The following is a 113,156-nucleotide window of genomic DNA, read 5'->3' on the forward strand; positions in this document are numbered from 1 at the left end:
GCGACTGCTGCTCCTTCCCTCTGCCCCATTATGGCGGCCGGCGGGTGCGGCTCGAAGCCTGGCGCAATGCCCAGGACCAGGGCGCGCTTGCCGCCGCCAATCTGATGGGTGCGGGAGAAACCATGGTCAGCGTGCCGTGGTTCTGGTCGGATCAGTACGAGTTCACCCTGCAGATCGCGGGGCTTGCCGACGGTGCAGAAACGACCGTGCGGCGCGACATGGAGGAGGGAGCCTTCATCCTCTTTCATCTGGATGGCGAGGGACGGCTGATCGCCGCAAGCGGCATCGGCCCCGGCAATGCAGTCGCCCGCGATATCCGCCTTGCCGAAATGCTGATCGCCGCCGGGGCAAAGCCGGAGCCGCTGGCGCTTGCCTCGCCCGAAACCCGGCTCAAGAAGCTGCTGGCGGCCTGAGTGCCTTTTCTTTGAAACGACGCACGTTCCGAGGCGAAAGTGCTGCTCGCTCTCGCCGGAGCGCTCTACTGGAGAGACCGATGAGACACCGCCGCCCGACCGTTGCCGATCTCCTGTCGATGAAAGGAAAGCGCCAGCTTACCATGCTCCGGGTCATGACGCTGGAAGAGGCGGAGGCTGCGGAGAAGGCACGCATCGACCTCGTCTCCGTCCCGCCGGCGCTGCTCGGCCCGGAGTTTCGCGAGGCGGCCCCTTCCGTCTTCGCCTTTCCCGGCCTCGAATATGGAGACCATGTCACCGCGGAGGATTATATCCGTGCCGCCTTTCAGGCGCTGAAGGCAGGCGGCGACGCTGTCTACTGCGCCGCAAGCCTTTCTACCGTGCGGCGCATGCGCGAGGAAGGCATTCCCGTCTGCGGCCATGTTGGGCTGATCCCTTCCAAGGCCACCTGGACCGGCGGTTTTCGCGCCGTCGGAAAGACGGCCGCAAGCGCGCTCGAGATCTGGCGCCAGACGAAGGCGCTGGAAGAGGCGGGCGCCTTTGCCGCCGAGATCGAGGTGGTGCCCGGCGAAGTCGCCGCCGCGATCAGCGCGCGCAGCTCGATGCTGATGCTGTCGATGGGGGCGGGGACGGGCTGCGACGCTCAATATCTCTTTGCCGAGGACGTGCTCGGCGCCAATCGCGGCCATTATCCGCGCCACGCTAAGACCTATCGCAACTTCGCCGCCGAATATGACCGGCTGCAGCAGGAGCGCATCGCCGCCTTCTCCGAATTCGTTTTCGACGTCCGTTCCGGCGCCTATCCGGAAAAAGGCCATCTTGTCGGTATTGAGGAGAAGGAGCTTAGCACTTTCCTGAGCGAAGTCGAAGGCGGGCGCTGAGCGAGACGAGCTCACCTCCCAGTGGGGCCGCCGCCTGGCCGCCTCGACCGAAAAGGATCGAGGCGGTCTTTTTTGTGCCGCTCGGCTGCGCCAGGGATTTGCCAGAAAGTGTGGTTTGTGGAATATGGCGGCGAGATGCGGGCGCCGCCCTCACCTCAACCTCTGCCCGCAGGCGCATGCCGCCAGTCCCTTTTCCCCGCCTGCGGGGAGCAGGTGCCGGCAGGCGGATGAGGGGGCAGCGAGCGCTCCATCAACGGCAATTCACTTAGGATCGGACGTGAATCTCATCCAGCAGCATCTGCGAGTGACGGCGGCGCTCATCGTGCGGGAAATGTCGACGCGCTTCGGTTCGAAGCCGGGGGGCTATCTCTGGGCGATCTTCGACCCGGTGGCCCATGTCGCGCTGATGACGCTCATCTTCCAGGCGATCGCCCGGATGCCGGCGCTGGGCCTGAGCTTTCCGCTGTTCTTCGCAAGCGGCTATCTGCCCTTCGCCTTCTATCAGCGCATGTCCGGCTTCATGGCCGGCACGGTGAAGGCCAACAAGGCACTCTTCTCATACCCAATCGTCACCCCTTTCGATGCGATCGTCTCGCGCTTCATCCTTCAGCTGATGACCGATACGCTGGTGACGATCCTCATCCTGATGATGATCCTCGAACTCGGCGGTGTCACCCAGCCGATGAACATCGCCGGCATGATCGAAGCCGCGGGTGCTGCCGCCCTGCTGGGTCTCGGCATCGGCACGATCAACATCGTGATGTTTGCCCGCTTCCCGCTTTACGAACAGATCTTCAGCATCATCAACCGGCCGCTCTTTATGATCTCCGGGGTCTTCTTCCTGCCGGAATCGCTGCCGAGCCCCTTCCGCGATTTTCTGCTGCACAACCCGCTCGTGCACGTCATCATGTGGTTTAGGGCGAGCATCTACCCGGAGTACCGGGCCGACTTGCTGGACAAGGGCTATATGATCGAATTCGCGCTTGTCTGCTTTGTGGCAGGGCTGGTTCTGTTGACGGCCTCGACACGGGAGATACGAGAGGATAGGCTTTGAGTGACGCGCGGCAGTAATTAGATGGTCCTGGACGCGAACAAGCGGCTTTTCGCTTCGAAAAGAGGACAGCCCCACACATGTGGACGCGCCAGATCGGATTCAGCATGTCGGCATGTCGAGTACCTCAAAGTGGGAGCCTATGTGTCAGTCGATCACCGGGCCTCCTGTCGATGAAGCCATCGGCACGCTGATTGCTGAGCAGATGACGCCGGCGGTCGTCGAACTCGCTCTCGAAGTCAGCAGGGGGATCCAAGCCGGGCATGAAGAAGCAGACCGGCTGCGCTATCGCCGATCGAACGCACACAAACGCAAGCCGATCTCGCTCAGTGGCGCTTCATGCTTGTCAATCCTAGCACCGCCTCAGTCGATGGTTGTCGAAAAGCCGGGCAATGCGCCCATCGGTGTCTCCGGCTCCGCATAATTACCCTCGCCGCATAGTTGCGCATCTGCGTGGCTCCGCAGGCGAGATACACTCGAACACCGATTCCTGGGTCCAATCATGCTGCTTCAACCTTTGTCTTTGGCGAGAGCTCATCGAGGAAATCGCTACCGAGAGACACGCCGACGTCAAAAGTTTCGAGGGACCTGTTCTAGTCTTAGTCTAAAGCTGATTGCTAACGGTCGATGAAACGGAAAGCTCGATCGAGCGCCCTCGCTGATGCGACACACCAGCGTCTCAGAGCAAACTCGTACGGCTTTGTCGTGCGACGCGGCTTGGGCCTGCGAGAAATGACCTGCGGTAGCGCATTCATGTCTAGGGGCGCCAAAAAATCTGCGGCGCGGGCGACCGGTTTCAAAGGGAGCGGTCCTGCGAGATCTCCCAAATGCCGTTCGAAGCCCACTCGCTGAAAGAAGCGAGAGGCATCAAATGGCGATTTGGACTCCTCGCCAATAGCGATGCTGAACGATGGGATCTGCAAGATGCTTGCCTCAAGCAGAGCCGTGGAAGAAACGCTAACTGCGAACTCTATGTCGTCGGCAATGGTCATCCAGTTACCATTGAACACTTCGACCGTTCGGCCTTCCCTCTCTAGCAATATATGGGCGAGCCTCATGTTGTCGAGTGCTTGGTGATTTGAAGTTTCACCGGAGCTGTTGCGCGCGACTATCAAAAGCTTCCTGTCCGGATGCAAGTCGGCCAGAATTGCAAGTTGTCTCGCCAGCTCATATCGGCCGTGGCTCGATGCCGGAACTTCGTTCTGTTCAAAGAAGGCGATATATTTTCTGATGCGGATGTGGCTGCGTGGCGGCACTTCTTTTAGTCGAGGGGAGCCTAGCAACACGCAGTTTGCGGTCGACAGTGGCAATAGGGAAAGCCAGTTCCTGGCGAGTCGGTATAAATGTGGATCTGTGAACAAAAGCTGGTCAACAAAGGACCTCCAAAATAGGCCAGTAAACCTCATGTAATATTGAAGTCCAGGAAATCCCGTTGCGATCGTCATCAACGCAATTGAGCTCGGAAACTCATGGAGAGTATTGCAAATATGAAAGACCTTTCTCCCCGGTAGACCAAGGAAGAGGAAGTCTGCACCGCTCTCAGCTATCCACCTGGGTAGCTCCGCTTCTGCGACTATGCTTATGCTGCACTCCGGAAAAGAGACCCCCCATTTTTCACGCTGAGCTTTTGACAGGCCGGGTTCTCGAAGATCCTCCACGACTTCAATGACGTTGATTTCGCATGAGATCCGAGTCAAATGCTTATAAAGTACGTCGCAATACCCAACATAGGAATCTGCCGAATATATGAGTAGCGCTTTTGATGGCATCAGGGGATGGCGTTGAAAATCGTCCCGGCGCTTCTTTGAATCAGACAAACTGGACCCCGTTGAAGTCCTCGAGGATCGATCCGTGCTCTGCAACAATCTTAGCGGTGCGTGCGTCTTTCGCAATTAGCGGCAAGAGCTGTCGATAGATCGAGTATGCCTCGACATCCGGCCGGAGATCACTTGCGTATACGAGTGCTGTACTTGCGATACCGATCACTTTTCGACAGGCGGTGAGCGCAGGAATAAACTCTGCTGGTATGTCTGTATGAGGTAGCAGCTTTATCTCAAACTCGGGATAACGCTCGCGGATCACCTCGAGCTTTTCGAGGCTGAAATCAGATTTTGGGTGAGCTTTAATATACAATGTATCCGTTTGAGGGAAATTGTCCTGAATGCACTTCGCTATGACACCTATAATCACCTCTTTGTCTATGTGGTAGGCTTGATCTACATATAAAAGGGACTGAGCGGTCATTCCGCAGTCGGCCAATTTGCTTGCGTAATGATGCTGGGTTGTTCGGAAGGTGCGTTTTATATAGCTAAAGTAATTCCTTTCACTCGCACCGAAACTGTTGGCCAGTCGGTCCGGAAAAGTACCAAACACACCGTTGAAGCCGGATATCGGCTCGTGGAACCGTCTGAAGCGATAGCTACGGCTGAATATACCTTTGAAACAGGACGCCGTAAGTTCATTGTCGAAGGGTACGACAATGCACCTAACGGCAAAAGAAAGTTCTTTTTGAATAAAACGCACCAGCGTTTTGAGACCTGTCTTTGGATTTGAAGCTAATTCATATGGTATTTTCAAAAGTATCTTTCCAAGAAAAGAATCGGCAATAATGTCCTTGTTGATTATATCAATCAAAGACCGAGGCGGTGCGTATGCATGAGCCTTCTTGTAAGAAGACAATCCTTCTTCGATGAAGAAAACCTGCATCTCCGCCCTTTTGGCAAGATCGTAGACAAGGCCGTAGTGGGTATTGTAATTAAATAGAAAAAGACGCCGCGGCGTGTTCTTCGTGAGAACAGACCGATATGCTCTCAGTATTCGGCCCTGCTTTCGAAGTGAGAAATAGGCGGCTCCCACTGGCAGCTTCAGGAGGCCATGGGGGACATGTTTTTCCGTCAGAAGGTTAGAGATGCTACTCCGCTCTTTAAGGTTAGCGTCTGTATAAAGGGTCAGAACGAACGGCCGCAACAGCAGAGTTTCTCCGAACTCCTCGATAAATGCTAACGCATTCTGCGCTTGCCGACCATTAGAGATAATGATCAGGTCTGTCCCTGCCGGCAGAGCCGATGTAGCTCCGCCAACTACATCACCGCTAGTCATTGAATTGCTTCTGAAGCGGTGCTGACCAAAACGTGTGATCATTCAAAACTTGGACAAAACGAGAGGCGGCGTTGCCGTTACCGAAGCTTTGGTCGCTTGAGAACTTTCTGCCCCACGTCGTGTTTAGGAACTCTCGAATAGTGTCGACGTCGAATGCCGATGCGTCCGTGATTGTCGCAGCGCTGGATCGATTGTTTTGCCGTGTCCCTATATTAAGACTGGGCACTCCCAAGAACGGTGCTTCTCGCACCCCGGCACTACTGTTTCCGATGATGGCTTTCGCATTTTTCATAAGTTCGGAAAAGTAAGAGAAACGCATGCTCGGCAAATGCCTGAAACGATGCGGATCGAGCTCCGAGATCTCAGCGAAAATGTCATCGCTGCCAGGATCATTGTTCGGCGAGATGATCACGAAGTTTTTGCCGCTCTCAGCCAGTGTCGTAAAAAGGCTTCGCGCCTGCGCCCCTATCGTGTCCGTTTCCGACGTTACCGGATGGAAGGTGACGATCCCATATTCCGAAAATGGTATTGCATAGCGGTCCCGAACCTTGCTGAGGGTCACACCAGAATCGCCGCGATGGAGATCCAACTCGGGTGATCCAATATTGTAAACGAACTGTGGATCCTCGCCGAGAGCCAAGACGCGAGCTCTGGCAATTTCCGAGCTGACAAAGTGATAGGTGCAGAGCTTTGAATTACAGTGGCGATAGATCTCGTCGATCGTCCCGGATACTTCACCGCCTTCGATATGGGCGCAGCGGATATAGTTGGTCGCGCAGACGAGCGAAACCGCCAGCGCTTCGATCCGATCGCCATGAACGACGACCAGATCGGGCTTGTGTTCATACACCCAATCGGAAACTCCGAGGATCGTTTTCGAAAGGATGAGGTCTTGGGGATCGCCGAGGCGCTGGTTGATGAACTCGTGTACTTCAATGCCTTCGAGGCGGTGGACCTCGTGTTTCGTCGCACCGTATTTCTCCAGCATGTGCATACCGGTCACGAAAAAATTAATCGCGTAGCCGGCTTTATTTGCCGCCACAGCTAAGAGTCGGACTCGAAAAGGTTTCAACGATATCCATATCTTGCAAGGCGTCTGGTGAGCATGCGGATGTGAGCGATGGTGATCCACGCTTCTGCTGAAGCGACGGATTTTTCGAAGTCCTTGGCCAGTCTGCGGCATCGACCCAGCCAGGCGAAGGTCCGCTCGACGACCCAGCGGCGCGGCAGGATTTCAAAACCCTTGGCCTTGTCGGAACGTTTGATGATTTCGAGTGTCCATTTCCCGATTTTCTGCAGCCGCTTTTTGAGCTTGTCGCCCGCATAGCCGCCATCAGCGAAGACATGAAGCAACCACGGCCACCGGTTTTTGATGGATTTCAGGAGATCGGGAGCGCCGTCGCGATCCTGAATATCGGCGCTGTGCACCATGAGGCCGACCATCAGCCCGAGCGTGTCGACAATGATGTGGCGCTTGCGGCCCTTAATCTTCTTGCCTGCATCAAAGCCACGGATACCGCCGCTTTCCGTCGTTTTAACGCTTTGGCTGTCGATCGCGCCCGCTGTCGGCGAGGCTTCTTTCCCCTCCAATTCCCGCGCCTCCATGACGAGGTGATGGTTGATCCGTGGCCAAAGACCCATTGCCCGCCATTCATAGAAATATCGCTGCACCGTCGAACAGGGCGGAAAGTCCTTCGGCAGCATCCGCCACTGGCAGCCTGTCGAAGCGATATAGAGAAGGGCGTTTAAAACATCGCGCAAATCAGTCTTGCGCGGACGACCCAGACGCCGTGGCGCAGGCATGAACGGTGCAACAAAATCCCATTCGCGATCCGTGACATCGCTTGCATATCCGCTCGTCCGCCGGACATAATTGCGCCGGGTGGTTTCAGTCCAGGCCATCGTGATCTCCATCGAATCTTTGCAAATCCGACGGAATCACAACTGGCTGAAATCACTCAATTCTTTTTGAGGCAGCCTCTAAGGGCTCAATCTTACCGAAGTCTGCACGCGTTCCGGTAAGAAACAATAGTTTTTTAGTCATAGTAGAGCCTCAGGATGTGTCTCGAAGTCACTCCAGCGGAGCTGTTCATTTCGCTTGCGGGCTACAGTGATAGTTTTTCCAATCAGTTCATCAAGCTGATAGCCGGGAATGTCGCCATTGCCTGGCCGTCGTGCCCAGATGTCGTACTCGGAGATTACGTCTCCTGGCTGAAGGTCTCGGTCAGCCACAACTGAGCTCCGCGCGAACCGGTAGACTGCCTCCTCCGGCTCCGTCCGCCGCTTCTCATTATTCAGAGCTATGAAGATTTCTCGGGATCTGTCGATCAGGAAGCGCAGCTCCGCGGGATCCATTGAGCAGGAAATGTCAGGTCCCTTGCGATACCGTGTGTCGCTGAAGTGACGCTCAAGGATGCAAGCCCCAAGGGCCACAGATGCGAGAGCCATGTCCGGCCCGATGCTGTGGTCCGAAAATCCGACGACAGCATTAGGGAACGCCGTTTTTAAATCCGTCACGCCGCGCAGAGAAACAATTTCCGGCGGAGAAGGATAAAGGTTTGTGCACTCAAGCAGAGCATATTCGACACCTGAGCGCTCCAATACTTCGACGGACGCGCGAATGGTTTCGATTGACTGCATCCCCGTGCTCATGATGATGGGCTTGCCAAAGGAGGCGATGTGCCGGATCAGGGGAATATTGTCGCACTCGCCGCTCCCGATTTTGAAGGCTGGTACGTCTATCGAGTTGAGGAAATCGGCCGCCGCCCTCGAGAAGGGAGTAGATATGTAAATGAGGCCGAGGCCCTCTGCGTAATCTTTCAGTGTCTTTTCGTCCTCGAGTGATAAGGCGCAGGATTTCATCACGTCCCAGATGGAAACGTCGGCATTGGGCGGGAATATCTTCTTTGCCTCATCCGTCATCTCGTCTTCGACAATATGGGTTTGGTGCTTGACGATTTCGCAGCCGGATTGGGCAGCCGCCAGGACCATGGCCTTTGCCACCTCAAGGCTACCACCATGGTTAATCCCGATTTCAGCGATAACGAGAGGCGGGTGAGAAGGGCCGACCTGGCGATTACGAATCTTCATTGAGTGATCCCTTGTGAGATTGCTGCTTCGCACTTTCTAAAATCTTCTATCGTGTCAACGTCGAGTGATTCGTCTTCCGACATTTGCACAACCTTTATTGCGGCGGCAGAGAAGTCACCGTTAGCCCTGAATGTGTTTGCATCAAAAACATACAAAGCCCCATTGGGACGAAACACGGGTGGCAAGGATTGACGGTTGGCAAAACAGTACCGGGGATCGGAGAGCGTCTGGAATCGATCCCCATTTATTTGGCCCCATTTCAAAACGCTTGAATTCGCTGCACACACACTCATGACAAGCGAACAATCTCCACCGGCGAACAATTCCAAAGCGGCTCGGATGTGATCTGGCTTCCGCAACGGTGAAGTAGGCTGGAGCAACACGACTGTGCCGCCATTGGGAAGCGTGGATCCTAAGAAATCAATCAGAACATCCGCCATCGTGGTAGTGTCGGCGGCAAGACCGGGTGGGCGCCGCACGACCTGCACGCCGCCGGGAAGAGAATGGGAGAAAATCTCATCTATATCCGTGGAAACAAAGATCTTCGGAATTCCGGCCATAATCGCTGCGTCCACGCTGTGCCGGTAAAGCGGTTTGCCGCAAAGTTCTCTGACATTCTTGCCGGGGAGCCCTTTGGAACCGGCCCGCGCAGGAACCAACGCAATCACGTCTGAGTGCATTCTGATCTTCTCGATTGTGAGCGAGTGAGTGATATTGGCAGCTATCTAGACAAAAAGATGGTGTTTGCCAATGAATTCTGTGGCGACGTGCTCAAAACCTATCAAGGTAGGACACACGTTTATGCCCTGTCTCTTATGTTGTAGTAAGCCATCACCCCAATCCCCCAGGCAAATAGCAACCCAAGAGCCACAAGAAAAGCATTGAGCAACCGCGCCGGATACTGCGCCATCTGCGAAAGCGTAGGCTCTATGAAGAGCGCCAGATAACGCTGCCGATTATTCGCCTCTACCCGCGCCTTTTCCAGCGCGGCCAGTGCCGCCGTATAGGCGCGCTCGGCGAACTCCCGCTCGGTCTCCAGTTCCTCGAACTCGGCGATACGGCCGGCAACGTCCGGGACGTTCGGGTTGTGTGCATCCGACGTGCCCTTTTGGCCCGCCCCCAGCCGCTGGCGCTCGACGGCGAGTTGCTGTTCCAAGCTTTCGATGCGGGTCTTGAGCACGCGGATGCGCGGCGTATCCTCGCTCATCTGGCTCTTGGCCGTGGCGAGATCGGCGTTGAGCTTCGTCAGCTCTCCTTCCAAGCCACCGATCAGCTGAACCGCGAGTTTCGCGCCTTCCGCTGGGCTGATTTCCTGCGATTTGTCGCGATAGTCGCGCAGCCCTGCGCGAGCCTTGGAAAGCCGCGCTTCCCCGGCGAGCACCTCGTCCTGTGCGGCGCGCAACACATCGTTGCGGGCGGAGAGCGAAAGGCTGTTCACCAGATTGTCGCTCTGGTCGACGATGAACTGCGCGAGCTCCTGCGCCTGCGTCGGTTCAAAGGCTTTCACGGTCACCTGCATGATGCCGGAGGCATGGTCGAAGCTGACCTTTACCATATCGCGCCAGTAGGCAAGCTTGTCCTCGATCGGCAGGTCGGAGCCGATGCCGTAGAAATAGTCGAGCCCGCGTGTCGCGTAGACATCCTCGAGCTTGAACCGCCGGTCCGCATCCGAGGCCATCCGCTCGCTAAGAATATAGTCCATCAGGATATAGCTGTCCGAAACGGTGCTGCCGCCGGAAGCCTGACTGAACATGCCGAGGATATCCCCCGAAACTCCGCCTTCGATGCTGCGGACTGCGAAGGATGCCGTGCTGTGATACTGGTCGGCGGCGATGAAGGCCATGTAGAGAGAGGCGAGTGTCGCAGGCACGGCAACAAGCCCCAGGAAAGTTGCCCCGATGATGGCGTGGCGCCAGCGCAGCTTCCTCAGCCATTTCGGCTGCCAGCCAGCTTTCTTGGGAGGCTCGACTTTGCGCCCCGGCAGCGGGATGACAGGTGCGCTCTCCCTGCCGAGAAGTCCCTCGAGGACCGCGATGCCTTTGCCTTTCGCCGTGGCCTTGGCGGTGTTCGGCTTGTCGGCGGCCTGCGCGGGGTCAGGCTTATTCACTGCCGCGTCCTTGCTTGCCGCCATTTAGCTTTCCTTCATATTCTTGTCGTGCGCACGGATCGCGTCTTCGACATTCTCATAATAAGTCATCTTGCCTTTTTCCAGCACAACGCCGCAATCGCAATAGTCGCGAATCGTGCCAGTGCTGTGCGAGACCATGACCACGTCGGAATCCTGCAGCCTAGTCTCGAAGACAGCCTGACACTTTTTCTTAAAATTTGAGTCACCAACGGCGGTGATTTCGTCGACCAGATAATAGTCGAAGTTGACGCCCATGCTCAAGCCGAAGGCGAGTCGCGCCTTCATGCCGGAGGAATAGGTGCCGACCGGCGCCTTGAAAAAGGGACCCAGCTCGGCGAAATCCTCGACATATCCAGTCAGTTGCTCCGTATCGACGCCATAGATGCGGGCGACGAAACGCACATTCTGTTCCCCCGTCATCGAGCTCTGAAAACTGCCGGCAAAGCCGAGCGGCCAGGAAATCTTACCGCGGCGGATGATTCGTCCTTTGTCGAGCTTGATGGCGCCGGCGATCAGGCGCAGCAGCGTCGATTTTCCGGCGCCGTTGCGGCCGAGCAGGCCCACGCTCTTGCCGCGGTTGAGCGTCAGCGATGCGTCCTCGATGATCGGCTTCTTGATGCCCTTAGTGCGGGCGTATTTCGTCGCCTGCTCGAACCGGATCATTCGTTTCTTAGCGTCTTTCTAGAAAGGGTGAAGACCAGCATTCCGGCAAACAATGTCAGAAATGCGATTCCGTAGAGATACTCCATGTCGAGGCCGACCGCCCGATATTCCGGATAGAAACCCTGGCGGAAGCCCATGATGATGTGGACGAGCGGATTGATGAGCACGAGATCGCGATACGGCGCGGGGATCGAGTCGGGCAGGAAGAAGACGCCTGATATCAGGAACAGCGGCCGATTGACGATGCTGAAGACCTGCTCGTAAAGCGGATATTTGAGGAAGAGCACGCAATTGACCATGGCCACGCCGAGGCCGAAGAGGCAGGCGAGCCCGACCGCTTCGAGGATCGAGGGCCAGTGGATGTTCGTGTCGACCCGCATGGTGGCGACGATCGTGCCGAGCACAATCAAGGCGACCAGCGACGTCGTGCCCATCTGCAGGACGAAGCGGGCGACGATGGTGTCGATTGGCGCGACATTCGGATAGCTGAGCAGCGCCTTGTTGGCTTTGACCGCGGCGTTCAGGTAGCCCGTCATCGCCTGGTAGAACTGGAAGGCGATATAGCCGGTGGCGAAGAAAAGCGCGAAGCTAGTGCCGAGCGCCGGCGCGCGGGCGATCGCCTGGAAGATTACCGTCATCAGCAGTATGTGGGCCGCCGGATCGAGCAGCGCCCAGACATAGCCGCCGGGCTTTGAGCCGAAGCGCGTTGCCATTTCGCGAACCAGAAGGGCGCCGACAACCCGGAAATGGGTGGTGAGATAGCCCATGTCAGTCACCCGAACGGATAAAGTATGCGGCCGATGATCCGGTACTTCCGGTCGGACAGGCCGCGGAAGAAACGGATCGGGTCGGCCCTGAAGTCTTCGACATCGCGGTCACTGCCTAGCTTCCGGATCACCGGCGTGACGAAGGCGGCCAGGAGATGGCGCCAGCCGAAGAGGCCGTAAGGACCCCAGGCGCGCCATTGCGGCCGCGGTGGGCCAAGGCCCTGCGGCTCGTCGAGCTGTCTTCTGATCGCGGTCACGGTCGCTTCGAATGAGGTTTGCGCTCCCGTCTCGGGATCGAAGTAGCGAGGATAAAGCAGATAGGCGCCGGCGAAAAGCGCTTCGATGCTCAAGCGTCGCCCGCGGCGCGGGTTCGGCTGGCGGTCGTCGGTCAGGCCCCATCCGGCATAAAAGGGACAGCCGGCGGTCGTAACGGGGATGCCGCGAATGAGCGCCTCGAAGCCCGCGAGCGAGGTGATCGTATAGACGTGGTCGACGGTGCGCAGCGCCTCGGCGAGCGGCAGGCTCTCGGTCACCAGCTCGCAAAGATGCGCCACTCCGGCAGGGTCGGACCTTTCCGGGCGAGCGCGGCTCAGCACGTCCGGATGCGGCTTGTAGAGGATCTGGGCGCCCGCTTGCTCGGAGGCCGCGAGTCGCACCAGGTCGTTGTTGGTCATGCGGCTGAGGCAGCCGTAGCGGATCGAAGCATCGTCCTCCACCTGGCCGACGACCAGCACCCGCCTGCCCGTCTTCTCGCCGTAGACCTCCTCGGCGGTGCGCTGACGTGCGCCATTATATTTGCTGATGCCGCTTTCGATGAGAAGCGCGATGCCGGCGCGCGCACGCTCCATCAGTACCGCATCCGCTTCGAAGTCATAGGTCTTCAGCAGCACTTCGAGGTCGGAGGGATGGCGGCAGTCGAAATAAAGCGCCCTGCTGTCGAGCGCCAGGGAGAGGGGAGGCGTGCGGCTGGCGCTTGGCCGGGCCGAGCGAAGGAAACCGTCCTCTATGAAGGTAACGGGAATGTTCCTCGCTTTTGCCAGTGCATCAAATCGCTCCGGCAGCTCCGGGCCCCAGGCGAGAAACTCGGCGTCCTTCTCGGCCAAGATTCGCGGCTTCCAGACACGCTCGAATTCGCGCTTGCCGACGTTCATCGGAAGGAAATGGAAGTTCCTGTCGGGAAAATATCGTTCGAAAAGCTCTCTCTTCCATCCGATGATCTGGACGGCAAAGGTCGTCACCGGCTCCGGTGTGGGAGCGGAGGACATATTGGCGAAGTCTTCCCTTTGTCGTCGCGTTACCGCCATCGGCGCCTTGGATCCGAAAAAGTAAGACTGCTATCTACATGCCCTGCGGTCGATCCGCCAGTCTTAAGCGACTGCCGCTTGTCACAAATTATTCACCTCGGGCGGTCACGTGTTCAAGCTTTCCGGGCCGCTCCTTGCAAATCGCCCCGACAAGACGGTGCAGATGTTCCGTCCGCTCACGAAGCCACGCGAGCGCTTCTGCGGTGATCTCGAAATGCTTCGAGTAGCGCGCCTTCACATAGGCCTCGTTAAGGATATTGTACCAGGCCGTGAAGCGGTGCTGTTCACGAGGCCATGCCTCGATAAGCCGGCGATCCTGATCCTCGCCAGGCCGCGAAGAAACTTGAGGTTATGCGAAGGCGGGCTGTAGTTTGTGAGGGTCAGGAGAAGCGTCGAGTAGGCATGCTCATTAGCCTGATGTAGACTAAACGCTGCGAGGCGGCCCCACTCCGTAACGTCACCAATCTGTCCGGCTTGCCAAACCGCTGTGCGCAGCATCAGCTGGGCTTCGGGAAAACGACCTTCAAAATGCTCCTGGGCCAACCTGAGGGTATCAGTATGCGACGTCCACGCCCCATTGATTTTTCAGTTGCGGCGATCTGAGGCCGATCCTCGGCGGTCAAATGAGCTCACCGAAGAGTACCTGACGAGCTCATTGTGAGGCCGTGATGCGGGCGGCATAGGCCCATGGCATCAGGGCATCGATGTCTTTGGCGAGGTGGCCGTTTGCGAGGCGGGTGAAGAGATCGCACAGATAGGCGTAGGGCTCAACGCCGTTCATTTTACAAGTGCCGATCAGGCTGGCAAACCGGGCCCAATTGCGGCCCCCTTCATCGTGCCCCGCAAAGAGCGCATTGCGGCGGTTCATGGCCGGTCGGCGGATCGCGTTTTCCACCAGGTTGGAGTCGATATCGACGTGGCCGTCGTCCAGGAACAGCCGGAACCCGTCCTGCCGCGTTAGCATATAGGCCAGGGCTTTTCCGAGGTCAGACTTGCGTGAGACGCGCTTGGCTTGCGCTGCCAGCCAGGCGAAGAACGCGTCCACCAGCGGGAGGGAGAGGTCCTGTCGAACTGCCCGGCGATGTTCGGGATCTGAGCCACGGATACTGTCTTCGATCTTGTAGAGCGCGGCGATCCGCACCAGCGCCTCGTCGACGATGGGCGATCCACTCTTTGGCGTGGCCTTGATCAGCTTTCTGCGCCCGTGCGCCCAACAGAAAGCCAGCCTCAAGGGATCGCCACCCACCCGGTCCGACGTGGCGAGGTGAGAGTAACCACCGTAGGCATCCACTTGGATTGTCCCGTTAAACCCGTCGAGGATTTCAGCGGCATATTCGCCTTTACGCCCAGGTCGATAATGGAACACCACGCCCGACGGCGCAGAGCCATTCCAGCCGCGATCGTCACGCAACACGGCCCATAGATAACCGGTCTTCGTCTTGCCTCGCCCCGGATCAAGCACCGGAGCCGTTGTCTCGTCGACATAAAGCCGCGTGCTTTCCCACAGCAGCCGTTTGGCCATATGGTCGACCACCGGCGCGATCGCAGCACCCGTCCTGCCCATCCAATCGGCCAGGACGGTGCGGTCTATCGGCACCCCGTGTCGCGCCATGACCTCGGCCTGCCGGTTGAGCGGCATATGTTCGGAATGCTTGGAGACGGCAATCTCAGCCAGAAGGGCTTCGGTCGGCCAGCTCCCTTCCAAGAGATGCGCCGGCGCTCTGGCCTGGACGACGCCCGTTCGACCCTTGGGGCAGGCGTATTTCGGGCGGATCGTGACGATCACCTCGTAGCGCGCCGGGACCCGGTCGAGCCGTTCCGTCCGGTCTTCGCCGATCCGGACCATGTTGCCGCAACCGCAGGGACAAACGATGCTCTCAGGCTCGATCACTCTCTCGACCCGCGGCAGGTGTTCGGGCAGTGCACGGGCCTTACGCTCCTTGCGAGGAACGGCCTTGTCCGGATCGGATGCGCTTGCTTCGATCTTTTTCTCGACGGCGGCGATCCGCGCCTGTGTTTCGGCAATCGCCGTTTCAAGGTCTTCCAGCGCCAGTTCCATCTGCGCCGGATCGAGCTTTTCCGATTTCGGCCCGAACTTCGTGCGCCGATAGTCGTGAACCTGCCCCTCAAGCTTCTCGATCAGTTCCTTCAACTCGGCGATGAACGCGTCCTTTTCGGCCACCACAGCCTGCTCATGCTGACGCGCAGCACGCTCGACCGACAGCTCGAACTGCATCGCCGCAAACGCCTTCACCACCTCTGGCGGAAGGTTCGGAAACAGGCTGAGATCAAGGGGTGACGACATGCGGCCTTATAGCAAGGCAGCACAAAAAAGCCAAACAAAACAATGCAAAGACGGCCGGATACTCACCCTGCCGCCGACGGCGCCGTCACCCGTTGCGCCATCACCCGTCGCCAATCAAGACCTTCGAACAAAGCTTCGTATTGCCCCCTGGAAAGACGCATCGTCCCATCCTGAACCTTGGGCCAGGCAAAGCTTCCATGTTCAAGAATTTTGTAGGTTAGCACCATGCCGGTGCCATCCCATACCAGGATTTTCAGACGATCACCGCGCTTCGACCGGAAGATCACCGTCACCCCGGAATGCGGGTCGAGCTTCAACTCGGTCTGCATCATCAGAGCCAGCGCCTGATGCCCACAGCGGAAGTCCACCGGCCGCGTTGCAACCAGGATCGGCAGTCGTTGGCCCGCGACGATCATGCCGTCCCTCGAATGGCGCGCACCAGGGCCGCCACACGTTCAACCGATACATCGCCGGGAACCCGCAACACAACGTCCGGGCCGATCTCCAACGTCAAGACCGACGAAACCGCCTCCGACAGCGGCGGCGCCAAAACACTCACAGCCTCGCTCGGCTCTGCCGCAATCGCCAAAGGCACAAATGCAGGCTCGGCATCGCCGCTCTCCGACAGGCCCGGCATAGCCTCAAACGGCAGCGCCAGAATGCCCTCGCGCGCTTGTCGGCGCCAGAAGGAAAGCTGGTGCGGAACAACGTCATGACGGCGCGCGACATCAACAACACGAACACCAGGCTCAAGGCTTTCCGCGACGATCCGCGCCTTCACAGCATCCGGCCAACGTCGGTTTCCGCGGCGCGGCTCGACAACTTCGTAGCGCCCAACAAATCCATCATCTGCCATGCAAATCTCCAGATAGTCCTGGAAACCTTTTCGCACGCCCAGCCAGCCTCAAAATACAGCCTGTCCAATGGGGCGGAGACGGCGCTTACGGGTATCAGAAGGAGACAATGGTTTCGGTTCGGCCAGCGGCCGATCGTCGAGCTCGTAAAGGATGACGCCCTCGCGCAGAATATCGATGAAAAAGTACTGTCCATCGGCCAGGTAGTTGTTCACCTCCCGGGCGCCGTGCGCGATCAGCCCCACCGGAGTTGAGACACCCTTGTCCCACAGCAGCCGATCGGTCGCCTTTTCCCAATACTGCGGTTCGGCCAGTTTCTTCGAACTGACGATTACAAGGATGTCGTAGTCCGAGCGGTAGCCCTTCATCGTGTGCGGCTCGTCAACCCAATTGCCGCGGGCGTAGGAACCAAATAGAATGACTTTCAGTATCCGCCCGCGCTTCTTGAAGGCAGCAGAACGTCAACAGCCGTTCACTTATACTGTTCTTGCCGATGCGATTCACTTCCTCATTGTCTTGCAACCCCTCGGGGTGGCGGGACTTCAAATCTTTCCAGGTGTAGGTTCCAGCGACTGTTGATCCGCCCCCCCGCATCAGCGGTAATAAACTATTTATATCCATCTTGCGACCAATAGTTTTACGTTTGATAATATAGTTCCTATCAATTCCAACAGTAGACGGCGAATCGTCTTAACCCTATCGGTTGGATATGAGATCGAGCCTCGAACATCTCCCGGAGAGGAAGCAGCGCGAGCTTGCCCGCGTGGTCGAGATCATACACGAGGAGTTTGCCGACGCACTCGAGGTCTGTTTGCATCGCCCGTTGCTCGTTTGATCATCGATCCATGCGGCGATGTTTCGCCCGAGGCTCACAAACGTGCGGGAGAGCGTATGGCTTGTGCTGGGCCGCCGACCCGCGGTGCAATGCATACCATTGCCTCCTCGATTTCATGAGAGATTACAGGCTACGGCGCAGCGGTTTATCTCGCGGCTGGGCCAGGTCGGCGCAGTGAAGCGGCTGACGCCTACCTGGGATTGCCCATGGAATGGCAATGACCTTCGATGAACGGCACGCAAATAATGATTCCAGGCTTTCCGCTGCCATTCGCGAGGCGATCGAGAAAATCCGCTCGTCCGTGGTGATCGCGCGCGTGGCGGCTGGAGCGTGGCGACATCAATGGCGCGTCTAGGCCATGCAGATCGAACCGGAGGCATTCTCCGCGCCTAAGAAAGAAAGGGTCATGACGCGGTGTTCCTTGGAAAATTAATCGTTTGTCACATTCCTGTCGGAGTATTGCTGCAGGGACTGCAATCGGAATCGGTTGACAACCGAAAGTAGATTAGTAGTTTGCGCCGCAATTGCCTTCCCAAGGCGTTTCCACAGGACATCCGATGCACAGCCTCGAAAACCCGTTCAACATAAACTCGGTTCGGCCTTTGAACGATCCGAAAGAGTGCGAGAAGCTCTACATCAAAGAAGTCAACTATGTTCCTTACGCCTTTGGGCTAAAATGGAACTACGCCGACTACGAAGCGATTGTTTCCCGCTTTTATCAGGACGATAACATTGGGGCCTTTAAAAGGGCGCTCTACCTCATAGACGCTATCGGTGGCACGCAAGCTGCATACGAGTTCACCAATACAAAGGGACGCTTCAAGTCTGTCCAACTCGGAGAGGTCCAGGATCAGGAATTACTTCTCCTGCTTCTCAAAGTCTTAGGCGAGGCGAAGGCGTGGCCGGAGTTCGGCTTCGTACTGAACCTCCTCTGCAGCGGTGCCGGCAGAGCCATGCCGCGTGGCCTTGGCAATCCTGACCTCTATGTCCACGCATCTCTAAACGCGAACATTGCTGCGCACCTCATAAGCGACGGCGCAACCGCTGGAGAGGTTGGAGGCTTGCAGGACACTGTACTGCTGGATGTCCGTGACGGCTCGGTGGTCTTCAGGGATTGCTTCAAGAACGAAATCGATCCAGGCGGTCGCGCCAAGCCGGTAATTGTCGCGATGATGCGCGTCCGGAACGAGGCGGCGACGATCAAGTTCGCAATCGAGGCGATCGCCTCGCATGTCGACCAGGTGGTGATCTTCGACGATCACTCCAATGACGACACGGTCGCTCGGATTGAAGAGTGCAGATCCGACGGGCTCCCCATCGACTTGATCCGGGCCGATGCTTGGTTGTTCAATGAGTCCCTTATCCATCAAATTCTTGTCGATCGCGGTCGCGAATTGGGTGGAACGCACTTCATCCAGGTCGATGCCGATGAGGTATTGTCGGATCAAATAACGCCGGGCGTCCTAAGGGCGATCATGTCAGCGATGAGCCCCGGAGATATTCTCGCACTCCCGTGGCTGAACCTGACCGCCGACATGGGAGCATACTACTCAGAAGACCGGATCGTCGGCCTTTTGCCTTCACGAGGACTTAAGAAATTCAAAGACGTGGGGTTTGCCGACGATGGCTTCTCACAATTCCCTGAATGGCAGTATGCGCATGTGAACGTTGCGCCGTTCACCTACACGAGGAGATTCCTGAGCCTTAGCGACAGCATATCGCTCTACCACCTGGAGCAGATAAATCTCGTGAATTTCGTCGCCAAAAAAGACTGGTACCGCGCGCGGGCATTCGACCAAAACAAGAAGCTGCCCGTCGACCCTTATTTGGACATCCGGCTGCAGCTGCTGCAAATGCCGGATTCGACAAGACCGCTTGAGGTCAAATCCCGTCGCGTGGATAAGGTGAACGACCTGTTCGGCGCCCTAACAGAGTGGCGGATCGAGTCGAACATGACTGCTTGCGACAAATATCCGGCCTTGCGACCGCATATGTATATCGACTATGGGCACTTCAGTACGTCCTTGGCCAACAACATTTCGGAGAAGCGGTAAATGTTCGGAAGGCAGAAGTACCTCGCTCTGTGCGACAAGGCATCGCAGATCGTTCAAATTGCATGCATGGCAGAAATGTTCGCCGGGGGTAAGGGCGCCATCCAATTGGGGCGAGCCGGTCGGGATCTGATCGTCGTGCTGGTCGATACACTCGGAAATAATGCCACCGCAGCCGGGCACCTACGATCGGCTCTGGATGAAAATGGCTTCCTGGAGGCCTCCATCGTCCATTATGATCGAGGCGACAGCATTTATAAGGGCGATTTTTCGAAGACAGTCGGTATCGAGCGCGTCATTGCCGATATTCGAAGAAGGCATCCGAAACGGATTGCCGGCATTTTCTGCGCCCTGCTTTCGCAACGCTTTGTCAAACTTCATTTGGATGCCTTCCCTGCAGCGCCTATTTACATGCTTGAGGATGGACTTGCGAGCTACCTTGAGATGCCAATCAAGGCCTGCGCCAAGCTGTTTCATAACTACGCCCACAAGGGCGATGTGCTGGCTCACCTGAAACGTGTCAGGTTAGCGAACCTTCCTCTGACAGAAATCGAAGCGCCGCGATCGCATCTGAGAAAACGCTATGTTCAGTTTGATCTTGGCCAACGGCAACTCGTCGAAATGAAGGCTGCCGAGAAGTGCTACATCGGTCTAAACGACGAGCGGCGCGCAAAGATGCATGCTGCGTTCATCGATCATTGGAAGAAGCGTGCCCGAGATCTGCAAGGCGAGTGGCGACCGCAGGCAATCGTGCTCGGTCAAAACTTCTCCGACTTCTGTAAGGGGTTCTATTTCAGGGATGAGATAGAAATGTACGCCGAGACTTGCCGCCGCTTGTTCGAGGTTTGCGACCGCGTCATGTTTATCCCGCACCCGAAATCTCCGGCGCGCCTCGCGGATATAATCAAAGAGAGCGTTGACGGTGACCTAGTCGTTCATCGTGACTCTTCGGTACCGGCGGAAGCCTTCTTCCTCCTCGATGAGCCGCCGCAATACGCTGTCGGGTATTACTCAACCGCCATGTGGAATATCAACGAGATTCTTGGCGGCGAAACGTACACCGCGCTAGGATGGTCCACACGTCAGCTTTATGCCGGCTTGCAGCACGATATCCAGCGCCAAGCTTACCGCGCCGCAAGGCAGAAGTTCTTTCCGCTGGAGAAGCTGGAAATCGACCACAGAGCAGCGCGGCACTTTGCAGTCGTAGGTGACGTCGGCAGCGAAGAACTCTTGGCCGTAGCTTCGTAGGCTTTCGCCTTCTCACGTCATTCAGGTCCGCCATTTCCGCGAACAGCTGTTCCGGGTGGCCCTGGATGGCCGCGATCCTTGCCGGTGAATTCGTGCGAAGTTGGGCGACGAGTGTCAGGTTTAGATCGCCCGCAACGAAGTTGAAGAACAGCATGTGGGGGCCTTCTCGTCGCCTTGGTGCATCCCAACGTGGATGTTTTCCGCGACAATCGCCCGCTGCTCTCCCATCTCAAGGGAGTGTTGTTAAAAACGTACAGGAGCCAAGCCACAAACTCGTGGCTGTCGCCATACTCAATCTCGACCGCAGTCAGGGCTCCGGCGTCGTCAGTACCGTGAACAACCAGCATCTCGTTTTCAGCGACCACGGTCGCGGAAATTGGCGGGTTCAGTTTCATTTTATTGCTGCGGTTTTTGAGCGCTGACCCTACTCGATCCACGGCGAAACCTAAAGGCACAATAACGCGCCGTGGGCTAATTGCCTGCAACCTAAAACTGTTCTATGCCTGCGAAAGTTGGGCTAGGGAGCAGGCAAATGGCAAAGCTTACGGTAGCGTCGAATTTTAGCTTCAATCAAAGCGATTTCGACTTCAGCAACCTCTATTATGGGGCGTCATACACCCGGACATCGACGGTGTTTCGGGTCAATTATTCTGACGGCACGAGCGAGGAATTCCGCGGGTCGGGGTTCAAATATGACGTGTACGGGGAGCCCTACGGCGGCACAGTAAACAGCTATTCAGGCTTCTACAATGGGCAGCGGCTGTTCATTGTTGAGGGCACTAGCGTGGCCGTTGCGGAAATCGTAAATGCTGCTAGTACCTGGAGCACGTCTGACGATGCCGGCGTCATCATCAACGCCCTAAGCGGCAACGACACACTGACGGGCGGTGGCCTGGCCGATGTTTTGATGGGCTTCGACGGCGACGACACCGTGAATGGTAACGGCGGCAATGACACCCTTTACGGCTATGATGGGAAAGACTGGATCATTGGCGGCGCCGGTGGTGACCGCATTGACGGCGGAAACGGGAGTGACACCGCCTCGTATGTGACCTCTCAACGGGGCGTCATTGCCAGTCTCGCAAATGTATCGGCCAACACCACTGATGCCGCCGGCGACACGTACTATTCCATCGAAAACCTGATTGGTACGAACTATGGCGACCAGCTCTACGGGAACAGTGCTGGCAATGGCCTAACTGGCGGCAACGGCAATGATTCCGTGGCTGCTGGGGATGGGAACGACGCCATATATGGCGGGGCTGGTGCAGATCGTCTCTGGGGTCAGGGTGGCGCAGACCGCTTCCTTTTCAAGTCAGTCGCCGAATCTAGCGGCACGCTGGTAGATACCATCTTCGATTTCGTTCCGAGCAGTGGTGACCGCATCGATGTGTCGGCGATTGATGCCAGTGTAAACACTTCCGGAAATCAAGGATTCACATTCATTGGCACCGCCGCCTTTAAGGGCAGAGCCGGAGAATTCCGTTATGTCAAGGAAGCTTCGGACACGTACATTTACGCGGACGTGAATGGCGACAAAAAAGCGGATTTAGCGATCCATCTCGATGAGGCCGTGACGCTGACCAAAGATTTTTTTATCCTCTGATCGCAAAGCAGCTTCGGCGGGTTTTTTATCGCCTCAAGGTCAGACACTTCCTCTCAACGAAGGGACAGATATATTTAGATCACGGAGCAACTCGCAGAATGGAACGTCCCAGCAAGGGACGCTCCTTTAGCGGTCACGTCTCGTATTCTTATACGATCAAGAAATCGCCCGCAGTGATCGCGAGGTTGGTGCCGACCGTAGCGAAGTGGACTGAGCCGCCGGCGGCGTTGCCATTGCTGTCATAGTAGAGGTTGCCGGTGTCGGTCTCGTAAATGATGCGGTCGGTCGCATCGGCCGCCAGACCCGTCGTGTTTTTGGCGAATTGCCAACCGCTCAAACTTCCGGTGCCTACGATGGCAGTGAAAACGCTATTCTCCAGCCGGATAGTGTCGGTCGGAGCATCGTAGTCCGTGATGGTGTCCACGTTCGTTGCCGCGTTCAATGCAGAGTTGAAGAAGAAACTATCGTTCCCAACGCCACCCGTCAGCGTATCGTTACCGGCCGCCCCATTCAGAGTGTTGCTGCTGGCATTCCCTATTAAGACGTTGGCCAGAGCATTGCCGGTCGCGTGGGTTGCCGACCCAAGCAGGGTCAAATTCTCGATGTCTCCCAAGACCACCGCGATGTTCGCGAGGTTGAAGGAATTGACAGATTGGACCGTATCAATGCCGGAGCCGCTATCAGCGTTCTCATCGATAATGTCGCTGTTGCTGCTCACGAAATACGTGTCGTTTCCCTTTCCGCCACGCATATTGTCGGCGCCGCTCCCACCGTCGAGAATGTCGTTTCCGGCAAACGCGCGAATTGAGTTAGAAGCCGAATTCCCGACGATCGTGTCTTTAAAGTCAGTGCCTCGCACATGCTCGATGTTAGAGAGAGTATCCTGAGATCCAAAGCTGTCGGTCGTAACGCCGGTCGCGAGATTGACGCTGACTCCCTTTGTAGCGCCCCTTTGCACGTCACGATCGTATCGGATCGTATCTATGCCCGCGCCACCGTCAATTGTGTCGCGTCCGCCAAAGCCCATAAACGTCTCATCGACCGAGGACCCGATCATCGTATCTGAAAACTGCGTACCTCTGAACTCCTCGAAATTCTGGAATGTTTCCGAGAAACCGAATTGGTCAATTACCGTCCCGGCGGTAGCGTTTAGATCTATACCTCTTATTGCTGTTGGGTTTCCATACGCATCCTGGAAGTTCAGAACATCAACTCCGGCTCCACCGTCGTAAGTGTCATCACCGCCGCCACCGGTAACAAGATCGTTGCCGTCATTGCCATTCAGGACATCGTTTCCAAGGTGGCCTACAATTTCATCGTCGCCGGCAGACCCGTTGAATGTATCATCGCCACTCAGGAGCCAGCTTTCAAGTCCAGACTTGTCGAATCCATCGGCAGCGTCTTGGAATAGTTCAAGTGATAGGTCCAGGCCGGTTATAGTCTGCACCAAGGCCGTTCCGTTGTTCAGAAGGACCTCGATCGATGTCACTGTCCCGCCGACGGCGTCTCCGTTCGCGTCGAAACTGAACCCCGTGCCGACCAATTTCAGTTTGAGGCCGTTGTCCAGGCGATAAAGCACGTCCGTGCTGGTGGTCGTGGAGCGGCTTGCCTTGCTCATGTCCACAAGTTCAGCGAAGGAGGGGTTGACGCTTATGCCGGTGAGGGGTGGGTTGTACTGGTTAGGATAGAGTCCTGCTGGGAAATGATACGTAATCGTCGCCATGCTTTCCTCCAGGGGCCGGGAGCTTCCGGCTAAAAATGAATATTAGAATGAATAAAAAAAGGATGCACTTACGGGCAATTATAGGTTGCCATAAATACCAGACGACAGTTCTGCTGTCACATAGCCTATTTGGGTAAGGGTTAGTCGATTGCCGCTGATGTGTCCGCGAGATTTAGCGTCAGCCTGCCTCGAGCTATCCCACTTACGCTTTCAGTCAACGGTGCGATGACCACCTTCTGCCGAGCTAGTCCAGGGGCCTTAAGGCCACTGTGATCGGCTTCGCCGGAAATACCCACCGACCTCCGTGGCCTAGCAACCGTTTCCTTTTGGAGTGTCCGATCACGTATTTTCGTCGGTGAATGCATTGTCGCGAAAAAGCTTGGAGAGGACCCTGAACGCCTTCAGGCGATCGTCAGCAACGACGACAATCTCTCCTACTGCAGTATCATCAGCGTCTACGATGGCACAGACGAGGCACTCACCGCTCTCACTGACGATGGGGTTGACGAGCTGAGACAAATGCTCGCCCATGCTCGCCGCACCGCTGACGAATGGAACGACTTCCTCGAAGCCTTCGTCGATGACGAAGAGCTCATCGCGCGCATCAAAGCGAAATCTCCGCGGTAACAACCGGGCGGTTACAGTCGACCTGACCGGAGCCTGACAGAGAAATAGCGAAAGCAAAATTCAGCGAAGAGGTGACGACCGTCATCGTGTAATGCCTCGCCTGCTTCGACCCGGCTTCGATCGTCGTCGATGCGGTCACGAAGGATACAGCGGACGATCACGCACCAGTCTGTAGAAGGCTACCATCCGACGAAGAAGGCCGGCAGCAACCCGTCAGCGAAGCGGAAGGTGCTGCTCGAAGACCCGCAAGACCTTCCTCGAGGATACGGCGACCATCGCCATCAGCGACCGGGCGGTCCGGCTGCGCGCTCTCCAACGCAAGGCAGAGAACCGAGCAAGGTGCCGCGGCGTCATTGCTTGAGCATGCCGGCAATGAAGGAGGAGACAGCTACACACACAGGTTTATGTTCATGGACACGGGATGGGGTTCGTACTTCGATATGGCGCAGACGAAATCCACTGACCCGTTGCCATTCGTTCCCGCGAGGTCGAAGCCAAGCCGCGGATAGAAATCCGACACCATTGCGTTGCGCTCTGTTGGTATATAGCGCCCGCGAATGCTGACCACACCGGCTGACACCGCCTGCTCGATCAGGCTGTTCATTAAGCCCTGTTCAACGCCCCGCTCAAGGACGCGGCACGATTGCAGCCAGGTGTCGATCTCCCATTCGGAACCCTTCTTGAGGACAATGACGACTCCGATCGTCCCGTGCTGTGCAAACTTATCGTCGAGCCTTATCTGCCAACCGATAAAGTTTGGGTCTCCCTGCATGCGCCGAACGTCTTCCTCGTTGTAGCGGCGGGTGGTCAGGTTGAACTGGTTGGACTTGTTGATGAGTTGAACGATGCGCGGACGGCCTACCTCGTCGAAGGGTGAGATGGTCATCCGCATGTCTAGGGACTTCAGATACTCCTCATAATTGCCTACCCGCGCGCGGATCTCCGCAACTGCCGCACGCCCCCCGTAGCTGTTTGCCCGCGCCAGATCGTCGCAGTTCAGCGGCAGATGGTCGAAAAGACCTGAACCCGCGACGCGATCGATGAAGAAGGACGGATCCTCGCCTACCTCAATTGTGGAAACGAGCGGAAGCTCCCGTCGGACGCGTTCGCGTTCGGCAGGATTGTCGTCAACATAGGCAAGTGACTCAAGACCGAGACCGAGTTTTTCGGCGATCGCACGAATATTAGTGGCCTTGTCGTCCCAATTGGCCTGAAACACGGCGATGTGCTCTTCTTTTAATAGCATATCAGGGTGCCGCCGGAACGGCTCACGCGCAACGGCATCGGTGTTTTTCGAACAGACGGCGAGGACTACTCCGCGTTTCCGGAGCCCCAGGACGAAGTTTTGAAACGCGACGAAGGCCTCTCCCTCTGCCGAATTCTGGCCGATCCGGATACCGGCGAGACCGTCGTCGCCAATGACGCCGCCCCAAAGCGTATTGTCGAGGTCGAGCACGAGGGCGCGGGCGCTCTTGCCGGTCATGGCAGCGAGAAGAGAAGCAATGTTGTCCGCCGCCAGTGGGCAGAGTTCAACGTTGAAGGGCACCTTCGCCGAATGATAGGCGATCGGGTCGAACCAGCGCTCAATACCGATCCGTGAAGCAAGGGCGGCTTGATCCCACATCAGCCACCGCCCCTCTGCAGCGCCATCGCCAAGCATCATGTTGACCCGCAGCCGGAACCGGGCGATCGAACCCGGCGTTGCGATGTCTGCGGAGGTCAGTTGTATGCACGGCGGCAGCGTCGCAATGATTGCCGGGCATCCGGTTTTCGATCGCGCCGCCTCGGCGATGGCGGAAGCGATCCTTTCGGCCTCCTGCACAGCCTCGTCCTCGGCAGCCCTGTCCAGCAGTGGCCGTTCCCCTTGGAGGGTGCTCTCATCCAGAACGGCAAGCACGGCATCGAGTCCCCGCTCGAAACAATTTTTGGCGGAGAATGCGAAGCCAGCTACCCCGTCGTATGGCGCTTCATGCGCCGAGACGAGGAGACCACGCGCCAAACCTGCCGCACCCAAGGGATCGCAGAGATAGCTCAGCGTCCGGTTTCCGAGGAGGCCGAGTTCGATGCGGGTGAAGCCGTTTCCCTTAATTTTTCCCAGCCGCTTGCCGAGGCGCTCGATCCTGAGCTGTTGGCGTGGGCCCAACTGCTGGTTGGCCACCGATCTGGTGGCGGCGTAGTCGGGCATTTCGCCGCCGGCGGCAATTGCCTCGAGCTCGGCCACGCGTGCGGCCCAGTTCTCCTCAAGCGGCGGTCTCCACGGAAAGAACGTGTTCATAAAGCCGTGCCTCCCCGCGCCGGGGCGTTGATGATCGATCAGTTCTGCTTGCGCTTGACCACGGCATCGATAAGGCTGCCGAGGTTCTTGAAACCTTGCACCTCAGCCGTGCTGAAGCGGACTGCGAGCTCCTGCTCGATCAGAACCATCAGTCTGACATTGGACAGGCTGTCCCATTGCGGAACGTCGCGGGCCGTCGTCTCCAGGGTGATCGGGCCGTCGTATTCATCGAACAGCTCACGGATCACGTCTGCGACTTGGGATAGATAAAGTTGATGGTCAGACATTTGTTCAACCTTGGTTTGGCGGCAGTTTTCAGGCCGTCGACAGCGCTTTGCGGTGCGCGATTCAATTCCTTGCAGTTCGTTCGAGATAACTGTTTCGAAGCCGATAACTCTTCACCTCGGTCCGGATACGGCGCTCATAGGCCTCGACGTCTGCCGCCGTCAGCCTGTTTTCGCCCGTCGAAAGTGACGTAAGTGTTCGCCTGAGTAGCCCCGGGTTATAGACGTGCCCAGGATCACGAAAGTTGCCGAGGTCACCGGCAATCCTGGGGTCATCATCCCATGCAAACACGCGCACATTGCGCAGGGTGTCTATCGATTGGACAAAGCATCGCCGCGACAGCAGAACCTCGTCCAGCAACGTCGCGCTTATGTCGCTCATGCGAAAATAGTAATTGGCGTAGGAGAGGATGGGTATGATGACGTCGACCTGCACGCCCTTCTCGACGAATTTCCGAATCCTCGGCACGAGCTGCTCATTCACGGCACTGAAGCTCGCACATGTCCTGCCGCTCGGGGCGTCAACGACTGACCGATACTCTTCGATCACGGCCTGCAGTTCAGCCATTTGGGCGGGCATCTGAAAGGAGCGGTATTGCCTCTCCGTGAACTTGGCGTACCCTTCGTCGTCTTGCGCTTCGTAGCTCGTCTCCCCCAACAGGACCTTCCATGTTCGCCGCAATGATTTCAGGTCGACCATTCGGATGTCGTCGCTGATTTCCTCGTCATAGAGATACTCTGGAAAGCCCTGGCGCATCTTTTCTGGGTCGAGAATGTACATCCAGTCAAACGTGATGATGATCCGCTTGGCTTGCGCGTTGATGGCGAGTTGATCGAGAACGATGTCGCGGTCCATCGGTCGGGGCCCGCCATAGCTGAGATTGTAGGCTACGACACTTCCGCCCAGCGCTGCGGATATGTCATCGGGGGAATACATGGCCGTGGTCGAGCCGCCGACAAGAAACGTGTTGATTCCCGATTGCTTCGAGACGACGTCTACCCACCGCACGACGACATCGCGCGGGACGTCATTGCGCGTCAGTTTGAGCCTCGCTCCCCAGCGGTAGATGTCGTATGGATCCGTCGCAATGACGATCGTCACGATCGAAAGATACCCCAGCCAGACAAGGCAAAAGGTCACGATCATTGGAAGGGCGGCGCGCCAGCGTGGCGAGAAGCTCGGCTTCTTACGGAGCGTACCCCTCCGGCCATGCACATGCTCCGCTCCCATCCATCGACCTGCGGCCGACGGTAAATGTGGATTTGTCGACGCGACAAGCATCTTTCCGACCATGGCTTAAAATCCCTGATAGAGGAAAGGCGGCTGCCGCGAGACATAGTGCAGCGACGAGATGGTGAGGATAGCGGCAAAAGCAGCCCAGCCCCAGGAAGGTCGCCAGATGCTGCGCAGGAACGCGAAGCCGTAGCTCTCGTTTTCATAGGTCATCATGGCCGGCCGATAACGGCGCATCAGCTCCACGGCATTTGGCATTAGATAGATGATTGAAAATGCACAGAACAGCATGAGCACGGGTTCACGCATTTCGAAGGCCGATGGGGCATCGAGTGATGCGCCGAACATCTGCGCATAAAGATGAAACGCGGCGCCGACGCTTTCGGAGCGGAACATCGCCAGGCTGAGGCAGATCAGCATAAAAAATATTGCCCGCTCCACGAGCAATCGGAAGAACGGCGATGTAGACTTGCACATGCGCTTGTATTTCTTGCTGCCCCTTATCTGCGCCTCGGCCGCAGACCAAACGCCTTGCATCAGGCCGAAGGCCACGAAGGTCCAGGCGGCGCCATGCCATAGGCTGAGAACCTGAAAGTTGATTAGCATCGGCAGCCAGAGGCTGAGGACCTGTGTCGGCAGCGGCGAAAGCCGATGCACTGCGCAGTACCGCGTCCCCGCGATCGAAAGCGGCGTAAATAGGAAACGCGCGATCACGCGGGTCAGCGTCATGTTCCAGCGCCGGTAGTAATCGAGGATACCATTGGCTTTGAACGGCGAATAGAAGTTGAGCGGGTATCGCAGACCAAACATGCGCGCGAGGCCGAGCGCCATGTCGGAATAGCCTGAAAAATCAAAATAGAGCTGCGCCATGTAGGAGAGAGCGCCGATCCAGGCATGTGCGGGATCCATCACCGCCCCGGCGCCGGCAGCGCCAAAGACAAGATCGACGGTTGGTGCAATATTGTCGGCGATGACGACCTTCTTGAACATGCCGATCGAGATGAAGGCGAGTCCCACGGCGATATTGAGCGGGTCGAAACTGATGAACTTCCTGGATTTTACCTGGGGATGGAATTCGTGCAGATAGGTAATTGGGCCGATGATCAACTGCGGAAAGAAGCTGACGAAAGCGCCATAACGGCAAAACGCCCAAAAACCGGACCTCAACGAACGAGTCCCTTCGAAAAATTCGACCACGCTCTTTTCGCGAACATAGGCATCCGCCAGAAAGGCCGCCTGATGGAACGTGTAGAATGAAATACCAGCCGGTATCGCCACGCCGGCAATATCGGTCAGGAAGTCATTATTGTCGCCAAGAAGAACTGTAACGATCTTGTATTTGAAGTAGCACAGCGAGGCTATGTTGTATCCTTGGCCGCATCCATACAGCACTCTGCGGTATGGATTACTGTCGTCCATAGCAAGAAGCGCGTTGGATACCCCGAAATTGACAAGCAGGGCGACCAGCAGCAGAAATACCGACGATATGCCGTAGGGAGCATAAAAGATAATTGACGCCGTAAAGATGACGAGTAGTGCCTCATTCCTGCCTCGCGTCAAAAGAGCAACATAAAACGCAATAAGTGTCACCGGCAGGAAGAGAAATAGGAAGAGTGGATCGATAAAGATCATATCAAACCCAACCAAAATATCAAATTTGGTCCGAAGCCACTTATCTGAGGCTACGAATCCTACATATGATTTAATTCGTCTGTGTCTTGCGCTACCAACGCAGCTCGCTACGGAGCCTGAATAGCAATAAATTTTCTGGCGGCCATATTTGAGGCCGCCGAACAATTAAGAGACAACTATAGGTTACGCACTGAACCACGAGGGTTTCGGCAGAGCCTTCTATCGCAGCTAAAATCAGGGGTAAAAAAGCACGCATTTAACGAGATGTAAATAGGACAGTAATGCCTTCGGCTATGTGACGGCGACTTAAATCAAAGTTCAAACCTATGGCGGCTTGACGAAAATGCGTCGGCACCGCTCTCCTGAAGCTGGTGGTCCTTTCACGCCCAGCCGTTGAGGGGTGCGAGCGGATCGCCTTCGGCGCCCTCCACGGTCGCTCTTGTCATGAGTTCGACAACCAGGCCTGCCCGAGTGACTACGAAAGCAAGACGCCTCTTGAAAACCGCGCCATAGCAGGGCGCAACCACTACCATTGCGCCATCTGCCTCGAGTTTCGCCACGTCGTCCTCCAGACTGTCTGAGAACAGGCAGACGTGATCGAGGCCGCCGCCCTTGGCCAGCCGACTCGCGACGGGATTCGGCCCGTCACGCAACGGAGCCACCAGTTCTATCGGAACGCTGTCGAGATAAATAAGGAGCGCGCAGGACACATTCTGGGTCGGATCAATTGCAGGCGGCACAACCAGCCTGGCTCCCTGCTGCGTCCACGTTTTCAGCGCACGATCCATGTTCGGCACGACGAACCCATAGTGAAACACTTTACGCGGATCGAACGTGATCTCTGCCATAGCTGGAGGCCCTGCTTGGGGTTAATGGCGTAATTTTTGCACGAGACGTTAGCCGACCCGGCGCAGCTGCGCGAGCGATTTCTTGCGGAGACTCCGCAGCGCCTTCGAGAGCGGCAGGCTCTCCGTCACGAGCTCGCAAGGATGCGCCACTTCGGAAGTGTCGGACCTTGCCGGGCGAGCGCCGCCCGCGGCGGGTTCGGCTGGCGGTCGTTCGTCAAGCCCCTATCCGGAGTAGAAGGGACAGGCCCGGCGGTGGTAACCCCTGATGCCGCGCAGGAGCGCCTCGAAGCCCGCAAGCGAGGTGATCGTGTTGACGTGGTCGACGGTGCGCATCGGCGGGCGAGCACGTCGGGATGCGGCTTGTGGAGGATCTGGGCATCCGCTTGCTCGCACGCGAGCCGCGCCAGGTCATTGTTGGTCATGCGGCTGAGACAGCCGTACCGGATTGAAACATGGTCCTCCACCTGGCCGACGACCAGGACCCGCTTGCGCGTCTTCTCGCCGGAACCTCCTCGGGCGTGCGCTGACGCGCGCCATTATGCTGCTGATGCCGCTTTCGGTGAGAAGCGCGATGCCGGCGCGCGCACGAGCCATCAGTGCCGGACCCTCTTCGTGGTCGTAGGTCTTCAGCAGCTCTTCGAGTCTGAGGGAATGTCGGCAATCGAAATAGAGCGCCCTGCGGTCGAGCGGCAGGGAGAGGGGAGGCGTGCGGCTGGTTCGCTCGATAAGTCAGCTAAGCGACTCCACCCGGGTTCTCGATTTCTTGGCTCCGCCACGTCGATCAGATCGGTGCCACGATTGGGACCTCCACTTCGATCACGGAGATGCAACCACCAATTGGTTCGGAGGCCATCACCTCTTATGGGTCAACGTATGCGATCGGTGCTCCAGGAAGGACGGACAGTTGATTCCTCTTCGGGAAGGCGAGAACATCGATCGTGCCACTTTTGGCCGGAAGATTTGTGCGGCCACATGCTATGCCGCTATTTTCAACTTCGCCTGTTCCAGCGACCAATACTCCATGTCGAAGAGATCTGCCTCGCTGATCGGAGTGAAACAGCCATAGGCTTCCGCGGCGTTGATTACCCGGGCAGCCTGTTCGCAGAGATCTCCGCCGATTTTGGCCGCCTTGGCATTCGCGCCGATCGCGAACATGCCTTTGCCAAGCACCAGAACGACCCGTGGATAGACGTCCAGTATCCGTTTCGGCTCGTTGGCGCGGGTCGCGTTTTTCTCAAAGTAGGCCCTGTAACGGTCCGCATAAGCGGCTAACGCGCTCTCGATTGCGCGTTCATCCGCATCGGCCCCGATGATCATCGGCCAGGGCTTGATACGAATTACGTGGTCTGGCGTCACCGTGCCGCGCAGACTGATCGCCTCCACGTTCGGCTTCGATGTGAGTTCACGGATCGCTTGAGTCGAACGGTAATCGAGGAAGACACCCTTTGCGAAAGGCGACCCTTGCCGCATCAGTGCTTTTTCCAGCCGCTTAGCAAGCCCCGCGTCTCTCTCGCCGTCATTGGGCTGCGGGCCCGTCAACGCCACGCCGGCGCGGGCGAGTTCCTCCTCTGCCAGTGTGACGAATTCGATCATCAGCTCATAGGAGGCACGGGCATCGTTTGCGAACGTGAAGAGGCCGTGATTTTCCAGCCATAGACCCTCGCAACCCGCATGCTCGCGATTGATGCGGTCCGCGGCGATGGAAAGATCGAAGCCGGGCATCACATAGGGCACATAGGCGAGGCGATCGCCATAGATGCGACGAACGGTGTCGCGCATGTTCGGTTGGTCGGCGAGCGCCAGGACCGCTGTCGCATGCGTGTGGTCGACGTAGGCAAAGGGTATGAAGGCGTGCAGCAGCGCTTCGACGGACGGGTTCGGCGCGTCCTTCTCGATGAGGCTGGCACGCAACAGTGAAACCATGTCCGGGTCTGAGAGTTTCGGGGTGTTACGGGCTTCGAGCAAAGGCGCGAGGCGCACGGCGGGCAGGCCCGGCGCCTCGATCGTGTCGAGGTCCCAGCCGCTTCCCTTGATGTGCATGAGGTCCTCTCCCTCGTCAGACCTTACCTTGACCGAGGTGTTGCCGCCGCCGTGCAGCACAAGGTCCGGGTCACTGCCGATGATACGGGAGGTGTAGATACGAAGGCCGAGGGCCTCGCTCTGTCCCGCGGCGCGTGCCGCCTCTACAAAACGTGCTGCGTCCTCGTCGTTCCAGCGGCTTTCCATGCGAATTGTCCTGTCTATGATTGAAGGTCGGCGGGCAACCGGAGCCGCCCGCCGTTTGTGCGTGCTTAGAAGTCGAAGTTGCCAATGTTTTCCTTGGTGAAAACGGTGCGCTCCGGCAGCAGGATGATGCCGTTGCCATCGGCTTCGTAATCGTAGCCCTGTACCTTGTTGGCTGAGACTTCGACGGTTCCGACGCCGGGGATCTCCAGTTTCTCGCCGACCTTCATGGGGCCGTTCTTCAAGACGTGATCGGCAACGAAGACCGAGATCTTGCCTTGCTGCGTGACGTCCCAAAGGCCGAAGCGCTGGATCGTGCCGCGCTCGATATAGGGCCGCATGACATTTGGGGTGGAGAAGCCGACGATAGTGACGCCCTCGGCGCGCTCCAAATTTTCCGCCGCCTGCGCCGCTGCCGGCAGGGCGTTTGCATCGGGCGCGATGATCGCGTCGAGGTCAGGATAGGTCTGCAGGATACTTTCAGCCGTCTGCAGTGATTTCTGAGCGTCGTTGTAGCCATACTGGGTGGTAACGATTTCCCAGCCCGGATGCTCCTTGGCGATCTTCGCCTTGGCGGCTTCCGCCCAGGCGTTCTGGTCGGTCACGGTCGGGCTCGAGTAGAAGAAGGCAACCTTGGCCTTTTCCTTCTTCACACCCTCGGCCGCCATGTCGACCAGAAGGCCGCCAAGCTGCTCAGGCGTGCCTTGGTTGATGTAATAGCTGCGGCAATCCGGGTTGACGTCGCTGTCCCAGGTCATGACGAGCACGCCGCGTTCCATGGCGCGCTTCAGCGCCGGGCACAGGCCGTCCGGAGAGACGGAGGAGACGATGAGCGCGTTGTAGCCCTGGTTGACGAAGTTGTTGATGAACTGGACCTGCCCGGAAACGCTCGGCTCCGTCGGGCCGTCATAGGTGACCTTCGCGCCGACTTCCTCGCCCGCCTTCACCGCGCCGGCGCCGCCGGAGGTGAAGAAGCCGACACCCACCAGCTTGGGGATGAAGGCGATCTGGTTTTCTGCATGCGCAGCGCCCGAGGCGAGCATGGTGCCGGCCAAAAGCGCCGCGGCGAGGGCGCTCGATTTCATGATGGTCTTGATCATTCTCATTCTCCTCCTGAAGTGACGGCCACCCGGTTCTGTCTCTGTTGCCGGGCGACCGCGATGAAATCGGCCAGCATCGCGCTTGCGTGGCGCAATGCGACCGCGACGACCAGCAACCCTCCCGAAAGTGCGCTGGAAATCTGGCTGGGGACGCCGGCCGCCTGCAAGCCCTGCTGCAGGTAACCGATGACGAAGGTGGCAAGCAGGGTGCCGAGGATGGAGCCCTGACCGCCATAGATGGAGGCGCCGCCGAGTACGGCCGCGGTGACGGCTGGCAGCAGCGTCGCCGAACCGAGGTCGACGCGCGCGGAGCCGAAATAGGCCGACATGACGAGGCCTGCGATGGCCGCCGAAACGCCGGTAATGACATAGGTGAACGTCTGGACGCGGCCGACCGGGATACCGGCGAAATGGGCAGCCCTTTCAGACTGGCCGGAAAGGAACACGGTGCGACCGAAGCGAGTGAAATGCAGAAGGACGATGAGCACGAGCGAGAGTGCGAGGAAGAGCGCGAGAGGTGCCGGCAGCCCAAGGAATTCGGCATAGCCGAAGGCGTTGAAGGCCTCCGGAAAGTTACCGATGCCCTCGTAGCCGCCCGCGCCGACGAGACCGGAGGCGACGGTCGCCGTACCCTGGAAAAGATAGAGGCTGCCGAGCGTGACGACGAGCGGCTGTATCTTGGACAGGTGGATGACCGTGGCGTTGAGGAGCCCGCAGAGCGCGCCGGTAACCAGAGCGAGCAAGATGGAAAGCGGAAGCGGCACGCCGTAGAATGTCGCGACGCCAAACATGATGGCAGTAAGGCCGATTACTGAGGCGAAAGACACGTCAATGCCGCCGGCAATTATGACAAGGGTCAGCGGTAGGGCGACGATGCCGATCTGAACGAAGTCTGAGGTGCCGTAGATCAGGTTCGTAAGATTGAGGAAGCGCGGATTGACGAGACCGAAGATGAGAAGTTCTGCGACGAGCATGGCAAAGAGGGCGGTCTCCCAGCGGAAGATCAGCTTTTTCATCGGCTTGCCTCCACATTGCGCGCCGTCGTCGTCTCACGGGATTGTGTTGGGCCGCGCTCGTGCACCCCATAGCGGCGGGCACGGATGCGCCGGTCGATAATCTGGCGGATGCGGCCGTCGAGGAGCAGGACCGAGAGCAGGATCGCGCCTGCAATGAAGTCATTCCAATAGGCCGGGATCTTCAAGAAAACGAGGGCACTGTCTATCGAAGTGATAAAGATAACGGCGGTGAAGACGCCAGCGACCGAACCGGTGCCTCCGAGAAGGCTCACGCCTCCTAGCACATTGACGGCGATGGCCTTCAGTTCGATGCCGTTACCGGCCTGATTTGGGATGAAGCCGATCTGGGCGGCGAAGACGAGGCCGGCGAGGGCGGCGCAGACGCCCGTTGCAACGAAAGCGGAAAACTGCACCAGCTTAACCGGTACACCGAGATGGTGGGCAGCCGCGCGGTTATCGCCGACTGCGTAGAAATTGCGGCCGAAGCGCGTCCTTCGCAGTACGATCCAGGCGAGCGCAACAAGTGCCAGCACAACAATCGTGAGGACGGAGAAGCCGAAGCCGAGATTGGCGGCGAGCGCCTTCAGACCCTGCGGCAGGTCCTCGATCCAGCGCCCGCCCGTGAGGACGAGCATGATGCCGCGATAAAGTCCAAGCGTGCCAAGGGTGGCGACGATGGATGGAATGCCGAGATAGGCAACCATCAGACCGTTGAAGGCCCCGGCGACAGCACCGGTTGCAAGGCAGAAGGCGATGGCGAGCGGCAGGCTCACGCCGGCTGTGAGCGAAAGGCCGAGCACCGCGGCGCTGAGGCCAAGCACCGAACCGCTCGACACATCGATATTGCGCGTCAGGATGACCATCATAGTCCCGAGCGAGATCAGCATCAGGACGAGGCTGTTGGAGACAACCACCGAGGCAGTGGCGCCGGACAGATAGCCGGGCGCGGCCGTGCCGATCGCGGCGTAGGCGACGGCAAGCACTAGGATGAGCGTTGCGACGCGATTGCGGGAAAAGAGATCAAGCATGGCGGCCCTCCGAGGCGCCGAAGGCGAGGCGGGCGATGGCGTCAACCGAGATCTGGTCCGTGAGTTTGCCGCCAGACTGGCCGAAGGCCATGATCTCGACCCGGTCGGCAAGCTGTTCGATCTCGTCGAAGTCGGATGAAATGAGGATGATGGCGACGCCGTCGGCGGCAAGCCGGCGGATGACGTCGTAGAGGTCGTTGCGTGCCGCCACGTCCACGCCGCGCGTGGGCTCGTCGAGAATGAGCACCTTGGGCCGAGCGGAAAGGCATTTGGCGAGCAGCACCTTCTGCTGGTTGCCACCCGAAAGACCGCGCGCCTCCTGGTCGGCGCCGGTGCACTTGATGCCCATGCTCGCGCGGAACCCATCGAAGACCTTACGCTCGGCGCCGGGCCGCAGAAAGAAGGGCAGGCGGTGCACCAGGTAGGACGAAACGTTCCAGGAAAGCGGTGCTTCAAGGAAAAGGCCGTGCTGCTGGCGGTCTTCAGGCAGGTAGACGAGGCCGAGGTCGATGCATATGCGCGGTGAGCGCTTCTTCAGTTCCGCGCCATCAAAGACGACGCTGCCCCCCATCTGCGGCCGAAGGCCGAAGAGCGTTTCGGCGAACTCCGTGCGTCCGGCGCCCACGACCCCGGCAAGGCCGAGGATTTCGCCGGCCCGCACGTCGAGGCTGATATTGCGGAACCCTTCGCCGCTGAGGTCGCGCACGCTGAGACGCGGCTTGCCGATCTGCGAAACCTTGCGGCACACACGCTTCTTGTCGGCATCATCCGCGATCTGCACACGGCTCATCGCGTCGATAATCACGGCGTCGCTGTAGCTGTCGAGCGGCCCGCTAAGCACGATCACACCGTCGCGCAGTACGCTGATTGTGCCGCAGATCTCGCGAATCTCGCGCAGCTTGTGCGAGATGAAGAAGATGCCGACACCCTGACTCTGGAGCTTGCGCACGCGCTGAAAGAGGGCGCTGGTCTCGAAGGGGGTTAGCGCCGAAGTCGGTTCGTCGAGTATCAGCACGCGCGCGTCACGTACGAGACCGCGCAGGATTTCGACAATCTGCCGCTCGGCGATTTCAAGGGCGGCGGCCTGCACGTCGAGGTCGAGCGAGACTGAGAGCTCGGCGACGAGTTGCTCGACGCGCGGCCTTAGCGCGCGGGGAGAGGCTGCAAGGCCAAGGCAGATGTTTTCCAGAACGCTCTGGTTGGGCAGGATATGCGCCTCTTGCGGCACCAGGTAAAGCCCGAGTTTCTGCGCGAGCGCCGGCGATGCATGGGTGAGGGCGCGGCCGTTGATCTCGATGGCGCCGGCATTAGACGCAATGACGCCCGACATGATTTTCATGAGGCTCGACTTGCCAGCGCCGTTGCCGCCGAGAAGCGCATGCACCTCTCCCGCGTGCAAAACTAGGGAAACACCTTTTAGCACCGGAACGGCACCGTAGGACTTCCAGACGTCCGTCAGCTTCGCGACCCTCCCGGCCACCGGGCTCCCAGCCATTCCGCACCTGTTCATATGTAATTCATGAAAGTCATGTGATCACATAGCTCAATCGTCGTCAATATGCCCGTCACGTGATGAACGACTATAGGAAGCCAGTGCATCGCTCGAAGCTCGGATTAGCCGCGCAAAATCAACGGATTGGAACTGGGAAGAATATTTCGCAGGCCTAACGCGTTGACGGATCAAAAGTTTTATTGGTATTCAAATGATCAGAAATCGACCGAGGGAGCCGCTTGCATGGCGTCGGACAACGGAGAATGGAGTTATGCCGACACGGACGAGGAGATCCTCACCCGTATCGCTTGGTATTACTACAACGACGGGCTGACGCAGAACGAGATCGGCGAGAAACTCAACATGTCGCGCATCAAGGTGTCGCGTCTTTTGGAGAGCGGCCGACGCTCCGGCATTATTCAGGTGCGTATCAACTCGAGATATCAGGGCTGCCTGGCGCTCGAGCGGCAGATCAAGGAGCGCTACGGGCTGTTGGAAGCCTACGTGGTGCCGCAGCTTCCCGATCAGGATCCGAGTGATCGGCTGGGTCAGGCGGCCGCGCAATTTCTCATGCAACGGCTTCAGCCGGACGACCTTCTGGCGGTCGGTTGGGGCGCGACCGTGAGCAACACGATCCAGCGGCTCGGCCATGTCGCCAACGAGCGCAATATTGGCCTAGTCAGCCTGACCGGCGGCGTCGGCACTTATGTCGACGGCATGCGAACGGCCAACTGGGGCAGCAGCGTTCATCTCGTACCGGCGCCGCTCGTCGTGCGCGACCCGGATGTCGCACGCAACCTCTCTTCCGAACCCGCCGTCGCCAACTTGCTCGAAATGGCGCTCAACGCGAGTTACCAGCTCGTTGGCATCGGTGAACTTTCGGCCACCTCCACTGTCGTGCGTTCCGGCTATGTCAGCCCCGATGAGGTGGAGCCGTTGCGCCGCAAGGGCGCCGTCGGCGACATCCTCTGCCAGTTCTACAACGAATGCGGAGAGCCACTCGAGTTGCCGCTGCACGATCGAGTGATCGGCGTGAAGCTCGCGGCGCTGTCGCGCGCGGAAAAAGTCGTGGCGGCGGCGGGTGGCATCCATAAGGTACAGGCCATCCATGCAGCGCTTTGCGGAAAGGTCGTCGGCATCCTCATAACCGACGAGACGACCGCGAGCCGCCTCATCGAGCTCGAGGACTGAGACCATGAAGACTTCCTATATGCTGGCCGTCGATGCCGGCACGGGCAGCGGCCGCGCGGTGATCTTCGACGAAAACGGCAACCAGATCGCCAGCGCCCAGCACGAATGGTGGCACCGGGCCGATCCGCGCTTTCCGGGCTCGATGGACTTCGATGTGGAGGGCAACTGGTCGCTGCTGTCACGCGCCATTCGCCAGGCGATCGCCGAATCCCGCATTGCACCCGCCGAGATCCGTGCAGTCAGTGCCACCAGCATGCGTGAGGCGATCGTCGCCTATGACCGCAGCGGTCGGGAAATCTGGGCCTGCGCCAACGTCGACAGTCGCGCCGTGAGCGAGGTGCGCGACCTGAAGCGCGATTTTGCCGATCTGGAGCGGACGCTTTATACTGAGAGCGGGCAGACTTTCGCGCTCGGCACCCTGCCGCGCCTGCTCTGGCTGAAGCGCAACCTGCCGGACGTCTATGCTCGCATCCACAGGATCAGCATGCTGTCAGATTGGGTTCTGGCGCGTCTCTCCGGCGTCATCGCGAGCGATCCTTCCAATGCCGGCACGACCGGTCTCTACAGCCTAACGAAACGCAATTGGATGCCTGAGGCGCTGAGCAAGGCCGGCATGCGCGACGATATCTTCCCGGAAAGCGTCGAGCCGGGCACGGTGATCGGCCGGGTCACCGAAAGGGCGGCTAGCGAGACGGGCATTGCCACGGGCACACCCGTTGTCATGGGAGGCGGCGACTGCCAGAGCGGGGCAGCGGCAGTCGGTGTCGTGAATGAAGGTGACTGCGCCGTGCTCGGGGGGACCTTCTGGCAGCAGGTGGTGAATGTCGGCCCGTCCGTGTCCGATCCGTCTATGGACCTGCGCATCAATCCGCATGTCGTCAACGGCCTAAACCAGGCCGAGGCGATAAGCTTCTTCGTCGGCATGGTAATGCGTTGGTTCCGCGACAGTTTCGGCGCGGAAGAGGTCGCGGCGGCCGGGCCCGGCGGCGATGCCTACAGGCTCCTCGAGGAGAAAGCAGCCGGGGTGCCGGTGGGCGCTTACGGCATCATTCCGGTCTTCTCCGACGTCATGCACTACGGCAACTGGTATCACGCCGCGCCTTCGCTTCTGAACCTTTCTATCGACCCGGAAAAATCGGGCAAGGCCGCGATCTTTCGCGCCCTTCAGGAGAATGCGGCGATTGTCGCGGCCCGCAACCTTTCGGCTATCTTCAAGCTTTCCGGCAAAACGCCGGATAAGATCGTCTTTGCGGCCGGCGCGTCGAAATCAGCCCACTGGTCGCAGATCCTTGCGGATGCCACCGGCCTTCCGGTCGTAACGCCCGTGGTCAAGGAGGCGACGGCGCTCGGCTGCGCCGCAGCGGCGGCAATCGGGATCGGCCTACGCCGCAACTTCGTCGAGGCGGCGGCGAGCTGGGTGCGCTGGGACAAGCGTTTCGAGCCGAATTTCGACCACAAGGTTATCTACGAGGCGGCGGGCGAGCGCTGGGCACGCGCCTACGCGCTGCAGCGACAGCTCGTGGACGAGGGCGTCACCACGGCCATGTGGAAGGCGCCAGGTCTCTGAGTTTTATAGATCCGTCAATCAACATAGCAGGAATTAAGACATGCTCATCCAGATGGTTAGCATCAACGTCAAGCAAGGCCACGCCGCAGATTTTCTGGAGGCGTTCCGCATAAACTACGAAGGCACGCGCCAGGAGCCCGGTAATCTGCGCTTCGACGTCCTGCGCAATCCGGACGACGACCACAGCTTCGTCATCTATGAAGTCTTCAAGTCGCCTGAGGCGCTCGACGCGCACCGCAAGACCGAACACTACCAGGAATGCGTGCGCCGGATCGACCCGATCCTCGCCGGCCCACGGACCAAGACCTTCTATAATGTCGAGATGGCCGATTTTCTCGCCGCGGGCCAAGCCTAGCAGGTTTGGAATACGGCAGAGCTCCTCGGACGGTGGACACTACTTCGTTCAGGGGTTGAGCGACCCTTCTGCACTGATTAAATTCGATAAGCCGCTGGACGAGCTTCGGGCTGCGCTGGCAGAGTTTGACTGGGAGACAGAGCCGTTCACAACCCTGGGCGGTGGGAATTGCCGCGATGCTGCGGCGTTCGCGTCACCCCAACGCCGCCGCTGTTCCTGACCAAGAATTTCGGCTCGCATCCCATACCTTGCCTAAAACACGTCGGTAACGACGTCGTCAATGACGGCCATCAACGCGCTATCCGGCAGGCGGTGCCAATCGGGCGGTTAGCCTGAAAAGGGGGCATTCAACCTGAAACCGTGTCAGCGAAGCATGATGCGATCATCTTGTTTGCTCCTAAGTCCCTTGCCCATTTTGCGATCTCGGGTTCGTCACTCTTCTCAGCGATGCCGCCCCACACTTCCTTCAGCACGGGGTTTCCTGACGAAGAGTCGAAGAAAAAATAGCCTGGGTCAGCAACCGGGACATCGGCATATACAATCGTCCATGTGCCGGCCTGCATAAAATTGATGATGCTGATCTTGGACGGTTGGACCTTCTGATCAAGGCCATTGGCAACAAGCCTCGAGTAGTCGGCTTTGCGTGTGGCGCTGAGCTTCGTATCAACGCCTTTGCAGGGATCAGCCGCCAATGCGGCATGTTGTGGTAGTTGGAGGATGACAGCAGCTAAACCGAATGCGAAAAGTTGTTTTAGAAACGTGGACATCAGGGCAGTACTCGCTCCAGAAAGCTTCTGGTAGATAACCACACATCGTGTTCGCGGACAAATGGTAAGCTACCGCTTAAACCACGAAAAGTCCGGGCTCGGTTCCCGGGCTTGCAACCAACATACAGAGCGACCGCCCCGTTTCATCTTAGGGGCGTCTGAGGAACCACTTCTGGCACATCCGGTGGCACCTCACTTTCTGGGACGAACCCAAGGATGCTCACCACGAGAGCGATGAGAACGCAGATGAGTACGAGGAAGGCAACACCGGTTCTGTCCATTCATTATTAGCAATTCCGAATGTGATGAATTCGAGGCAAAGACTAAGAGGCTCGCATCCTGTCGCCGCGACCAGACCCGCGCCCGGGGGGTACCGGGCAAATCAAAGGAGAAGAAGGTCGATTAATCTAAATAATATTCGTCAAAGTGGACTGATCCGAAGCAATCAACTCTGACGCAAGCAGGGCAACTGGTAGGCCGAGGCCTATAACCTCGAAGAACGGGTTCGATTCCCGGGCCTGCAACCAAATTCGAGACGATGGCTATCTGCGTCAGTCTTCGTCCCAGAGCATTTCCATTATCTCGTCAGGGGATTCCTTAACCTGAAACGTCGCGCAATCTGCGTTTTTGGGAGCGAAGGTGACGAGAGTGGTGCGTCGTTGACCTTCAACCCGCTGGAAGTGCGTCACAGCGTCCATGTTGACGAAAATTGGTCCGTTGTTGTCGTGTAGTTCGAGCCACATGGTTTGTGTCCTCTCGACAATTCGTCGGCTCGCGGAAGTATAGCACAAGGGTGAGTGAAATGAGCCCGTACCGCGTCGAATACGATTCCGGCCCTGAGGGCATGGAGGGGATGAAGCCGTCAAGAACGAGTGGGCGGACAAAGGCTATCGCCTCGATCAGGTGGCCCGAGATCGACTTAGGAGTGGCTTCTGATGTTCTCCTTAAGCACGTTCACTTGCTAACTCCTTCCAACGTTAATCCATATCAGTCCCGAGGCACGAGACGTTCGCGCAGGAACTCTTCAAAGGCAAGTCAGCCGATGAGGCATATGCGTCCGCGGGGTATAAGCCGGACAGGGCAACGCTTCCCGCCTGACAGCAAATGACGGCATCAAAGACCGCGTGGCCGAAATCCAAGGTAAGGGCGCTCTCAAGGCGGAAGCGACTGTCGAGCGTGTTTTGAAAGAGCTCTCCCGTATCGGCTTCTCCGATCTTGGCCGCGTGTTCGATGCGAACGGCAGGCTGCTTCGACCTGAAGAGCGGGATGTCAGCCGCCGCGGTCGCTTCGGTCGAAGTGGTGACCCGCAACATCGGCGACGGTGAGGTCGAGCACGTCCACAAATCTAAGGTCTGGGACATAAATAGCGCCTTGGAGACCCTCGCCAAGCACCTCGATTGTTCATCGAGCGTGTCGAGCACTCTCGGAGCATGAGCCTCAATGTCTCGCCAGAGGATGCCGAACTGTGGCGCATGCAGGTGGCTCGATTAACGGAGAAACAGCGAGAGGCTAATCGCCTTCTCGCCGGCCCGGCGCGCAACATCATGCCCCGCGGCGGGTCTCGGTCGGGAAAGACGTTCGTTCTTTGTCGGGCGATGCTCCAGCGAGCGATAAATGCTCCGGGTTCGCGGCATGTCATAGTCAGATTTCGATTCAACCACGCGAAGACGTCGGTCTGGTCCGATACGCTGCCCAAAGCCTGGCCCTCTGCTTCCCGTCGGTTCGGGTGAGGGTTTGACAAGACCGACTTCTATGTCGAGCTGCCGAACGGATCGCAGATCTGGATAGCCGGCCTCGATGATAAAGAGCGCGTCGAGAAGATCCTGGGACAGGAATACGCCACTCTCTATTTCAACGAGAGCAGCCAAATCCCCTGGGCATCCCGCCGTCCGGTGGTGTAGCTATGCCGATCAGAACACGCCCAGAGAGCTGAGCAACGAAACTGCGCCAACGATCAGAACCACGATCTGAGCCATCTGCTTCATCGTAGAGTCGATCGGAAGTTTCTGCACGAGATAGAGCAAAACGATGACGAATAGGATTGTGACGAGGATGCTGATTGCGGCGGACATGTCCCCCAGGTCCTTCAACTAAGCGCCTTGCGGCATGAAGGCGTAAATATGGCTGAGCTCTCGAAAAGGAAGGGAGGACGGATGGCGAACCCAATCTATGCCCGTCTGCAGGCGACGGCGCAGCGCCTCATCGCAAAATATGGGCCCGGCGTGGCCCGTCGCTGGGGGCAGGCGCCAGGCCTCTCACCGCCCCGTCCGCCACCGGGACGGCTGCGCGCGGCGTTAACACAATGCGGTTGCGGTCTCTACTCGCCTATTCGGGCTAAACCCAAAGCCACAATCAGAGACCGTGCAGTCTCTGCAGCGTCGTTTGAAATTCTCAATTCGCGCGTATGTGAATTCGAACGCTCAGAAGCTGGGCCTCTTCTTTCGTCGAGAGAGAAGGGCCTTTCTGCGTCTAAGAGCAAAAGACCCGCGATCCGGGCCGGGGTCACATTCCATGGCGTCCCGTCGCGCCTGTGGGTAGGCCGTCGGATGCTTTTTTGTTCCGGCAGCCCGAAATCGTCTCTGTCGCGCATCAACCGAAATCCTCCGGTGCCCATTCGCAAGGCCAGTACTCCGGTGCGGCTAAGACGGTGGAGCCTCAGAGCCGTGGAGAAGGGGACGATTTTTACAACCTAAGCCCATCACTCACCCAAGGGGCGAGCGACGGCGGCCGCTCGGGGTGATAACTCTAATATGGCAAAGGTTCGCGCGGCGGCCTGCCTAAGACCCTTGCCATCGTCGACAAAGTCCAATCAGCAGGCATTCAGGAGAATGCTGCAATCACTCGGGCTGCGGCAGGGGGATCAATGTTTTCGTCTTGCTCTTGGTCGGCTTTTCGCCCGGAACATGGGACATGGTCTTCGTGCGGCTCTGCAGTCCGTCGTCCGTAACCTTGGTCTTGGTCTGCGACTTGCTGAATGTTCCTTTGTCCATGGCCTGAGCCTTTGACTGCCCCTGCAATTGGGAGGGATTGTCGTTTATTTTCGTCTGGCTCTTTGCCTTTCCTTCCGAGGTTGCTGCGCTTCCGCCTACGCCAATCGAGGACGTCGTTCCGTCGTCGGTCCTGCATGTGCCTGCCGTTCCGATCGTGCTGGCCGAGGTGCCACCGGCCGCGGCGCTTCCGCCAGATCCAACCGTTCCCGCCGCATCGCACTCTTGAGCCTCCGCTGGCACGAACGCAGCCGTTGCGGACGCGACGACGAAAAATGCAAGTATCGTTCTTCGAAGCATAACAGCTCCTTTCATTTCTTCGGCTTGATGATTGCGCAGGTCCCATCCGAACGGCGCGTGATGGTCGTGCCGTCGGGGCGGGTCACGGTAGCGGTCGCAAAGCTCTCTCCACCGGAGGACCCACTCGTCACTGAGGATCCGGCACTGCTCGTGGCAGAGCCACCGCTTGCCGAGGTGCCGCCGCCGACCGTCGTGGACGAGGATACGCTGCCAGACCCTACAGTGACTGACGACGAAACGCGGCTCCCGTCCGACTGTTCTGGTTCGATGACCACGCACGTCGAGCCGTCATCGAGCTTAATCTCTTTCGCTGCGGCATGGTCAGGGGCAGCCATAGCAGCCGCGAACAGCGCCGTGATAACCGGGACTAGAAATGAACTGGAGGTCATCGGGCCTCCTCCTTCTTGAAAACGCTGGCTTCGGAAGGGTCCTCCGAAGCCAGCCGATTTGATATCAGCAGGACGGTCTGTTGCCCTTGGAGCCGTCCTTCTTGGCGAGGCCAGGAGGACAATTCTTGTTGCTCTCATCGTCCTGGGCGGCGTCGCGGGCGCTGTTTTCATCGCCTTGGACACTGCCGGTGGTCTCATCCGATGTTCCGCCACCTGATCCAGCGGCTGAGCCACCGGTTCCAACGGAGCTGCTGGTGCTTCCACCGCCTGCGGAAGAGCCGCCGGTGCCAAGGGTCGAAGCGGAGCCGGCGCTACCCGACCCGGCGGCTGATCCACCCGTTCCCACGGAGCTGCTTGACGTACCGCCGCCGGCCGAAGATCCGCCCGTTCCCAGTGTCGATGCAGAGCCGGACTGGCAATCGCTGGTGTTCGGATCGCAACCGCCACCAGCCGAGCTTCCGCCCGTTCCGACGGTGCTGCTTGAGGTCCCACCGCCGGCGCTGGTGCCGCCGGTGCCAATCGTTGTGCTCGATTGCGCGAACGCGCCCAGCGTGGTGCCCGCGAGAAGGCCTGCCGCGAGGGCCGTCCTGATGAAATACCGCATTGGAGTTCCTTTCCTCACGTTAATGTCCTTGTGGCTGCAACCTGCCTACCAACCCAAACCAGCATGACGTGTTCCGGGCTGGGACTTCGGACCGAAGGGGTCCCGGCGCAAAGTCTGAAGGCCTACTCGGACCTTCGCCCGTTCGGCGCGCGCATAGGTCTGAGCGGCGATTCCGAATGGAACCGCGCGGCCGGATCGCTCGTTTTCTGCGCTCGGGCTTCGCGCAGCCCTGCTCACCAAATTGATTGTGATGGCACTTCGGGGGCCGCAGCTCTGTTTGTGTCTCACGACATTCGCGATATTGTGGAAAGGGATGACGGCGTCTTCTCATCATCGTCGTCTGGCCACCACCCCCATCCATTCATGAAGGAGCGCTTCTTTCGCCTGCTGACCATCGAGGCGGAGTAATAGAAGCTGCAGCAGCTGGTGCTCCGAAATTCTCCGACGGCAGGTAAGCGGCGCTGTCCTTCCGGCAATCTCAGATCAGCTTTTGCACTTTGAGCCCGTCGGCCGTGATCTGTCTCGTCGGCCGGTCAACAGCTGACCCCGCGTGTGCTTCCTGGCCTTTTCGTCATCCAGGACGGTTCCTATCCTTCATGTTTGATCATGGAGGAAAGCATCGCGACGATCCGATCACGAGCTCGTTTCAGAAAAGTAGCACGAGGTTGCATACCTAGGCGCGCGGGGGAAGTGACGCGGAAGAAGGCCCTTGAAGCTTCCGTGGGGCGGGGTCTGTGCGGAAAGGCGAACGAGGGACCGGAATTGCAGCAAGCCTTTTGCATGACGTTACAGAGCATGCACGAGATCACGGAGTTCTGCAGTTGGAGCTTGCGGTGAATGCAGAAAATTCGGCAGCGATGCGATTCTATCAACGCCACGGTTTCGTAGAGGTTGGCCGCATTCCAAACGGCTTCCTGGGGCACGGTACCAAGAACGACGAGTTAATCATGGTCCTGTGCTTGGAGAGATAACCATTTCCGTATCGCTTCCACTCCGCCCCATTTAGTGGGGCGCTCCGGCGACGTTTACCCTCCGAGAAAAAATGGGCACAACAAGCGCCGGCCGGCCGACGGCCCGACCCGTTCGACCGGGGCTTGACCGGTCAAAAGGCTAGCCGCAGGAGGTTCAGCATGGCGCCGGCAAGCCGCTCCACGGACTCGAGGATGGATCTCTCGCACTCCTCGCCAAGCCGACGGCCGCTGCCCCGCTAACTCAATGGTTGGCGCAGCTGCGATTTCTTTTTGAGAGGGCGAACGGTGCGTACAAGGATGCCTAATTGGATATGACTGGATGGGCGGCCTAAGCGCGCGTTGCAGAAACCGCGGTCACATTGGCCCATTTTGCCACTACAGCCGCAGCGCCGGCTGTAAGCAAGGCGCTCGCAGGAGTGAATTGGTTAGGTTAGCAATTAAGTGACCTCAGCGTGCTGCCAACGTGCTCGGACTTCGAAGAGCGGTGATCCGTTTGGCCTTGGACAGTCCAGCGGAGCCTACTTCTTGAAACGAACACCCACGCCGCCACCATTTTCCGGGATGAACTCAATTCCTGCCTTGGCGAACGCCGCGACGATGCTTGCAAGATTATTGACGATGGGAACGTGAGCTCCCCGTTCAAAATCCGCAATGGTCTGGCGAGACACGCTGGCTGCTTTGGCCAACTCTGCTTGGCTCCAACCCAACATAGCTCGCGCCCCACGGCACTGCTCCATCGTAAGAAGATCGTTACTCAAGGCAAACTTTCTGATTGACTTCTGACATTTTGTAGGAAAAATAACCGGCGACGATCGAACAGGTGCGCGAACACCTGCTCGATCTGACCACAACCCAAGCTGTAAGGAGCTCGGATCATGGCTGATTCCGACAATAGCAGAACTTTGTCTACGGTCACCCGGGGAGATTTCTATTCCTTCGCGGCGGCGTCATTACCCACATCTCAAGAGCTTGCCAGGGCGACGCGCCTACCTTCGGATGCGTGCAATGACGATCCCGCGCTCGTGGTCTGCAAACAGTGGTGCAACGCCCGGGAACATCTGAGCGCGCCACGTTTGCGCCAGCAGCGGCACGAAAGCTCGCTCTTTTCGGCTGTTTTGCCCGCACCGCTTGAGCAATCCGCGGGTTTGCGAGCTTACGAAAAGGCGCTCGAAGCTGAAGATCGTGCATCCGCCGCGGAGGACCAGGCCGCGGAAGCCCTATGGCGGACACCAGCGCGATCGGCTGCAGGCGCAACGGCCAAGCTCCACGCCCTCGGCACGAAGTGGCAACCATCTTCCACAAGCGAAGAAGAACCCTGGCCACAAATCCGCTCCGTCATCGCCGACCTCCTGAAGATCGACACCGGCTCTGTTGCGAGCCGCCTGTCTATGCCCGAACGCCAATCCGAGCTTCAAGGCGATTGAATGGGAATGGTTCACCAGGACACGTGATCCCCGGCGCGCCGCCGACCTGACAAGCTATGCGCACCGCGCCTTTGCATGCATTTCGCCGTGGGAGCACCGCGTTCGGGAACTGCTTCCAATGCGGCGTTCCGACTCTACCAAAAACTAAAACAAGGAACTTCAAATGAAACTGGGAAGCCCATTTCGGCCACGCCTGCTTTCCGCGCTTCTGATCTCCATCTTCCTCGGAAGTGCTCCGGCGACGCCGGCGCAAGAACGCGGAGAGCTTCGGATCGCTACATCCTACAAGCTGATGACGCTGGATCCGCAATATGCCAATCTCAACGAGAACACCTCACTGCTCTCCCATATTTACGAGCGGCTCGTCTACCAGGACGAGAATCTCGAATTGAAGCCTGGGCTCGCCACCTCCTGGCGGCCACTGTCCGACACGCAATGGGCGTTCAAGCTCCGTGACAAGGTCCGCTTCCATGACGGCTCGGCCTTTGACGCCGATGATGTCGTCTACACGATCGAGCGCATCCGGGACTTCCTCAAACCGCCGAGCGGCGGCTTTCGCTCCTATGTCAGCGGCATCAAGTCGGTCTCGGCACCCGATCCTCTCACAGTGCTGATCGAAACCGACGGCGCGGTCCCCAATCTGCCACTCTTCTTCTCCTCCCTCTTCGTGATGAACCGGCCCTCTGAGGGGGTCGAGACGACCGAGGACCTCAACGCGGGGCATCCGCCCAACGGCACTGGACCCTACCGGTTCGAGAGCTGGAGTTCCGGCGAGAGCCTGAGACTGGCCCGGAACGACGACTACTGGGGCGGCAAACCTGCCTGGTCCAAGGTTACCTTCCGGGTGATCGAGAACCCGGCAGCGCGCGTGGCGGCGCTCAGCACGGGAGAGGTCGATGTGGCCGACGCGATCCCGGCCCGCGACGTTGCCTCCTTGAAGGAGCGCGGCGCCAGGGTCGCGAGCGTCGGTGCTGCACGTGTCAACTTCGTACAGTTCGACGTCGCGCGAGACACGCTTCCGGGAGTGACTGACAAGTCGGGCGAGCCGATCGCCAATCCGTTCAAGAACCCGCTCGTGCGCCGAGCGCTTACGCTGGCGACTGACCGGGGCATTCTCGTCGACAAGATTCTCGCCGGTTATGGCACGGCCGCCGCTCAGGTCTTTCCGAATGGTCTGCCGGGCACCTCGGCGAAATTGCTGCCTGAGGCTCCAAACTATGACGAAGCAAAGATGCTTCTCGCGAAGGCCGGTTTCCCGGACGGCTTCAACCTTGTTCTTGCCGGGCCGGCGGGCCGTTACCCCGGTGACGCCGAAAGCCTTCAGGCAGTCGCCCAGAGCTGGGCCCGCATCGGCGTCAATGCTCAACCAGCGGCCGCGCCTTTCTCGGTATTCAACACCAAGCGGGCGGCAGGGGATTACGGCGTCTGGTACGGCGGCACCTCCGGCGAGGCGGTCGACATCATTCTCCATACTCTGCTGGCATCCCCGGACCCAGAGCGCGGGACCGGTGCGTTGAACTTCGGGAAGTATCGCAACGAGGCCTTCGACGCGATGCTCGCAAGGGCGGAAAGCATTGCGGTAGGGCCGGAGCGCAATGCGGCACTCGCGCAGGCGACGGAACTCGTGATGGCCGACCAGCCGATCATACCGCTCTACCATTTCCATCACATCGTCGGTTACGGCTCGCGGATCGGCTCCTATGTCCTGCACCCCCGCGGCTGGACGACCGCGATGCAGACGCTTCCGGCGATGGAGTAAGCGGTCATGGGCATGATCTCGGTTGCATTGGGAAGGCTGGGCCAAGCCTTCCTGCTCCTCATCGCCATGTCGTTGATCGGCTTTATCGGCATCCACAGCGTCGGCAATCCGGTCTTCAACGTCGTCAACATCGAAACAGCTACGCCCGAGGATATTCACGCCGCAACGATCGCGCTCGGTCTTGATCAGCCGATCTGGCGCCAATACCTCGCATTCATCGGCAATGTCGTCAGCGGCAACTTCGGCACCTCCTACATCTATCATCTGCCCGCCTTCGAGTTGGTGATGAGCAAACTGCCGGCAACGCTTGAGCTCGCCTCCATCGCGATGCTGATCGCCGCACCGCTCGGGACGGGACTCGGACTCCTGGCCGGCCGACGCAGCGGCACGCTGTTCGACAGAACCCTGGTCAAGGCGAGCGTGTCGGCGCTGAGCATCCCTTCCTTCTGGCTGGCGATGATGCTGATCCTCGTCGGCGCTATCCTGACCGGCTGGCTCCCGTCCGGTGGTCGCGGCTCGACTGCGAGCTTCCTGGGTCAGGAATGGAGTTTTCTGACTGCAAATGGATTATGGCACCTCGTGCTTCCGGCCTTGGCGCTGGCGATACCGAACATCGCTCTGATTGCCCGTCTATCGCGATCGGGGACAATCGAAGTCGAGAACCTGGATTTCACAAGGTTTTGCCGCGCCAAGGGGCTTTCCGCGCGAAGGATCCTGTTCCGCCACACCCTTCCGAACATCAGCGTACCGATCGTGACGATCATCGGACTGCAGTTCGGCGGCATGCTCGCCTTTGCCGTGGTGGTGGAAACGATCTTTTCGTGGCCGGGCGTCGGCAAGCTTCTGATCGACTCCATCCAGCTCCTCGACCGGCCAGTGGTGATGGCGACGCTGACCGTCATTGCCGTCGCCTTCGTCGCGCTGAATGCCCTCGTCGACTTGTTCTATGCCGTGCTCGACCCGCGCGTGCGCCTGTCTTCATGAAAGGTGACCCGTCATGAAAGCCCAAATCGTAAGCGCGCTTAAGAGGCGCCGACACGGACCGGTGCTGACCGCGTCAAAGCTGCTGCTGGCAGGCTACATCCTGGTTGCCATCGCTGCACCCTTGATCGCGCCGCAAAACCCCTATGACCCGCTGCAGATCTACGGCTGGGAGGCGTCCTCGCCACCCGGTACACGTGGCAGCGGCGGCTATCTCTACCTGCTTGGAACCGACGGTCTCGGCCGAGACATCGTCAGCACCATTCTCTACGGCCTGCGCATCAGCCTGGTGGTGTCGATCGTCAGTAGCGCGCTCGCCGCGCTGATCGGGCTGACCGCCGGCGTCAGTGCCGCGTATTTCGGGAAATGGGTCGACATCGCGATCATGCGGCTGGTCGACTTGCAGCTCAGCCTGCCGACGATCCTGATTGCGCTCATCGCCATCGTCACGCTCGGGCCGGGCATAGACCGGATCATCCTGGCGTTGATCATCGCGCAATGGGCGACCTATGCCCGGATCGCCCGCGGCGTCGCACTCAGCGAAGCGAACAAGCCTTACATGGATGCGGCCCGCTTGATGCGACTACCAACGTCCCGGATCATCTTCCGCCACCTGCTTCCGAACAGCATCGCGCCCGCCGTCACCTTGATACCGATCGAGGTCGGCCATGCCGTCGCACTCGAGGCGACCCTCTCCTTTCTTGGGCTGGGCGTCCCGATCGACAAGCCCTCGCTCGGCTCAGCGGTCGCAAACGGGTTCCAGTACCTCCTGACCGGCCAGTACTGGATCAGCCTGTTCCCGGGCCTCGCCCTCTTCGGCCTGATCGCCAGCATCAATCTCGTCGGCGAAGACGTTCGCCGCAGCCTCGATCCAAGGAACCATTCGCGATGACCGTGGAACACGTGACGACACCCCTGCTACGGGTTGAGAACCTTGGCCTTCGCCATGTCTCGGGCTCAGCCACAACGCCAATCCTGTCCGACGTGAGTTTCGAACTCGGGCGCGGCGAGATCCTCGGCATCATCGGCGAGTCCGGCGCCGGCAAGTCGACTGTCGGCAATGCCATCCTCGGGCTGCTTTCGCCTGAGTTCCAGCAGACCTCCGGAACGATCGAGTTCGATGGCAAGGCGATCGACGGGATGACTGCCTACGAGCGCCAGACGCTTCGAGGACGGCGGATATCGGCGATCTTCCAGGACCACACCGCCTCGCTCGATCCGCTGATGAGCGTCGGCGCCCAAGTCGAAGAAACCTGCCTTGCGCTCGACAGCTCGCTTTCCAAGCGCGAGGCGCGTGCCCGCGCGATTGATCTGCTTGCCCGCGTCGGCATTCCCGAACCGGAGCGGCGATACCGCAACTACCCGCACCAGTTCTCCGGCGGGCAGAGGCAACGCGTCGTCATCGCCATTGCGCTTGCCGGCTCTCCCGACATCATCATCGCCGACGAGCCGACCTCGGCGCTCGATGCCACGGTTCAGAAGCAGGTTCTGGAACTTCTAAAAATCCTTGTCGACGAAACCGGTGTCTCGATCATCCTCGTCACCCACGACATGGGCGTGATCTCCGAAATCACCAACCGGGTTCTCGTCATGCGAAAGGGCCAGGTAGTCGAAGCAGATCACACTGCGGTCATCCTCGATCAGCCCCGCCACGACTACACGAAGAAGCTGCTCGCCGCTGTCCCAAGGCTTCGGATCCCGACAGGCACTGCCAACACGGAAGACAACGGCCGCCAGGCGAACTCTCCCGCCACAGACGGCGACCAGAACCCGCTTCTCATCGCCGAAGGGGTTTCGAAACAGTTCGCGCCGCAGGATTTTGCCTGGGGCGTCGGACGGGGCAAGCCGAGATTCGGCCTGCGCGACGTCGGTATTCGCCTGGCGCGCGGGTCGATCACCGGGATCGTCGGCGAGAGCGGCAGTGGAAAGACGACGTTCGGCCGCATCCTCGCGGGCCTCGACAAGGCGCCGACCGGCCGGATCACGATCGGGGAACACGCCTTCGACGTTTCGCGAAGCGGCCGCCGCAGCGGTCTTCTCGGCCGCGTCCAGATGATCTTCCAGGATCCATCCGTCTCGCTCAACCCCCGAATGACCATCGGCGAGACGCTCGACGAAAGCATTCGCTTCGGCGCAAGGACCGGCTCCAGCAAAGAGCCGGCGGACCTGGCTGCAATGATGGATCGGCTTGGTCTTCCGCGAAGCTTGCTCGGCCGCCATCCGCATCAGCTCTCCGGTGGCCAAAAGCAGCGTGTCTGTATCGCTCGCGCCCTGTTGGCACGGCCTGAGATCATCGTCGCGGACGAGCCGACGTCCGCGCTCGACGTCTCGGTTCAGGCCGAGATCGTCCAACTCCTGAAGGACACGATCGCGGAGCGAGCGATGACGATGGTCTTCATCTCCCATGACCTCGCGATCGTTCAAGCGATGTGCAGCTCCGTCTACATCTTCAAGGACGGCCGGATCGAGGATTTCGGGCCCACCGAGTTCATCTTCTCGCGATCCGACAATCCCTACACCCGCGCCCTCATCAACGCCCGCCCGCAGCGGTTCACATGCTGAGCGGCGCGGCATTGCCACAGAAGGTCACCTCAATGAATGACAGGTTCACATTGGCCGTAACCGGCCAATCTCTCATCAAGCACGATATCCGCGACATTCCTGCTCCTGCCTTCGGTGAGGTTCAGTCCCTCCTTCGCCAGGCGGATCTCTCATTCACCAACTTCGAGGGAACGATCCTTGGGCGTCACGGCGGGTGGCCGCTCAAAGGTTCGTTCTTCGGCTGCAGCGATCCGGTCGTTCTCGACACCCTCCGGGCGATAGGGTTTCGGGCCCTTTCGCTCTCGAACAACCATGCTTTCGACCTCGGCCCGTCCGGCGTGCTTTCGACGCTCGAGGAAGTGGAGAAGCGAGGCTTCCTGCATGCCGGCCTCGGCCGCGATCAAGCGCAAGTCTCGCGGGCGAGCACCGCAACGATCGGCGGGCGGCGGGTCGCGATCGTCGCGATGGACGGAGGCCCCGGTCCGGATTTTATGTATGCTGCCGATGGCGACGACGACCGACCAGCACGCCCGGGCGTCAACCGGCTGCGGTTATCCCAGGCCATCGAGGTCGATGAGACTGCGTTCGATCAAATCCGAGCGATCCGGGATAGGGTCGGCTACACGGCCATCGATCTTGCCAATGACAGCCAGCCGGACGATCCGCGGCACCCTGCCCCGGATACCGAGATCGGCATCGCGCGGGCGGTCTTCAGGCGATCGGAGCGGTTTGGACGAACCGTCAGAATAGATGAGGCCGATCTCGCGCGAAACCTCTCTGCGATCGCGGCTGCAGCCAAGGATGGATCTCTGGTGGTCGCTTATCTGCACCATCATCATTGGGCATCCGACTGGTACCAGGTTCCCGACTGGGTGAGCGGCGTTGCCAGAGAGTGCATCGATGCTGGTGCGACCATGTTCGTCAGCCACGGTGCGCCCGTTCTCCAGCCGATCGAGATCTATCGGGGGCGGCCGATCTTCTACAGCCTGGGGAATTTCATTTTCCATGTGCGTTCGGAGAAGTCGACCTGGACGGCACCCGAAGTCTGGGAGAGCGTCGTCGGGGTCTGCTCGTTCGGCGAGGACAATCGACTTATCGAGATCACGCTCTATCCCGTCGTCATCGGTGGCGACGAGGCATTGGCGGACAGGGTGCTGGAACGACGCCTGGCGCCACATCTTGCGACCGGGGAAAGTGCCGCGCGCATCCTGCGGCGGTGTTCAGAACAATCGGCCAGGCTCGGCGTCGACATCGAGCTTTGCGGCGATGTCGGTGTCATCAGGCTTTAGCCTGCAGCGCCTCATACCAAGGAGCTCACTATTTCCTCCACCGCGACAGCGGGAAGCGACAGTGAGCCCGCCCCTTTCAGCTAAAAACGCGACCGACACGCGTCGCATCTTCTGCATGAGGATGAAGTGCATGAGAGTTCGGGAAGAACTTGTCAGCCGGTTTTTTCGCTATGCCGCGATCGAGAGCCAAAGCAACGGCCGCTCGCAGTCCCTGCCGTCCTCGCCGGGACAGGCGGCACTTGCCGCCCTGCTTGCCGACGAGATGCGCGCCATCGGCCTGGAGGACGTCTTCACCGACGGGCATGCCATCGTGACGGGAATAAAACGTGGCAACAGGCCTGCAGCACCACCGATCGGCTTCATCGCGCATCTCGACACGGTCGATGTCGGCCTCTCGCCCGTCGTCCGCCCGCAAGTCCTCCGCTTCGAAGGCGAGGACCTTTGCATCAACCGTCAAGAGGACATCTGGCTACGGGTCGCCGAACATCCGGAGATTCTGGATTGGGTCGGGGAAGACATCATCGTCGGCGACGGCACCAGCGTGCTCGGTGCGGACAACAAGGCCGCCATCGCGGTGATCATGACGCTGCTTGCCCGGCTCGATCACGAGGTCGGCCACGGCGACGTCTTCATCGCCTTCGTGCCGGACGAGGAAATCGGGCTGCGCGGCGCCAAGGCGATGGACCTCTCCCGCTTCCCTTGTGACTTTGCCTACACGATCGACTGCTGCGAACTTGGCGAGGTGGTCCTGGAGACATTCAACGCCGCGTCCTGCGAGATCGTCTTTACCGGCGTCAGTGCGCACCCGATGTCCGCGAAGGGAATGCTGGTCAATCCCCTCCTGCTGGCGATGGACTTCATCTCCCACTTCGACCGCGAGGAGACGCCTGAATGCACGGACGAACGCCAGGGCTTTTTCTGGTTCAAGGACCTCATCGCCAACGACAGCGTGGCGAGCTTGACCGCCCTGATCCGGGATTTCGACACCGATGGCTTCAATCGGCGCAAACACCGGATTGCCGAGGTCGCGGAACAAATGCGATTTCGCTATCCCACCGGAAATGTCCGGTATCAGATCATCGACACCTATCGAAACATCTCCACGAGCCTCGCTCGTGACGAGCGTGCCGTCGCTCTTCTGTTCAAGGCCATGGCGGAACTTGGCATCGAGAAGAAAGTAATCGCGATGCGCGGCGGCACCGATGGCGCGGTTCTCTCGGCCAGAGGAATACCGACACCGAACTTCTTCACCGGCGCCTACAACTTCCATTCACGCTACGAGTTTCTGCCGGTGCCAGCCTTCGAAAGATCGTGGGAAGTTGCGTTGAAGATTTGTCAGTTGGCGGCGACCGAGTGAGAACGTTGCTAGACAACTGCAGGTAGCAAAGTGGAGGCCAGATTGATGCACCGCGTCGATATAAGTGCCGCTCGCGAGGCAATTGGATACAGCGTCGACGACCTCCTGAACCTGTGCTCTCACTGCCGCCGACTGTACAAGGATCGAACCGGGTGCCGATGTCGTCTCCGCCGAGCTCAGGCGCATCGCCGCTGTACTCCAAGTGCCAACCTCCACGATCCGCCTAGCTTAGCAACATCGGGGTTCGCGATTCCTTCAGACACCACTCGCAAAGCGCCGAAATCCGGACAGGTCACATCGAGGTAGCGCAACCCGCACGCTTCTACTCGCGTTTCAACGGGTTTTATTCACCGACGCGTGTGGTGCAACCTCGCTATTCGGCAGAATGGTGGTCAACGCGGAACTGCCGGCCCAGACGGTCCGGCAATTGCTGGGCTTTGGCGGCTGAGTCCGAGAAGTACAGCTACGCCTCCTTGGGCAACGGGACGCCGCTTCATCGTTCCGGCGAGCTCTTCAAGAAGATGGCCGGTGTCGAGATGCAGCCTATTCGATACAAGGGCTCCGGCCCGGCACTGAACGACGTTCTCGGCAATCAGGTGCCGATCATGTTCGACAATCTCCCCTCGTCATCCGGTCACATGTGCCACTGGTAACCGCGGCGGCGACGGCATGCCCCAGGCAGATTGATCAGCTCGCACTCGCCAGGACTGCGCGACGCTTAGGCGGACGCTCGATGGTAAACGCATCAGGTCTTATCCCGCGCTCGATGTCGCGCCAGGTAACCGGAGCCGCGACGGGAAATCCTGAGCGGGCCCTCGGAGAGTAGGTGCCGACGGCCGTAGTCCCGCGGCCGTTCCTCAGATAGTCGAGAAAAAGCTTGCCCGGTCGGTGCGAAAGCTGTGCCGACGTGACGTAGCGGTCGGGATCGGTGCTGGCGAACTGCTGCGCCAAGCGTTTGGCATAGGCGTGCGCCGCGTTATGGGTCATCTTCGCAGGCAGAGGGCTCATGAGGTGAACGCCCTTGCCGCCGGTGAGCTTTGGCCATGTATTGAAGCCCTCCGCCTCAAGAAATTCCCGCAGCCGCAAGGCGGTTTCGACGACGAACGCCCATGACACGCCTTCGCCGGGATCGAGATCGAAGATCAGCGCGTCGGCGTGTTCGATATTGTCGACGGTCGCCGCCCAGGGATGCAGTTCGACCGCGCCGATCTCCACAAGCCCCAGCAATCCGGCGAGATCGTCGACCCAAAGCCGAACCCCTGCACCGCCCTCTCGCTTCTCAATGCGAAGCTGATGGACCTCGGACGGGATCGGCGGCAGCGGTCCTTTGTGGTAGAAGGTGGTGCCGTGGATGTGTCTTACGAGCTTCAAGGGGCGGCCGCCGAGGAAATGCAGGGCCCGATCGGCGACACGCGTCCAGTAGTTTGCAAGCTCCTCTTTCGAGGGCACAACGGCTTCGGGCAGCAACTGCAAAATGTTCGCTCGCGGGACTCGGATCGAGGCAGCTGCAGTAGTCGGTCGCGGCTTTCCTGCAGCCCGCGACACATCCTGCAGCCCTTTGAACACCGGCTCCCGCAGCAAGCCGTCATCCGTCACCCCGCCATAGTCGATCTCAGCGTAGACCTGCGGCTCGACCCAAGTCGCCTTGGGCTTGTTGATGGGATGGGAGAGGGGGCTCTTGCCGATGATCAAGGGATTGAGCCGCTCCCGCACCTCCCGGGCCGCCGTTAAGGTGTAGCCGGTTTGGGCCTTGCCGGCATAAACCAGGCGATCGCCCTCCCAGCGCCCGAGATAAAGCGAGGCAATCCTCCGCGGGTGTGCGCCGAGTTTTTCGACGAAGGCGACGATCGGAAAGGCGTCGCGCTTCGTGCACTTCGTCTTTGTCCAGATTTCCTGCCGACCCGACCGGTAGGGCGCATCTTTGCGTTTCGAGACAATTCCCTCCAGGCCCATCTTGCATGCGTGCCGGTAGACCGGCTCTCCCTCTTCGAGCTCGAGATAGTCGACATAGGCGATGGTGCCGGCCGCGTCTCCGATTAGCTCGCGCAGCACTCGTTTGCGCTCGATCAGCGGCACGCGCCGGAGGTCGTAGCCGTCCAGATAAAGCAGGTCGAACGCTTGAAACGTCAGATTCGGCGACGAGCGTTTCGCGAGCTCTCGCCGAAGTGCCTGAAAATCGGGAAGTCCGATCTTGCCGAAGACAGTGACCTCCCCATCCATCACCGCGTCATGGCCGGCGAGGTCCTCCGCAGCCGTCGCGATTGCCTGAAATTCCGTCGTCCAATCCAGCCCTGTTCGCGTGTATAATGTGATCTTGCCGCCATTAATGTGCAGCTGCGCTCGATAGCCATCAAGCTTGATTTCATGAACCCAGTCTGCACCATCCGGCGGCCTCTTCTTCAGCGTCGGGTGGCAGGGCTCAATGAATTCTGGGAAGGCGGATTGAGTTGCGCCGAGATCTGCCAGACGATCAACAGGGGACGCAGTCCGTCGACTGCCAACCGCGGCTTTTCGTCCCTGAGCACCATTTGGAACGCCTTCAGAGGGGTGCGGGGCTTTGGCACGCTGCCTCAAAATAGCCCTCCATTGTCGGACCACCCATTCAACCCTCGGAACGGTATTTCGTTCCTGGGCGCCCGCGGGTAGCCAGGGGCCGTTCTTACTGAACTCCCATCCGCATGGAGAGAGATGGAACTGACGACGGCCGCAGCCTTAAGCCTTCGGCGGATCGCGCCAGTGTGATGCACGGGTTCGTCCTTGCCGGCACCTTCCGTCCGCTGGACGGGCCGCTTTGTGCCGGAGGAGCATCGGCGTTTTTGGTGCCGGGTCCGGCCGCTTGGTCTGGCAACGGAACGGGTTCGAAATCCATCTCCGGTGGCACTGCCGTCCACCGGGATGGCATCTGCTGTTCGGTGAGCCTGCCGCCTTTGGGATCACTCATCGTCGTATTTCCTTTCGTGTCGGGCTCTCAACCATCCGGCGGCGTTGCTGTCGGCATAGATCGAATGGCGGAATTCCAAAGAAGAGGAACAGAGGATAAAGTGAGCGAAGGTCGAGGTGGACATGAAAGGCAGGCCGATGTCTAGCAGCAACGAATCCTCCGACATGAACCGCGCGCGTCGCCACTTCCTCGGACTGACGGCTGCAGCAGCGGCGAGAATTGCCGCGATCGGCTCGGCGGTGTCTGCCCTGCCGCACTCCATGGCGGCGGCGGCATGGTGGAACCCCGGCCATCCTGGCGGTGGCAACGCCAATGGCAGGGGAAAAGGTCATGGTGGTCCGATGTGCCTGCTGAGCGGCACCGCGATCCTGACGCCGCGCGGCCAAGTATGCATCGAAGATTTGCGCATCGGCGATCTCGTCAATACGGTTCGCGGCGAAGCGCTGCCGGTGAAATGGATCGGCCGGCGCGCTTACCGTCGTAGCTCCCAAATGTGGAACGAAGATGTCGTGCCGATCCGCATCCGCCGGTTCGCCCTTGACGACTCCCGGCCGTACCGGGACCTTTTTGTGTCCCCAGGCCACGCTTTCTATATCGATGACGTTTTGATCAGGGCGCAGGACCTCGTCAACGGAAGGTCGATTACGCGGGCGGTGCGTGATGCACGGGACACCATAGAATATTACCAGATCGTCTTCCCAACGCACGAGGTTGTGCTGGCCGAAGGCGCGCCCGTCGAGAGCTTTCTGCTCGAAAACGCCAACTACGAGGGCTTCACGAACTTCTGCGAGTTTGCCCGGCTTTATCCAGGCGATCACGACGCCAGCATGGCGCCTTTTGCCCCATTCGTCGGCTATGGCGGCAGAGAGCACCTGAAGGCGCTGCTGCGCCTCGCAACGGGCGGTCTCGTTAAGGTGCCTTCACCACTGCAGGATGCCTATGAGAAGATCTCGGAGCGAGGTCAGCAATATTAGGTCGACGCGGGTGAGCGGATTTCCAAGTGCCCGGCCAGGACTACGTCGGCTTTGCCCCGTCCAAGATGAGTTGGCACATTCCTGTGCCAACTCGCGCCGGCGATCAACGTGCAGCGCGCGGTTATAGGCACCCTCGTTCAAGGGGATCAGGGAGGGGCGGACGATGTGGAGATTTACTCTCTGAAACGTGAGCGTGAATTCCGACGGCACCGAGCTTTTGCCAAACGTTGGCTCGCGAAAGCTGCCGGTTGACTTTCGTCAAGCGCTTCGCTACCTCTGGTGGATTAATACCCCTAAAATTTACCAGTATCTTTTTTATCGGAAAGGACGCTCGATGATCAGAAGCGTCGTTGAGATTGTTGCCGCGATTTGTATCAATTCGATCGGAGTGGCGTTAGCTGCTGTTGGGATCGAGACCGTTGAATACGGTAGCTCTTTGCAATTTCTGTTCGTTATTTCTGCCGCCGTTGTTTTGGGCACTATGGCGGTATGGTCAGCTTTGCGCATCTTCGACCATGAGTATCCATACCGGCTGGGCTGATTTGCTTGCCGGTTTTGTTACGGTTCGCGCCTGGATCGATGACGGAAAGCTGCGGCATACCTCCTTTAAGGGAATCAGAGAGCGCGAGAGTGATGAGACGGGTTTTGAAACTGGCGCAGCGCAAAACGCGTAGCGGCCTTGATCCGACACATTCCCGCTCCACGAAATGGCAGACCTATGCCCAGAGAACGCGGCACGTACTCTTCAGCGAAAACGGCCATAGACGCAACGACTGACGATTGCAACTACCGGTGTACACTCACGCCGTGACGCAAACGAGATCGGCCGACTAGATTTTGTTTTGGTAAGACCAGCGATTTCAGAAAGCCGAGAAGGCCGCCATGAGCAGTGCGGTCCAGAGCAAGGCTGACAGTTCAGCCGCTAGCAGAAACCCAAAAGCGGTGTCGCTCATATGATCCTCCTTGGGCAACCTCCATTGCCGCAAGGAAACTATAGGGGATGGCTGAAGATTACGCCACCCTGTAAGTGTAGCCTGCACGTTTTTTAGCGTTCCACTTCGAAATCACGTAAGCAGCCGATAGATCAGAATGCCGACTGAACCCCAGAAGCCAACCATTACCAGCGTCATCGCCACAACGAAGATCTTAATCACGGCAAACTCCCACAACCATTACGTGAAATCGCAACGCGGAACGCAGAACCTACAGCAGCGCTGAAAGTTTGGGTATCGGACTATGGTCCGTTGTTCGTTGGGCGTTTGAGAACCACAACTTCGTCACGCAGCTTCAAGGAAACCCCATAAATGTTCCGACACCGCACCGGTCGGGAGCACGCGACGGACTTCCGACGGCTACCTTGGAGCGCGCGTGTTCGCACCGTGCGCACCGGCATGCAGCTCTATGCCGGCCAAGAGGCCGGTCGGAAATGCAAGCTGTGAAGGTCAACACCCGAGGGACAGGTTTTCGGTATGGCGAGCCTCGGCAGCTGTGCGCACTCGCCGTCGCCGCCGTCGGCTGTGCCATCGGCATCCAATCTCGAGAGCATTTGCGTTTTGGACGGCAGTGGATCAGCCTGTGCAGAGACTGCAAGGAGCGGAAGAATAGAGAGCGCAATTCGTTTCATATTTTGTCTCGGCTGCTTACGGGTAAGCGCCAGGGATCGCATCATTCGTCTCTTAAAGCGCGTCTTACCCAGACAGCTTTCGCGCGGCAGTAAGCAACTTTACTTCGAGCCAGTCCATACGACTGCCACTCGGTCGCTCGTGCTGGAAGTAGGCGCTGAGGATCTCCCTGGGGCTTACGCCTTGGACTGGCAGATCTTCACGAGCATGCCTGCCGACAGGCGGTTTATACCCTTTTCGTATTTCTGGATTTGCTGGAAGCTGACACCGACTTTTTCGCAAAGATTTGCTGACTTATGCCCAACACTTGGCGCGTGGACCGGAGCCGCGCTCCGATTTCTCGGTCGATCGACCGCATGTCGTTGGCGGCTTCGCCGGTCGGCATGAAAACCTCGCGTTAGCAGGATGCCTCACGCTTTGCACGGGCGGCGCGAGCATTGCAAGGCAGCTCGAAATTGCCGCGCCAGATTCCTGCCCTATGAGACCGTGCGAGCTCTTGAGCATTGGCGTAGACGCCATTGCTATACCGTGTCCAATCCACAGCATTGCCGCTCTCAACCAGCCAGTGATTGACGTCTCGGCCGTCGGCGCGGAAGCAGACTCCCACAAACCGCTTATATCGATCGCGCTGAACGAACTCGCAGCGGGCAGGGCGGGACTCGGCAAGAAACCGATCGAGTTCTTGGGCCGCCTCTCTTCCGCACCGATAGCTGCTGCCGTCGGCATTCTCGCATTTCTGCCAGCTCTCCGGCGCATCGACACCGTGCAGGCGGATGCGCTCGCCTCGGATCTCGATCGTGTCGCCGTCAATAACGGTCGCGCGTCCGGTAATCGGGTCGGCAGCAAACGCGAAATGAGCGAAAAGTAGAAGAGCGAGCGTGACGCCAATTGACCGATGCGAGTTCATCTAGTTCCCAAAGTTTGAATCCGGTGGAACAGACGCCCACGTTTCGAGTTTTGTCGGAACACGTCCGTGTGAAGGAGGAAGGTTTGTGCCATGTCGCCCTCAACTTCATCTGTCCATGTCGTAGCTCCGGATGAGCACATTCTAACGGTCCAGGAGGCATTGGAGCCTTTATACATGAAACTCGAACAGGAGGCGGAGGCCAAGCTGCTGCAGGCGGCGGTGTCTGCAGGTTGGTCGGCCGAAGAAGCGCTCCAAGCGATCGACGAATTAAAACGCCATGAGCTTGAGTCAATAGCCACCCACCACTAGAAGTTTCCCCTGAACAACTCAAAGCGGTGATGCTACGTCACGATGCTCCCGTGCGCGTGTCGTTGCTCATGCCCCTGCCTAGTACGCTCATTTCACTTGATAGCCCTGGGCGGGCGGCAGCTGCACTGCAGGCATGCAAGACCATCCTCGCGCGTGAGACGTTGCAGGATCCAGATTAGCTGCTCGGGTATTCGCGGCGAGTTGACAGCGACAGGGTGGCCGGCGGTAGGGACTTGAGAAGTCCAGCCGGCCAAAGAGTCTGCTTTGTTGAGCCGTCATCGCGGCGGCGTCCCGGCGCTTAGCGTATGAATGTACAATATTGCTGCCTCGGGCCGATTCGTGATCCGGCCGGGATCAAGGATCCGATCGAGCCGCGTTACGAGACGCGACTAGCGGCGCCTCTGAAACTGCTACTCGAACTTGCTCGAGGCTGATCGTCGGGTTCGAGTAGCAATGTTGACGGCGGCACGATTGGCTTTGCGGCAAGTGCCTTGAGGTCTTCGGTGAGACCAGCAAGTTGCGCCGCCAAATCCAGGAGATCTGAAGCGGCGCGCTGTGCCGCACTTCCCAAGAGGTCCGAGGCAGTTTCATCGGCGTTTTTGCGGTCGCTCATGTCCATCTCTCATCAGTGGGGTCGCAGTTAATCCAGACGCCCTCTGCCGCAGTGAAAATTGGGCCAAAAAGGCCAAGGTCCGTCGCCTCGTCGGAAGCGGCGGACCTCTAACCATCTACCTACGAAAAAGACGGCTGCGAACAGCAAATCACGGAGGACGACCTCTGACCATTCGCCTTAAAGGCTTAATCGCGTCGCTCCCTCTGAGCCAAATCGTCCAACCGAAAACGATTAGGAGAAGCCGACGAGCGCCATAACCGCTCAGCCGCTCCTCAGATGTCGCAAAACGCAAAGCAATGAGAGCAACCTCGCGTCCGTGTTTGTGGCGCTGGGCAAGTTTGGAGAGCGTTTCGCACTGACTGCCGCATCGGCGTGCCAAATGGTTCGCCCGGTTCATGCATGAAAGCGGCGACTTAAACCATGACGATAGATCTGGGGCCGACGCCCGCGCAGCTGCGCTGTGACACCAAGACCCATCTCGGCAACACGCCGCGGCAGGATGGAGACGGCTATCTCTGCCGCGGCCGCACTGGCATGAAACTGACCGGCAAGGACAGCTATCGTCAGTACCGCGGCCGGTGATGCGCCACCGGCCTTGAGAGTAGAAACACGCATTGCAACGATATCTTGACCTGGAACTGCTCCCGATTGTCGCGATCGGATTTGCAGTCAGCATGTCTTAGTTTATTTCGCGCTTCATTAGACTTTGGTATTATACGTTGTCCACTGCTTTGGGAGGAGCAAGTATGGAGCGCGTTGAAGCTGACAAGCTTTCCAAACGTACCTCTACTAAGGTCTGGAATGTTCAAGCTTTTTGCCGTCGGCAGAACCTATGTCAGAAAGAAGAATGGCGCTTGACCCGCCTCTTCGGCCGGTTCGCCACAGCCAGCGAGCTCCTGCACAACGCCAAGCGCGCTCCTAGGTGGAGATATTGAAGGTTCGCTCCCGTGTAAGCCAGGTCGGCTGATACTCAGAGCAGAACCAATTAGGCTGCGCCCGTCCGACGGCGAAGCCGAAGCCTTGGCGGTTCGTGCAGCCCGGGTGCTCGCAGTAGTGGAGACACGGCCGGCTTGGTAGTGAGGCTTCGCGCCCCTGTTCGTCATTCTGGATCGGTCCCCCGTCTCTCACAGGGCCTCGAAATGATAGCGCCCGATAAGGCCGAGTTTATGCTCGCCATTTCCTCGCGCGCGCTTTTTGCCGTTAACCGGTTGTGGTCGCCAGCGGCCCTTCGCAGTCCAAGTGTTCAAGTGGGCTTGCCTAGAGCCTCTGCGCACCCGAAAGATGGCCCTCAAGGATCCAACGGCGCTTGTGCACGGGAATCCTCCGTATGGACAGGTGTTTGCTTGCACCTCTTGCAGGATGGCCGGTCAAAGGCACTGCGGGAGAATACGCTCCTTCGGCTCGTTGGATCTTTCGATCACGCTTTTGACCGGATCTCATTGTCTGACACATCTGCGTACAAGGCAGAATCCGCTTCGCAAATACGCGAAGACAGTCGACACAATTGCGAAACTACCTGGCGGCAGAGGCGTTCTCGTCCTGTGCATAACAATCAGGAGAAATTCGAATGGCCGACGACAGCAGCACTACCATAAGAGCCACTTTCAAGACTCGAGAAGCAGCCGATCTCGCCGTCGAACATTTGGTTCAGCAGTACGGCATATCGAGACCAGACATCTTCATTCAGTCGGCGACAGACCGCAACACGGCGGGTTCGGAGCCGTCGGGCGGCGACGCCTCTCATGAACTAGGCGCTCGTAGCGATGCACCGCTCGAAGGTGAGATCGAGGTCTCGGCGGATATTGCGTCTAATCAGATTGCCGCTGTTCAACGCAGCCTGGGCGATGCCGGCGCGATCCGTATCTCAAGCCGCTAAGTAACCTGGAGCCGGTAGGAAATTCCGGCTTCGCTCTGGAGGGTCGACAGAGGAGAAGGAGGTCGTCGGTCAGGCCGGACTCTGTTGCGAAGATATCGTCGGCTGAATTGTCGGCGGCCTTGTTCGCCAACTTCCTTGAAAGGCTTACCTGCGCAACGACGGCTTTTGCGCCGCTTTCTCCACGGGCCTGGCCCGAGCCACAATTTAGATGCCGCCGACTTGGACTGCGTGACGCCAAACCCGGATTACACGTTCAACCTGCCCCGGCCCCCTTGCGAAAGCTTTGCGTCGCAAGACTATTGCGATGGTCAGGGCCACTGGAGGGCGCCTCAAGCGGCTCGAAACAATAGGGAAGGCACCTTAGGACCCGGGACGCTTGAATGGACGCGTGAAGCGAACGGGAGGCGGCCTTCCCGCGTTTCGGAATTATGGACGAAGATCCGAATGACAACGCTCCCGCGCCACGTGTTGGAGCAACGACTGAGTTGCGGCACGACAGAGTAACGGTGGCCCAGTTTCGGGAAGCGTTTCCTCGCGCTCGCTGGAGCGACAGTCTGAATGCCTGGTTTGTACCCGGCCGCACAGCTCAAAAACGCATCAGTCGCTGGCTGGCCGAAATGGAAGCGGAAGCCGACGCGTTTGCCGACGAGAAGGGCAGGGACGCCTTCGAATTCGATCCGATCGAGAGCCGCTATCTCAAGGCAGCACCTGCGTCGTTTGAAATCCGTACCCCCTACTCACGCACCATCGTCAACGAGATCCGGGAAATCCCGTATGCGTACTGGGACGCCGATCGCCGGCTCTGGACCGTGCCTTACCGATCATTCGACGAGCTCCGCCGTCGGTGGCCAGCCATCGAGGCGGCCGCTCAGCGCAGTGAACCGGAGGCGAGGAAGGCGCGGCGTGAGGCAATTAAGGGGAACCGAGGAAGACGAGGCGCTTAAGGCAAGGACGAGAGAACGCCGGCGCAAGCGATATCCGGTTCCCGCCGACGATCGCCCCCCGCTCACGCGTGCGATCGGCACGCATGTCGGGGTCGTCTTCTTCATTGGCATGGACGGCGAACTGGTGGATCCGGCAACGATGAGCGCGTTCTATTTTCCCATGAACGAGGGAGGGGAATATGTCTGGGCGTCATGGCGACCGGGAGCGCTTGAGGAATTGGTGACTACCTGGCCGGCACGAACACCACCGGGACAAGACGAACTCGACCGGGGCTGGTGGATGCCGACGCTGGAGGAACTGCGAAATGCGCGGCGCGACGCCAGGTCCAGGCGGCGCGCCAGGCAGCGCCGGGATGGAAAGGTTTAATCCGGTGAGCGCACAGCAGATGACCCTTAAGGAATTTCAATTCCTGTCGCCGCTTGAGCCACGCGAAATCGTCGGACTATGGAGAGGGCGCGGCATCCCGACAGGGCATCCGCTCGACGGCGTTTTGGAAAACCTCGGCTGGTTCGGCAAGCGGTTTAACGCAGACATGCGCGCGGATGCGCTGCTGTTTTGGTCGGGCAAGCGGCGGTTGATCGCCCTCGATCCCGGGATAGTACCGCTTCGCCTGGCGCTTCGCTTCCATACGATCGGCAGAATGCGCATTGCGAGAAACTTGTTCTCGCATCTTCAGCGCGGACTTCGCGCGAAAGGGCCTGTTGCCTCCCTGAGAACGATGCCGTTTAGCGGCGTTGCAAGCGCGGCGATGCTCTACGACGATCAACCGATTGTCGATTATTTTCGCCGAATCGATCAACACAGGATCATGGGAGCGATGACAATCAGGGGCGACGAGCGCATCTACTTCTTCGAACTTAAGCGGGTGGATGAACCTTGAACCTGGTACCCCGCCATTACCGGGCGGTACACGTATCTGGTGGACATTCCAGCGGACTCGACGGCCCGGCGCGTAAAGCTGCCCGAGGCAATTCTAGGCTCTCGTCCCAAGTCTTCTTCTTACTGCAGGTTGAAAATGCCTTCCGCGCAAGAGCTCCAATGCTCATCCCGTATAGTGGGAGATCTGCGTCGCTGGCACGAAGGTGCATCTGGCCTGCCGGCCTGTCGATATGCGCCGCAAGATTGGTTGCCGATTCCGATGAAGCCGCCCCTTTGTTCCGAGATGATTGCGCCCCCGGTTTCCGGGATGATCTCGCCCCCTGTTTAGTGGGGTCTGCAGGCGATGATTGTTGTCAGTTCATTCAGGCGAGGTGTCAAGCTTTGCGCGGTAGATTTCGGCGCAGACTATCGCCGCTCAATTCGATGCGGTGGGCATTGTGGACCAACCTGTCGAGTATGGCATCGGCGTAGGTTGGGTCGCCAATGACGCCGTGCCATGCGGACACGGGAAGTTGGCTGGTAATGATCGTTGATTTGCGTCCATAGCGATCTTCGAGGATTTCCAGCAGGTCGTGGCGGGCCTGTTCGTTGAGCGGCTCGAGCCCCCAATCATCCAGTATCAGGAGCTGAACATGGCCCAAGGTCCGTTGCAGGCGGGCGTAGCGGCCATCACCGCGCGCGAGCGCAAGCTGGGCAAACAGCCTTGGGACACGCTGATAGAGAACTGAGCGATCGTCTCGGCAAGCCTTGTGGCCGAGAGCGCAAGCCAACCAACTCTTTCCGACACCCGAGGGGCCGCAAATGGCCAGATTGTCATGGGCGTTGATCCAGTCGCCACCGAGCAGCTTCATGAAGAGAGCACGGTCGAGGCCGCGGTCGGCGCGATAGTCGACATCTTCTGGGGTGGCCTGGTGGCGAAGCTTGGCAAACCTGAGGCGTGCCGCAAGCTTCCGATCGTAACGGGAGCTCCATTCCCGTTCGAGCAGCAGTCCGAGCCATTCGGCGTGCGAGAGATGTTCGGCTTCGCCGTTGGCAACAAGTTCGCCAAAGGCCTTTGCCATGCCGGCCAGGCCCATGGCATTCAATTTATCCAGTGTTGGATGGGCAAGCATCTTTCGTTCTCCTTAGTGGTAATAGCGAGGTCCGCGGATGTTGGCGTGATGGATCTGTTCATGCGGCGCCGCTCCATTTGAGGCAGCCGTCCGGTCAAGGTGATTGTCGAGGATGGATCGCACCGAGCCATAGGTTCGTGCGCCAATCTCCAACGCACGGCCGCAAGCGGCATTGACCCTGTCGCGGCCGAAGCTCTTGTTGAGGCGGATGATGCCGAGGCAAGCTCGAAAGCCCTGCTCGGGATGAGGCCTGTCGGCAAGAATGCGCTCGCACAACAGCGCAACATCCGGCCCCATCGCAGAGGCTTCGCGTTGAATCCGTTCAATCGTCCAGTCGGCAAAGCGGCGATGCGCAGAGGGCATATGATCGGGGATCGTCGTGTGCTTGCCGTTGCCGCTGGAGCGCCGGTGAGCGGCAATTCGCTCGCCCTTGTGGAAGATCTCGATCGTATTGGCGGTGATACGAGCCTCGACCTGCTCGCGGGCAAAGCGATAGGGAACGGAATAATAGTGCCGCTCGATCTCGACGTGATAATCCAGCCCGGCGCGCCGGATACGCCATTCGGCAAAGACATAACGTTCGACAGGCAGCGGTCGCAAAGCCGGACGATCAAGCTCCTCGAACAATTGGCGGCGCGTGGCGCCGACACGGCGCAGAACGCGCTTATCATTGAGATCATGGAGCAATTGGCCAATCGCCGCATTGACCTCGGCCAAACTATAGAATGTGCGATGGCGCAGCCGGCCCAACAGCCAACGTTCGACGATACGAACCGCAGCTTCCACTTTCGCCTTGTCCCGCGGGCGTCGCGGCCGCGTCGGCAAGACGGCGCTGCCATAATGGGCCGCCATCCCGCAATACGTCCGGTTGACCTGGGGATCGAAGTGGCAGGCCTTGATGATCGCTACCTTGGCATTGTCGGGAACCAGCAAGGCTGGCGCACCGCCAAAGAACTCCAGCGCCAGGATATGGCATTCAATCCAGTCGGGAAGCGTCTCGCTCCAACGTGCCTGCGCATATGAAAGGCTGGATGCTCCCAGAACCGCCACGAACAGGTGCGCCTGCCGTGTCTTGCCGGACAGCCGATCAACGACAACCGTGACCGTGTCGCCGGCGTAGTCGACGAACAGCTTGTCGCCGGCCGCGTGATCCTGCCGCATCGTCACAGGCAACTTCATCGCCCAGCCGCGGTAGAGGTCACAGAAGCGACTGTAACGATAGCCCTCCGGATAACGGCTGATGTATTCGTCCCAAAGGATCTGCAGCGTCATATGCTTGCGCTTCAGCTCGCGGTGGACCTGCGTCCAGTCCGGCTCAGGGCTCCGACGATGACCCGTCTTCGTCCCGCCTGCCTTGTAAAGCGCCGCTTCCAGGACTGCATCGCTGATGTCGTCACCCAACGGCCACGATAGCTCCGCAATGGCCGCACGCCGAAGCGTCTCGCGCACCGTCGATGGCGCAGCTCCAACCCGAACCGCGATCGACTTGTGGCCAAGTCCTTGTTCGAAGCGATATCTCAATATCTCGCGGACACGCCGCATCTCCAGTCTCTCCGCAGGCATCCCGTTCCTTCCTCGTCACGTCGAAGGAAGAAACTTCACACCAGCAGAACACCCACGCCAGATGCTTTCCGATGGGGGCGGCATCATCTCGGAATCAGGGGGCGACTATTTCTCGGAATTGGGGGGCGAGATCATTTCGGAATCAGGGGGCGGATTGCCTCGGAATTTGCAGATTGGCAGTCGGTCGAGCGAGTTTGGCAACACGGCGAATGCCGTATTCTCTCGATCACGAGTTTGAGGAGTAGCGGTGTTCTCCAGAATAATAAGCCGGAGCGGCGAGACGGTTTTTTGCCCATCTGCACAGCCTGCACGGGAAATGACTCGAAAGTGGGCTTGGGCGGCGCCGTCTAGAGCGCGTTGCGCAGACGCTCTGCGCGAATTCGGCTGAGCCCGATTGCTGCAGGTCGAACTCCCAGGCTTCATTCCCGACTCTGCTGCTTGGCGTATGCGTGGGTGGCCGGCGCCGTCATGGGCTTTTTTCGCCGACGTTGGTTAGCTCTTAGTCTTTGACGCGACGACGACGTAGATGGCATCTCCAACCGTAACAACGGCGTCAGCCGACTCATCTGAAATTTCGATATTGAACTCGTCCTCGATCATCATGACAATTTGCGCCACTTCGAGAGAATCGGCACCGAGGTCGTCGACAATGGACGCGTCGTCCGTAGCGCGGGCAGGGTCGACACCCAACTGCTCGATGATGATTGCCCTGACACGGTTTGCAACGTTGGAGCTTTCCATCGATGTCCCTTGGAGCGAGAGCACACTTGTCTGCCACTGTCACGGCTCAGGTGTGGTCTCACGATGGCGCAGAACATAATCGTCGCTTCCTTGTTCCAAGACACACTCCGTCGCGGGGGCACTGTTCCCATCAGTATAATCGGGCCTCAAGCGGGTGTTTGCACTCCCGCTAGGCCCTGACCGAAACGGGCCGACAGGAGGCTCGAATGGCTGAACGGTACAATGCATGTCCCCGCCTGCTAAAGCTGATGCCCAAGAACCCAGTATTGCAACATGCCGCGTACCCTGCAAGGTTCCGGACAACATCATTCCCGAACTGGTGCCCGCAAAAGGAGCGAGGCGGGGACGGGACTTTGCAGACTTCAAAGTCGGAAACAGGAGCGCAATGCCTTCTTGTCGGTTTCCTGAAGAGAGGCGCTCTTAACATGCCTCTACAAAAGGTGAATATGCGATGCCGGGCTTACCTCGAAGATGGTAGCTATGCCGCTCATTCGGTAGTTGCCAAATGGCGCGCCACATCACTTAATTTGAAGGTTAAGGTGATTAGATCGTACGGTCGCATATTGTTTTGAGGAGGTTAAACGACATCCACGGTCGCCGGAGGAGTTCGGCGCGACTCTTGCCAATTCCAGCAACCCGCCGATCAGGAATGCGCAGTCGGCCCGCGTCAGTCCGGCCCTGACGACGATGCCGCCGAGCCGGAATTTCAAGCGCGCCTCCTTGTTGCGATCAGCCGTCATGAGAAACCTCCGCCGCCGTTCCAGTCCCGCTAGCTGCTGGTCGACGCGGCGAAGCAATTGCGTGATCCACCCCCTTCTTCTCGCCTTTGCGAAATCGCGCGGCCATTTCTTCGAACCTGATTTTGTCGCGGCGCGCGCAAACCGTTCGGCGGATTTTACTATCAGCGATCGTCGGCGCGCACGCAGCTTTTCGATCTGGGCGTCGATGTCGGAGATCGAGGATTTTGCGGCCATTCAAAAGTGCCCTTTCCTGTTCGAGCAATCTGCACGGCGTCGATTATACTATCTGGAAAATGATAGTAAACCGGGTTAGCGTGCATCATCCCGAAAACGTCGCAGCCGGAAAGCAGGCCGATCGGTTTGAGGGCGCAATATACGTCGCTGGCGCGACGTGCCTGGACAAGTCTGGAGACATCAGTGGCGATCATGTTCGTCAGAGCGCAGGTGATCGGCAGGGGAGCGGGACGCAGCATCGTCTCGGCCGCCGCCTATCGCCATCGCACCCGGATGATCGACGAGCAGGCCGGAACCTCGTTCAGCTATCGCGGCGGCGCCTCGGAGCTGGTGCATGAGGAGCTGGCGCTGCCGGACGATATCCCCGCCTGGCTGAAGGCGGCGATCGACGGGCAATCGGTCGCCAAGGCGAGCGAGGCGCTCTGGAATGCGGTTGAGGCTCACGAGACGCGGGCGGACGCGCAGCTGGCGCGCGAGCTGATCATCGCTTTGCCGGAAGAGCTGACGCGGGCGGAGAACATTGCGCTGGTGCGTGAGTTCGTCCGGGACAATTTGACGTCCAAAGGCATGGTCGCCGACTGGGTCTATCACGACAAGGACGGCAATCCGCACATCCATCTGATGACCGCGCTGCGTCCGCTGACGGAGCAGGGGTTCGGGCCGAAGAAGGTTCCGGTCCTGGGCGAAGACGGCGAGCCGCTGCGTGTCGTCACGCCGGACAGGCCGAACGGCAAGATCGTCTACAAGCTCTGGGCCGGCGACAAGGAAACGATCAAGGCCTGGAAGATCGCCTGGGCGGAAACCGCCAATCGGCATCTGGCGCTTGCCGGCCATGAGATCCGCCTCGACGGCCGCTCCTATGCCGAGCAGGGCCTCGACGGCATCGCACAGAAACATCTTGGGCCGGAAAAGGCGGCGCTCGCGCGCAAGGGCGTCGCGATGTATTTTGCGCCGGCCGATCTCGCCCGCCGGCAGGAAATGGCCGACCGGCTGCTGGCCGAGCCGGAGCTTCTGTTGAAGCAGCTCGGCAACGAACGCTCCACCTTCGACGAGAGGGATATCGCCAGGGCGCTGCACCGCTATGTCGACGATCCCGTCGACTTCGCCAATATCCGGGCGCGGCTGATGGCGTCCGACGATCTGGTGCTGCTGAAGCCGCAGCAGATCGATGCCGAGACCGGCAAGGCGAAGCAGCCGGCGGTGTTCACCACGCGGGAGATGCTGCGCCTCGAATATGCCATGGCGCAGTCGGCTGAGGTGCTGTCAAGGCGCAAGGGCTTTGGCGTCTCCAACGCGCGAGCCGCAGCAGCCGTCCGAAGCATCGAAACGGCTGATACCGAAAAGCCCTTCCGGCTCGATCCCGAGCAGGTCGATGCGGTCCGTCATGTTACGCGTGACAACGCCATCGCAGCCGTCGTCGGTCTTGCCGGCGCCGGCAAGTCGACGCTGCTGGCGGCGGCCCGCGTCGCCTGGGAAGGTGAAGGCCGGCGGGTGATCGGCGCAGCCTTGGCCGGCAAGGCGGCCGAGGGGCTGGAGGACAGTTCCGGCATCCGGTCGCGTACGCTGGCTTCCTGGGAACTGGCCTGGGAAAGCGGACGCGATCTGCTCCAGCGTGGCGATGTGCTGGTGATCGACGAGGCCGGCATGGTGTCGTCGCAGCAGATGGCGCGTGTCCTGAAGGCGGTGGAAGATGCCGGCGCGAAAGCCGTGCTGGTCGGCGACGCGATGCAGCTGCAGCCGATCGAGGCGGGTGCGGCGTTCCGGGCGATCACCGAACGGATCGGCTTTGCCGAACTTGCCGGCGTGCGCCGCCAGCGTGATGCGTGGGCGCGCGATGCCTCGCGTCTCTTTGCCCGCGGCAAGGTCGAAGAGGGTCTCGATGCCTATGCGCAGCAGGGCCGCATTGTCGAGACCGAAACCCGCGCCGAGATCGTCGACCGCATCGTTGCCGATTGGGCCAATGCCCGCCGTGACCTGCTTCAGAAATCCGCCGACGGCGAACATCCGGGCCGCCTTCGCGGCGACGAGCTGCTGGTTCTCGCCCACACCAACGATGATGTCCGGAAGCTGAACGAGGCCTTGCGCAACGTCATGATCGGCGAGGGCGCGCTTGCAGGGGCGCAGGAATTCCAGACGGCGCGTGGGCTTCGCGAGTTCGCCGCTGGCGACCGGATCATCTTCCTGGAAAACGCCCGCTTCGTTGAGCCGCGGGCACGGCGGCTTGGACCGCAATACGTGAAGAACGGCATGCTCGGCACGGTCGTTTCCACCGGCGACAGACGCGGCGATACGCTGCTGTCGGTGCGCCTCGACAGTGGCCGCGACGTCGTCATCAGCGAGGACAGCTATCGCAATGTCGATCACGGCTATGCCGCGACCATCCATAAGTCGCAAGGGTCGACCGTCGACCGCACCTTCGTGCTTGCCACCGGCATGATGGACCAGCATCTGACCTATGTGGCGATGACCCGCCATCGCGACCGCGCCGATCTTTACGCGGCGAAAGAGGACTTCGAGGCGAAGCCCGAATGGGGTCGTAGGCCGCGTGTCGACCATGCCGCCGGCGTCACCGGCGAACTGGTGAAAGAAGGGATGGCAAAGTTCCGGCCCAATGACGAGGATGCGGACGAGAGCCCCTATGCCGACATCAGGACGGACGACGGCACCGTCCATCGGCTCTGGGGCGTCAGCCTGCCGAAGGCGCTTAAGGATGCTGGCGTCGCGGAAGGCGACACGATCACGTTGCGCAAAGACGGCGTGGAGCGGGTCAAGGTCCAGGTTCCGATTGTCGATGCGCAAACCGGTGAGAAGCGCTTCGAGGAACGGCAGGTCGATCGCAATGTCTGGAGCGCAAGCCAGCTGGAAACCGCCGCGGCCCGCCAAGAGCGGATCGAGCGCGAGAGCCATCGGCCGCAACTGTTCGCTGCGCTCGTCGAGCGCCTGTCGCGCTCCGGCGCCAAGACAACGACGCTCGATTTTGAGGATGAGGCCGGTTATCAGGCGCAGGCCCGCGACTTCGCCAGACGGCGCGGGCTTTATCATCTCTCGCTGGTCGCGGCCGGAATGGAAGCGGAGGTGTTGCGGCGTTGGGCCGGGATTGCCGAGAAGCGGGAGCAGGTGGCCAAGCTCTGGGAGCGGGCGAGCGTTGCGCTCGGCTTTGCGATCGAGCGGGAACGGCGTGTCTCCTACAACGAGGAACGGACCGAAACCCTCTCGACCGGAATTCCGTCGGATGGAAAATATCTGGTCCCGCCGACCACGACATTCTCCCGCAGCGTCGCGGAGGATGCACGTCTTGCGCAGCTCTCCTCGGAGCGGTGGAAGGAGCGGGAGGCGATCGTGCATCCGGTGCTCGCGAAAATCTATCGCGATCCTGATGGCGCGCTGTCGGCGCTGAATGCGCTGGCGTCGGACGCCGCCATCGAGCCGCGCAAGCTTGCCGAGGACCTTGGCCTTGCACCCGACCGGCTTGGCCGCCTGCGCGGGTCCGAGCTCGTGGTCGACGGCCGCGCCGCGCGCGACGAGCGCACCGCGGCGACAGTCGCGCTGTCGGAATTGCTGCCTCTGGCACGCGCTCATGCGACCGAGTTCCGCAGAAACGCCGAGCGCTTCGGTATCCGCGAGCAGCAGCGGCGCGCGCATATGGCATTGTCGGTTCCCGCCCTCTCGAAAACGGCGATGGCGCGCCTGGTCGAGATCGAGGCGGTCCGCAAGCAAGGGGGAGACGACGCCTACAGGACCGCCTTTGCCTTTGCCGTCGAGGACCGCTTGCTGATCCAGGAGGTCAAGGCCGTCAACGAGGCCTTGACCGCACGCTTCGGCTGGAGTGCCTTCACCGCGAAGGCGGATGTGATTGCCGAGCGCAACATGTCCGAGCGCATGCCGGAGGATCTTGCCCCCGAGCGTCGCGAAAAGCTGACGCGCCTGTTCGCCGTCATCAGGCGCTTCGCCGAGGAACAGCATCTTGCCGAGAGACAGGATCGGTCGAAGATCGTCGCCGGCGCCAGTGTCGAGTTGGGGAAGGGGACTTTTGCCGTGCTGCCGATGCTTGCCGCCGTCACCGAGTTCAAGACGACGGTTGCGGAGGAAGCGAGGGAGCGAGCGCTCGCCGCTCCTCACTATGCACATCACCGCGCGGCCCTCGTTGAAACGGCAACACGCGTCTGGCGAGACCCAGCAGACGCGATCGGCAAGATCGAGGATCTGATCGTCAAGGGGTTCGCCGGTGAGCGGATTGCGGCGGCGGTGACCAACGATCCCGCCGCCTATGGGGCGCTGCGCGGTTCCGACCGCATCATGGACAAGTTGCTTGCCGTCGGCCGGGAGCGGAAGGGTGCACTTCAAGCTGTGCCGGAAGCGGCAAGCCGTATCCGTTCCCTCGGCGCGTCCTATGCCAGTGCCCTCGATGCCGAAACTAGAAGTATCACCGAAGAGCGCCGCCGGATGGCGGTTGCCATTCCCGGTTTGTCGCCAGCGGCCGAGGACGCGCTCAAGCGGCTGGCGGCGCAGATCAAGAACAAGGACGGCAAGCTCGACGTCGCCGCGGGCTCGCTCGATCCGCGCATCGCCCGAGAGTTCGCCAAGGTCAGCCGCGCGCTCGATGAGCGCTTCGGCCGCAACGCCATCCTGGGCGGCGATACGGACGTCATCAATCGCGTCTCGCCGGCCCAGCGGCGCGCCTTCGAGGCGATGCGGGACAGGCTGACGATCTTGCAGCAGGCCGTTCGCATTCAGAGCAGTCAGAAGATCGTCTCCGAGCGGCGCCAGCGCGCGATTAATCAGTCGAGGGGAATCAGGATGTAGACGAGGAAGGAGACATGATTGAAGCCTCTTTCCGCTCGCCGCCGCTACGCAGATGGCGGAGGGCGGTGGCGAATATGATCGCGGACGTCGTCGCTTGTGGCATTGTTTCGCGTGCTTCCTCGGACATCATTGCGATAGGCGCACTCCGGTGTGCAGGAAAGCTTCGCAGGCCTTCGCCTGGGCTGCTGGCGAGCTCAGCTAGCAAGCAATCAGCTTAAGCGCATTATCGCGATGTATGCGCCTTTCAGGAGCGCTGCCCGGTCGCCGACGAGAAAGGCCGCCTTGTAGGTCCACGCGATTGGTAGCCCTCCTTCTGCATCGCCTTGGCGCGAGTCCATCTGCGCATGCCTCTGGGTAAGCCAGCCGGCTTCTCCTGCCCGGTCACGCGATACAGCCCGCCGTCCCCAGCCGACGACAGTCACCCGTATTTCCCGCGGCTATGTTGCGGGTGCGCCGCGTTGTTGACTTGTCAAATCTACCTATATGTGAATTAAGTATTCAAATAAGAAGATGACCGGTCCAAGTGGATGGCGTCCACATCCGGTTGCCGCTGCATGAGGGAAGAGTAGATACGCATGACAACAGAATCCGAACTGCCGCTTTCCGGCCTGGTCGTCGTCGATATGAGCCAGTTTCTCTCCGGCCCCTATTGTTCGCTGCGGCTGATGGATCTCGGCGCGCGGGTCATCAAGATCGAGCGGCCGGATGGCGGCGATCTTTCCCGCCGGCTTTATCTGAGCGACACAGAGATCGGCGGCGACTCGACGATTTTCCATGCGATCAACCGCGCCAAGGAAAGCCTTGCGATAGACCTCAAGAACGAGGCCGATCTCGCTGCGCTGAAGCGGCTTCTCGCGCAGGCCGACGTTATGATCCAAAACTTCCGGCCGGGCGTCATCGAAAGGCTGGGGCTGGACTACGAGGCGGTCGGGGCCATCAATCCGCGCATCGTCTATGCCTCGATCAGCGGTTATGGCGAGGAGGGGCCCTGGGTGAAGCGCCCCGGCCAGGATCTCCTGGCGCAGTCGCGCTCGGGCGTCATGTGGCTGAACGGCGACGAAGGGCAGGGGCCGGTTCCCTTCGGGCTCGCCATCGGTGACATGCTGGCCGGCGCCGCCGCCGCTCAAGGGATTCTCGCGGCTCTGGTGCGACGCGGCATATCCGGCAAGGGAAGCCTCGTCGAAACGAGCCTCCTGGAGGCGCTTGTCGATTTCCAGTTCGAGGTATTGACCACGCATCTCAACGACGGAGGCCGCCTGCCGAAGCGGTCGGCGTTCCGGAGCGCCCATGCCTATCTCGCCGCACCCTACGGCGTCTATGCGGCGAGCGACGGCTATCTCGCGATCGCCATGACGCCGATCCCGAAGCTTGCGGACCTGCTTGAGATCGACGAACTCGCCCCCTATCGCGACGATCCGTCCTCGTGGTTCACCGAGCGCGATCGCATCAAGGCGCTGATTGCCGCGCGCATCGCGCTGCGCAGCGTGGACGAATGGCTGGCGGTGCTGGAGCCGGCCGACATCTGGTGCGCGCGCGTGCTCGACTGGAACGAGCTCCTGGAGAGCGATGGTTTCCAGGTGCTCGACATGCTGCAGACGGTGGTGCGCGACGACGACGTGTCGATCACCACCACCCGTTCGCCGCTGAGGATCAACGGCCGCCGCCCGCGCGTCGAGCGCGCCGCACCGCGGATCGGCGAGCATGGACGCTCGATTAGGGAGGAGTTCGGCCTATGAGCGTCGTCCTCAAGGGAATGACCTGGAACCACCCGCGCGGCTATGACCCGATGGTGGCCTGCTCGCAATCCTGGCAGGAAAAGACGGGCGTCGAGATCCGGTGGGAGAAGCGGTCGCTGCAGGATTTCGAGGCCTTCCCGGTCGAGACCTTGGCAAGGAACTACGACCTGATCGTCATCGACCATCCGCATGTGGGGCAGATCACCGGCGAGAATTGCCTGCTTCCCCTGGACGTGCCGGGCCGCGAGGCGGAGCGGCAGGCGCTCTCGGCGGCAAGCGTCGGCCCGTCCTATCGGAGCTACGAGTGGAATGAACGCCAATGGGCCTTTCCGATCGACGCCGCAACCCAGGTGCAGGCCTGGCGGCCAGATCGGACGGATCGCCCTCAGACATGGGGGGATATGCTCGCGCTCGCGCGTCGCGGCGGCGTCCTCCTGCCGCTCCGGCCTCCGCATTCGCTGATGAGCTTTTACACGCTCTGTGGCAATCTCGGTCGGCCTTGCCGCAGCGCCGCGAAGGGGGATCTCGTCGACGCCGAAACGGGCGCCACGGCGGTCGAGCTGCTGCAGGAAATCTCGGCACTGATCGACCCCGCATGCTTCGGTATGGATCCGATCGCGGTGCTCGAGGCTATGGCTGTCGAGGCCTCGCCTGTCACCTGCGCGCCGCTTATCTACGGCTATGTCAGCTACTCCATCGCCGGCTTTCGCCCGGCGCTCGTCCGCTTCGGCGATTTCCCGACCGTGGACGCCGCCGGGCCCGTCGGCTCGGCGCTCGGCGGGACGGGCATAGCCATCTCGGCCTTTTCGCGGGCGCCGGGGGAGGCGATCGATTTCGCCTATTGGGTGGCAAGCGGCGGCGTGCAGCGCGGCGTCTATGCGGCATCCGGCGGCCAGCCCGGCCATGGGGATGCCTGGCAGGACGATAAGGTCAATGCGGCGGCCCACGATTTCTACCGCGCGACTCGGGCGACGCTCGAGGGCGCCTGGCTCCGGCCACGCCACGACGGCTACATGACGTTCCAGCAGGCGGGCTCGGACCGCCTGAACGACGGGCTGCGAGGCAGGGAGAGGCCGAGGCTCGTGGTTGAAGAGCTCAACCGGCTGTTTCATGCGAGTTTTCGCTGAGGGTGAAATCGCCCCTCATCCGCCTGCCGGCACCTTCTCGCCGCGGGCGGGGCGAAGGGACCCGCGGCGGCCTCCCGTGCATTATTTCGATCGAGCGCGTGCGTCCTGCTCGTCCCCTCTCCCCGTTTTACGGGGAGAGGGTTAGGGTGAGGGGCAATCTTGACGGTAAAATCTCAAAAGCCGCCTCGCAATTCTGTTCGCGTAAAGATTGGATTCAATCTTTCTTGGTAGTTTCCCGTTAGCAAGTCTCGTCAGTGGGTCCTGGCGGCGCGGTTGCCGTCGGCTGTTGTATTGCGTGCGGGTCCTCATGCGTCCTTTTTCGGCTGTCTCAGCGATCATCATAACGTGCCTGGTTCTATCGAGCTGCGGCTTCGGGGGGAGCCGGCCGTCGCGGGAGACGACGAGCTCCGTTGTCCGTCCGGCAAGCCCGGTTCCTTCAGCGGCGATCAGTGCGGCCGCCGCGCAAGCGGCGCCTCAGCCGGAGGCGCTTGCCTGGGCGGGAACCGTTCCGCAGCCGCAGGCCTTCATGCCGGCGGAAAGGGCGGTGGGCATGCCGGTTCCGGCCGAGCGCCCCATTGCGATGCTCGCTCCCGAAAATCCCGCGCGCGAGCCACGCGGCCGCTCGCGCGTCTACAGCCACAGCTTCCGCGATGCTCATCCGATCAATTTCGGTACCCGGTCGCCGCGCAAGCTCGCCGTTCACGGTGTCGACGTTTCGCGGTGGCAGGGCGACATCAACTGGGCCAAGCTGCGCACGCAAGGCGCCAACTTCGCCTATATCAAAGCGACCGACGGCGGCGATCATCTCGATCCCATGTTCAAGAAGAACTGGCGCCGGGCCGACGAGGCGGGGCTGAAACGCGGCGCCTACCACTTCTTCTACTGGTGCCGCACGGCCGGCGAGCAGGCGGACTGGTTCATCCGCAACGTCCCCCGGGATCCGAGCGCGCTTCCACCCGTCATCGATGTCGAGTGGAACGGCGAGTCGAGCTGCAAGCGGCGCCCGTCGCCCGAGCGGGTGCGGGAAAAGATGCAGGTCTTTATGGACAAGCTGGAGCGCCACTACGGGCAGCGCCCGATCATCTATACCGCACCGGATTTCTACCGCGACAATCTGCAGGGCGCGTTCCCCAATCATCCCTTCTGGCTGCGCTCGGTCGCGGCGCACCCGTCCAAGGTCTATCCCGGACGCAAATGGGTCTTCTGGCAATATTCAGGCTCGGGCCTGTCCCACGGCGTCGACGGGCGGATCGACCTCAACGTCTTCAACGGCAGCGAGGAAGACTGGCACAACTGGGTGTCGGCGCGCTCGAGCTGAGGGAATGCAAGTGACGCCGATCCGCCTGCTGCAGACCAATGATGCGGCCTTCCTCGCACTTGCGACCCTCATGGAGGAAATGCAGGCGCACTACCGCGTGGCCTGTCCGCCGCGCGCCGAGATCGTCGCGGGGCTTGAAGCCATGCCGCCGGGCGCGGAGATCCTCGTCGCCGAGGAGCATCGTTCGGTGCTCGGTTTTGCTGCCTTCTCTGCGATTTACCCTGGGCCGGGCTTGAAGCCGGGCATCTTTCTGAAGGAACTCTACGTCGGCGGGTCGCAGCGCGGCCGTGGCCTCGGCCGGGCTTTGATGCAGAAGCTCGCCAGCCTGGCGAGGGAGCGCGGGCTCGCGCGCATCGATTGGACGGTGGAGGCGGAAAACACGCGGCTCCTCTCTTTCTATGAAGAGCTGGGCGGTACACGCAAACCGGACAAGCTCTTCTTCCGGCTCGACGGAGACGCGCTCGCGCGGCTGGCGGACTGAGCCGGCGCGCCACGGCCCGGGGCCTCAGTCGCCCATCCCTTCCGCTTCCGCCATCAGCCATGCTTCGAAGGTCCGCATGGAAGCACTCGGCGCAATGTCTCGCGGTTTTGCGAACCAGTAGCCGTAGTCGCTTCGATATCCAAAGCCGTTCGGATTGACGAGCTTTCCCGCCGCAAGGTCGTCGAGAATAAGACCGCGCGGGATCAAGGCCACTCCCTGTCCGGCAAGTGCCGCCCGGATCACCATCGTGTAATAGCCGAAGCGCGTGGTGTGTCGCACCGCGAGGTCGTCCTTGCCGTGACCCCTCGCGAAATAGTTCCAGTGCAGCGGGGTCTGCGGGTGCTCCAGCATGATGCCGCCGGCGAGATCCTCGACCGTCTCCGGAGTGCCGTTCTTCTCCCAGTAGGAAGGGGCGCTGACGACAAGAACCTCGCGCCCGAAGAGATAGTTGGTCTCCTCTTCGGGCAGCGGTTCGCTCAGGAAGCGGAATATCGCATCGGGCGTCTGAGACTGGGTCGGAGAAACGAACGTCGTGAACTGCACCTCAATCTCCGGGTGCTGCTCGGTAAAGCGAAGGAAGCGCGGCAGCAGCCACCGGTCCCCGAAAATGGGTGGCACCTGCAATCTCAGCACCCGTGGGCCCGGCTTCAGGCGCGCGACCCGAAGGGCGGCGTCCTCCATCGCCTTCAATGCGGTGCGCGCCTGTTCGATATAGATCGAGCCGACTTCCGTCGGGATCATGCCGCGCGGCGTTCGGGCGAAGACGGGACTGCCGATCAGGTCTTCCAGCGTCAGCAATTGCTTGCTGACAGCGCTCTGCGACAGCGACGTGCTTTCGGCGGCAGCGCTCGTCGATCCTCTTTCGGCCACCGCAATCAGCACCTGAAGTGCGGTCGTCGAAGGCAAGCGCCGCCGTCCCGAAGCCATGAAAATCCCTCCGCCAGGTTCAGCCGATGCGAGATCGCGCTTCCGCTCCGCCCTGTTCCTTGCGCACAACCTAAATAAGTGCCCAGAGCAAGGCTAGTCGTTTTTGTCATAGCTTGGTGAAATAACTTCGCTTGCCCGGGCATGCGACCCGTGGGAGCTTCTCGGAAAGAACGAACAAATAAAGGGAACGAAGATGACTGAGCCCACTCAGCTTTGGGGTGGACGGTTCAAGTCCGGACCGTCCGAAGCGCTTGCAAACTTGTCACGCGCGCCGCGATCTTACTTTCGACTTTACAGGGAAGATATTGCAGGTTCGCGCGCCCATGCTTCCGAGTTGAAGCGGGCCGGTGTCCTGGACGAGAGTGAATTCTCCGCGATACGCGCGGCCCTCGAAGGCATCGAAGCCGATGTTGGTGCCGGCCGCGAGGAGCCGATTGCGGCTGACGAAGATCTGCATACCTTTCTCGAACGTCTGTTGATGGCGCGCCTCGGCACGCTTGGCGGCAAGCTTCGGGCAGGGCGGTCGCGCAACGACCAGACGGCAAACAATACGCGCCTCTATCTGCGGCGCATGGCGCGGGAGCTTTCCCGAGGCCTGATCGCGATCGAAGAAGCCCTGACGGAGCAGGCATCCCGGCATACGGAGACCGTGATGCCCGGCTTTACCCATCTCCAGCCGGCCCAACCGGTCGTGCTCGGCCATCACCTCATGGCGCACGCGCAGTCGCTGCTGCGCGACCTGCAGCGTTTTGCCGATTGGGACCGCCGCTTCGATCGCTCGCCTCTGGGTGCGGCCGCGCTGGCCGGGTCCGGCATTGCGCGCCGTCCCGACCTCTCCGCCATCGATCTCGGCTACTCGGCCGCTTGCGAAAACTCCATCGATGCCGTCGCCGCGCGCGATCACGTCGCCGAATTCCTCTTCATCTGCTCGCTGGTGGCAGTGGATCTCTCACGGCTTGCCGAGGAAATCTGCCTCTGGAGCTCCAAGCAGTTCAGCTGGGTGCGGCTGCATGATTCCTATTCCACCGGCTCTTCGATTATGCCGCAGAAGAAGAACCCCGACGCCGCCGAGCTGACGCGCGGCATGTCGGGCACGCTGATCGGCAACATCGCCGGCTTCCTCGCGACCATGAAGGCGATGCCGCTCGCCTATAATCGCGATCTAGCCGAGGACAAGCGCAGCCTGTTTGAGACGATCGACGTTCTCGAACTCGTCCTGCCCGCCTTTGCCGGCATGGTGGGGACGCTGGAATTCGACGTGGATAAGCTGCGCGAGGAAGCGCCGAAGGGCTTCACGCTTGCGACCGAAGTGGCCGACTGGCTGGTGGGCCGGAACGTGCCTTTCGCCGAAGCGCACGAGATCACCGGCGCAGTGGTGCGCTATTGTGAGGAGCGGGGACACGACCTTGCCGGTCTGACGGCGGAGGACCTCCCGGGGATCGATCCGCGGCTTCAGCCGGAGATGCTCGCGGCACTCGCCCTCGAGAAGGCGCTTGCCAGCAGAAACGGCTACGGTGCAACGGCGCCGGAGCGGGTTCGCGAGCAGATCGCCCGCTTCGAAACGGCGCTCGCCGAATGCCGCGCCTTTGCCGGCGGCCCGACCGGCGGCGCGGCCTTTGCGGGAGCGAAGAACGGCGCAGCGGAGGCGCGACGCCGATGAATGTGGCAAGCCTCGCAACCCCGCCCGTGGATTCCAAATACGAGATCGCCCATCTGAAACTGGTGCCGAAACGCCATATCGGACGGATGATCGTCGCGGGGGGCGTGCTCCTTCTGTTTGCAGGCCTGGTGCGGGCCTTCAGCGTCGGCCAGATCGAGTGGAGCTATGTCCGCGACTTTCTCTTCGCACCCGCCATACTCGTCGGCCTCTACAACACCCTGCTGATGACAGTTGCTGCCATGGGGCTCGGCATCGTGCTCGGCGTCGTCATCGCCATCATGCGGATATCAGGCAATCCGGTGCTGTCGTCGATCGCCATCGGCTATATCTGGGTCTTTCGCGGGGCCCCGGCGCTGCTGCAGTTGATGCTGTGGTTCAACCTGGCGCTCATCTTCCCGACGCTCGGCATTCCGGGACTGTTCGAGTTCAGGACGGTCGACGTCATGACGCCCTTCGTCGCGGCTGTACTCGGGCTTGGCATATCCCAGGGCGCCTATACTTCGGAGGTCGTGCGAAGCGGGCTTCTGTCCGTCGACAGCGGCCAGTACGAGGCTGCGCGCACGATCGGCATGACGCAGATGATGATGCTGCGCCGAATCGTCCTTCCGCAGGCCATGCGCGTCATGGTGCCGCCGGTCGGCAACGAGGTGATCGGCATGGTGAAGCTGACGTCGCTCGCCAGCGTCATCCAGTATTCCGAGATTCTCCACAACGCGCAGATCATCTACTTCGCCAACACGCGCGTACTCGAACTGCTGCTGGTCGCGAGCTTCTGGTACCTGCTCGTCGTCTCCGTGCTCTCGATAGGGCAGCACTATATCGAGCGCTATTTCGGCCGCGGTTCGAAATCCATCCGCTCGTCCATGTGAGGTCGGTCATGAACCAGGATATTCTCGTCAAGGCTATCGACGTCACGAAGAACTACGGCACGTTCCGCGCTCTCAACAGGGTCAGCCTGGAGGTCGCCCGCGGAGAGGTGAGCTGCATCATCGGTCCCTCGGGCTCGGGCAAGAGCACGCTTCTGCGCTGCATCAACCTTCTGGAGCGGATGGACGGCGGAGCGATCTGGGTCAAGGACGAACTGATCGGCTACCGCCGCGACGGCAACAATCTCCACGAGATCAGCGATGCGGAGATCTCGCGCCAGCGGCGGCGGATCGGCATGGTTTTCCAGCGTTTCAACCTGTTCCCGCACAAGACCGCGCTGGAAAACCTCATCGAGGGCCCGGTGCAGGTGCTTGGCGAGCCGGTGAAGGAAGCGCGCGATAGGGGCTCGGCATTGCTGGAGCGGGTGGGGCTCGCGGACAAGGCGAACCATTACCCTTCGGAACTTTCCGGGGGCCAGCAGCAGCGCGTCGCGATCGCCCGGGCCATGGGCATGCGGCCGGATCTCATTCTCTTCGACGAACCCACGTCGGCGCTCGACCCCGAACTGGTGTCGGAAGTGCTCGACGTGATGCGGGACCTTGCCGCTTCCGGGATGACAATGATCGTCGTCACCCATGAGCTCGGCTTCGCCCGCAATGTGGCGAATACCGTAACCTTCATGGAGACCGGCAAGGTGGTTGAAACAGGCTCGGCATCGGAGGTTCTCAGCACCCCGAAAAGTGCCCGAACGGCGGAGTTCATCAAAGCCGTCCACAGCTGAGGAACAGCATGACGGCGGCAGACGAAGCCGCCGGCTACAACGAGGACAAAATGGGGAACCACATGAACAAGCACATCGCAGCGCTCACGCTCGCATGCCTCGCCGCAACCTCCGCCAATGCCGCCGGCCTGCCCGAGCGGGTGAAGTCGGCCGGCAAGGTCGTCGTCGCCAACCAGCCGAACTATCCGCCGATGGAATATGTCGATCCGGCGACCAACGAACTTAAGGGTGTCGACATCGATCTCGGCGTTGCGCTTGCCAAGGAGCTCGGCACCACGGTCGAATGGTCGAATATCGGCTTCGAGCAGATGATCTCGTCGCTTCAGACCGGTCGCGTCGACCTTATCCATAGCGGCATGAGCGATCTTCCAAAGCGGCGCGATACGCTCGACTTCATCGATTACATGAAATCCGGCGCGCAGTTCTACACGTCCTTTGCCCGCAAGGGCGAGTTCAAGACGCTCACCGATTTCTGCGGCAAGACCGTCGGCATGAGCCGCCGCACCTCCTTCCCGGACGAGACGGCGAAATGGAGTGCTGCCAATTGCGAAGCCAAGGGGCTGCCGGCCATTAAGGTCGTCGGCACGGAAGGCTCCGCCGATGCCCGCGCCCAGCTGAAGCAAGGCCGGCTCGACGCTGCGGTCCAGGGTTCCGAAACACTGCCCTATCTGATGGATCTCGAGAAGGATACCTACGCTGTCGTGGGCGAGCCCTTCACCGTGGTCTATCAGGGCATTGGTTTCGCCAAGAAGGACACGGAACTGCGCGATGCCTATGCCGCAGCGCTGAAGGCCCTGATGGAATCAGGCGAATACAAGGCGATTTTCGCCAAATACGGCCTCGAGGGCACCTTGCTCGATGGCATTCACATCAATGGCGAAGCGGTGAAGTAATTCGCCGCGCTGCGGCCCCGCCGAAGAGGCCGGGCCGCAATATGCGCCGTCGCCGACCGATTCTCGACAAACCATGAGCAGTTCCATGCCCCGCGTTGCTGCCGACGCGCCGGTCGACAGGCTGGCATCCTTTCTTTCAACCCTCAGCTTCGAAGCGCTTCCCGCCGATGTCGTCGAAAAGACGAAAGTCCACATCGCCGACACGATCGGCGCGGCCCTGGCGGGGGTCCGTTCGGCGGAAGCCCGCATCGCCCGCCGGGCCGCCTGCGCGCCCGGTAGTGCGCTGATATGGGGCACCGGCGATCGGGCAGCAGCGCGTGAGGCCGCGCTCATAAACGGGGTGGCGGCCCATGCTTTAGAACTCGACGATTCCGGCGGCTGCGACCATTCGGGCGCCGTCGTCATTCCCGCCGTTCTGGCTGCGGTTGCCGAAGCCAAGCAGCCGGTGACGGGCAGGGAGCTCATCGCCAGCGTGGTTGCGGGCTACGAGACCGGCCGGCGCGTCCTCGAAGCGGCGGGCGGATACGACAGTCACAACGGGCTCGGCTGGCATTCCACGGGCACCTGCGGCACGCTTGCGGCTGCGGCGGCCGTTGCCAGGCTTTCCGGTTTCGACGATCTTGCCACGGGCCATGCGATCACGCTCGCCACCAGCTTCTCCTCCGGCCTCTGGGCCTTCATCCACGACGGATCGCAGGCGAAGAAGATCCATGCCGGCCGCGCGGCCGAAGGCGGCCTGCTCGCGGCGCGGTTGGCAGGGGACGGGCTTGCCGGCCCCTCCAAGGTCTTCGACGACGTCTGGGGCGGCTTTTTTCGGGCGTTCAACAAGGATGTCTGCGAGCCGCAGAAGCTATGCGAAAGACTCGGCGAAGACTGGAAAGTGAGACGCGCGGTCCTCAAGCCTTACGCCTCCTGCCGGGGCGCCCATTCGTCGATCGATGCGCTGGGCGACCTGCTTTCGGAAACGGGCCGCGATGCAGCTGAGATCGACAGGATCGAGTTGCGGTTGAGCGCCATGCTGATGGGCATGTGCGGCGCCCGGGAGAGCGGCGCCATGGCGCCCACGCAGATGAGCCTGCCCTATGCGCTTGCGGCACGCTGCGTGTTCCTGACGGCCGGACTCCAGGCCTATGCCGCCGACCGGCGTGCCGATCCCCGCCTGCGGGCCGTCATGGACCGCATGCTGCTGGCGGTAGACGATGGGATGCAGCCGCTCGACGAGCCGCTCGTCACGCTTCTCTTCAAGGACGGCGCCCGCCTGTCGCGAATGGTGCCCCGCGCGACCGGCTCCGCCGAAAGGCCGATGCGCCCCGCCGCCATCCGCGCCAAGTTCGGAGAGCTCGCCGCGATGGGCATCGAAACGGAGCAGGCGGATCGGCTCTGGCGGATGCTCGCCGAGCTCGAACACCTCGAGGATTGCCGCGCTCTGGAGTCCCTGCTCGCCGGCGACGGCGACAAGCGTCCCGTCTTTTGCTGAGGATTTCGCCATGACCTACGACCTGACGCCGCGTCCGCTCAATCCGGCGCCCCAAACGCCGGCGATGACTTGGCCGAACGGCGCGAAGAGCGCCGTCTTCATCGGCTTCGACGTGGACGCCGAAACCGCATGGATCGGCAACAACCCTTCGAATGTGGACCGGATGGTGACCACCTCCCATGGCGGCTACGATGCGCGCGTCGGCATCGCCAGGATCATCGAACTGATGGCGGAACTGGCGATGAAGGCGACATTCTTCACGCCCGGATGGACGGCGCTTGCCCATCCCGCGGCCTGCGAGAAGATTGCCGCGGCCGGACACGAGATCGGTCACCATGGCTATCTTCACAAGATGCCGGATCGCGACCGGCTGGAGGAGACATTCGAGGAGATCGACCGCGGCTTCGAGGCGCTGCAGCGGGCATTCGGAATCCGTCCCGTCGGCTACCGCGCGCCATCGGGAGAGAACTTTCCCGAGCTCATCGCCTATCTTGCCAAATCGGGCATCCGCTATTCCAGCTCGTTTCGCGACGACATCCTGCCCTACCGGCACGCGTCGGCGAACGGCGTGCCGGGCCCGGTGGAGATTCCGGTCAATTTCGCATTCGACGACTGGAATTTCGGCATGTCCAGCCGCTCGAGCGCGCGGCCGCTCTTCGGCCGCGAAGCCGTCCTCGCCCTCTGGATCGACGAATTCGAGGCCACCCATGCCTGGGGCGGCGTCACGACGCTCGTCCTGCACCCGCAAGTGTCCGGCCGTCCGATGCGCTGGCACCTCCTTCGCGACTTCCTGCGCCATGTTCAGGCAAAAGGCGACGTGTGGATCGCAACCGGCAAGGAGATCGCCGACCATTTCGAGACGCTGGAACGGCAACGCGGCGCATCATGACGGCCCCGGCTGGCCTCGAACCGCCCCGATTGGATGCAAGAATCTATCAGACCAGATTCCAGATCCGTCGCGCATTGCCGGAGAGCAGCTTCGTCCGTTCTTGGGGACTGCAGCCTTCGATGAGGGCCTGGGTGGCCGCGACCCAGGTCGAGAGGTTGCCGCCGAGGGTGCAGACCGGCCAGTCGCTGCCCCAGACCACCCGGTCCCATCCGAAAACCGAGATCGTGTGCTCGACATAGGGGCGGATGGAATCGAGCGCCCAGTCTTCCTCCGCATAGGCGATCACTCCGGAGATCTTGGCGACGACATTCGGGCGGCGGGCGATCTCGGTCATATGGTCGCGCCAGGGGTGCTCCCCGTGACCCTTTATGTCCGGAACGCCGCAATGATCGAGAATGAACTGAACTTCGGGCGCAAGGTCGGCGAGCGCAATAGCTTTCGGAATCTGATGCGGCAGGACGCAAAGATCGAAGGTGAAGCGGGTGCCCGAGAGCCGCTTGACGTTTTCGTGGAAAAGAGGCTGCTCCGAGAGGTCGTCGGTAACCACGTGCAGCACCCGCCTGAAACCTTTGACGAAAGCGTTCTCCTCCTGCCGCTCGAGATAGGCGGCGAAGCCTTCCTCTTCCGGGCGGCAAGCCGCGATCGCGCCTTTGAGGAGGCTTCCGGGCTCACCCGCAAGACGCGCGACCTCGCGCGTTTCGAGTTCGATCTCAGCCGGGTCGACGTCCACTTCCATATGCAGCGAGGCGGCAATGCCGACGCGCTTTGCCTCCGCCGCATAGGTGGCATAGAGAAAATCGCGATCGAGCGCAGGAACGCCGGCTAGCCACGGATAGTTGAGCGCGGATTTGTCGATCAGATGCAGATGCGTGTCGATGATCAAGGCTGCTCCTCCTCTTCGTTCAAACAAGAAGTTGATCTTTTCGGCGCGGATCAGCCCTGCGCGACATCGGCACCGGCGAGCGCCGAAAGCTGCGATGCGGTCTTGAGCAGGAGCGATATGGTCTCGGTGATGTCAGGGGCCGAAGGATTGTTGACCAGGGAGATATAGGGGCAGGTGAGCGCTGCGATGCTGCGCCCGTCTGGCCCCAGGATCGGGGCCGAGAGGTTGTAGACACCGGCGGTCTGGGCACTTGCCATCATCTCGTAGCCGCGCTCGCGGATCTGGTCGAGACGGGCGTAGAATTCCGGGGTGAGGTTGATCTCGTCCCTGCTGCGCACATGCTCGGAGATCATCATTTCCCGTTCCTCCGGCGAACGGAATGCAAGCAGCACGTGGCCCGATCCGGTGTCGAACAGGCTGATATGCGAGCCCACCCGGATCGAAATACCCCAATAATCCGGCGCCTCCTGTTGGGCGATCACGACGGCGGAGCCGCGGTCGAATACGGCAAGTTGGTTGGCCTGTTTCGATCGCTGGGCGAGCTCACGCATCAGCGGCGTCGCGAAAGAAGCGAGCCGGCGCACGGGCGCGTGCAACTGCGCCAATCCGAAGAGCTTCAGGGTCAGCGAATAGAGATCGCCGTCGATACGGGTCACGTAGCCGCGGCGTACGAGCCTGTCGAGCATGCGGTAGAATTCGTTCGGACTGCGGTTCAGCCTCTTCGAAATCTCCGCCTGCGTGAGGCCGCCGTCGACGCTGGCAAGCAGCTCCAGTATGTCCAGGCCCTTGTCGAGTGCCGGCGCACGATACTTGTCGGACTCTTCATTGTCCATCCGCGTCTCTCCCAGATGAATATTCCTCTCCATATACGCATGAAAAGCGGAAGACGGAAGGGAATGGCCCTTGACCATCCATAAATTTATCGTTTGTATATAAATCAGTTTCTCACAGATGAGGACTCATGCTCCTGGAGAAGGGCGTGTTCAGCGGAGGAAATACAATGAACAGGCTGCTTTCCGGCGTATCGGCCGGAGTGATCATGCTTGCTTGCGCAATGGGGGCGGCCAAGGCCGCGGACCTGCCCGGCAAGTTCGAGGGCGTGACCATCGACGCCAAGCTGATCGGTGGACAGCAGTACGAAAGGCTCTATGAGCGCATCGGCGAATGGGAGAAGGCGACCGGCGCCAAGGTCAATATCCTGTCGAAGAAGAACCACTTCGAACTGGACAAAGAGATCAAGTCCGATATCGCCACCGGCGGCCTTACCTGGTGCGTCGGTTCGAATCATTCCTCCTTCGCGCCGCAATACCCGGACATCTACGCCGACCTTTTCGGCCTTATCCCTTCCGAGGAAGTAGCCAAATTCGTGCCGGCCGTAATCGACGCCTCGACGCTCGACGGCAAGCTCGTCATGCTGCCGCGGGCACAGTTCGACGTCTCCGCCCTATATTTCCAGAAGAGCCTCTATCAGGACGAGGCGAAGAAGACCGAATTCAAGGCCAAATACGGCTATGACCTCGCGCCGCCGGACACCTGGGCTCAGGTGAGCGACCAGGCGGAATTCTTCGCCGCTCCGCCGAATTTCTACGGCACCCAGTTCGCCGGCAAGGAGGAAGCGATCAACGGCCGCTTCTACGAAATGCTGGTCGCCGAGGGTGGTGAATATCTCGACAAGGACGGCCGCCCAGCCTTCAATTCGGAAGCGGGCGTGCGTGCCCTCGAATGGTTCGTCAAGCTCTACAAGGACAAGGCGGTACCGCCGGGCACCACCAACTATCTCTGGGACGATCTCGGACAGGGCTTCGCCTCGGGCTCGATCGCGGTCAATCTCGACTGGCCCGGCTGGGCATCCTTCTTCAACGATCCGAAATCGTCGAAAGTCGCCGGCAATGTCGGCGTCAAGGTTCAGCCGGCCGGCTCCTCCGGCAAGCGCACCGGCTGGTCCGGGCATCACGGCTTCTCGGTGACCGAGTCCTGCGCCGACAAAGAGGCAGCCGCCTCGCTCGTCTGGTGGCTGACCAACGAGGACAGCCAGAAGCTCGAATCCGCCGCCGGCCCGCTGCCGACCCGAAGCGCGGTCTGGGACTTCAACATCAAGGCCGCTGAAGGCGACGCCTACAAGACCGAGGTCCTGCAGGCCTTCCAGGAAGCGGCAAAGCATGCCTTCCCGGTGCCGCAGACGGCTGAGTGGATCGAGATCTCCAACGCGGTCTATCCGGAGCTGCAGGCAGCGATCCTCGGCGACAAGACGTCGAAGGAAGCTCTCGACGCCGCCGCCGAAAAGGCGACCGGCATCCTCGAAGACGCCGGCAAACTCTGATCCCGATTGAAAGGCGGCGCCGGACCGTTTCGGCGCCGCCGCGCATGTGAACTCTTCCCAGGATCTCCGATGAAGCTCTCGAAACTGTCAGCACCCACGCTTCTGCTGCTTCCGGCCTTCATCGTCCTGGCAGTCTTCATCGTGCTGCCGCTCATCTTCTCGCTTTATTCCAGTTTCACGCCGTTCCGTCTGACGAAGCCGGACTCGCTTTGGGTCTTCATCGGCTTTCGCAACTATGTGAACGTCCTCACCAATGCCGAATTCTGGGTGGCATTCGGCCGGACGGTGCTCCTGCTCACCGTCGCGCTCAACGCCGAGATGTTCCTTGGTCTTGGCCTGGCGCTGCTCGTCAACAAGGCGACTTACGGCCAGCGGGCGCTGCGGACCGCGATGATGTTTCCGATGATGTTCTCGCCCGTACTGGTGGGCTTCCAGTTCAAGTTCCTGTTCAACGACAATATCGGCTTCGTCAACAACGCGCTGCAGTCGCTGGGCCTCACCGACCGTGCGATCCCCTGGCTGATCGACGGCAATCTCGCGCTCTTCTCGATCATCGTCGCCGAGGTCTGGTCGTCGACCGCGGTTTTTGCGATCCTCATTCTCGCCGGGCTGCTTGCCATGCCCAAGGATCCGGTCGAAGCGGCCCATGTCGACGGCTGCACCCCGTGGCAGACCTTCCGTTACGTCACCTGGCCCTATCTGATGCCCTTCGCCTTTATCGCGATGACGATCCGCTCGCTCGATGTCGCGCGCGCCTACGACATCGTCAAGATCATGACGGATGGCGGACCGGCAAAGCGCACCGAACTGCTCTGGACGCTTATCGGACGCACCGCCTATGGCGACGCCCGCATGGGGATGGCCAATGCGATGGCCTATGTCGCCATCCTGCTGTCGATCGTCTTCACCGTCTATTTCTTCCGCAAGCTCGCCGCGGCGCGCCAGCAGATCGGAGCCGAGTGGTAATGGATACGAACGCGTCTCATCGCCTCAGGCGGCGGTTGCTGAAGGTCGCGCACCTGGCGGGGCTCTTTCTCGCCATGCTGGTCATCTGCCTGCCGGGCCTCTGGATCGTGCTTTCGTCGCTACGGCCGACGGTCGAGATCATGGCCAAGCCGCCGGTCTGGATTCCGGAGACCCTCTCGCTCGACGCCTACCGGGCGATGTTCTCGGGCGCAGGCCAGGGCGGCGTGCCGGTCTGGGACTATTTCCGCAACTCGCTGATCGTATCGGTCACCTCTACCGTCATCGCGCTGGCGATCGGCCTTGCCGGCGGCTATGCCTTTGCGCGCTACCGGTTCAAGGCGAAGTCGGCGATCTTCCTCGGCTTCATGCTGACGCGCGCGGTGCCGGGCATCGCGCTGTCGCTGCCGCTCTTCATGCTCTATGCCCGCACCGGCATCATCGATACGCATTTCTCGCTGATCCTCACCTATGTCGCGCTCAACGTTCCCTTCACGATCTGGCTGATCGACGGATTCTTCCGCCAGGTGCCGAAAGACCTCGCGGAAGCCGCGCAGATCGACGGCTGCACGCCCTGGCAGGCCTTCTGGCAGGTGGAGTTTCCGCTCGCCGGCCCGGGCATTGCGTCGGCCGGTATCTTCGCTTTCTTGACCTCCTGGAGCGAATATGCGCTCGCTTCGCAGATTACCCGCTCCGTCAACTCCAAGACCTTGCCCGTGGGGCTCCTCGACTACACCGCCGAATTCACCATCGACTGGCGCGGCATGTGCGCGCTTGCGGTCGTCATGATCGTTCCGGCGTTGACCCTCACCTTCATCATTCAGAAGCACCTCGTCTCGGGCCTGACCTTCGGCGCGGTGAAAGGATAATCGTTCATGGCGCCCGTTACGCTCAAGAAACTCGTCAAGCGCTACGGCGCTCTGGAAGTCGTGCACGGCATCGATCTCGAAGTGAAGGATCGCGAATTCATCGCGCTCGTCGGACCTTCGGGCTGCGGCAAGTCGACGACGCTGCGCATGATCGCCGGGCTCGAAGAGGTCAGCGGCGGCGCGATCGAGATCGGCGGGCGGAAGGTCAATGACCTGCCGCCGCGGGCGCGCAACATCTCGATGGTCTTTCAGTCCTATGCACTCTACCCGCATATGACGGTTGCCGAGAATATGGGCTTCTCGCTGAAAATCGCCGGGCGTCCGGCGGAAGAGATCAAGACGCGCGTTGCCGAGGCAGCGGCGATCCTCGATCTCGGCCATCTTCTCGAACGCCGCCCTTCGCAACTGTCGGGCGGCCAGCGCCAGCGCGTCGCCATGGGACGCGCGATCGTCCGCCAACCGGACGTCTTTCTCTTCGATGAGCCTCTATCTAATCTCGATGCGAAGCTCAGGACCCAGGTGCGCACCGAGATCAAGAAACTGCACGCGCGTATGCAGGCGACGATGATCTACGTCACTCACGACCAGGTGGAGGCGATGACGCTCTCCGACCGCATCGTCATCATGCGCGACGGGCATATCGAGCAGGTGGGCACGCCGGAGGATGTCTTCCGCCGCCCGGCGACCAAGTTCGTCGCCGGCTTCATCGGCTCGCCGCCGATGAACATGGAGGAGGCGGTCCTGACGGGCGGAAAGCTGGCGTTTGCAAGCGGCGCGACCCTGCCGCTTCCGCCACGCTTCCGTTCCTCGGTTCGCGAGGGCCAGAAAGTGACCTTCGGGCTCAGGCCGGACGATGTCTATCCTTCTGGGCATGGCCTCCATGCCGGCGATGCGGATGCCGTCCACGAGATCGAGCTTCCGGTCACGATCACCGAGCCGCTCGGCAACGAAACCCTGGTTTTCACCCAGTTCAACGGGCGGGATTGGGTCTCGCGCATGCTCAACCCGCGGCCGCTGCGCCCCGGCGAGGCAGTGCCCATGAGCTTCGATCTGTCCCGGGCGCATCTCTTCGACGGCGAGACCGGAAAGGCTTTGGCAGGCTGACATGGCAAGGATCGAGAAAATAGAACTGCGGATGGTGGATCTTCCGCCGAAGGTCAAGCGGACCGACGCCATCCAGAGCTTCGTGAGCCAGGAAACGCCAATCGTCACGATCACGGATGCCGACGGCGCGACCGGCACCGGTTACAGCTACACGATCGGCACCGGCGGATCCTCCGTCATGCGGCTGCTCTCCGATCATCTGGTGCCAATCCTGCTCGGGGAAGATGCGGACTGTATCGAGGCACTTTGGCACAAGATGGAGTTTGCGACGCATGCGACAACCATCGGCGCCATCACGGCCTTGGCGCTAGCCGCCGTGGATACCGCGCTATGGGACCTGCGGGCGAAGAAGCAGAAGCTGCCGCTCTGGAAACTGGCCGGCGGGGCGAAGGAAAGCTGCCCGCTCTACACCACCGAGGGCGGCTGGCTGCATATCGGACAGCAGGCCCTCGTAGACGACGCATTGCAGGCGAAGGCCAAGGGCTTCTCCGGATCGAAGGTGAAGATCGGCAAGCCGCGCGGGGCGGAGGATTACGACAGGCTCTCAGCCATGCGCGCAGCCCTTGGCGACGGCTTTGAAATCATGACTGATTGCAATCAGGGCTTCACCGTCGACGAGGCGATCCGCCGCGCCGCCCGGCTCCGCGAGCTCGATCTCGCCTGGATCGAGGAACCGTTGCCGGCGGACGATCTCGACGGCCACATCCGTCTGACGCGGTCGACGCCGACGCCGATCGCCGTCGGCGAATCCATCTATTCGATCCGCCATTTCCGCGAATATATGCAGAAGGGCGCCTGCTCGATCGTCCAGGTGGACGTGGCGCGGATCGGCGGCATCACCCCCTGGCTGAAAGTGGCCCATGCGGCGGAAGCCTTCGACATTCCCGTCTGCCCGCATTTCCTGATGGAACTGCATGTGAGCCTCGTTTGCGCGGTGCCCAATGGGAAGTATGTCGAATACATTCCGCAGCTCGACGATCTGACGCAAAAGGGAATGGAGATCCGGGAGGGCAGGGCGATCGCGCCCTCCGATCCCGGCATCGGCATCGCCTGGGACTGGGAAGCGGTCAAGGCGCGCTCGGTCGTCGAGTTCACCCGCGAGTTCCGCCGGTAGAAGGGGACGGTCATGCAGAGAATGGGAATGGTGATCGGGCTCGAGCCTTCGAAAATTGCTGAATACAAGCGGCTGCATGCGGCCGTCTGGCCGGAGATCCTGGCGCTGATCAGCGAGTGCAACATCACCAATTATTCGATCTTCCTGAAGGAGCCGGAAAATCTACTCTTCGGCTACTGGGAATATGTCGGGGAGGACTTCGAAGCCGACATGGCGAAAATGGCGGCGCATCCGAAGAACCAGGAATGGTGGTCGGTGTGCATGCCCTGCCAGATGCCGCTCGAAAGCCGCAGGCAAGGCGAGTGGTGGGCGATGATGGAGGAAGTCTTCCACCATGACTGAGACATTCGATCCCTCGTCGCTGCGGCAATGGTGGCCGAAGCCGGTTACGCCACGCCCCATCGTCATCTTCGGTGCGGGCAGCATCGTCGGCGACGCTCATCTTCCCGCCTATAGGAACGCAGGCTTCCCGGTAGCCGGCATCTTCGATCCGGACGCCGGGAAGGCGACGGCGCTCGCGCAACAGTGGGATGTCAGGGCGTTTACGAGCGAAGGGGAAGCTCTTTCGGCGGAGAACGCGATCTTCGATCTCGCGACGCCGCCGGCCGCGCACGCCTCGATCCTCTCGAAACTGCCGAAAGGCTCCTTTGCGCTGATCCAGAAGCCGATGGGCAGCGATCTTGCGGCGGCGACCGGGATTCTCGAAATCTGCCGCGAGCGGAACATCAGGGCGGCGGTGAACTTTCAGCTTCGCTTCGCGCCGATGATGCTGGCGCTCAGGGATGCCGTCGCCAGGGGCTATCTCGGCGAGGTGGTCGATTTCGATGCCTGGCTGGCGCTTGCCACGCCCTGGGGGCTCTGGCCGTTCCTGAAGGGGCTGCCGCGCATCGAGATCGCGATGCATTCCATCCACTACCTGGATCTCGTGCGCAGTCTCCTCGGCGATCCGCAGGGTGTTCACGCCAAGACCATCGGCCATCCGAACCACGATGTGGCCCAGACCCGCACCGCCGCGATCCTCGATTACGGCGATGCCGTGCGCTGCGTGCTTTCCGTCAATCACGACCACGATTTCGGGCGGAGGTTCCAGGCCTGTGAATTCCGCATCTGTGGGACGAGGGGTGCCGCCTATGTCAAACTCGGCGTCAATCTCGACTACCCGCGTGGCGAGCCGGACGAGCTGTGGATTCGCCCAGCCGGAGGTGCCGACTGGATTCAGGTGCCGCTTGAAGGTTCCTGGTTCCCCGATGCCTTCGCCAACCGCATGGCCAATCTGCAACGCCATGCCGGCGGCGAGGATGATGAACTCATAGGGTCCGTCGAGGACGCATGGCGGACCATGGCCCTGGTGGAGGCCGCCTATCAATCGAGCGCGCGCCCGGCAACGCCGATCGCTGCGCTTCCATTGGAAAATTAAAATGAGCGAGCAGACGATCTATTACGAGGACTACGAACAGGGCCATGTGCGGCTGACGAGCGGACGCACGATCACGGAAACGGACTTCGTGGTCCATGCCGGGCACACGGGTGATTTCTTCCCCCATCACATGGACGCGGAGTTTGCCAAAACGCTCCCCGGCGGTCAGCGCATTGCCCACGGCACGATGATCTTCTCGATCGGTGTCGGGCTCACCGCCTCCTTGATCAACCCGGTCGCCTTCTCTTACGGTTACGACCGTCTGCGATTCGTCCGCCCTGTCCATATCGGCGATACGATCCGCACCCGCGTCACCATCGCCGCCAAGGAAGACGATCCGAAGCGCCCGAGGGCCGGCCGGGTCGTCGAGCGGTGCGAGGTCATCAACCAGCGCGGCGAGGTCGTTCTTGCCGCGGATCACATTCTGATCGTCGAACGCAAACCTGAGGGAACTATCCAATGACAGCGAACCTTGCCGGAAAGGTCGTCCTCGTAACAGCTGCGGCGCAGGGCATAGGACGCGCAACCGCACTTGCCTTCGCCAAGGCCGGTGCCAAGGTCCATGCGACCGATATCAACGCGGACGCCGTTGGTAGCCTTGAAGGTGAGGCGGGCATCAGCACCCACCGGCTGGACGTCCTCGACACCGCTGCGGTCGAAGCGCTGGTCGCGGAGATCGGGGCCGTGGACGTGCTTTTCAACTGCGCCGGTTTCGTCCATGCAGGCTCGGTGCTCACGATGAAGGACGAGAACCTCGATTTCGCCTTCGATCTGAACGTGAAGTCGATGATCCGCACCATCCGTGCGGTGCTGCCCGGCATGATCGCACGCAAGGACGGGTCGATCGTCAATATGGCCTCGGTGGCCTCCAGCATTAAAGGCGTGCCGAACCGCTTCGCCTATGGCGTGACCAAAGCAGCCGTCATCGGGCTGACGAAAGCCGTTGCGGCGGATTATGTAGGCGACGGCATTCGCTGCAATGCGATCTGCCCGGGAACGGTCGAAAGCCCGTCGCTCGAAAGCCGCATGCGGGCACAGGGAGACTACGAAACGGCGCGTGCGGCCTTTATCTCCCGCCAGCCGATGGGCCGCCTCGGCACGCCCGAAGAGATCGCCGACCTTGCCGTCTATCTCGCCGGCGCCACCTACACCTCCGGCCAGGCCTACGCCATCGACGGCGGCTGGACCATTTGAACGCTCAATCAGGGAAAAGCACATGAAACTTCTTCGTTATGGCGACCCGGGCCAGGAAAAGCCGGGTCTTCTCGGTTCCGACGGCATCATCCGCGATCTTTCCGGCCACGTATCCGATCTCGCCGCCGGGGCGCTCGACCCCAGCAAGCTTGACGAACTCGCGAATCTCGATGTCGAGACGCTGCCCGCCGTGTCCGGCAATCCGAGGCTTGGTCCCTGCGTCGCAGGTACGGGAAAGTTCATCTGCATCGGCCTCAACTATTCCGATCACGCCGCCGAGACGGGCGCGACCGTGCCGCCGGAGCCGATCATCTTCATGAAGGCGACCTCCGCGATCGTCGGGCCGAACGACGATCTGGTCCTGCCGCGTGGTTCGGAAAAGACCGACTGGGAAGTGGAACTCGGCATCGTGATCGGAAAGACGGCGAAATATGTGAGCGAAGCCGAGGCACTCGACTACGTCGCCGGCTATTGCACGGTCCACGATGTCTCCGAACGCGCTTTCCAGACGGAACGTCACGGTCAGTGGACGAAGGGCAAATCCTGCGACACCTTCGGGCCGACCGGACCGTGGCTTGTCACCAAGGACGAGGTGGCGGACCCGCAGGATCTCGCAATGTGGCTGAAGGTCAACGGCGAGACGATGCAGGACGGCTCGACCAAGACGATGGTCTACGGCGCCGCCTATCTCGTCTCTTATCTGTCGCAGTTCATGTCGCTGCGCCCCGGTGATATCATCTCGACGGGCACGCCGCCGGGCGTCGGCATGGGCATGAAGCCGCCGCGCTATCTGAAGGCCGGCGACGTCGTCGAACTCGGCATAGAGGGCCTCGGCAGCCAGAAGCAGCGCGTTCGCGCCGACGCCTGAGCTAATCGAATGTTTCCTTCGGTCCTATTCGACTGAAGGACACGAACAGGCAGCATCAAAGTGCCGCAGTGATCTCCGCGCGCCCGAAAAGGCGCGCGGCGCTGCAGGTCTATTGGAGCAAACATGACCCGCATCACCGACCTTCGCGTCTTCGACCTTCGCTTTCCGACCTCGGCGAGCCTCGACGGTTCGGACGCCATGAACCCGGATCCGGACTATTCGGCGGCTTACGTCATCCTCGACACGGATCGGCCGGGGCTGGCGGGTCACGGCCTCACCTTCACCATAGGGCGCGGCAACGACATATGCTGCATGGCGATCGAGGCCATGCGGCATCTCGTGGTCGGCCAGGACATCAGCAACATTTTGAAGCATCCCGGCCGCTTCTGGCGGCACCTGACGAGCGACAGCCAGCTGCGCTGGATCGGCCCGGAAAAGGGCGCGATCCATCTTGCGACCGGCGCCATAGTCAACGCCGTCTGGGACCTCCTCGCAAAGCACGCCGGCAAGCCGGTGTGGCGTCTCGTCGCCGACATGCCGGCGGAAGAGATCGCCGACATCGTCGACTACCGCTACTTGACGGATGTTCTCACCCGCGACGACGCGGTCGAGATCCTGCGGCGTGCCGAACCCGGCAAGGCCGAGCGGATCGCGACGCTCGAGAAGGAGGGCTACCCCTGCTACACGACTTCTGCCGGCTGGCTCGGCTATGACGACGCAAAGCTCCGGCGGCTTGCGCAGGAGGCGGTCGACGCAGGCTTCGATCACATCAAGATGAAGGTCGGGCGTGACCTCGACGACGATATCCGCCGGCTGAGGATCGCCCGTGAAGTGATCGGCCCCGACAGGTACCTGATGATCGACGCGAACCAGGTCTGGGAAGTGGGCGAGGCGATCGAATGGGTGCAAAAGCTCGCCTTTGCCAAGCCCTTCTTCATCGAGGAGCCGACGAGCCCGGACGATGTCGCCGGGCACCGAAAGATCCGCGAAGCGATCGGACCAGTCAAGGTCGCGACCGGCGAGATGTGCCAGAACCGCATCATGTTCAAGCAGTTCATCGCCGAGGGTGCGATCGATATCGTGCAGATCGATTCCTGCCGCATGGGCGGACTGAACGAGGTGCTGGCGGTGCTGCTGATCGCCGCCAAATACGGGCTGCCCGTCTGGCCGCACGCCGGCGGCGTCGGCCTCTGCGAATATGTGCAGCACCTTTCCATGATCGATTACGTTGCCGTTTCCGGCACGAAGGACGGGCGGGTGATCGAATATGTCGACCACCTGCACGAACACTTCCTGGACCCGTGCGTGATCCGCAACGCCGCTTACATGCCGCCCGAGCGGCCTGGCTTCTCGATCGAAATGAAGCAACAATCGATCGAGGACTACAGGTTTGACGGCTGATGTGAGCGCTCCGACCTTGTGAGGCTCGTGTGTGGATCCTCGAGTCAGGCCCGAGGATGACGACCGACTCGAGAATTGACGACGGAAGGAGCCCCAAAGGACTTGATATAGTCCTCGATCCTGCCCGGATCGAAGACGTGGCCGTCCATGAAGCGATCGCCGTCCGTTGCTCCTTCGAGCCTGCCGCCGTCCGCGTCGGCCGGCAAGGCATCCTTGCCGAGCGCCTCGCGATAGAGATCCGGACGATAGGCCGAGATGGCCGCGTCAACTCGCTGCCTCGACAAGGATGTCTGTCCCCAGCGCACCATCTGGCTGTAGGTCCAGAGCGCCTGACTGGGACGCGGGAAGTTGGCAAAGTCTGCATGGAAGACGAGATAGTTCTCGACGACGCGGCGGTTTCCCTCCGGGTCGATTGCGAATTCGCCCGCAAGTACCCGGCGGATGATGTTGGCCGGCGCGGCCACGTGGCGCTCCTCTGCCAGGACTTCCGCAAGGCGGCCGCGGTTGGCCGGTTCGTCCGACCAGCGGGCGGCGCGGTCGAGCGCGACGATCAGGCGCGAGACCGTATCCCTATTGGCCTCCGCCCATTCGGGACGCATGCCGATGACCTTTTCCGGTGCCGAGGGCCAGATGTCCTGCTTGGTCGCGACGATGCGGCCGACGCCGCGTTCGGATGCGACCATGTTCCAGGGCGCACCGACGCAAAAGCCGTCGATCGCGCCCGCCGCCAGCGCGTCGGAGGTCATTGGCGGCGGCACCACGACGAGCTTGACGTCGCGGTCGGGATCGATGCCGCCGGCCGCGAGCCAGTAGCGGAACTCGTAGTTATGGGACGAGAAGGGGTAGGTGACGCCGAGCGTCAGCGGCGGCTTGCCGGCTGCCCCCGCGCTGCGGATGACCGCCGCCAGGGCCTTGGCATTCTTCAACGCATCCTCGCCTCCACCGAGCCCTCCTGCCTGCTGCATGAGCCCGTAGAGCCGTGTCGAGAGCGTGATGGCGTTGCCGCCGCGCCCCAGGGAAAAGGGCGCAATCGTCGGCGACGGATTGGAGCCGAGACCGAGCATGGCGGCAACCGGCATGGGTGAAAGCATGTGGGCCACGTCGAACTGACGAAAGGCAAGCCTGTCGCGCACATTCGCCCAGGAGACGTCCTTGACGAGTTCGAGGGTGATGCCTTCGCGCTGCGCAAAGCCGAATTCGGCGGCGGCGATCAGCACGGCCGCATCCACGAGGGGGATGAATCCGGCGCGGACGGTGCGCGAACCCTCGTGGCGGATGCTTCCCGGCGCGGGCAGGGCGCCGCCGGCGGAGAGGTTCTCGCCGCTGAATTCACTTTTGTTCGTCAATATGTTCACTCCGGTGTCTCCCGAGGTACCGCAGCAAAAGAGCGGCCGGTCACCGGATCAGCAATCCGGCGGCGGTCACGACGCTTTGCGCGATCTCCGAAATCTTTTTCTTCTCGTTCATCGCCGTCTGGCGCAGCAGCGCGAATGCCTCGTCTTCGGAAAGACCGCGCATTTTCATGAGAATACCTTTGGCGCGCTCGACGAGCTTGCGCTCCTCGAGCGCGGATTTGGCCTCCGCCAGTTCGCGCTGAAGCCGGCTGAAGGCCTTGAAGCGGCTGACAGCCATGTCAAGGATCGGCTTGACGCGCTCCTTCTTCAGGCCGTCAACGATGTAGGCCGAGACGCCTGCCTCGACCGCCGCCTCGATAGAGGCCGTGTCGGAGCGGTCCACGAACATGGCGATCGGCCGACCCACCGTGCGGGTCAGCTGGAAAAGATGCTCCATCATGTCCCGGTTAGGGTTTTCGATGTCTATGACGATCACGTCGGGCCGGAGCGTCTCGATGACCCGGGCGACACCGTGAACCTCATGGATCACGGTGACCTTGCCGTGTCCTGCTTCGCGCAGTCCTTCCTCGATGATAGACGCGCGGATGGCGTTCTCGTCAATCACAAGAATGGTGAGGTCGCGATGGGTCATGCCGTATCATGATGCGATGCAGCAATTTCCGCAATATAGATTTGCCTAAATATTTTGCGAAATACTGTAATGACTAAATGTTAGGCTAATGGGGACCCGCTTGGCGCAAATTCAGGCAGGTTCACTTGTGGAAGACGGCAACGGGTCACGTGCTCTCTCCCAGAGGCTGGTCGCATGGAACGTCCATTGGCATTTCACGTGCTCCCGTTCGCCTGTGTGGCTGCGCAGGGCTTCCAGAAGTTCAAGGCCGTCGGCCCGCTTCTGATCGACATAGCCTGACCGCAGTTTCCCGATCAGCGCATCGCCGCTCGTCATCAGTCGCGCGCGCGCAGCGATCGCACCCCAGGTCCGTTCCTTGTAGAACAAGGAGGAGACGGCTTCTTCGACGCAAGCGGCATCTTCGACGGACAGCGATCGCAGTTCCAGGAGCCGGCGGAGGGTGGCCCTGACATTGACGAGGGGAATGGTCAGCGGCGCGTAGCCGAGTTCCTCGGGAGCGTGGAGCAGTGCCACGTCGGAATCGTCCTCGGCCTCGCCAGTTACATATTGGCGAAAGATCTCGCCGATGCCGGCCATTCCGAAATCTGCGCACTCGGCCGCGCGTAGAGCACCCATGCTCGCTGCGCCGAAGACGGCCACGCCCTCGGAAAGGGCGAAGAGAATTTCCTTGTGCCAGACGGGGGCGACATATTCGAAGTTGCCGTCGATAAGGCCGATCGCCGCAGCGCCGTCGCGCACCGCCCGGAGAACATCGCCCTGCCTGGCAGGCGGGCGGATCGTGAGTGTGTCGCCGGCCAACCGCACTGCATCGGGAACGGTCGGGCCAACGAATGCGACTTTCATTCCGCCTCAGTGGATTTGAAAACGGCGGAGGCAGCCTGTCCGCCGCCAATCGTCGTCACGGACAGCTATGTTCATGGCGATCGTCAGCCATGGAGTGATTCCGCGTGGCGAGTTCCGGATTGGGCCGGGGCCTGATCCGCCTCGGGCGTTTGCGCCATAGCCGCGACGAGGGAGATGATCTTCTTGCGAAGCACCGGGTCAGTGATCTTCAGGAAGGCCCGGTTTAGAGCGATACCCTCCTTCGAGGCGACGAAGGATGAAATCTCCTGGGACTCGTGAACATCGGCAGCGGGCTTGCCCGAGTGGACACTGCCTTCGTCCTGCTGGAAGAAAAAGCTCGGATGGACGCCGAGTATGTCGGCGATTGCCTGCAACCGGCTGGCGCCGATGCGGTTGGTGCCTTTTTCGTATTTCTGGACTTGCTGAAAGGTGATGCCGAGCCCGTCGGCGAGCTTTTCCTGGCTCAGACCTATCATCAGCCTGCGCATGCGAACACGCGAGCCGACAAAGGCATCGATCGGGTTAGGATCCTTTTTGTTCATCTGGTAGTCTCCTCGCGAGTTCGATTCAGCTTATGGCATATAAGTTTGCTTGAATGGACGCCGCGATGCAATCAGCACGCGCCGCTTTCTGTGGCAAAACTCAACTTTCCAATGATTGCCGAGTTCGAAACGCCGGCCGGCAGTGCCGCACCGGGGGCAAGGCGCAGCATTCATGTATCGAGACGTTGTCGTCGAATCGGATAGGATCCAAGGGAACATCAGTAGGGAGTGAAAGCCTGAGACAATGAGTGTTGAGTACAAATCAGAAGCAACCGCGGCACGGCGCTTTCCCGGCTCGATCGTCGTCATGGGCGTCTCGGGCAGCGGCAAATCGTCGGTGGGGGAGGCGATCGCCGAGGCTTGCGGCTATCCCTTCATCGAAGGCGACGCGCTCCATCCTCCGGAAAACATCAGGAGAATGTCCGAGGGGATTCCGCTCACCGACGACGACCGCTGGCCGTGGCTCGCTGCGATCGGAGAGCGGCTGGCGAGCCGGGAGCCGGTCGTCGTTTCCTGCTCCGCCCTTAAGCGCAGCTACAGGGACAAGCTTCGAGAAAGTGCTCCCGGTGGCCTGGCCTTCGTCTTTCTCCACGGCAGCGAGTCCGTGCTTGCGGAGCGGATGCACCACCGCACAGGGCATTTCATGCCGTCCTCATTGCTGCAGACGCAGCTTGAGGCGCTCGAGGACCCGAGGGGGGAGGTAAGGACGGTCGCCGTAGACGTCGCCCAGCCGCTGGCGGAGATCGTCCGCGAGGCGCTTGCAGGTCTCGCCCGTCTGTAAGGTTGCGTTTCGCAATGCCTGCCGCCGTCTTTGCACATCGTGCTTGGCACGCCAGCTCTTTGGAAGGAAATTAGCCGACGGCGATGTTATCGTTCACGACGATAGGCGTGCGGCGGCGACAGATCGCAGCGGCTCGCCTCTGCTTGGCGATGGGGAGATCGTGGAGCGGGCGTCGGGAGGAGATGGAAATGTTTGAAGCCGGATTGAACTTCGCGCTCGGCGAGGAGATCGATGCGCTGCGCGCGAGTGTGCGCCGCTTCGCTTCCGAGCGAATCGCGCCGCTTGCCGACGATGCCGACCGCAGCAATGCCTTTCCCATGTCGCTCTGGCGGGAGATGGGAGAACTCGGCCTGCTCGGCATCACTGCCGACGAGGCACATGGCGGTGCGGGACTCGGCTATCTCGCCCATTGCGTGGCGATGGAAGAGATAAGCCGCGCATCCGCTTCGGTGGGCTTGAGCTACGGCGCCCACTCCAATCTCTGCGTCAATCAGATCAACCGCAACGGCAAACCGGCACAGAAGAGCAGATATCTGCCGAAGCTGATTTCGGGCGAGCATGTCGGGGCGCTTGCCATGTCCGAGCCCGGCGCCGGCTCCGATGTTGTTTCGATGAAACTCAAGGCAGACAAGCGCGGCGACCGTTATGTCCTGAACGGCAGCAAGATGTGGATCACCAACGGCCCGGACGCAGATGTCCTGGTCGTCTACGCCAAGACCGATCCGGCAGCCGGACCGCGCGGCATCACCGCTTTCCTGGTGGAAAAGGCATTTCCCGGCTTCTCGGCCGGCCAAAAGCTCGACAAGCTCGGCATGCGCGGATCGAACACGTCGGAACTCATCTTCACGGATTGCGAGGTGCCGGAGGAAAACGTGCTCGGCGGCGTGGGTGAGGGCGTCAAGGTGCTTATGTCCGGCCTCGATTATGAGCGGGTCGTGCTTTCTGCCGGACCGCTCGGGATCATGGCCGCTTGCCTCGATGTCGTCGTCCCCTATCTCCATGAGCGCAAGCAGTTCGGGCAACCGATCGGCGAGTTCCAGTTGATGCAGGGAAAGCTTGCCGACATGTATGTGACGATGAATGCCGCGCGGGCCTATGTCTATGCCGTGGCGGCCGCCTGCGACCGTGGCGAGACTGCGCGTAAGGACGCGGCCGGCTGTATTCTCTATGCGGCGGAAAAGGCGACCGCCATGGCGCTGGAGGCGATACAGGCGCTGGGCGGCAATGGCTACACCAACGATTATCCGGCAGGCCGGCTGCTGCGCGACGCCAAGCTGTACGAGATCGGCGCGGGCACGAGCGAGATCCGTCGCATGCTGATCGGACGGGAGCTCTTTGCCGAAACGAAATAGGCCGAATAGGTAACGCTTGGGGGGAGCATGACAGTATTGCGTTCGCACATTTCGCCATCCTCGGAGGAGTTCAAGGCGAACCGCGCGGCCATGACGGAGGCCATCGCGACGATCGAGGACGCGGTGCGCCTGGCCGCAGCCGGCGGCGGCGAGACGGCGCGCGAGCGCCACGTCAGCCGCGGCAAGCTCCTGCCGCGGGACCGGCTTGCTACTCTCATCGATCCGGGCACGCCTTTTCTGGAGGTCGGAGCCACCGCCGCATATGGGATGTACAACGACGATGCGCCGGGCGCGGGCCTGATCACCGGCATCGGCCGGATTTCCGGGCGCGAGTGCATGATCGTCTGCAACGATCCGACGGTCAAAGGCGGCACCTACTATCCGCTGACGGTCAAGAAGCATTTGCGCGCGCAGGAGATCGCGGCGGAGAACCGGCTCCCCTGCGTCTATCTTGTCGATTCCGGCGGCGCGAACCTGCCGAACCAGGACGAGGTCTTTCCGGATCGGGACCATTTCGGCCGCATCTTCTACAACCAGGCCAACATGTCGGCGGCTGGCATCCCTCAGATCGCGGTGGTCATGGGATCCTGCACGGCGGGCGGCGCCTATGTGCCGGCCATGTCCGACGAAGCGATCATCGTCGAAAAGCAGGGCACTATTTTTCTCGCAGGCCCGCCGCTCGTTCGCGCGGCGACCGGAGAGGTCGTCTCGGCCGAGGACCTTGGCGGCGCCGACGTCCACACGCGCCTTTCGGGCGTTGCCGATCACCTTGCGCGCGACGATGCGCATGCGTTGGCATTGGCGCGCCGCGCCGTTTCGGCCTTGAACCGTGAGAAGCCCTGGACGGTCGAGCGCATCGAGCCGGAGCCGCCACTCTACGATCCGGAGGAAATCGCCGGCATCGTCCCGGCCGACCTCAAGACACCCTATGAGATCCGCGAGGTGATCGCCCGGCTTGTCGACGGTTCCCGCTTCGACGAGTTCAAGGCGCGGTTCGGCACCACGCTCGTCTGCGGTTTCGCCCATCTCCACGGCATTCCAGTCGGCATCGTCGCCAACAATGGCGTGCTCTTCTCGGAATCGGCCGTCAAGGGAGCGCATTTCGTGGAGCTCTGCGCGCAGCGCAGGATTCCGCTCGTCTTTCTGCAGAACATCACCGGCTTCATGGTCGGCCGCAAATACGAGACAGAGGGAATTGCCAAGCACGGCGCCAAGCTGGTGACCGCAGTCGCGACCGTGAAGGTGCCAAAGATCACCATGCTGGTCGGCGGATCGTTCGGGGCAGGCAATTACGGGATGTGCGGGCGCGCCTTCTCGCCGCGCTTTCTCTGGACCTGGCCGAACAGCCGCATTTCGGTCATGGGCGGCGAACAGGCGGCAGGCGTGCTCTCCTCGGTGCGCGGCGAAGCCTTGAAGCGGTCAGGAAAACCATGGAGTGAAGAGGAGGAGGCCCGCTTCCGCCAACCGGTGCTCGATCTATTCGAACGTCAGAGCCACCCGCTCTATGCGTCGGCAAGGCTTTGGGATGACGGCGTGATCGATCCGCGCAAGAGCCGCGACGTGCTGGCGCTGTCTCTGTCGGCGGCCTTGAACGCGCCGATCGAGGAGACGCGCTTCGGACTGTTCAGAATGTGACGAGAGGTCCCGAGATGAAACGCGACAACATCAATGCCCTGAATGCACCGCAGCCGCGCGGGGGGTATTCACAGGCTGTCAGCATCGAGGATTTCCGGCGCGTGCTTTTCGTCAGCGGCCAAATTCCGGTAACGTCGGACGACGTCGTGCCGGAGGGCTTCGAGGCGCAGGCGCGCCAGGTCTGGCTGAACGTCGATGCGCAGCTCAAGGCGGCCGGCATGTCGAAAACCGACATCGTCAAGGTCACGACCTATCTCGCCGACAGGCAGCACGTCATGGAGAACCGCGAGATCCGCAACGACTATCTCGGCTCGTTGGCTCCGGCAATGACGGTGGTGATCACCGGCATTTTCGATTCGGCCTGGCTCATGGAAGTCGAAGTGGTCGCGGCGCAATAGATTGGAAAAGAGGCGTATGTTTTCGAAGCTCCTGATTGCCAATCGCGGTGAAATCGCCTGCCGCATCCTCCGCACCGCGCGACGGCTCGGCATCCGCACCGTCGCCGTCTATTCCGACGCTGACGGAGACGCGCTGCACGTGGCGCTCGCCGACGAGGCGATCCGGATCGGGGGGGCGCCCGCCGCCGAAAGCTATCTGGCGAGCGCTCCTATCGTTCAAGCGGCAAGAAGCGTCGGCGCACAAGCCATTCATCCGGGCTATGGTTTCCTGTCGGAGAACGCCGATTTCGCGGAGGCTGTCGCAGAAGCAGGCATGATATTCGTCGGGCCGCCGCCGGCCGCAATCCGCGCCATGGGTCTCAAGGACGCGGCCAAGGCTCTCATGGAACGATCCGGCGTACCGGTCGTGCCCGGCTACCACGGCGAAGAGCAGGATGCACCCTTTCTTGCCGACAGGGCACGGGAAATCGGCTATCCGGTGCTGATCAAGGCGCGGGCGGGCGGCGGCGGCAAAGGCATGCGCCGGGTCGAGCGGCAGGAGGATTTCGGCCCCGCGCTGGAGGCCGCACGGCGGGAGGCCGAATCCGCCTTCGGCGACGGTTCGGTGCTTCTCGAACGCTATCTGACGAAGCCGCGTCACATCGAGATGCAGGTCTTCGGCGACCGGCACGGCAATATCGTCCACCTCTTCGAGCGCGACTGCTCGCTGCAACGCCGGCATCAGAAGGTGATAGAGGAGGCGCCGGCGCCCGGCATGACGGCCGAGGTCCGCCGTGCGATGGGGGATGCCGCGGTCAGGGCCGCCCAGGCGATCGGCTATGTCGGTGCAGGCACCGTGGAGTTCATCGCCGACGTGACCAACGGCCTCTGGCCGGATCACTTCTATTTCATGGAGATGAACACGCGGCTGCAGGTGGAGCATCCCGTCACGGAAGCGATCACCGGCATCGATCTCGTGGAATGGCAGTTGCGGGTCGCTAGCGGCGAGCCGCTGCCGAAGAAACAGGCCGATATTTCAATGAACGGCTGGGCCTTCGAGGCGCGCCTCTATGCGGAGGATCCGGCCCGGGGCTTCCTGCCGGCGACCGGCCGGCTGACGGAATTGAGCTTTCCCGAGGGGACTTCGCGGGTCGATTCCGGCGTCCGGCAGGGGGATACGATCACGCCCTATTACGATCCGCTGATTGCCAAGTTGATCGTACATGGCCAGAACCGTTCGGCGGCGCTCGGCCGGTTGCAGGATGCTCTCAAGGAATGCCGCATAGGCGGCACGGTCACGAACCGCGACTTTCTCATCCGCCTGACGGAAGAGCATGATTTCCGCTCTGGCCACCCGGATACGGGGCTGATCGACCGGGAGATCGAGCGACTGACCGCTCCGGTCGCACCTGGTGACGAGGCGCTGGCGCTGGCGGCGATAGTTTCGATCGGCGCGCTCGACCCGAATAGGTCGACCGATCCATGGTCGTCGCTCGGCTCCTGGCAGATCTGGGGCGACGCGCACCGCATGGTGGTGATCGCCCATGCGGACGTGCGCGCAACCGTCACCTTGGCTTCGCGCGGCCGTGACCAGTTCGCCGTGCGTGCCGGTGCGAGCACGCTGCCCGTCCTCGTGCTCGACCGCTTCGAGGGCGGTGCCCGGCTCGAGGTGGCCGGGCAGAAGCGCCTGATCCGTTTCTCACGGGATCGCGAGGCGTTGACGCTCTTCCATGGCGGGCGCAACCTGGTGTTCCATGTGCCGGACGGATTGACCGGCGGGCAGAGCAGCGAGATCGCCGACGACGAGTTGGTCGCGCCGATGCCGGGTCTCGTGAAGCTGGTGCGGGTCGGCGCCGGCGACGCAGTGACAAAGGGACAGGCGCTTGTCGTGATGGAGGCGATGAAGATGGAACTGACGCTCTCGGCCTCACGCGAGGGCACGATCGCCAATGTGCATGTGGCGGAAGGCGCTCAGGTCAGCGAGGGCACAGTGCTCGTGACGCTGATGGAGGAGGCTGCGCAATGACGTCGCCGGCAAAGGAGCGCGTCACGATTGTCGAGGTGGCGCCGCGCGACGGTCTTCAAAACGAGTCGCGGCTCGTTGCTACCGAGGACAAGGTCGGGCTCGTCGATCTGCTCTCCGACTGCGGTTACGAGCGCATCGAAGTAACGAGCTTCGTCAGTCCCCGCTGGGTACCGCAATTGGCCGACGCGCCGGCTGTCATGGCTGGTATCGTCCGGCGGCCGGGCACGCGTTACGCGGCACTGACGCCCAATATGCGCGGCTTCGAGGCGGCGCTTGCGGCTAGCGCCGACGAGGTGGCGATCTTTGCCTCGGCGTCGGAAAGCTTCTCCGAAAAGAACATCAACTGCTCGATTGCCGAAAGCATCGAGCGTTTTCGGCCGGTCGCCGAGGCAAGCCGGCATCGAGGCGTTCCCCTGCGGGGCTATGTGAGCTGTGTCGTCGAATGTCCCTATGAGGGCGCGATCGTGCCGGCGGAGACCGCCCGCGTCGCGCGGCTGCTTGCCGACCTCGGCTGCTACGAGATCAGTCTCGGCGACACGATCGGGCGCGGCACGCCGGAAGCGGTTGATGCGATGCTGGCCGCGGCGCTCCGCGAGATCGATGCACCGAAACTCGCCGGACATTTCCACGATACGTCCGGCCGGGCACTGGAGAATATCGCGGTGGCACTGGAGCGCGGTATCAGGGTTTTCGACGCCTCCGCCGGCGGGCTCGGCGGCTGTCCTTATGCGCCGGGAGCGGCCGGCAATGTCGATACGCTTGCCGTGAACGCCTTTCTCGAGGCGCAGGGTTTTGCCACCGGCCTCAACTCGGAAAAACTCGACCGCGCCGCTGCTTTTGCACGATCGCTGAGGAGCACAGCATGACCTTCGATACGATCCGTTGTGCCATCGACCAGCGCGGGGTCGCCCGGGTGACGCTTGCCCGTTCGGAAAAGCACAATGCGCTTTCCGCCACCATGATCGGCGAATTGACGGCCGTCGCAGGCCGGCTCGCAACCGATGCATCGATCAGGGCCGTCATTCTCGACGCGGAAGGCAAGAGTTTCTGTGCCGGCGGCGATCTCGACTGGATGCGTCAGCAGTTTTCCGCCGACCGGCCGACGCGGATTGCCGAGGCGACGCGGCTTGCGATGATGTTGAAGGCGCTGAACGATCTGCCGAAGCCGCTCATCGCACGCGTGCATGGGAACGCCTTCGGCGGCGGCGTCGGGCTGATCAGCGTCTGCGACACGGTGATCGCCGCTTCCGGTGCTCAATTCGGCCTGACCGAAACGCGCCTCGGGCTGATCCCGGCGACGATCAGCCCATATGTCATTGCCCGGACAGGCGAGGCGAGGGCGCGGCCGCTGTTCATGTCGGCGCGGGTGTTCGGTGCGGAGGAGGCGAAGGTCGCGGGCTTCGTGACGACGGTCGTCGACGGCACCATGCTGGACGGGGCGGTCGAAGCCGCGGTGACGGCCTATCTCGTCGCGGCTCCGGGCGCTGCCGGGCGGGCGAAGCGGCTTGCGCGGTCGCTGGGCCTTCCCATCACCGACGCCGTCATCGCCGCAACGATAGAGCAGCTTGCCGATACCTGGGAAACGGACGAAGCACGGGAGGGCGTGTCGGCCTTCTTCGAACGGCGCAATCCCTCCTGGCGGCAATGAGCCGAGATTGCGCTTGAATTGATGGGAAATCGACCCTATTTTTACAGGGACCCGATCAAACCAGGATCGATTTCTCATGATGGCCGTTGATTTCCAGATAGCTGCAGCCCGTTTCGGGGACGATCATTCCCCGTTTCTCTCGGCCCGCCTTGTCGCCGACTGGTTAGGCGTCACGCTCGCCGAACTCGCCAAGCTGATCGGTGTCGCCCGCAATACGCTGACGGCGAAATCCGGCGCCCGGAAGGTCGACAGCGCCTTGAGCAAGGTCGTCCGCATCCTCGCCATGGCTTCCGAAATGGCGGGCGACGAAGCCCGCGCCGTCATCTGGTTCAAGCACCAGCCTATCCCCGGCTGGGGCGGCAAGACGGCGTTCGATCTGGTCGGCGAGGGCAAGGCCGACAAGGTGCTCGCCTATCTCGAATCGGTACGTGCCGGCGTCTACGCTTAAGACGGGATGAGGAAACACATTCCGCCCGCATCGCGACCCGATTCGGAACCGACGTCGCCGGTCGAGCCGATAACGCTCTGGCGCGCCTTCGTTCCGCGCTGGGCACATATGCCGCTATCCGGCGCGGGTGCCGCTCGCTTCGGTGGCCGCTGGAACCCGATCGGCATGCCTGCGATTTATGCTGCGCGCGAGCTTTCCACTGCCTGGGCTGAATATAATCAGGGTTTCGTCCAGCATCCGGCGCTCATCGTGCAGCTCGAGTTGCGCGGGGCGAGGCTCGCGGACCTCACGGATGCCAGCGTTCTTCTGGAGCTTGGTGTGGATGAGGCGATCCATCGCTGCGAATGGCGTGATGCGCTCGACAAAGGCGCGGTGCCGGAGACCCACAGGCTGCAGTCGGAGCTTCTGGCGCGCGACTATCACGGGGTGATCTATCCATCCTTCATGTCGCCCGGCGGCACCTGCGTCGCGCTCTGGCGCTGGAACGGTGCGGAAGAACCGCGTCTCGACGTCATCGATCCCGATGGCCGGCTGCCGAAATCGCCCGCCTCATGGGTTTGAGCCCAAAAAGTGCCCTCATCCGGCCTGCCGGCCACCTTCTCCCCGCAGGCGGGGCGAAGGGGACTAGCAGCGCCGACTTCGTCCCCTCTCCCCGTTCGACGGGGAGAGGGTTAGGGTGAGGGGCAAATTTCCACGCTAAATCGAGCCCAG

The 113,156-nt window shown here is 60.7% G+C and carries 109 protein-coding genes and 8 pseudogenes (2 of these 117 cut by a window edge); 65 read left to right on the plus strand and 52 right to left on the minus strand.

The genetic code is table 11. The annotated features are described in order from the left end of the window. From JOH52_RS25515 to JOH52_RS25530, 4 genes are all read left to right on the plus strand, one after another. Positions 1–413: the final stretch of an NAD(P)/FAD-dependent oxidoreductase gene (locus JOH52_RS25515; RefSeq protein ID WP_017271984.1), read on the plus strand. Its footprint begins 814 nt before the window's first position; the window shows 413 of its 1,227 coding nt (coding positions 815–1,227); its start codon lies beyond the left edge, outside the window; its stop codon occupies positions 411–413. Between the two features lie 80 nt (positions 414–493). Beyond that, positions 494–1,294, plus strand: coding sequence for a 3-methyl-2-oxobutanoate hydroxymethyltransferase (locus JOH52_RS25520; RefSeq protein WP_017275685.1), 801 nt, complete (start codon positions 494–496; stop codon positions 1,292–1,294). A gap of 277 nt (positions 1,295–1,571) precedes the next feature. After that, a complete protein-coding gene (locus tag JOH52_RS25525) occupies positions 1,572–2,348 on the plus strand; it encodes an ABC transporter permease (RefSeq protein WP_040121051.1) in 777 nt (258 codons plus the stop codon). Positions 2,349–2,487: 139 nt separating this feature from the next. After that, on the plus strand, positions 2,488–2,769 hold the full coding sequence (locus JOH52_RS25530; protein WP_040121050.1) for a hypothetical protein: 282 nt from the start codon (positions 2,488–2,490) through the stop codon (positions 2,767–2,769). 193 nt (positions 2,770–2,962) lie between these two features. Here the strand turns inward: JOH52_RS25530 and JOH52_RS25535 are convergent, their stop codons facing one another. The 15 genes and pseudogenes from JOH52_RS25535 to JOH52_RS25600 form a co-directional block, all read right to left on the minus strand. Next, positions 2,963–4,162 (minus strand): DUF6716 putative glycosyltransferase, encoded by a 1,200-nt coding sequence (locus tag JOH52_RS25535; protein ID WP_127510669.1) that lies wholly within the window; start codon positions 4,160–4,162, stop codon positions 2,963–2,965. Then, complete coding sequence (locus JOH52_RS25540; RefSeq protein WP_040121049.1) at positions 4,155–5,444, minus strand: alpha-2,8-polysialyltransferase family protein; 1,290 nt, start codon at positions 5,442–5,444, stop codon at positions 4,155–4,157. Before JOH52_RS25540 ends, JOH52_RS25535 begins: the two co-directional genes overlap by 8 nt. After that, a complete protein-coding gene (gene neuC / locus JOH52_RS25545) occupies positions 5,437–6,516 on the minus strand; it encodes a UDP-N-acetylglucosamine 2-epimerase (protein WP_153530090.1) in 1,080 nt (359 codons plus the stop codon). The genes JOH52_RS25540 and neuC overlap by 8 nt, the downstream gene beginning before the upstream one ends. After that, the gene (locus JOH52_RS25550; protein WP_013851057.1) at positions 6,513–7,346 is read right to left on the minus strand and encodes an IS5-like element ISRm4-1 family transposase; all 834 of its coding nucleotides are present in this window, start codon (positions 7,344–7,346) and stop codon (positions 6,513–6,515) included. Before JOH52_RS25550 ends, neuC begins: the two co-directional genes overlap by 4 nt. Positions 7,347–7,484: 138 nt before the next feature. Then, a complete protein-coding gene (locus tag JOH52_RS25555; protein ID WP_127626888.1) occupies positions 7,485–8,534 on the minus strand; it encodes an N-acetylneuraminate synthase family protein in 1,050 nt (349 codons plus the stop codon). Beyond that, positions 8,531–9,214: an acylneuraminate cytidylyltransferase family protein gene (locus JOH52_RS25560; protein ID WP_040121047.1), complete on the minus strand. Its 684-nt coding sequence runs from the start codon at positions 9,212–9,214 to the stop codon at positions 8,531–8,533. The genes JOH52_RS25555 and JOH52_RS25560 overlap by 4 nt, the downstream gene beginning before the upstream one ends. 119 nt (positions 9,215–9,333) lie before the next feature. Next, positions 9,334–10,665 (minus strand): KpsE/RkpR family capsule polysaccharide export protein, encoded by a 1,332-nt coding sequence (locus JOH52_RS25565; protein ID WP_040121046.1) that lies wholly within the window; start codon positions 10,663–10,665, stop codon positions 9,334–9,336. After that, positions 10,666–11,325, minus strand: coding sequence for an ABC transporter ATP-binding protein (locus JOH52_RS25570; protein WP_024311918.1), 660 nt, complete (start codon positions 11,323–11,325; stop codon positions 10,666–10,668). It abuts the gene before it with no gap. Then, on the minus strand, positions 11,322–12,092 hold the full coding sequence (locus JOH52_RS25575; RefSeq protein ID WP_024311917.1) for an ABC transporter permease: 771 nt from the start codon (positions 12,090–12,092) through the stop codon (positions 11,322–11,324). Before JOH52_RS25575 ends, JOH52_RS25570 begins: the two co-directional genes overlap by 4 nt. A gap of 5 nt (positions 12,093–12,097) precedes the next feature. Continuing rightward, entirely contained in the window at positions 12,098–13,396 is a 1,299-nt protein-coding gene (locus tag JOH52_RS25580; RefSeq protein ID WP_040121045.1) for a capsular polysaccharide export protein, LipB/KpsS family, read from the minus strand. A gap of 88 nt (positions 13,397–13,484) precedes the next feature. Continuing rightward, positions 13,485–13,960: pseudogene (locus tag JOH52_RS35275) on the minus strand (HEPN domain-containing protein); the annotation flags it as partial. Positions 13,961–14,048: 88 nt separating this feature from the next. Further along, positions 14,049–15,701: an IS66-like element ISRm14 family transposase gene (locus tag JOH52_RS25585; protein WP_209566040.1), complete on the minus strand. Its 1,653-nt coding sequence runs from the start codon at positions 15,699–15,701 to the stop codon at positions 14,049–14,051. A 62-nt stretch (positions 15,702–15,763) separates the two neighbouring features. Continuing rightward, positions 15,764–16,117: an IS66 family insertion sequence element accessory protein TnpB gene (tnpB, locus tag JOH52_RS25590; protein WP_014531098.1), complete on the minus strand. Its 354-nt coding sequence runs from the start codon at positions 16,115–16,117 to the stop codon at positions 15,764–15,766. Continuing rightward, positions 16,114–16,557 (minus strand): IS66-like element accessory protein TnpA, encoded by a 444-nt coding sequence (gene tnpA, locus JOH52_RS25595; protein ID WP_127657905.1) that lies wholly within the window; start codon positions 16,555–16,557, stop codon positions 16,114–16,116. Before tnpA ends, tnpB begins: the two co-directional genes overlap by 4 nt. A gap of 93 nt (positions 16,558–16,650) precedes the next feature. Continuing rightward, positions 16,651–17,013 (minus strand): annotated as a pseudogene (locus tag JOH52_RS25600) (nucleotidyltransferase domain-containing protein); the annotation flags it as partial. On the opposite strand from JOH52_RS25600, the gene JOH52_RS25605 reads away from it, so the two are divergent. From JOH52_RS25605 to JOH52_RS25625, 5 genes are all read left to right on the plus strand, one after another. Then, the gene (locus JOH52_RS25605; RefSeq protein WP_153416477.1) at positions 16,973–17,134 is read left to right on the plus strand and encodes a hypothetical protein; all 162 of its coding nucleotides are present in this window, start codon (positions 16,973–16,975) and stop codon (positions 17,132–17,134) included. The pseudogene JOH52_RS25600 and the gene JOH52_RS25605 overlap by 41 nt on opposite strands. A gap of 473 nt (positions 17,135–17,607) precedes the next feature. Further along, positions 17,608–17,745 carry a hypothetical protein gene (locus tag JOH52_RS25610; protein ID WP_153416478.1) on the plus strand — a complete coding sequence of 46 codons (138 nt, stop codon included), beginning with the start codon at positions 17,608–17,610 and terminating at the stop codon, positions 17,743–17,745. A 202-nt stretch (positions 17,746–17,947) separates the two neighbouring features. Further along, positions 17,948–19,444 (plus strand): glycosyltransferase family 2 protein, encoded by a 1,497-nt coding sequence (locus tag JOH52_RS25615; protein ID WP_024311915.1) that lies wholly within the window; start codon positions 17,948–17,950, stop codon positions 19,442–19,444. Beyond that, positions 19,445–20,689, plus strand: a complete 1,245-nt coding sequence (locus JOH52_RS25620; protein WP_040121044.1) for a polysialyltransferase family glycosyltransferase — start codon at positions 19,445–19,447, stop codon at positions 20,687–20,689. A gap of 532 nt (positions 20,690–21,221) precedes the next feature. Continuing rightward, on the plus strand, positions 21,222–22,295 hold the full coding sequence (locus JOH52_RS25625; protein WP_040121043.1) for a calcium-binding protein: 1,074 nt from the start codon (positions 21,222–21,224) through the stop codon (positions 22,293–22,295). Positions 22,296–22,443: 148 nt separating this feature from the next. Here JOH52_RS25625 and JOH52_RS25630 read toward each other — a convergent pair whose 3' ends face one another. After that, a complete protein-coding gene (locus JOH52_RS25630) occupies positions 22,444–24,018 on the minus strand; it encodes a calcium-binding protein (protein WP_127657897.1) in 1,575 nt (524 codons plus the stop codon). Positions 24,019–24,363: 345 nt separating this feature from the next. On the opposite strand from JOH52_RS25630, the gene JOH52_RS35280 reads away from it, so the two are divergent. Beyond that, positions 24,364–24,645 (plus strand): hypothetical protein, encoded by a 282-nt coding sequence (locus JOH52_RS35280; protein ID WP_051968718.1) that lies wholly within the window; start codon positions 24,364–24,366, stop codon positions 24,643–24,645. Between the two features lie 274 nt (positions 24,646–24,919). Beyond that, positions 24,920–25,006, plus strand: a complete 87-nt coding sequence (locus JOH52_RS35285; protein WP_411756085.1) for a hypothetical protein — start codon at positions 24,920–24,922, stop codon at positions 25,004–25,006. A 27-nt stretch (positions 25,007–25,033) separates the two neighbouring features. Here JOH52_RS35285 and JOH52_RS36195 read toward each other — a convergent pair whose 3' ends face one another. The 11 genes and pseudogenes from JOH52_RS36195 to lsrA all read right to left on the minus strand — a co-directional run bounded on the left by JOH52_RS36195 (position 25,034) and on the right by lsrA (position 37,780). Beyond that, positions 25,034–26,920, minus strand: a complete 1,887-nt coding sequence (locus JOH52_RS36195; protein ID WP_209566061.1) for an HAD-IIIC family phosphatase — start codon at positions 26,918–26,920, stop codon at positions 25,034–25,036. A gap of 38 nt (positions 26,921–26,958) precedes the next feature. Then, on the minus strand, positions 26,959–27,207 hold the full coding sequence (locus JOH52_RS25650) for an acyl carrier protein (RefSeq protein WP_010969848.1): 249 nt from the start codon (positions 27,205–27,207) through the stop codon (positions 26,959–26,961). A gap of 61 nt (positions 27,208–27,268) precedes the next feature. Then, entirely contained in the window at positions 27,269–28,498 is a 1,230-nt protein-coding gene (locus JOH52_RS25655) for a TonB-dependent receptor (RefSeq protein WP_127657838.1), read from the minus strand. A gap of 3 nt (positions 28,499–28,501) precedes the next feature. Beyond that, a complete protein-coding gene (locus JOH52_RS25660) occupies positions 28,502–30,070 on the minus strand; it encodes an MBOAT family O-acyltransferase (protein ID WP_127657836.1) in 1,569 nt (522 codons plus the stop codon). A 380-nt stretch (positions 30,071–30,450) separates the two neighbouring features. Continuing rightward, a complete protein-coding gene (locus tag JOH52_RS25665) occupies positions 30,451–30,918 on the minus strand; it encodes a VOC family protein (protein ID WP_088198627.1) in 468 nt (155 codons plus the stop codon). Between the two features lie 185 nt (positions 30,919–31,103). Then, positions 31,104–31,632, minus strand: a pseudogene (locus JOH52_RS36200) (capsular polysaccharide export protein, LipB/KpsS family); the annotation flags it as partial. A 261-nt stretch (positions 31,633–31,893) separates the two neighbouring features. Further along, on the minus strand, positions 31,894–33,144 hold the full coding sequence (locus JOH52_RS25675) for a class II aldolase (protein WP_127657834.1): 1,251 nt from the start codon (positions 33,142–33,144) through the stop codon (positions 31,894–31,896). Positions 33,145–33,209: 65 nt separating this feature from the next. Continuing rightward, positions 33,210–34,241 carry an autoinducer 2 ABC transporter substrate-binding protein LsrB gene (gene lsrB, locus JOH52_RS25680; protein WP_127657832.1) on the minus strand — a complete coding sequence of 344 codons (1,032 nt, stop codon included), beginning with the start codon at positions 34,239–34,241 and terminating at the stop codon, positions 33,210–33,212. Between the two features lie 2 nt (positions 34,242–34,243). Continuing rightward, the gene (locus JOH52_RS25685) at positions 34,244–35,257 is read right to left on the minus strand and encodes a sugar ABC transporter permease (RefSeq protein WP_010975471.1); all 1,014 of its coding nucleotides are present in this window, start codon (positions 35,255–35,257) and stop codon (positions 34,244–34,246) included. Continuing rightward, positions 35,254–36,285: a sugar ABC transporter permease gene (locus JOH52_RS25690; protein WP_010975472.1), complete on the minus strand. Its 1,032-nt coding sequence runs from the start codon at positions 36,283–36,285 to the stop codon at positions 35,254–35,256. Before JOH52_RS25690 ends, JOH52_RS25685 begins: the two co-directional genes overlap by 4 nt. Next, the gene (gene lsrA, locus JOH52_RS25695; protein ID WP_164851573.1) at positions 36,278–37,780 is read right to left on the minus strand and encodes an autoinducer 2 ABC transporter ATP-binding protein LsrA; all 1,503 of its coding nucleotides are present in this window, start codon (positions 37,778–37,780) and stop codon (positions 36,278–36,280) included. The genes JOH52_RS25690 and lsrA overlap by 8 nt, the downstream gene beginning before the upstream one ends. Before the next feature lie 240 nt (positions 37,781–38,020). Between lsrA and JOH52_RS25700 the strand changes: the two genes are divergently transcribed. The 3 genes from JOH52_RS25700 to JOH52_RS25710 are packed head-to-tail and all read left to right on the plus strand — an operon-like array spanning position 38,021 to position 40,890. Continuing rightward, on the plus strand, positions 38,021–38,968 hold the full coding sequence (locus JOH52_RS25700; protein WP_013850854.1) for a sugar-binding transcriptional regulator: 948 nt from the start codon (positions 38,021–38,023) through the stop codon (positions 38,966–38,968). Between the two features lie 4 nt (positions 38,969–38,972). Next, entirely contained in the window at positions 38,973–40,535 is a 1,563-nt protein-coding gene (lsrK, locus tag JOH52_RS25705; RefSeq protein WP_192937079.1) for an autoinducer-2 kinase, read from the plus strand. Positions 40,536–40,575: 40 nt separating this feature from the next. Further along, positions 40,576–40,890: an antibiotic biosynthesis monooxygenase gene (locus tag JOH52_RS25710; protein ID WP_010975476.1), complete on the plus strand. Its 315-nt coding sequence runs from the start codon at positions 40,576–40,578 to the stop codon at positions 40,888–40,890. A gap of 347 nt (positions 40,891–41,237) precedes the next feature. Here the strand turns inward: JOH52_RS25710 and JOH52_RS25715 are convergent, their stop codons facing one another. The 3 genes from JOH52_RS25715 to JOH52_RS25720 all read right to left on the minus strand — a co-directional run bounded on the left by JOH52_RS25715 (position 41,238) and on the right by JOH52_RS25720 (position 42,400). Beyond that, complete coding sequence (locus tag JOH52_RS25715) at positions 41,238–41,657, minus strand: hypothetical protein (protein WP_010975478.1); 420 nt, start codon at positions 41,655–41,657, stop codon at positions 41,238–41,240. 143 nt (positions 41,658–41,800) lie between these two features. Further along, a complete protein-coding gene (locus tag JOH52_RS35300; protein ID WP_127626742.1) occupies positions 41,801–41,938 on the minus strand; it encodes an exopeptide in 138 nt (45 codons plus the stop codon). A gap of 270 nt (positions 41,939–42,208) precedes the next feature. Further along, positions 42,209–42,400: a hypothetical protein gene (locus tag JOH52_RS25720; RefSeq protein WP_017276319.1), complete on the minus strand. Its 192-nt coding sequence runs from the start codon at positions 42,398–42,400 to the stop codon at positions 42,209–42,211. A 381-nt stretch (positions 42,401–42,781) separates the two neighbouring features. On the opposite strand from JOH52_RS25720, the gene JOH52_RS36830 reads away from it, so the two are divergent. The 3 genes and pseudogenes from JOH52_RS36830 to JOH52_RS36205 form a co-directional block, all read left to right on the plus strand. Beyond that, entirely contained in the window at positions 42,782–42,982 is a 201-nt protein-coding gene (locus JOH52_RS36830) for a hypothetical protein (RefSeq protein ID WP_474753611.1), read from the plus strand. Further along, a complete protein-coding gene (locus tag JOH52_RS35305; RefSeq protein WP_231198584.1) occupies positions 42,924–43,091 on the plus strand; it encodes a hypothetical protein in 168 nt (55 codons plus the stop codon). Before JOH52_RS36830 ends, JOH52_RS35305 begins: the two co-directional genes overlap by 59 nt. A gap of 38 nt (positions 43,092–43,129) precedes the next feature. Beyond that, a pseudogene (locus JOH52_RS36205) lies at positions 43,130–43,540 on the plus strand (phage terminase large subunit); the annotation flags it as partial. A 27-nt stretch (positions 43,541–43,567) separates the two neighbouring features. Here the strand turns inward: JOH52_RS36205 and JOH52_RS25730 are convergent. The 4 genes from JOH52_RS25730 to JOH52_RS36210 all read right to left on the minus strand — a co-directional run bounded on the left by JOH52_RS25730 (position 43,568) and on the right by JOH52_RS36210 (position 45,937). Then, complete coding sequence (locus tag JOH52_RS25730; RefSeq protein WP_010975481.1) at positions 43,568–43,729, minus strand: Thivi_2564 family membrane protein; 162 nt, start codon at positions 43,727–43,729, stop codon at positions 43,568–43,570. Between the two features lie 765 nt (positions 43,730–44,494). Further along, entirely contained in the window at positions 44,495–44,944 is a 450-nt protein-coding gene (locus tag JOH52_RS25735) for a hypothetical protein (protein ID WP_017277585.1), read from the minus strand. Positions 44,945–44,955: 11 nt separating this feature from the next. After that, positions 44,956–45,333 carry a hypothetical protein gene (locus JOH52_RS25740; protein WP_040121031.1) on the minus strand — a complete coding sequence of 126 codons (378 nt, stop codon included), beginning with the start codon at positions 45,331–45,333 and terminating at the stop codon, positions 44,956–44,958. A 64-nt stretch (positions 45,334–45,397) separates the two neighbouring features. Continuing rightward, complete coding sequence (locus JOH52_RS36210; RefSeq protein ID WP_017277583.1) at positions 45,398–45,937, minus strand: hypothetical protein; 540 nt, start codon at positions 45,935–45,937, stop codon at positions 45,398–45,400. A 734-nt stretch (positions 45,938–46,671) separates the two neighbouring features. On the opposite strand from JOH52_RS36210, the pseudogene JOH52_RS25745 reads away from it, so the two are divergent. Continuing rightward, positions 46,672–46,908 (plus strand): annotated as a pseudogene (locus JOH52_RS25745) (N-acetyltransferase family protein); the annotation flags it as partial. A gap of 518 nt (positions 46,909–47,426) precedes the next feature. On the opposite strand, the gene JOH52_RS25750 reads toward JOH52_RS25745, so the two are convergent. Continuing rightward, entirely contained in the window at positions 47,427–47,645 is a 219-nt protein-coding gene (locus JOH52_RS25750) for a helix-turn-helix transcriptional regulator (protein ID WP_010975487.1), read from the minus strand. 138 nt (positions 47,646–47,783) lie between these two features. On the opposite strand from JOH52_RS25750, the gene JOH52_RS25755 reads away from it, so the two are divergent. The 8 genes and pseudogenes from JOH52_RS25755 to JOH52_RS25790 form a co-directional block, all read left to right on the plus strand. Beyond that, on the plus strand, positions 47,784–48,332 hold the full coding sequence (locus JOH52_RS25755; protein ID WP_127657828.1) for a hypothetical protein: 549 nt from the start codon (positions 47,784–47,786) through the stop codon (positions 48,330–48,332). A 163-nt stretch (positions 48,333–48,495) separates the two neighbouring features. Then, positions 48,496–50,091 carry an ABC transporter substrate-binding protein gene (locus JOH52_RS25760; protein ID WP_040120785.1) on the plus strand — a complete coding sequence of 532 codons (1,596 nt, stop codon included), beginning with the start codon at positions 48,496–48,498 and terminating at the stop codon, positions 50,089–50,091. A 6-nt stretch (positions 50,092–50,097) separates the two neighbouring features. Next, positions 50,098–51,075 carry an ABC transporter permease gene (locus tag JOH52_RS25765; RefSeq protein WP_141333482.1) on the plus strand — a complete coding sequence of 326 codons (978 nt, stop codon included), beginning with the start codon at positions 50,098–50,100 and terminating at the stop codon, positions 51,073–51,075. Positions 51,076–51,088: 13 nt separating this feature from the next. Continuing rightward, complete coding sequence (locus JOH52_RS25770; RefSeq protein ID WP_013850842.1) at positions 51,089–51,964, plus strand: ABC transporter permease; 876 nt, start codon at positions 51,089–51,091, stop codon at positions 51,962–51,964. Continuing rightward, positions 51,961–53,634, plus strand: coding sequence for a dipeptide ABC transporter ATP-binding protein (locus JOH52_RS25775; protein ID WP_127657913.1), 1,674 nt, complete (start codon positions 51,961–51,963; stop codon positions 53,632–53,634). Before JOH52_RS25770 ends, JOH52_RS25775 begins: the two co-directional genes overlap by 4 nt. Before the next feature lie 32 nt (positions 53,635–53,666). Further along, the gene (locus tag JOH52_RS25780; protein ID WP_127657914.1) at positions 53,667–54,902 is read left to right on the plus strand and encodes a CapA family protein; all 1,236 of its coding nucleotides are present in this window, start codon (positions 53,667–53,669) and stop codon (positions 54,900–54,902) included. A 130-nt stretch (positions 54,903–55,032) separates the two neighbouring features. Beyond that, on the plus strand, positions 55,033–56,259 hold the full coding sequence (pepT, locus tag JOH52_RS25785) for a peptidase T (RefSeq protein WP_209566063.1): 1,227 nt from the start codon (positions 55,033–55,035) through the stop codon (positions 56,257–56,259). Between the two features lie 385 nt (positions 56,260–56,644). Then, positions 56,645–56,900, plus strand: a pseudogene (locus JOH52_RS25790) (tripartite tricarboxylate transporter substrate-binding protein); the annotation flags it as partial. 46 nt (positions 56,901–56,946) lie between these two features. Here JOH52_RS25790 and ligD read toward each other — a convergent pair. Continuing rightward, positions 56,947–58,833: a DNA ligase D gene (gene ligD / locus JOH52_RS25795; RefSeq protein WP_017272242.1), complete on the minus strand. Its 1,887-nt coding sequence runs from the start codon at positions 58,831–58,833 to the stop codon at positions 56,947–56,949. A 504-nt stretch (positions 58,834–59,337) separates the two neighbouring features. Between ligD and JOH52_RS25800 the strand changes: the two genes are divergently transcribed. After that, positions 59,338–60,174 carry a Hint domain-containing protein gene (locus JOH52_RS25800; protein WP_234835399.1) on the plus strand — a complete coding sequence of 279 codons (837 nt, stop codon included), beginning with the start codon at positions 59,338–59,340 and terminating at the stop codon, positions 60,172–60,174. Positions 60,175–60,367: 193 nt separating this feature from the next. Next, positions 60,368–60,715: a hypothetical protein gene (locus JOH52_RS35320; protein WP_231198583.1), complete on the plus strand. Its 348-nt coding sequence runs from the start codon at positions 60,368–60,370 to the stop codon at positions 60,713–60,715. A 1,257-nt stretch (positions 60,716–61,972) separates the two neighbouring features. On the opposite strand, the gene JOH52_RS36220 is transcribed toward JOH52_RS35320, so the two are convergent. Further along, positions 61,973–62,203, minus strand: a complete 231-nt coding sequence (locus JOH52_RS36220; protein WP_324610833.1) for a helix-turn-helix domain-containing protein — start codon at positions 62,201–62,203, stop codon at positions 61,973–61,975. Next, positions 62,194–62,703 carry a thermonuclease family protein gene (locus JOH52_RS25815; RefSeq protein ID WP_013850835.1) on the minus strand — a complete coding sequence of 170 codons (510 nt, stop codon included), beginning with the start codon at positions 62,701–62,703 and terminating at the stop codon, positions 62,194–62,196. The genes JOH52_RS36220 and JOH52_RS25815 overlap by 10 nt, the downstream gene beginning before the upstream one ends. Before the next feature lie 90 nt (positions 62,704–62,793). Between JOH52_RS25815 and JOH52_RS25820 the strand changes: the two genes are divergently transcribed. Next, on the plus strand, positions 62,794–63,012 hold the full coding sequence (locus JOH52_RS25820) for a hypothetical protein (RefSeq protein WP_004435756.1): 219 nt from the start codon (positions 62,794–62,796) through the stop codon (positions 63,010–63,012). Positions 63,013–63,388: 376 nt separating this feature from the next. Here JOH52_RS25820 and JOH52_RS25825 read toward each other — a convergent pair whose 3' ends face one another. Continuing rightward, entirely contained in the window at positions 63,389–63,631 is a 243-nt protein-coding gene (locus tag JOH52_RS25825) for a hypothetical protein (protein ID WP_017272239.1), read from the minus strand. Between the two features lie 414 nt (positions 63,632–64,045). Here JOH52_RS25825 and JOH52_RS25830 point away from each other — a divergent pair, with 414 nt between their 5' ends. From JOH52_RS25830 to JOH52_RS25845, 5 genes and pseudogenes are all read left to right on the plus strand, one after another. Beyond that, complete coding sequence (locus JOH52_RS25830; protein ID WP_017272238.1) at positions 64,046–64,207, plus strand: hypothetical protein; 162 nt, start codon at positions 64,046–64,048, stop codon at positions 64,205–64,207. A gap of 164 nt (positions 64,208–64,371) precedes the next feature. Continuing rightward, a complete protein-coding gene (locus JOH52_RS35325) occupies positions 64,372–64,560 on the plus strand; it encodes a hypothetical protein (RefSeq protein WP_017272237.1) in 189 nt (62 codons plus the stop codon). Positions 64,561–65,192: 632 nt separating this feature from the next. Further along, positions 65,193–65,501 carry a hypothetical protein gene (locus tag JOH52_RS25835; RefSeq protein WP_013850831.1) on the plus strand — a complete coding sequence of 103 codons (309 nt, stop codon included), beginning with the start codon at positions 65,193–65,195 and terminating at the stop codon, positions 65,499–65,501. A gap of 428 nt (positions 65,502–65,929) precedes the next feature. After that, positions 65,930–66,812, plus strand: a pseudogene (locus JOH52_RS25840) (hypothetical protein). Next, a complete protein-coding gene (locus JOH52_RS25845; protein ID WP_017273834.1) occupies positions 66,799–67,326 on the plus strand; it encodes a DUF4334 domain-containing protein in 528 nt (175 codons plus the stop codon). Before JOH52_RS25840 ends, JOH52_RS25845 begins: the two are co-directional and overlap by 14 nt. A 373-nt stretch (positions 67,327–67,699) precedes the next feature. On the opposite strand, the gene istB is transcribed toward JOH52_RS25845, so the two are convergent. The 5 genes and pseudogenes from istB to JOH52_RS25870 form a co-directional block, all read right to left on the minus strand. Then, on the minus strand, positions 67,700–68,437 hold the full coding sequence (istB, locus tag JOH52_RS25850) for an IS21-like element helper ATPase IstB (protein WP_012477343.1): 738 nt from the start codon (positions 68,435–68,437) through the stop codon (positions 67,700–67,702). A 12-nt stretch (positions 68,438–68,449) separates the two neighbouring features. Next, entirely contained in the window at positions 68,450–69,979 is a 1,530-nt protein-coding gene (gene istA / locus JOH52_RS25855; protein ID WP_209566044.1) for an IS21 family transposase, read from the minus strand. Positions 69,980–70,492: 513 nt separating this feature from the next. Further along, positions 70,493–70,741 (minus strand): acyl carrier protein, encoded by a 249-nt coding sequence (acpP, locus tag JOH52_RS25860; RefSeq protein ID WP_013850828.1) that lies wholly within the window; start codon positions 70,739–70,741, stop codon positions 70,493–70,495. Positions 70,742–71,259: 518 nt separating this feature from the next. Beyond that, positions 71,260–71,481 carry a conjugal transfer protein TraD gene (locus tag JOH52_RS25865; protein WP_127622417.1) on the minus strand — a complete coding sequence of 74 codons (222 nt, stop codon included), beginning with the start codon at positions 71,479–71,481 and terminating at the stop codon, positions 71,260–71,262. After that, a pseudogene (locus JOH52_RS25870) lies at positions 71,471–71,715 on the minus strand (TraC family protein). The gene JOH52_RS25865 and the pseudogene JOH52_RS25870 overlap by 11 nt, the downstream one beginning before the upstream one ends. Before the next feature lie 183 nt (positions 71,716–71,898). Between JOH52_RS25870 and traA the strand changes: the two are divergent. The 5 genes from traA to JOH52_RS25895 all read left to right on the plus strand — a co-directional run bounded on the left by traA (position 71,899) and on the right by JOH52_RS25895 (position 81,180). Further along, complete coding sequence (traA, locus tag JOH52_RS25875) at positions 71,899–76,518, plus strand: Ti-type conjugative transfer relaxase TraA (RefSeq protein WP_209566065.1); 4,620 nt, start codon at positions 71,899–71,901, stop codon at positions 76,516–76,518. Between the two features lie 575 nt (positions 76,519–77,093). Further along, entirely contained in the window at positions 77,094–78,254 is a 1,161-nt protein-coding gene (locus JOH52_RS25880; RefSeq protein ID WP_013850825.1) for a CaiB/BaiF CoA transferase family protein, read from the plus strand. Continuing rightward, the gene (locus tag JOH52_RS25885; protein WP_013850824.1) at positions 78,251–79,381 is read left to right on the plus strand and encodes an extracellular solute-binding protein; all 1,131 of its coding nucleotides are present in this window, start codon (positions 78,251–78,253) and stop codon (positions 79,379–79,381) included. Before JOH52_RS25880 ends, JOH52_RS25885 begins: the two co-directional genes overlap by 4 nt. A 307-nt stretch (positions 79,382–79,688) precedes the next feature. Next, the gene (locus tag JOH52_RS25890; protein WP_003534666.1) at positions 79,689–80,699 is read left to right on the plus strand and encodes a glycoside hydrolase family 25 protein; all 1,011 of its coding nucleotides are present in this window, start codon (positions 79,689–79,691) and stop codon (positions 80,697–80,699) included. Between the two features lie 4 nt (positions 80,700–80,703). Then, positions 80,704–81,180 (plus strand): GNAT family N-acetyltransferase, encoded by a 477-nt coding sequence (locus JOH52_RS25895; RefSeq protein WP_013850823.1) that lies wholly within the window; start codon positions 80,704–80,706, stop codon positions 81,178–81,180. A 24-nt stretch (positions 81,181–81,204) separates the two neighbouring features. Here the strand turns inward: JOH52_RS25895 and JOH52_RS25900 are convergent, their stop codons facing one another. Then, on the minus strand, positions 81,205–82,107 hold the full coding sequence (locus JOH52_RS25900; RefSeq protein WP_127657808.1) for a LysR substrate-binding domain-containing protein: 903 nt from the start codon (positions 82,105–82,107) through the stop codon (positions 81,205–81,207). A 193-nt stretch (positions 82,108–82,300) separates the two neighbouring features. Between JOH52_RS25900 and argH the strand changes: the two genes are divergently transcribed. The 6 genes from argH to JOH52_RS25930 all read left to right on the plus strand — a co-directional run bounded on the left by argH (position 82,301) and on the right by JOH52_RS25930 (position 88,674). Then, complete coding sequence (gene argH, locus JOH52_RS25905; RefSeq protein ID WP_017272321.1) at positions 82,301–83,767, plus strand: argininosuccinate lyase; 1,467 nt, start codon at positions 82,301–82,303, stop codon at positions 83,765–83,767. Then, positions 83,764–84,636, plus strand: coding sequence for an amino acid ABC transporter permease (locus tag JOH52_RS25910; RefSeq protein ID WP_013850820.1), 873 nt, complete (start codon positions 83,764–83,766; stop codon positions 84,634–84,636). Before argH ends, JOH52_RS25910 begins: the two co-directional genes overlap by 4 nt. 8 nt (positions 84,637–84,644) lie before the next feature. Beyond that, the gene (locus JOH52_RS25915) at positions 84,645–85,415 is read left to right on the plus strand and encodes an amino acid ABC transporter ATP-binding protein (protein WP_013850819.1); all 771 of its coding nucleotides are present in this window, start codon (positions 84,645–84,647) and stop codon (positions 85,413–85,415) included. A gap of 8 nt (positions 85,416–85,423) precedes the next feature. Then, on the plus strand, positions 85,424–86,308 hold the full coding sequence (locus tag JOH52_RS25920; RefSeq protein ID WP_013850818.1) for an ABC transporter substrate-binding protein: 885 nt from the start codon (positions 85,424–85,426) through the stop codon (positions 86,306–86,308). An 85-nt stretch (positions 86,309–86,393) separates the two neighbouring features. Further along, the gene (locus tag JOH52_RS25925; RefSeq protein WP_013850817.1) at positions 86,394–87,785 is read left to right on the plus strand and encodes an MmgE/PrpD family protein; all 1,392 of its coding nucleotides are present in this window, start codon (positions 86,394–86,396) and stop codon (positions 87,783–87,785) included. A 10-nt stretch (positions 87,786–87,795) separates the two neighbouring features. Continuing rightward, positions 87,796–88,674, plus strand: a complete 879-nt coding sequence (locus tag JOH52_RS25930; protein ID WP_014530524.1) for a polysaccharide deacetylase family protein — start codon at positions 87,796–87,798, stop codon at positions 88,672–88,674. Positions 88,675–88,720: 46 nt separating this feature from the next. Here JOH52_RS25930 and JOH52_RS25935 read toward each other — a convergent pair whose 3' ends face one another. Both JOH52_RS25935 and JOH52_RS25940 read right to left on the minus strand, forming a co-directional pair. Then, positions 88,721–89,557 carry an amidohydrolase family protein gene (locus JOH52_RS25935; RefSeq protein ID WP_013850815.1) on the minus strand — a complete coding sequence of 279 codons (837 nt, stop codon included), beginning with the start codon at positions 89,555–89,557 and terminating at the stop codon, positions 88,721–88,723. A gap of 50 nt (positions 89,558–89,607) precedes the next feature. After that, entirely contained in the window at positions 89,608–90,390 is a 783-nt protein-coding gene (locus tag JOH52_RS25940) for an IclR family transcriptional regulator (RefSeq protein ID WP_010975556.1), read from the minus strand. Between the two features lie 167 nt (positions 90,391–90,557). On the opposite strand from JOH52_RS25940, the gene JOH52_RS25945 reads away from it, so the two are divergent. The 11 genes from JOH52_RS25945 (at position 90,558) to JOH52_RS25995 (ending at position 100,807) form a co-directional block, all read left to right on the plus strand. Next, entirely contained in the window at positions 90,558–91,877 is a 1,320-nt protein-coding gene (locus JOH52_RS25945) for an ABC transporter substrate-binding protein (RefSeq protein WP_015008378.1), read from the plus strand. A 69-nt stretch (positions 91,878–91,946) separates the two neighbouring features. Beyond that, complete coding sequence (locus JOH52_RS25950; protein ID WP_015008377.1) at positions 91,947–92,843, plus strand: carbohydrate ABC transporter permease; 897 nt, start codon at positions 91,947–91,949, stop codon at positions 92,841–92,843. Further along, complete coding sequence (locus JOH52_RS25955; RefSeq protein WP_141333366.1) at positions 92,843–93,709, plus strand: carbohydrate ABC transporter permease; 867 nt, start codon at positions 92,843–92,845, stop codon at positions 93,707–93,709. Before JOH52_RS25950 ends, JOH52_RS25955 begins: the two co-directional genes overlap by 1 nt. Before the next feature lie 6 nt (positions 93,710–93,715). Continuing rightward, positions 93,716–94,813 (plus strand): ABC transporter ATP-binding protein, encoded by a 1,098-nt coding sequence (locus JOH52_RS25960; RefSeq protein ID WP_013850813.1) that lies wholly within the window; start codon positions 93,716–93,718, stop codon positions 94,811–94,813. Position 94,814: 1 nt separating this feature from the next. Continuing rightward, positions 94,815–95,927 (plus strand): mandelate racemase/muconate lactonizing enzyme family protein, encoded by a 1,113-nt coding sequence (locus JOH52_RS25965; protein ID WP_013850812.1) that lies wholly within the window; start codon positions 94,815–94,817, stop codon positions 95,925–95,927. A 12-nt stretch (positions 95,928–95,939) separates the two neighbouring features. After that, positions 95,940–96,269 (plus strand): L-rhamnose mutarotase, encoded by a 330-nt coding sequence (locus JOH52_RS25970; protein WP_015008375.1) that lies wholly within the window; start codon positions 95,940–95,942, stop codon positions 96,267–96,269. Further along, entirely contained in the window at positions 96,262–97,344 is a 1,083-nt protein-coding gene (locus tag JOH52_RS25975) for a Gfo/Idh/MocA family protein (RefSeq protein ID WP_015008374.1), read from the plus strand. The genes JOH52_RS25970 and JOH52_RS25975 overlap by 8 nt, the downstream gene beginning before the upstream one ends. 1 nt (position 97,345) lies before the next feature. Continuing rightward, positions 97,346–97,807, plus strand: coding sequence for a MaoC/PaaZ C-terminal domain-containing protein (locus tag JOH52_RS25980; RefSeq protein WP_003534630.1), 462 nt, complete (start codon positions 97,346–97,348; stop codon positions 97,805–97,807). Beyond that, positions 97,804–98,538 (plus strand): SDR family oxidoreductase, encoded by a 735-nt coding sequence (locus tag JOH52_RS25985; RefSeq protein ID WP_107010494.1) that lies wholly within the window; start codon positions 97,804–97,806, stop codon positions 98,536–98,538. The genes JOH52_RS25980 and JOH52_RS25985 overlap by 4 nt, the downstream gene beginning before the upstream one ends. 22 nt (positions 98,539–98,560) lie before the next feature. Next, positions 98,561–99,406 carry a fumarylacetoacetate hydrolase family protein gene (locus JOH52_RS25990; RefSeq protein WP_015008373.1) on the plus strand — a complete coding sequence of 282 codons (846 nt, stop codon included), beginning with the start codon at positions 98,561–98,563 and terminating at the stop codon, positions 99,404–99,406. 123 nt (positions 99,407–99,529) lie between these two features. Next, entirely contained in the window at positions 99,530–100,807 is a 1,278-nt protein-coding gene (locus JOH52_RS25995; protein ID WP_003534624.1) for an L-fuconate dehydratase, read from the plus strand. Between the two features lie 44 nt (positions 100,808–100,851). Here the strand turns inward: JOH52_RS25995 and JOH52_RS26000 are convergent, their stop codons facing one another. The 4 genes from JOH52_RS26000 to JOH52_RS26015 all read right to left on the minus strand — a co-directional run bounded on the left by JOH52_RS26000 (position 100,852) and on the right by JOH52_RS26015 (position 104,178). Beyond that, the gene (locus JOH52_RS26000; RefSeq protein WP_013850808.1) at positions 100,852–102,162 is read right to left on the minus strand and encodes a CmpA/NrtA family ABC transporter substrate-binding protein; all 1,311 of its coding nucleotides are present in this window, start codon (positions 102,160–102,162) and stop codon (positions 100,852–100,854) included. 40 nt (positions 102,163–102,202) lie between these two features. After that, positions 102,203–102,793 carry an ANTAR domain-containing response regulator gene (locus tag JOH52_RS26005; protein WP_003534620.1) on the minus strand — a complete coding sequence of 197 codons (591 nt, stop codon included), beginning with the start codon at positions 102,791–102,793 and terminating at the stop codon, positions 102,203–102,205. A 111-nt stretch (positions 102,794–102,904) separates the two neighbouring features. Further along, entirely contained in the window at positions 102,905–103,636 is a 732-nt protein-coding gene (locus JOH52_RS26010; RefSeq protein WP_015008371.1) for a TfuA-like protein, read from the minus strand. Positions 103,637–103,719: 83 nt separating this feature from the next. After that, positions 103,720–104,178 carry a helix-turn-helix domain-containing protein gene (locus JOH52_RS26015; RefSeq protein ID WP_010975568.1) on the minus strand — a complete coding sequence of 153 codons (459 nt, stop codon included), beginning with the start codon at positions 104,176–104,178 and terminating at the stop codon, positions 103,720–103,722. Positions 104,179–104,422: 244 nt separating this feature from the next. On the opposite strand from JOH52_RS26015, the gene JOH52_RS26020 reads away from it, so the two are divergent. The 9 genes from JOH52_RS26020 (at position 104,423) to JOH52_RS26060 (ending at position 113,006) form a co-directional block, all read left to right on the plus strand. Next, positions 104,423–104,959: a gluconokinase gene (locus tag JOH52_RS26020; protein WP_015008370.1), complete on the plus strand. Its 537-nt coding sequence runs from the start codon at positions 104,423–104,425 to the stop codon at positions 104,957–104,959. Between the two features lie 188 nt (positions 104,960–105,147). Then, positions 105,148–106,311: an isovaleryl-CoA dehydrogenase gene (locus JOH52_RS26025; protein WP_010975571.1), complete on the plus strand. Its 1,164-nt coding sequence runs from the start codon at positions 105,148–105,150 to the stop codon at positions 106,309–106,311. 27 nt (positions 106,312–106,338) lie between these two features. Beyond that, the gene (locus JOH52_RS26030; protein WP_088195182.1) at positions 106,339–107,946 is read left to right on the plus strand and encodes a carboxyl transferase domain-containing protein; all 1,608 of its coding nucleotides are present in this window, start codon (positions 106,339–106,341) and stop codon (positions 107,944–107,946) included. Positions 107,947–107,960: 14 nt separating this feature from the next. Beyond that, positions 107,961–108,344 (plus strand): RidA family protein, encoded by a 384-nt coding sequence (locus JOH52_RS26035; protein WP_010975573.1) that lies wholly within the window; start codon positions 107,961–107,963, stop codon positions 108,342–108,344. Positions 108,345–108,360: 16 nt separating this feature from the next. After that, the gene (locus tag JOH52_RS26040) at positions 108,361–110,349 is read left to right on the plus strand and encodes an acetyl/propionyl/methylcrotonyl-CoA carboxylase subunit alpha (protein ID WP_017272318.1); all 1,989 of its coding nucleotides are present in this window, start codon (positions 108,361–108,363) and stop codon (positions 110,347–110,349) included. Further along, complete coding sequence (locus tag JOH52_RS26045; RefSeq protein WP_014530514.1) at positions 110,346–111,215, plus strand: hydroxymethylglutaryl-CoA lyase; 870 nt, start codon at positions 110,346–110,348, stop codon at positions 111,213–111,215. Before JOH52_RS26040 ends, JOH52_RS26045 begins: the two co-directional genes overlap by 4 nt. Continuing rightward, positions 111,212–111,997: a crotonase/enoyl-CoA hydratase family protein gene (locus tag JOH52_RS26050; protein WP_014530513.1), complete on the plus strand. Its 786-nt coding sequence runs from the start codon at positions 111,212–111,214 to the stop codon at positions 111,995–111,997. The genes JOH52_RS26045 and JOH52_RS26050 overlap by 4 nt, the downstream gene beginning before the upstream one ends. A gap of 76 nt (positions 111,998–112,073) precedes the next feature. Then, on the plus strand, positions 112,074–112,445 hold the full coding sequence (locus tag JOH52_RS26055; protein WP_017272317.1) for an antitoxin Xre/MbcA/ParS toxin-binding domain-containing protein: 372 nt from the start codon (positions 112,074–112,076) through the stop codon (positions 112,443–112,445). 6 nt (positions 112,446–112,451) lie between these two features. Further along, on the plus strand, positions 112,452–113,006 hold the full coding sequence (locus JOH52_RS26060) for an RES family NAD+ phosphorylase (RefSeq protein ID WP_014530511.1): 555 nt from the start codon (positions 112,452–112,454) through the stop codon (positions 113,004–113,006). 135 nt (positions 113,007–113,141) lie between these two features. On the opposite strand, the gene JOH52_RS26065 is transcribed toward JOH52_RS26060, so the two are convergent. Next, positions 113,142–113,156, minus strand: partial view of an FAD-binding oxidoreductase gene (locus JOH52_RS26065; protein WP_017272316.1) — the final stretch only. 1,356 nt of this gene lie beyond the right edge of the window; 15 of the gene's 1,371 nt are visible here — the last part of the coding sequence; its start codon lies beyond the right edge, outside the window; the stop codon is at positions 113,142–113,144.

Origin of the sequence: Sinorhizobium meliloti (assembly GCF_017876815.1) — a bacterium.
Taxonomy (GTDB): Bacteria; Pseudomonadota; Alphaproteobacteria; order Rhizobiales; family Rhizobiaceae; genus Sinorhizobium; species Sinorhizobium meliloti.

Coding starts and splice junctions, on each gene's coding strand:
- JOH52_RS25520 (WP_017275685.1), top strand. CDS start 494: ATGAGACACCGCCGCCCGACCGTTGCCGATCTCCTGTCGATGAAAGGA.
- JOH52_RS25530 (WP_040121050.1), top strand. CDS start 2,488: ATGTGTCAGTCGATCACCGGGCCTCCTGTCGATGAAGCCATCGGCACG.
- JOH52_RS25540 (WP_040121049.1), bottom strand. CDS start 5,444: ATGACTAGCGGTGATGTAGTTGGCGGAGCTACATCGGCTCTGCCGGCA.
- JOH52_RS25550 (WP_013851057.1), bottom strand. CDS start 7,346: ATGGCCTGGACTGAAACCACCCGGCGCAATTATGTCCGGCGGACGAGC.
- JOH52_RS25555 (WP_127626888.1), bottom strand. CDS start 8,534: ATGAAGATTCGTAATCGCCAGGTCGGCCCTTCTCACCCGCCTCTCGTT.
- JOH52_RS25560 (WP_040121047.1), bottom strand. CDS start 9,214: ATGCACTCAGACGTGATTGCGTTGGTTCCTGCGCGGGCCGGTTCCAAA.
- JOH52_RS25565 (WP_040121046.1), bottom strand. CDS start 10,665: ATGGCGGCAAGCAAGGACGCGGCAGTGAATAAGCCTGACCCCGCGCAG.
- JOH52_RS25570 (WP_024311918.1), bottom strand. CDS start 11,325: ATGATCCGGTTCGAGCAGGCGACGAAATACGCCCGCACTAAGGGCATC.
- JOH52_RS25575 (WP_024311917.1), bottom strand. CDS start 12,092: ATGGGCTATCTCACCACCCATTTCCGGGTTGTCGGCGCCCTTCTGGTT.
- JOH52_RS25580 (WP_040121045.1), bottom strand. CDS start 13,396: ATGGCGGTAACGCGACGACAAAGGGAAGACTTCGCCAATATGTCCTCC.
- JOH52_RS25585 (WP_209566040.1), bottom strand. CDS start 15,701: ATGTCGTCACCCCTTGATCTCAGCCTGTTTCCGAACCTTCCGCCAGAG.
- tnpB (WP_014531098.1), bottom strand. CDS start 16,117: ATGATCGTCGCGGGCCAACGACTGCCGATCCTGGTTGCAACGCGGCCG.
- tnpA (WP_127657905.1), bottom strand. CDS start 16,557: ATGGCAGATGATGGATTTGTTGGGCGCTACGAAGTTGTCGAGCCGCGC.
- JOH52_RS25605 (WP_153416477.1), top strand. CDS start 16,973: ATGACTTTCAGTATCCGCCCGCGCTTCTTGAAGGCAGCAGAACGTCAA.
- JOH52_RS25610 (WP_153416478.1), top strand. CDS start 17,608: ATGACCTTCGATGAACGGCACGCAAATAATGATTCCAGGCTTTCCGCT.
- JOH52_RS25615 (WP_024311915.1), top strand. CDS start 17,948: ATGCACAGCCTCGAAAACCCGTTCAACATAAACTCGGTTCGGCCTTTG.
- JOH52_RS25620 (WP_040121044.1), top strand. CDS start 19,445: ATGTTCGGAAGGCAGAAGTACCTCGCTCTGTGCGACAAGGCATCGCAG.
- JOH52_RS25625 (WP_040121043.1), top strand. CDS start 21,222: ATGGCAAAGCTTACGGTAGCGTCGAATTTTAGCTTCAATCAAAGCGAT.
- JOH52_RS25630 (WP_127657897.1), bottom strand. CDS start 24,018: ATGGCGACGATTACGTATCATTTCCCAGCAGGACTCTATCCTAACCAG.
- JOH52_RS36195 (WP_209566061.1), bottom strand. CDS start 26,920: ATGAACACGTTCTTTCCGTGGAGACCGCCGCTTGAGGAGAACTGGGCC.
- JOH52_RS25650 (WP_010969848.1), bottom strand. CDS start 27,207: ATGTCTGACCATCAACTTTATCTATCCCAAGTCGCAGACGTGATCCGT.
- JOH52_RS25655 (WP_127657838.1), bottom strand. CDS start 28,498: ATGGTCGGAAAGATGCTTGTCGCGTCGACAAATCCACATTTACCGTCG.
- JOH52_RS25660 (WP_127657836.1), bottom strand. CDS start 30,070: ATGATCTTTATCGATCCACTCTTCCTATTTCTCTTCCTGCCGGTGACA.
- JOH52_RS25665 (WP_088198627.1), bottom strand. CDS start 30,918: ATGGCAGAGATCACGTTCGATCCGCGTAAAGTGTTTCACTATGGGTTC.
- JOH52_RS25675 (WP_127657834.1), bottom strand. CDS start 33,144: ATGGAAAGCCGCTGGAACGACGAGGACGCAGCACGTTTTGTAGAGGCG.
- lsrB (WP_127657832.1), bottom strand. CDS start 34,241: ATGATCAAGACCATCATGAAATCGAGCGCCCTCGCCGCGGCGCTTTTG.
- JOH52_RS25685 (WP_010975471.1), bottom strand. CDS start 35,257: ATGAAAAAGCTGATCTTCCGCTGGGAGACCGCCCTCTTTGCCATGCTC.
- JOH52_RS25690 (WP_010975472.1), bottom strand. CDS start 36,285: ATGCTTGATCTCTTTTCCCGCAATCGCGTCGCAACGCTCATCCTAGTG.
- lsrA (WP_164851573.1), bottom strand. CDS start 37,780: ATGGCTGGGAGCCCGGTGGCCGGGAGGGTCGCGAAGCTGACGGACGTC.
- JOH52_RS25700 (WP_013850854.1), top strand. CDS start 38,021: ATGGCGTCGGACAACGGAGAATGGAGTTATGCCGACACGGACGAGGAG.
- lsrK (WP_192937079.1), top strand. CDS start 38,973: ATGAAGACTTCCTATATGCTGGCCGTCGATGCCGGCACGGGCAGCGGC.
- JOH52_RS25710 (WP_010975476.1), top strand. CDS start 40,576: ATGCTCATCCAGATGGTTAGCATCAACGTCAAGCAAGGCCACGCCGCA.
- JOH52_RS25715 (WP_010975478.1), bottom strand. CDS start 41,657: ATGTCCACGTTTCTAAAACAACTTTTCGCATTCGGTTTAGCTGCTGTC.
- JOH52_RS35300 (WP_127626742.1), bottom strand. CDS start 41,938: ATGGACAGAACCGGTGTTGCCTTCCTCGTACTCATCTGCGTTCTCATC.
- JOH52_RS25720 (WP_017276319.1), bottom strand. CDS start 42,400: ATGTGGCTCGAACTACACGACAACAACGGACCAATTTTCGTCAACATG.
- JOH52_RS35305 (WP_231198584.1), top strand. CDS start 42,924: ATGTCAGCCGCCGCGGTCGCTTCGGTCGAAGTGGTGACCCGCAACATC.
- JOH52_RS25730 (WP_010975481.1), bottom strand. CDS start 43,729: ATGTCCGCCGCAATCAGCATCCTCGTCACAATCCTATTCGTCATCGTT.
- JOH52_RS25735 (WP_017277585.1), bottom strand. CDS start 44,944: ATGCTTCGAAGAACGATACTTGCATTTTTCGTCGTCGCGTCCGCAACG.
- JOH52_RS25740 (WP_040121031.1), bottom strand. CDS start 45,333: ATGACCTCCAGTTCATTTCTAGTCCCGGTTATCACGGCGCTGTTCGCG.
- JOH52_RS36210 (WP_017277583.1), bottom strand. CDS start 45,937: ATGCGGTATTTCATCAGGACGGCCCTCGCGGCAGGCCTTCTCGCGGGC.
- JOH52_RS25750 (WP_010975487.1), bottom strand. CDS start 47,645: ATGGAGCAGTGCCGTGGGGCGCGAGCTATGTTGGGTTGGAGCCAAGCA.
- JOH52_RS25755 (WP_127657828.1), top strand. CDS start 47,784: ATGGCTGATTCCGACAATAGCAGAACTTTGTCTACGGTCACCCGGGGA.
- JOH52_RS25760 (WP_040120785.1), top strand. CDS start 48,496: ATGAAACTGGGAAGCCCATTTCGGCCACGCCTGCTTTCCGCGCTTCTG.
- JOH52_RS25765 (WP_141333482.1), top strand. CDS start 50,098: ATGGGCATGATCTCGGTTGCATTGGGAAGGCTGGGCCAAGCCTTCCTG.
- JOH52_RS25770 (WP_013850842.1), top strand. CDS start 51,089: ATGAAAGCCCAAATCGTAAGCGCGCTTAAGAGGCGCCGACACGGACCG.
- JOH52_RS25775 (WP_127657913.1), top strand. CDS start 51,961: ATGACCGTGGAACACGTGACGACACCCCTGCTACGGGTTGAGAACCTT.
- JOH52_RS25780 (WP_127657914.1), top strand. CDS start 53,667: ATGAATGACAGGTTCACATTGGCCGTAACCGGCCAATCTCTCATCAAG.
- pepT (WP_209566063.1), top strand. CDS start 55,033: ATGAGAGTTCGGGAAGAACTTGTCAGCCGGTTTTTTCGCTATGCCGCG.
- JOH52_RS25800 (WP_234835399.1), top strand. CDS start 59,338: ATGTCTAGCAGCAACGAATCCTCCGACATGAACCGCGCGCGTCGCCAC.
- JOH52_RS25815 (WP_013850835.1), bottom strand. CDS start 62,703: ATGAACTCGCATCGGTCAATTGGCGTCACGCTCGCTCTTCTACTTTTC.
- JOH52_RS25820 (WP_004435756.1), top strand. CDS start 62,794: ATGTCGCCCTCAACTTCATCTGTCCATGTCGTAGCTCCGGATGAGCAC.
- JOH52_RS25825 (WP_017272239.1), bottom strand. CDS start 63,631: ATGGACATGAGCGACCGCAAAAACGCCGATGAAACTGCCTCGGACCTC.
- JOH52_RS25830 (WP_017272238.1), top strand. CDS start 64,046: ATGACGATAGATCTGGGGCCGACGCCCGCGCAGCTGCGCTGTGACACC.
- JOH52_RS35325 (WP_017272237.1), top strand. CDS start 64,372: ATGGAGCGCGTTGAAGCTGACAAGCTTTCCAAACGTACCTCTACTAAG.
- JOH52_RS25835 (WP_013850831.1), top strand. CDS start 65,193: ATGGCCGACGACAGCAGCACTACCATAAGAGCCACTTTCAAGACTCGA.
- JOH52_RS25845 (WP_017273834.1), top strand. CDS start 66,799: ATGGAAAGGTTTAATCCGGTGAGCGCACAGCAGATGACCCTTAAGGAA.
- istB (WP_012477343.1), bottom strand. CDS start 68,437: ATGCTTGCCCATCCAACACTGGATAAATTGAATGCCATGGGCCTGGCC.
- istA (WP_209566044.1), bottom strand. CDS start 69,979: ATGCGGCGTGTCCGCGAGATATTGAGATATCGCTTCGAACAAGGACTT.
- acpP (WP_013850828.1), bottom strand. CDS start 70,741: ATGGAAAGCTCCAACGTTGCAAACCGTGTCAGGGCAATCATCATCGAG.
- JOH52_RS25865 (WP_127622417.1), bottom strand. CDS start 71,481: ATGACGGCTGATCGCAACAAGGAGGCGCGCTTGAAATTCCGGCTCGGC.
- JOH52_RS25880 (WP_013850825.1), top strand. CDS start 77,094: ATGACAACAGAATCCGAACTGCCGCTTTCCGGCCTGGTCGTCGTCGAT.
- JOH52_RS25885 (WP_013850824.1), top strand. CDS start 78,251: ATGAGCGTCGTCCTCAAGGGAATGACCTGGAACCACCCGCGCGGCTAT.
- JOH52_RS25890 (WP_003534666.1), top strand. CDS start 79,689: ATGCGTCCTTTTTCGGCTGTCTCAGCGATCATCATAACGTGCCTGGTT.
- JOH52_RS25895 (WP_013850823.1), top strand. CDS start 80,704: ATGCAAGTGACGCCGATCCGCCTGCTGCAGACCAATGATGCGGCCTTC.
- JOH52_RS25900 (WP_127657808.1), bottom strand. CDS start 82,107: ATGGCTTCGGGACGGCGGCGCTTGCCTTCGACGACCGCACTTCAGGTG.
- argH (WP_017272321.1), top strand. CDS start 82,301: ATGACTGAGCCCACTCAGCTTTGGGGTGGACGGTTCAAGTCCGGACCG.
- JOH52_RS25910 (WP_013850820.1), top strand. CDS start 83,764: ATGAATGTGGCAAGCCTCGCAACCCCGCCCGTGGATTCCAAATACGAG.
- JOH52_RS25915 (WP_013850819.1), top strand. CDS start 84,645: ATGAACCAGGATATTCTCGTCAAGGCTATCGACGTCACGAAGAACTAC.
- JOH52_RS25920 (WP_013850818.1), top strand. CDS start 85,424: ATGACGGCGGCAGACGAAGCCGCCGGCTACAACGAGGACAAAATGGGG.
- JOH52_RS25925 (WP_013850817.1), top strand. CDS start 86,394: ATGCCCCGCGTTGCTGCCGACGCGCCGGTCGACAGGCTGGCATCCTTT.
- JOH52_RS25930 (WP_014530524.1), top strand. CDS start 87,796: ATGACCTACGACCTGACGCCGCGTCCGCTCAATCCGGCGCCCCAAACG.
- JOH52_RS25940 (WP_010975556.1), bottom strand. CDS start 90,390: ATGGACAATGAAGAGTCCGACAAGTATCGTGCGCCGGCACTCGACAAG.
- JOH52_RS25945 (WP_015008378.1), top strand. CDS start 90,558: ATGAACAGGCTGCTTTCCGGCGTATCGGCCGGAGTGATCATGCTTGCT.
- JOH52_RS25950 (WP_015008377.1), top strand. CDS start 91,947: ATGAAGCTCTCGAAACTGTCAGCACCCACGCTTCTGCTGCTTCCGGCC.
- JOH52_RS25955 (WP_141333366.1), top strand. CDS start 92,843: ATGGATACGAACGCGTCTCATCGCCTCAGGCGGCGGTTGCTGAAGGTC.
- JOH52_RS25960 (WP_013850813.1), top strand. CDS start 93,716: ATGGCGCCCGTTACGCTCAAGAAACTCGTCAAGCGCTACGGCGCTCTG.
- JOH52_RS25965 (WP_013850812.1), top strand. CDS start 94,815: ATGGCAAGGATCGAGAAAATAGAACTGCGGATGGTGGATCTTCCGCCG.
- JOH52_RS25970 (WP_015008375.1), top strand. CDS start 95,940: ATGCAGAGAATGGGAATGGTGATCGGGCTCGAGCCTTCGAAAATTGCT.
- JOH52_RS25975 (WP_015008374.1), top strand. CDS start 96,262: ATGACTGAGACATTCGATCCCTCGTCGCTGCGGCAATGGTGGCCGAAG.
- JOH52_RS25980 (WP_003534630.1), top strand. CDS start 97,346: ATGAGCGAGCAGACGATCTATTACGAGGACTACGAACAGGGCCATGTG.
- JOH52_RS25985 (WP_107010494.1), top strand. CDS start 97,804: ATGACAGCGAACCTTGCCGGAAAGGTCGTCCTCGTAACAGCTGCGGCG.
- JOH52_RS25990 (WP_015008373.1), top strand. CDS start 98,561: ATGAAACTTCTTCGTTATGGCGACCCGGGCCAGGAAAAGCCGGGTCTT.
- JOH52_RS25995 (WP_003534624.1), top strand. CDS start 99,530: ATGACCCGCATCACCGACCTTCGCGTCTTCGACCTTCGCTTTCCGACC.
- JOH52_RS26005 (WP_003534620.1), bottom strand. CDS start 102,793: ATGACCCATCGCGACCTCACCATTCTTGTGATTGACGAGAACGCCATC.
- JOH52_RS26010 (WP_015008371.1), bottom strand. CDS start 103,636: ATGAAAGTCGCATTCGTTGGCCCGACCGTTCCCGATGCAGTGCGGTTG.
- JOH52_RS26015 (WP_010975568.1), bottom strand. CDS start 104,178: ATGAACAAAAAGGATCCTAACCCGATCGATGCCTTTGTCGGCTCGCGT.
- JOH52_RS26020 (WP_015008370.1), top strand. CDS start 104,423: ATGAGTGTTGAGTACAAATCAGAAGCAACCGCGGCACGGCGCTTTCCC.
- JOH52_RS26025 (WP_010975571.1), top strand. CDS start 105,148: ATGTTTGAAGCCGGATTGAACTTCGCGCTCGGCGAGGAGATCGATGCG.
- JOH52_RS26030 (WP_088195182.1), top strand. CDS start 106,339: ATGACAGTATTGCGTTCGCACATTTCGCCATCCTCGGAGGAGTTCAAG.
- JOH52_RS26035 (WP_010975573.1), top strand. CDS start 107,961: ATGAAACGCGACAACATCAATGCCCTGAATGCACCGCAGCCGCGCGGG.
- JOH52_RS26040 (WP_017272318.1), top strand. CDS start 108,361: ATGTTTTCGAAGCTCCTGATTGCCAATCGCGGTGAAATCGCCTGCCGC.
- JOH52_RS26045 (WP_014530514.1), top strand. CDS start 110,346: ATGACGTCGCCGGCAAAGGAGCGCGTCACGATTGTCGAGGTGGCGCCG.
- JOH52_RS26050 (WP_014530513.1), top strand. CDS start 111,212: ATGACCTTCGATACGATCCGTTGTGCCATCGACCAGCGCGGGGTCGCC.
- JOH52_RS26055 (WP_017272317.1), top strand. CDS start 112,074: ATGATGGCCGTTGATTTCCAGATAGCTGCAGCCCGTTTCGGGGACGAT.
- JOH52_RS26060 (WP_014530511.1), top strand. CDS start 112,452: ATGAGGAAACACATTCCGCCCGCATCGCGACCCGATTCGGAACCGACG.